98 protein-coding genes, 1 tRNA gene and 3 pseudogenes (2 of these 102 running past the window's edge) are annotated in these 115,343 nt (G+C 70.2%); 53 read left to right on the top strand and 49 right to left on the bottom strand.

The window, feature by feature from the left end:
* Window positions 1–368, top strand: the end of a protein-coding gene (locus tag VAB18032_RS20645; protein ID WP_013734852.1) for a PucR family transcriptional regulator. The gene continues 1,411 nt to the left of window position 1, outside the view; 368 of the gene's 1,779 nt are visible here — the last part of the coding sequence; its start codon lies beyond the left edge, outside the window; its stop codon occupies window positions 366–368.
* Window positions 369–408: 40 nt separating this feature from the next.
* A complete protein-coding gene (locus tag VAB18032_RS20640) occupies window positions 409–795 on the top strand; it encodes a winged helix-turn-helix transcriptional regulator (RefSeq protein WP_043725190.1) in 387 nt (128 codons plus the stop codon).
* A 63-nt stretch (window positions 796–858) separates the two neighbouring features.
* Here VAB18032_RS20640 and VAB18032_RS20635 read toward each other — a convergent pair whose 3' ends face one another.
* A complete protein-coding gene (locus VAB18032_RS20635) occupies window positions 859–1,266 on the bottom strand; it encodes a RidA family protein (protein ID WP_013734850.1) in 408 nt (135 codons plus the stop codon).
* Window positions 1,267–1,416: 150 nt separating this feature from the next.
* Complete coding sequence (locus tag VAB18032_RS20630) at window positions 1,417–2,772, bottom strand: MurL-like N-terminal domain-containing (RefSeq protein ID WP_013734849.1); 1,356 nt, start codon at window positions 2,770–2,772, stop codon at window positions 1,417–1,419.
* Window positions 2,773–2,861: 89 nt separating this feature from the next.
* On the opposite strand from VAB18032_RS20630, the gene murD reads away from it, so the two are divergent.
* Window positions 2,862–4,211, top strand: coding sequence for a UDP-N-acetylmuramoyl-L-alanine--D-glutamate ligase (gene murD / locus VAB18032_RS20625; RefSeq protein WP_013734848.1), 1,350 nt, complete (start codon window positions 2,862–2,864; stop codon window positions 4,209–4,211).
* A 351-nt stretch (window positions 4,212–4,562) separates the two neighbouring features.
* Window positions 4,563–5,771, top strand: coding sequence for a chymotrypsin family serine protease (locus VAB18032_RS20620; RefSeq protein ID WP_043721403.1), 1,209 nt, complete (start codon window positions 4,563–4,565; stop codon window positions 5,769–5,771).
* Window positions 5,772–5,845: 74 nt separating this feature from the next.
* Here VAB18032_RS20620 and VAB18032_RS20615 read toward each other — a convergent pair whose 3' ends face one another.
* Together VAB18032_RS20615 and VAB18032_RS20610 are read right to left on the bottom strand one after the other, a co-directional pair.
* Window positions 5,846–6,409 (bottom strand): hypothetical protein, encoded by a 564-nt coding sequence (locus tag VAB18032_RS20615; RefSeq protein WP_126710560.1) that lies wholly within the window; start codon window positions 6,407–6,409, stop codon window positions 5,846–5,848.
* 30 nt (window positions 6,410–6,439) lie between these two features.
* Window positions 6,440–7,567 (bottom strand): hypothetical protein, encoded by a 1,128-nt coding sequence (locus VAB18032_RS20610; RefSeq protein WP_232510835.1) that lies wholly within the window; start codon window positions 7,565–7,567, stop codon window positions 6,440–6,442.
* 243 nt (window positions 7,568–7,810) lie between these two features.
* Here VAB18032_RS20610 and VAB18032_RS20605 point away from each other — a divergent pair, with 243 nt between their 5' ends.
* Window positions 7,811–9,118: an aspartate aminotransferase family protein gene (locus tag VAB18032_RS20605; protein WP_013734844.1), complete on the top strand. Its 1,308-nt coding sequence runs from the start codon at window positions 7,811–7,813 to the stop codon at window positions 9,116–9,118.
* Window positions 9,115–10,605 carry a CoA-acylating methylmalonate-semialdehyde dehydrogenase gene (locus tag VAB18032_RS20600; RefSeq protein ID WP_013734843.1) on the top strand — a complete coding sequence of 497 codons (1,491 nt, stop codon included), beginning with the start codon at window positions 9,115–9,117 and terminating at the stop codon, window positions 10,603–10,605. Before VAB18032_RS20605 ends, VAB18032_RS20600 begins: the two co-directional genes overlap by 4 nt.
* On the opposite strand, the gene VAB18032_RS20595 is transcribed toward VAB18032_RS20600, so the two are convergent.
* Together VAB18032_RS20595 and VAB18032_RS20590 are read right to left on the bottom strand one after the other, a co-directional pair.
* Window positions 10,577–12,082 (bottom strand): acyltransferase family protein, encoded by a 1,506-nt coding sequence (locus VAB18032_RS20595; RefSeq protein ID WP_013734842.1) that lies wholly within the window; start codon window positions 12,080–12,082, stop codon window positions 10,577–10,579. The two genes, VAB18032_RS20600 and VAB18032_RS20595, sit on opposite strands and share 29 nt — an antisense overlap.
* 782 nt (window positions 12,083–12,864) lie before the next feature.
* Window positions 12,865–13,848: an N-acetylglucosamine kinase gene (locus VAB18032_RS20590; RefSeq protein WP_013734841.1), complete on the bottom strand. Its 984-nt coding sequence runs from the start codon at window positions 13,846–13,848 to the stop codon at window positions 12,865–12,867.
* Window positions 13,849–14,037: 189 nt separating this feature from the next.
* Here VAB18032_RS20590 and VAB18032_RS20585 point away from each other — a divergent pair, with 189 nt between their 5' ends.
* From VAB18032_RS20585 to VAB18032_RS20565, 5 genes are read left to right on the top strand one after another with little or no spacing between them, the layout of a single operon-like run.
* Window positions 14,038–14,997 carry a MurR/RpiR family transcriptional regulator gene (locus VAB18032_RS20585; RefSeq protein WP_013734840.1) on the top strand — a complete coding sequence of 320 codons (960 nt, stop codon included), beginning with the start codon at window positions 14,038–14,040 and terminating at the stop codon, window positions 14,995–14,997.
* A complete protein-coding gene (locus tag VAB18032_RS20580) occupies window positions 14,994–15,743 on the top strand; it encodes a sugar isomerase domain-containing protein (protein ID WP_013734839.1) in 750 nt (249 codons plus the stop codon). The genes VAB18032_RS20585 and VAB18032_RS20580 overlap by 4 nt, the downstream gene beginning before the upstream one ends.
* 26 nt (window positions 15,744–15,769) lie before the next feature.
* Window positions 15,770–17,173: an N-acetylglucosamine/diacetylchitobiose ABC transporter substrate-binding protein gene (gene ngcE / locus VAB18032_RS20575; RefSeq protein ID WP_013734838.1), complete on the top strand. Its 1,404-nt coding sequence runs from the start codon at window positions 15,770–15,772 to the stop codon at window positions 17,171–17,173.
* A gap of 35 nt (window positions 17,174–17,208) precedes the next feature.
* Window positions 17,209–18,150, top strand: a complete 942-nt coding sequence (locus tag VAB18032_RS20570) for a carbohydrate ABC transporter permease (protein ID WP_013734837.1) — start codon at window positions 17,209–17,211, stop codon at window positions 18,148–18,150.
* A gap of 13 nt (window positions 18,151–18,163) precedes the next feature.
* Window positions 18,164–19,117, top strand: coding sequence for a carbohydrate ABC transporter permease (locus VAB18032_RS20565; RefSeq protein WP_013734836.1), 954 nt, complete (start codon window positions 18,164–18,166; stop codon window positions 19,115–19,117).
* 99 nt (window positions 19,118–19,216) lie between these two features.
* Here VAB18032_RS20565 and VAB18032_RS20560 read toward each other — a convergent pair whose 3' ends face one another.
* On the bottom strand, window positions 19,217–19,672 hold the full coding sequence (locus VAB18032_RS20560) for a carboxymuconolactone decarboxylase family protein (protein WP_013734835.1): 456 nt from the start codon (window positions 19,670–19,672) through the stop codon (window positions 19,217–19,219).
* A gap of 144 nt (window positions 19,673–19,816) precedes the next feature.
* On the opposite strand from VAB18032_RS20560, the gene VAB18032_RS20555 reads away from it, so the two are divergent.
* From VAB18032_RS20555 to VAB18032_RS20525, 7 genes and pseudogenes are all read left to right on the top strand, one after another.
* Window positions 19,817–20,689 carry a sigma-70 family RNA polymerase sigma factor gene (locus VAB18032_RS20555; protein ID WP_013734834.1) on the top strand — a complete coding sequence of 291 codons (873 nt, stop codon included), beginning with the start codon at window positions 19,817–19,819 and terminating at the stop codon, window positions 20,687–20,689.
* Window positions 20,690–20,819: 130 nt separating this feature from the next.
* The gene (locus VAB18032_RS20550) at window positions 20,820–21,200 is read left to right on the top strand and encodes a hypothetical protein (RefSeq protein WP_013734833.1); all 381 of its coding nucleotides are present in this window, start codon (window positions 20,820–20,822) and stop codon (window positions 21,198–21,200) included.
* 27 nt (window positions 21,201–21,227) lie between these two features.
* The gene (locus tag VAB18032_RS20545) at window positions 21,228–21,617 is read left to right on the top strand and encodes a hypothetical protein (RefSeq protein WP_013734832.1); all 390 of its coding nucleotides are present in this window, start codon (window positions 21,228–21,230) and stop codon (window positions 21,615–21,617) included.
* Between the two features lie 67 nt (window positions 21,618–21,684).
* A pseudogene (locus tag VAB18032_RS20540) lies at window positions 21,685–23,362 on the top strand (bifunctional 3'-5' exonuclease/DNA polymerase).
* A gap of 85 nt (window positions 23,363–23,447) precedes the next feature.
* Entirely contained in the window at window positions 23,448–24,554 is a 1,107-nt protein-coding gene (locus VAB18032_RS20535; protein ID WP_013734830.1) for a hypothetical protein, read from the top strand.
* Between the two features lie 115 nt (window positions 24,555–24,669).
* Window positions 24,670–25,167, top strand: a complete 498-nt coding sequence (locus tag VAB18032_RS20530; RefSeq protein WP_013734829.1) for a SigE family RNA polymerase sigma factor — start codon at window positions 24,670–24,672, stop codon at window positions 25,165–25,167.
* Window positions 25,164–26,204 (top strand): hypothetical protein, encoded by a 1,041-nt coding sequence (locus VAB18032_RS20525; RefSeq protein WP_013734828.1) that lies wholly within the window; start codon window positions 25,164–25,166, stop codon window positions 26,202–26,204. Before VAB18032_RS20530 ends, VAB18032_RS20525 begins: the two co-directional genes overlap by 4 nt.
* A 14-nt stretch (window positions 26,205–26,218) precedes the next feature.
* Here VAB18032_RS20525 and VAB18032_RS20520 read toward each other — a convergent pair whose 3' ends face one another.
* The gene (locus VAB18032_RS20520) at window positions 26,219–26,938 is read right to left on the bottom strand and encodes an alpha/beta fold hydrolase (protein ID WP_013734827.1); all 720 of its coding nucleotides are present in this window, start codon (window positions 26,936–26,938) and stop codon (window positions 26,219–26,221) included.
* 289 nt (window positions 26,939–27,227) lie between these two features.
* On the opposite strand from VAB18032_RS20520, the gene VAB18032_RS20515 reads away from it, so the two are divergent.
* Window positions 27,228–27,821, top strand: a complete 594-nt coding sequence (locus VAB18032_RS20515) for a nucleotidyltransferase family protein (RefSeq protein ID WP_013734826.1) — start codon at window positions 27,228–27,230, stop codon at window positions 27,819–27,821.
* A 143-nt stretch (window positions 27,822–27,964) separates the two neighbouring features.
* On the opposite strand, the gene VAB18032_RS20510 is transcribed toward VAB18032_RS20515, so the two are convergent.
* From VAB18032_RS20510 to VAB18032_RS32140, 5 genes are all read right to left on the bottom strand, one after another.
* A complete protein-coding gene (locus VAB18032_RS20510) occupies window positions 27,965–29,362 on the bottom strand; it encodes a GH1 family beta-glucosidase (protein WP_013734825.1) in 1,398 nt (465 codons plus the stop codon).
* Entirely contained in the window at window positions 29,359–31,590 is a 2,232-nt protein-coding gene (yicI, locus tag VAB18032_RS20505) for an alpha-xylosidase (protein ID WP_013734824.1), read from the bottom strand. The genes VAB18032_RS20510 and yicI overlap by 4 nt, the downstream gene beginning before the upstream one ends.
* Before the next feature lie 41 nt (window positions 31,591–31,631).
* Window positions 31,632–32,741 (bottom strand): LacI family DNA-binding transcriptional regulator, encoded by a 1,110-nt coding sequence (locus VAB18032_RS20500; RefSeq protein WP_013734823.1) that lies wholly within the window; start codon window positions 32,739–32,741, stop codon window positions 31,632–31,634.
* A 174-nt stretch (window positions 32,742–32,915) separates the two neighbouring features.
* Window positions 32,916–33,725 carry a metal-dependent hydrolase gene (locus VAB18032_RS20495; protein ID WP_013734822.1) on the bottom strand — a complete coding sequence of 270 codons (810 nt, stop codon included), beginning with the start codon at window positions 33,723–33,725 and terminating at the stop codon, window positions 32,916–32,918.
* A 260-nt stretch (window positions 33,726–33,985) separates the two neighbouring features.
* Window positions 33,986–34,141 (bottom strand): hypothetical protein, encoded by a 156-nt coding sequence (locus VAB18032_RS32140; protein WP_157626873.1) that lies wholly within the window; start codon window positions 34,139–34,141, stop codon window positions 33,986–33,988.
* Between the two features lie 62 nt (window positions 34,142–34,203).
* Between VAB18032_RS32140 and VAB18032_RS20490 the strand changes: the two genes are divergently transcribed.
* The 4 genes from VAB18032_RS20490 (at window position 34,204) to VAB18032_RS20475 (ending at window position 36,055) form a co-directional block, all read left to right on the top strand.
* Window positions 34,204–34,437: a type II toxin-antitoxin system Phd/YefM family antitoxin gene (locus tag VAB18032_RS20490; protein ID WP_043721400.1), complete on the top strand. Its 234-nt coding sequence runs from the start codon at window positions 34,204–34,206 to the stop codon at window positions 34,435–34,437.
* Between the two features lie 45 nt (window positions 34,438–34,482).
* On the top strand, window positions 34,483–35,013 hold the full coding sequence (locus VAB18032_RS20485) for a DUF6244 family protein (protein WP_043725174.1): 531 nt from the start codon (window positions 34,483–34,485) through the stop codon (window positions 35,011–35,013).
* Window positions 35,014–35,204: 191 nt separating this feature from the next.
* Window positions 35,205–35,603, top strand: coding sequence for a CdiA C-terminal domain-containing protein (locus VAB18032_RS20480; RefSeq protein ID WP_043725171.1), 399 nt, complete (start codon window positions 35,205–35,207; stop codon window positions 35,601–35,603).
* Window positions 35,603–36,055: a SitI3 family protein gene (locus VAB18032_RS20475; protein WP_013734818.1), complete on the top strand. Its 453-nt coding sequence runs from the start codon at window positions 35,603–35,605 to the stop codon at window positions 36,053–36,055. The genes VAB18032_RS20480 and VAB18032_RS20475 overlap by 1 nt, the downstream gene beginning before the upstream one ends.
* A 33-nt stretch (window positions 36,056–36,088) precedes the next feature.
* Here the strand turns inward: VAB18032_RS20475 and VAB18032_RS20470 are convergent, their stop codons facing one another.
* The 7 genes and pseudogenes from VAB18032_RS20470 to VAB18032_RS32960 all read right to left on the bottom strand — a co-directional run.
* Window positions 36,089–36,538 carry a SitI3 family protein gene (locus VAB18032_RS20470; RefSeq protein ID WP_013734817.1) on the bottom strand — a complete coding sequence of 150 codons (450 nt, stop codon included), beginning with the start codon at window positions 36,536–36,538 and terminating at the stop codon, window positions 36,089–36,091.
* A 32-nt stretch (window positions 36,539–36,570) separates the two neighbouring features.
* Window positions 36,571–36,796 (bottom strand): annotated as a pseudogene (locus VAB18032_RS32965) (CdiA C-terminal domain-containing protein); the annotation flags it as partial.
* Between the two features lie 271 nt (window positions 36,797–37,067).
* On the bottom strand, window positions 37,068–40,241 hold the full coding sequence (locus VAB18032_RS20465; protein ID WP_013734815.1) for a type I restriction endonuclease subunit R: 3,174 nt from the start codon (window positions 40,239–40,241) through the stop codon (window positions 37,068–37,070).
* The gene (locus tag VAB18032_RS30210; RefSeq protein WP_148272325.1) at window positions 40,241–41,503 is read right to left on the bottom strand and encodes a restriction endonuclease subunit S; all 1,263 of its coding nucleotides are present in this window, start codon (window positions 41,501–41,503) and stop codon (window positions 40,241–40,243) included. Before VAB18032_RS30210 ends, VAB18032_RS20465 begins: the two co-directional genes overlap by 1 nt.
* A gap of 20 nt (window positions 41,504–41,523) precedes the next feature.
* Window positions 41,524–43,269, bottom strand: coding sequence for a type I restriction-modification system subunit M (locus tag VAB18032_RS20455; protein WP_013734813.1), 1,746 nt, complete (start codon window positions 43,267–43,269; stop codon window positions 41,524–41,526).
* A gap of 349 nt (window positions 43,270–43,618) precedes the next feature.
* Window positions 43,619–43,816, bottom strand: a complete 198-nt coding sequence (locus VAB18032_RS20450) for a DUF397 domain-containing protein (RefSeq protein WP_013734812.1) — start codon at window positions 43,814–43,816, stop codon at window positions 43,619–43,621.
* Window positions 43,817–43,953: 137 nt separating this feature from the next.
* Window positions 43,954–44,034 (bottom strand): annotated as a pseudogene (locus VAB18032_RS32960) (hypothetical protein); the annotation flags it as partial.
* A gap of 110 nt (window positions 44,035–44,144) precedes the next feature.
* On the opposite strand from VAB18032_RS32960, the gene VAB18032_RS20445 reads away from it, so the two are divergent.
* Window positions 44,145–44,660 (top strand): NUDIX hydrolase, encoded by a 516-nt coding sequence (locus tag VAB18032_RS20445; RefSeq protein ID WP_013734811.1) that lies wholly within the window; start codon window positions 44,145–44,147, stop codon window positions 44,658–44,660.
* A gap of 4 nt (window positions 44,661–44,664) precedes the next feature.
* Here VAB18032_RS20445 and VAB18032_RS20440 read toward each other — a convergent pair whose 3' ends face one another.
* The 3 genes from VAB18032_RS20440 to VAB18032_RS20430 form a co-directional block, all read right to left on the bottom strand.
* A complete protein-coding gene (locus tag VAB18032_RS20440; protein ID WP_013734810.1) occupies window positions 44,665–45,099 on the bottom strand; it encodes a class I SAM-dependent methyltransferase in 435 nt (144 codons plus the stop codon).
* Window positions 45,100–45,276: 177 nt separating this feature from the next.
* A complete protein-coding gene (locus tag VAB18032_RS20435; protein WP_013734809.1) occupies window positions 45,277–45,474 on the bottom strand; it encodes a DUF397 domain-containing protein in 198 nt (65 codons plus the stop codon).
* Window positions 45,467–46,366, bottom strand: a complete 900-nt coding sequence (locus VAB18032_RS20430; RefSeq protein WP_232510834.1) for a helix-turn-helix domain-containing protein — start codon at window positions 46,364–46,366, stop codon at window positions 45,467–45,469. Before VAB18032_RS20430 ends, VAB18032_RS20435 begins: the two co-directional genes overlap by 8 nt.
* Before the next feature lie 526 nt (window positions 46,367–46,892).
* Between VAB18032_RS20430 and VAB18032_RS20425 the strand changes: the two genes are divergently transcribed.
* From VAB18032_RS20425 to VAB18032_RS20400, 6 genes are read left to right on the top strand one after another with little or no spacing between them, the layout of a single operon-like run.
* A complete protein-coding gene (locus VAB18032_RS20425; protein WP_232510833.1) occupies window positions 46,893–47,249 on the top strand; it encodes a hypothetical protein in 357 nt (118 codons plus the stop codon).
* Window positions 47,246–47,473, top strand: coding sequence for a hypothetical protein (locus VAB18032_RS31295; protein ID WP_013734805.1), 228 nt, complete (start codon window positions 47,246–47,248; stop codon window positions 47,471–47,473). Before VAB18032_RS20425 ends, VAB18032_RS31295 begins: the two co-directional genes overlap by 4 nt.
* A complete protein-coding gene (locus tag VAB18032_RS20415) occupies window positions 47,470–48,204 on the top strand; it encodes a GOLPH3/VPS74 family protein (protein WP_013734804.1) in 735 nt (244 codons plus the stop codon). The genes VAB18032_RS31295 and VAB18032_RS20415 overlap by 4 nt, the downstream gene beginning before the upstream one ends.
* A 38-nt stretch (window positions 48,205–48,242) precedes the next feature.
* Window positions 48,243–49,736, top strand: coding sequence for an APC family permease (locus tag VAB18032_RS20410; RefSeq protein ID WP_013734803.1), 1,494 nt, complete (start codon window positions 48,243–48,245; stop codon window positions 49,734–49,736).
* 13 nt (window positions 49,737–49,749) lie between these two features.
* On the top strand, window positions 49,750–50,406 hold the full coding sequence (locus VAB18032_RS20405; protein ID WP_013734802.1) for a GNAT family N-acetyltransferase: 657 nt from the start codon (window positions 49,750–49,752) through the stop codon (window positions 50,404–50,406).
* A 58-nt stretch (window positions 50,407–50,464) separates the two neighbouring features.
* Window positions 50,465–51,463 (top strand): endonuclease/exonuclease/phosphatase family protein, encoded by a 999-nt coding sequence (locus VAB18032_RS20400; protein ID WP_043721395.1) that lies wholly within the window; start codon window positions 50,465–50,467, stop codon window positions 51,461–51,463.
* 70 nt (window positions 51,464–51,533) lie between these two features.
* On the opposite strand, the gene VAB18032_RS20395 is transcribed toward VAB18032_RS20400, so the two are convergent.
* Window positions 51,534–52,103 (bottom strand): TetR/AcrR family transcriptional regulator, encoded by a 570-nt coding sequence (locus VAB18032_RS20395; RefSeq protein WP_013734800.1) that lies wholly within the window; start codon window positions 52,101–52,103, stop codon window positions 51,534–51,536.
* 93 nt (window positions 52,104–52,196) lie between these two features.
* Here VAB18032_RS20395 and VAB18032_RS20390 point away from each other — a divergent pair, with 93 nt between their 5' ends.
* Window positions 52,197–53,147, top strand: coding sequence for an NmrA family NAD(P)-binding protein (locus VAB18032_RS20390; protein WP_013734799.1), 951 nt, complete (start codon window positions 52,197–52,199; stop codon window positions 53,145–53,147).
* 86 nt (window positions 53,148–53,233) lie between these two features.
* On the opposite strand, the gene VAB18032_RS20385 is transcribed toward VAB18032_RS20390, so the two are convergent.
* Both VAB18032_RS20385 and VAB18032_RS20380 read right to left on the bottom strand, forming a co-directional pair.
* The gene (locus tag VAB18032_RS20385) at window positions 53,234–53,821 is read right to left on the bottom strand and encodes a DUF1707 SHOCT-like domain-containing protein (RefSeq protein WP_013734798.1); all 588 of its coding nucleotides are present in this window, start codon (window positions 53,819–53,821) and stop codon (window positions 53,234–53,236) included.
* Between the two features lie 90 nt (window positions 53,822–53,911).
* On the bottom strand, window positions 53,912–55,240 hold the full coding sequence (locus VAB18032_RS20380; protein WP_013734797.1) for a glycosyltransferase family 4 protein: 1,329 nt from the start codon (window positions 55,238–55,240) through the stop codon (window positions 53,912–53,914).
* 363 nt (window positions 55,241–55,603) lie between these two features.
* On the opposite strand from VAB18032_RS20380, the gene VAB18032_RS20375 reads away from it, so the two are divergent.
* The gene (locus VAB18032_RS20375) at window positions 55,604–57,514 is read left to right on the top strand and encodes a Xaa-Pro dipeptidyl-peptidase (protein ID WP_013734796.1); all 1,911 of its coding nucleotides are present in this window, start codon (window positions 55,604–55,606) and stop codon (window positions 57,512–57,514) included.
* Window positions 57,515–57,586: 72 nt separating this feature from the next.
* Here the strand turns inward: VAB18032_RS20375 and VAB18032_RS20370 are convergent, their stop codons facing one another.
* Window positions 57,587–59,521: an amylo-alpha-1,6-glucosidase gene (locus tag VAB18032_RS20370; RefSeq protein ID WP_013734795.1), complete on the bottom strand. Its 1,935-nt coding sequence runs from the start codon at window positions 59,519–59,521 to the stop codon at window positions 57,587–57,589.
* 42 nt (window positions 59,522–59,563) lie between these two features.
* Between VAB18032_RS20370 and VAB18032_RS20365 the strand changes: the two genes are divergently transcribed.
* The 4 genes from VAB18032_RS20365 to VAB18032_RS20350 all read left to right on the top strand — a co-directional run bounded on the left by VAB18032_RS20365 (window position 59,564) and on the right by VAB18032_RS20350 (window position 65,142).
* Complete coding sequence (locus VAB18032_RS20365; RefSeq protein ID WP_013734794.1) at window positions 59,564–62,263, top strand: MGH1-like glycoside hydrolase domain-containing protein; 2,700 nt, start codon at window positions 59,564–59,566, stop codon at window positions 62,261–62,263.
* A 209-nt stretch (window positions 62,264–62,472) separates the two neighbouring features.
* Entirely contained in the window at window positions 62,473–63,045 is a 573-nt protein-coding gene (locus tag VAB18032_RS20360; RefSeq protein WP_232510832.1) for a TetR/AcrR family transcriptional regulator, read from the top strand.
* 310 nt (window positions 63,046–63,355) lie between these two features.
* Window positions 63,356–64,051 (top strand): HAD family hydrolase, encoded by a 696-nt coding sequence (locus VAB18032_RS20355; protein ID WP_013734792.1) that lies wholly within the window; start codon window positions 63,356–63,358, stop codon window positions 64,049–64,051.
* Between the two features lie 530 nt (window positions 64,052–64,581).
* A complete protein-coding gene (locus VAB18032_RS20350) occupies window positions 64,582–65,142 on the top strand; it encodes a cysteine hydrolase family protein (RefSeq protein ID WP_013734791.1) in 561 nt (186 codons plus the stop codon).
* Between the two features lie 34 nt (window positions 65,143–65,176).
* Here the strand turns inward: VAB18032_RS20350 and VAB18032_RS20345 are convergent, their stop codons facing one another.
* From VAB18032_RS20345 to VAB18032_RS20335, 3 genes are all read right to left on the bottom strand, one after another.
* Window positions 65,177–65,446, bottom strand: a complete 270-nt coding sequence (locus tag VAB18032_RS20345; RefSeq protein ID WP_013734790.1) for a hypothetical protein — start codon at window positions 65,444–65,446, stop codon at window positions 65,177–65,179.
* A 47-nt stretch (window positions 65,447–65,493) separates the two neighbouring features.
* Window positions 65,494–65,925 carry a RusA family crossover junction endodeoxyribonuclease gene (locus VAB18032_RS20340; protein ID WP_043725147.1) on the bottom strand — a complete coding sequence of 144 codons (432 nt, stop codon included), beginning with the start codon at window positions 65,923–65,925 and terminating at the stop codon, window positions 65,494–65,496.
* A gap of 465 nt (window positions 65,926–66,390) precedes the next feature.
* The gene (locus VAB18032_RS20335) at window positions 66,391–66,969 is read right to left on the bottom strand and encodes a DsbA family protein (RefSeq protein ID WP_013734788.1); all 579 of its coding nucleotides are present in this window, start codon (window positions 66,967–66,969) and stop codon (window positions 66,391–66,393) included.
* Window positions 66,970–67,217: 248 nt separating this feature from the next.
* On the opposite strand from VAB18032_RS20335, the gene VAB18032_RS20330 reads away from it, so the two are divergent.
* The 5 genes from VAB18032_RS20330 to VAB18032_RS20310 all read left to right on the top strand — a co-directional run bounded on the left by VAB18032_RS20330 (window position 67,218) and on the right by VAB18032_RS20310 (window position 73,334).
* Complete coding sequence (locus VAB18032_RS20330) at window positions 67,218–68,504, top strand: ABC transporter substrate-binding protein (RefSeq protein WP_013734787.1); 1,287 nt, start codon at window positions 67,218–67,220, stop codon at window positions 68,502–68,504.
* Between the two features lie 28 nt (window positions 68,505–68,532).
* Window positions 68,533–69,534, top strand: a complete 1,002-nt coding sequence (locus VAB18032_RS20325) for a carbohydrate ABC transporter permease (RefSeq protein WP_013734786.1) — start codon at window positions 68,533–68,535, stop codon at window positions 69,532–69,534.
* A gap of 1 nt (window position 69,535) precedes the next feature.
* Window positions 69,536–70,372 carry a carbohydrate ABC transporter permease gene (locus VAB18032_RS20320; protein ID WP_013734785.1) on the top strand — a complete coding sequence of 279 codons (837 nt, stop codon included), beginning with the start codon at window positions 69,536–69,538 and terminating at the stop codon, window positions 70,370–70,372.
* Window positions 70,373–70,383: 11 nt separating this feature from the next.
* On the top strand, window positions 70,384–71,586 hold the full coding sequence (locus VAB18032_RS20315; protein ID WP_013734784.1) for an ABC transporter ATP-binding protein: 1,203 nt from the start codon (window positions 70,384–70,386) through the stop codon (window positions 71,584–71,586).
* Window positions 71,587–71,660: 74 nt separating this feature from the next.
* Entirely contained in the window at window positions 71,661–73,334 is a 1,674-nt protein-coding gene (locus VAB18032_RS20310) for a hypothetical protein (RefSeq protein WP_148272323.1), read from the top strand.
* A 110-nt stretch (window positions 73,335–73,444) separates the two neighbouring features.
* Here the strand turns inward: VAB18032_RS20310 and VAB18032_RS20305 are convergent, their stop codons facing one another.
* From VAB18032_RS20305 to VAB18032_RS20285, 5 genes are all read right to left on the bottom strand, one after another.
* A complete protein-coding gene (locus tag VAB18032_RS20305) occupies window positions 73,445–75,172 on the bottom strand; it encodes an L-lactate permease (RefSeq protein WP_013734782.1) in 1,728 nt (575 codons plus the stop codon).
* Between the two features lie 66 nt (window positions 75,173–75,238).
* Window positions 75,239–76,222, bottom strand: coding sequence for a DMT family transporter (locus VAB18032_RS20300; protein ID WP_013734781.1), 984 nt, complete (start codon window positions 76,220–76,222; stop codon window positions 75,239–75,241).
* 216 nt (window positions 76,223–76,438) lie between these two features.
* A complete protein-coding gene (locus tag VAB18032_RS20295) occupies window positions 76,439–77,509 on the bottom strand; it encodes a winged helix DNA-binding domain-containing protein (protein ID WP_050814772.1) in 1,071 nt (356 codons plus the stop codon).
* Between the two features lie 482 nt (window positions 77,510–77,991).
* Window positions 77,992–78,579, bottom strand: coding sequence for an HAD family hydrolase (locus tag VAB18032_RS20290; RefSeq protein ID WP_232510900.1), 588 nt, complete (start codon window positions 78,577–78,579; stop codon window positions 77,992–77,994).
* 41 nt (window positions 78,580–78,620) lie between these two features.
* A complete protein-coding gene (locus VAB18032_RS20285; protein ID WP_193386264.1) occupies window positions 78,621–79,109 on the bottom strand; it encodes a GNAT family N-acetyltransferase in 489 nt (162 codons plus the stop codon).
* 167 nt (window positions 79,110–79,276) lie between these two features.
* On the opposite strand from VAB18032_RS20285, the gene wrbA reads away from it, so the two are divergent.
* Window positions 79,277–79,894 carry an NAD(P)H:quinone oxidoreductase gene (gene wrbA, locus VAB18032_RS20280; RefSeq protein ID WP_013734777.1) on the top strand — a complete coding sequence of 206 codons (618 nt, stop codon included), beginning with the start codon at window positions 79,277–79,279 and terminating at the stop codon, window positions 79,892–79,894.
* Window positions 79,895–79,980: 86 nt separating this feature from the next.
* Here the strand turns inward: wrbA and VAB18032_RS20275 are convergent, their stop codons facing one another.
* A complete protein-coding gene (locus VAB18032_RS20275; RefSeq protein ID WP_013734776.1) occupies window positions 79,981–81,894 on the bottom strand; it encodes an anthranilate synthase family protein in 1,914 nt (637 codons plus the stop codon).
* Window positions 81,895–82,151: 257 nt separating this feature from the next.
* On the opposite strand from VAB18032_RS20275, the gene VAB18032_RS20270 reads away from it, so the two are divergent.
* The 3 genes from VAB18032_RS20270 (at window position 82,152) to VAB18032_RS20260 (ending at window position 86,581) form a co-directional block, all read left to right on the top strand.
* Window positions 82,152–83,537, top strand: a complete 1,386-nt coding sequence (locus VAB18032_RS20270) for an FGGY family carbohydrate kinase (RefSeq protein WP_013734775.1) — start codon at window positions 82,152–82,154, stop codon at window positions 83,535–83,537.
* A gap of 120 nt (window positions 83,538–83,657) precedes the next feature.
* Window positions 83,658–86,162: a nitrate- and nitrite sensing domain-containing protein gene (locus tag VAB18032_RS20265; RefSeq protein WP_013734774.1), complete on the top strand. Its 2,505-nt coding sequence runs from the start codon at window positions 83,658–83,660 to the stop codon at window positions 86,160–86,162.
* Complete coding sequence (locus tag VAB18032_RS20260; RefSeq protein ID WP_013734773.1) at window positions 86,159–86,581, top strand: roadblock/LC7 domain-containing protein; 423 nt, start codon at window positions 86,159–86,161, stop codon at window positions 86,579–86,581. Before VAB18032_RS20265 ends, VAB18032_RS20260 begins: the two co-directional genes overlap by 4 nt.
* Window positions 86,582–86,706: 125 nt before the next feature.
* On the opposite strand, the gene VAB18032_RS20255 is transcribed toward VAB18032_RS20260, so the two are convergent.
* Both VAB18032_RS20255 and VAB18032_RS20250 read right to left on the bottom strand, forming a co-directional pair.
* On the bottom strand, window positions 86,707–87,936 hold the full coding sequence (locus VAB18032_RS20255; RefSeq protein ID WP_013734772.1) for an MFS transporter: 1,230 nt from the start codon (window positions 87,934–87,936) through the stop codon (window positions 86,707–86,709).
* A gap of 57 nt (window positions 87,937–87,993) precedes the next feature.
* A complete protein-coding gene (locus VAB18032_RS20250; RefSeq protein ID WP_013734771.1) occupies window positions 87,994–88,797 on the bottom strand; it encodes a DUF3152 domain-containing protein in 804 nt (267 codons plus the stop codon).
* A gap of 144 nt (window positions 88,798–88,941) precedes the next feature.
* On the opposite strand from VAB18032_RS20250, the gene VAB18032_RS20245 reads away from it, so the two are divergent.
* Together VAB18032_RS20245 and VAB18032_RS20240 are read left to right on the top strand one after the other, a co-directional pair.
* Entirely contained in the window at window positions 88,942–89,445 is a 504-nt protein-coding gene (locus tag VAB18032_RS20245) for a SigE family RNA polymerase sigma factor (protein ID WP_013734770.1), read from the top strand.
* Window positions 89,442–90,176, top strand: a complete 735-nt coding sequence (locus VAB18032_RS20240; RefSeq protein ID WP_013734769.1) for a hypothetical protein — start codon at window positions 89,442–89,444, stop codon at window positions 90,174–90,176. Before VAB18032_RS20245 ends, VAB18032_RS20240 begins: the two co-directional genes overlap by 4 nt.
* Before the next feature lie 31 nt (window positions 90,177–90,207).
* On the opposite strand, the gene VAB18032_RS20235 is transcribed toward VAB18032_RS20240, so the two are convergent.
* Entirely contained in the window at window positions 90,208–91,701 is a 1,494-nt protein-coding gene (locus VAB18032_RS20235) for a GH1 family beta-glucosidase (protein ID WP_013734768.1), read from the bottom strand.
* Between the two features lie 951 nt (window positions 91,702–92,652).
* On the opposite strand from VAB18032_RS20235, the gene VAB18032_RS20230 reads away from it, so the two are divergent.
* The 3 genes from VAB18032_RS20230 to VAB18032_RS20220 all read left to right on the top strand — a co-directional run bounded on the left by VAB18032_RS20230 (window position 92,653) and on the right by VAB18032_RS20220 (window position 98,307).
* The gene (locus VAB18032_RS20230; RefSeq protein ID WP_013734767.1) at window positions 92,653–95,553 is read left to right on the top strand and encodes a glycoside hydrolase family 48 protein; all 2,901 of its coding nucleotides are present in this window, start codon (window positions 92,653–92,655) and stop codon (window positions 95,551–95,553) included.
* Window positions 95,554–96,008: 455 nt separating this feature from the next.
* Window positions 96,009–96,890, top strand: a complete 882-nt coding sequence (locus tag VAB18032_RS20225) for a phosphatase PAP2 family protein (protein ID WP_043721383.1) — start codon at window positions 96,009–96,011, stop codon at window positions 96,888–96,890.
* 643 nt (window positions 96,891–97,533) lie between these two features.
* Window positions 97,534–98,307, top strand: a complete 774-nt coding sequence (locus VAB18032_RS20220; protein ID WP_043725138.1) for a maleylpyruvate isomerase N-terminal domain-containing protein — start codon at window positions 97,534–97,536, stop codon at window positions 98,305–98,307.
* A gap of 92 nt (window positions 98,308–98,399) precedes the next feature.
* Here the strand turns inward: VAB18032_RS20220 and VAB18032_RS20215 are convergent, their stop codons facing one another.
* The gene (locus tag VAB18032_RS20215; protein WP_013734764.1) at window positions 98,400–99,341 is read right to left on the bottom strand and encodes a DUF1028 domain-containing protein; all 942 of its coding nucleotides are present in this window, start codon (window positions 99,339–99,341) and stop codon (window positions 98,400–98,402) included.
* 134 nt (window positions 99,342–99,475) lie between these two features.
* Between VAB18032_RS20215 and VAB18032_RS20210 the strand changes: the two genes are divergently transcribed.
* On the top strand, window positions 99,476–100,441 hold the full coding sequence (locus VAB18032_RS20210; RefSeq protein ID WP_013734763.1) for an LLM class F420-dependent oxidoreductase: 966 nt from the start codon (window positions 99,476–99,478) through the stop codon (window positions 100,439–100,441).
* Window positions 100,442–100,559: 118 nt separating this feature from the next.
* Here the strand turns inward: VAB18032_RS20210 and VAB18032_RS20205 are convergent, their stop codons facing one another.
* From VAB18032_RS20205 to VAB18032_RS32955, 5 genes are all read right to left on the bottom strand, one after another.
* On the bottom strand, window positions 100,560–102,842 hold the full coding sequence (locus VAB18032_RS20205; protein WP_013734762.1) for a transglutaminase domain-containing protein: 2,283 nt from the start codon (window positions 102,840–102,842) through the stop codon (window positions 100,560–100,562).
* Window positions 102,818–103,999: a DUF58 domain-containing protein gene (locus tag VAB18032_RS20200; RefSeq protein ID WP_013734761.1), complete on the bottom strand. Its 1,182-nt coding sequence runs from the start codon at window positions 103,997–103,999 to the stop codon at window positions 102,818–102,820. The genes VAB18032_RS20205 and VAB18032_RS20200 overlap by 25 nt, the downstream gene beginning before the upstream one ends.
* Window positions 104,000–104,013: 14 nt before the next feature.
* Window positions 104,014–105,009, bottom strand: a complete 996-nt coding sequence (locus VAB18032_RS20195; RefSeq protein WP_013734760.1) for an AAA family ATPase — start codon at window positions 105,007–105,009, stop codon at window positions 104,014–104,016.
* Window positions 105,010–105,034: 25 nt separating this feature from the next.
* Window positions 105,035–107,647 (bottom strand): fibronectin type III domain-containing protein, encoded by a 2,613-nt coding sequence (locus VAB18032_RS20190; protein WP_013734759.1) that lies wholly within the window; start codon window positions 107,645–107,647, stop codon window positions 105,035–105,037.
* 209 nt (window positions 107,648–107,856) lie between these two features.
* Window positions 107,857–110,250, bottom strand: coding sequence for a tetratricopeptide repeat protein (locus tag VAB18032_RS32955; RefSeq protein WP_232510831.1), 2,394 nt, complete (start codon window positions 110,248–110,250; stop codon window positions 107,857–107,859).
* A 216-nt stretch (window positions 110,251–110,466) separates the two neighbouring features.
* On the opposite strand from VAB18032_RS32955, the gene VAB18032_RS20180 reads away from it, so the two are divergent.
* Window positions 110,467–110,550 (top strand) — tRNA-Leu (locus VAB18032_RS20180).
* Window positions 110,551–110,843: 293 nt separating this feature from the next.
* On the opposite strand, the gene VAB18032_RS20175 is transcribed toward VAB18032_RS20180, so the two are convergent.
* The 3 genes from VAB18032_RS20175 to VAB18032_RS20170 all read right to left on the bottom strand — a co-directional run bounded on the left by VAB18032_RS20175 (window position 110,844) and on the right by VAB18032_RS20170 (window position 112,679).
* A complete protein-coding gene (locus tag VAB18032_RS20175; RefSeq protein ID WP_126710604.1) occupies window positions 110,844–111,125 on the bottom strand; it encodes a hypothetical protein in 282 nt (93 codons plus the stop codon).
* Between the two features lie 64 nt (window positions 111,126–111,189).
* On the bottom strand, window positions 111,190–111,513 hold the full coding sequence (locus VAB18032_RS31870) for a hypothetical protein (RefSeq protein WP_148272322.1): 324 nt from the start codon (window positions 111,511–111,513) through the stop codon (window positions 111,190–111,192).
* A gap of 242 nt (window positions 111,514–111,755) precedes the next feature.
* Complete coding sequence (locus VAB18032_RS20170) at window positions 111,756–112,679, bottom strand: helix-turn-helix domain-containing protein (protein WP_158309508.1); 924 nt, start codon at window positions 112,677–112,679, stop codon at window positions 111,756–111,758.
* A 469-nt stretch (window positions 112,680–113,148) separates the two neighbouring features.
* Here VAB18032_RS20170 and VAB18032_RS20165 point away from each other — a divergent pair, with 469 nt between their 5' ends.
* Window positions 113,149–114,795: a DUF6345 domain-containing protein gene (locus VAB18032_RS20165; RefSeq protein ID WP_013734754.1), complete on the top strand. Its 1,647-nt coding sequence runs from the start codon at window positions 113,149–113,151 to the stop codon at window positions 114,793–114,795.
* Between the two features lie 53 nt (window positions 114,796–114,848).
* On the opposite strand, the gene VAB18032_RS20160 is transcribed toward VAB18032_RS20165, so the two are convergent.
* Window positions 114,849–115,343: the end of a CHAT domain-containing protein gene (locus VAB18032_RS20160; protein ID WP_013734753.1), read on the bottom strand. It continues 2,181 nt past the right edge of the window; the window shows 495 of its 2,676 coding nt (coding positions 2,182–2,676); the start codon falls outside the window, past its right edge; its stop codon occupies window positions 114,849–114,851.

The following is a 115,343-nucleotide window of genomic DNA, read 5'->3' as shown; positions in this document are numbered from 1 at the left end:
CCGAGGCGGCCCGGCGGGACCGGCGGGACCTGCCGATCTTCCGGCTGCCGCACGTCGGGCTCGCCGGGCTGCTGCACCTGCTGCGCGACGAGCCGCGACTGCAGACGTTCGTCGAGCGCGAGCTGGGGGCTTTGCTGGCGTACGACGCCCGGCATCCGCGCGAGCAGCTGCTCGGCACCCTGCGCGCGTACCTGGAACAGGGCCGGAACAAGTCGGCGGCGGCCTCGGCGGCGCACCTGTCCCGACCCGCCTTCTACGAACGGCTGGCCCGCATCGGTCGGATCCTCGACGTCGACCTGGACTCGGTCGACGCCTGCCTCTCCCTGCACGTCGCCCTGCTCGCCCTGGACGCCATCCGCACCCCCTGACTCTCTTGCGGTTACTGGAGAACCGATGGAGAGTTACGAGGTGGGAACCAGAGCCGAGATCAGCGAGCTGCCCCCGGAGGCCGACCTGGCCCGGGCCGACTCGTTGGCCCGCGAGATCTTCTCCGACGTGGCGAACAAGTGGGCGTTCCTGATCATCGAGTTCCTCGGGCAGCGCACCATGCGCTTCAGCGAACTGCGGGACGTCATCGGCGGCATCAGTCACAAGATGCTCACCCAGAACCTGCGCATGCTGGAACGCAACGGCCTGGTCGAGCGGCAGGTGTACCCGACCGTGCCGCCCCGCGTCGAGTACACCCTGACCGAGGCCGGTCAGGCGCTGCGCGGGGTGGTCGACGGCGTGTGCGCCTGGACCCAGCGCCACCTGGGTCACATCGAGGCGTCCCGCCGCCGGTTCGACGCCGACTGACGGTCCCGGCCGCCACGCGCGATCAGCGGTCCCGGCCCACCGCCGGGCCGGGACCGCTACCGGTCAATCGAGCACGGCGGTCGCCTCGACCTCCACCAGATGCTCCGGTACGTCCAGGGCCGCGACCCCGAACAGCGAGGCCGGTGCGGCCGGCGTGTCGCCCAGCTTGGCCGCCGCCCGGGCGATGCCGTCCAGCAGTACGGGCATCTGCTCCGGCGTCCAGTCGACGACGTGCACGGTCAACTTCACCACGTCGGCGAAGCTGGCCCCGACCCCGGCAAGTGCGGTGGCGACGTTGAGGTAGCACTGCTCGACCTGCGCGGCGAGATCCCCCTCGCCGACCGTACGGCCCTCGGCGTCCCAGGCGACCTGCCCGGCGACGTGGACGATCCTCGACCCGGTCGCCACCGACACCTGCCGGTACACGTCGATTTCCGGCAGCCCGCTGGGGTTCACAAGTGTCACGGCCATGACGAAGCGCCTCCTCTAGCTCTCTAATGGTTACTCAGGAACCGTAAGAGAGTGGCGTCGACCTGGGAAGAAGGCACTTTTCCGAAACCAGGGCACCTTTCGGTGACCGCGCGGCACCCACCGCCCCCTCGTGTGGCGCTCACCGCCTCTTCATGCGGTGAGCGAGTTCAGGGCCTTGGCGTAGGTGGGCGGCACGTAGGAGGGGCCGCCGCTCGGGGTGAAGGTGTCGGAGGTGGCGGCGGTCTCCCAGGCGGTGTCCGGCAGGGCGGCGACCAGGGCGGTCACCACCGGGGTGTCCCGCCACTCGGGCTGCTGGGCGAGCAGGCTCAGCGCGACCACCGACTCCTCCACCTCGCCGACGCACTCGAACGGCTTGTGCCCGTCGATGCCGAGCAGTTCCCGGTAGCCGGGGATCTGGGTGGCATCGGCGAGCAGGTCACCGCCGAAGATGTGGGTGATCCGCTGGCGGGACATGAACGGCGCCAGCGCCAGGAAGACGAACCGGCACTTGGGGCAGTCGCGGCACCAGCGTTCACTCGCGTCGCGCAGCTTGAAGGCGGCGTTGCAACTGGTCACCACATCGTCGTACCGGTCGATGGTGGCGAACAGTCGGGCGATGTGCAGCTCCGACAACGGACGCAGCAGGGAGAAGTACGGCTCGGTCAACCCGGCGTGCTCGGCCAGGGCGGCCCGCAGCAGCCCCTCGGCCGCCACCCCCTTGGACCACTGGTGGTTGATCTCGTGACCGTTCCAGATCAGGTTCGGGTCGGACGCCGAGCGCTCGTTGGACATCACCACCGGACCCAGCCCGTGCAACACCGCCGTGGCGACCGCAATCAGCGAGTTGATCGCAGTGACCGGAATGTGCCCGTTACGGGCCCCGGCCGCGTTCAACTCGAACAGCACCGGATCGAGGCGTCGCCGCGCCGCCAGCGCGGTGAGCCCGGAGGCGGCGTTCACCGCCTTGATCACATGGTTCGGGTTGACCGAGAAGGGCACCGGGTCGAGACCGGCGCGGCGCAACGCCTCCAGGCTGACGATCGAGTCCTTGCCGCCACCCACCGCAGACAGCGGCCGCCGGTCGGAGTTGTCGTACTCGGCGGCGGGGCGTACCCGGCCCTGCGGGATCTGCGGCGTCAACTCCAGCACGTACGGCAACTGGTTGCGGTAGGCGTACTCGGCCAGGCCCTTGGTGTAGACGGCGGTGACGAACTCGGCGGCGGCCGGGCCGAGCGGCGCCGGCAGCACGAGTTGCCCCGGCGCGGCGGCCTTGTAGTAGCTGACCCCGGCCACCACGTGCAGCAGCTCCAGGACCCGGCCGAGGGCCGCCACGGCCGCGTCCGACGGTGACTGCTCGGGCACCGGCAACGTGATCACTTCGGTGAACCGCTGCTCGCCGTCCGGGCCGGTCAGCGCGTAGTCGAACAGCGCCTCGCCGGTGGAGAGGTCGATCGAGTAGGACGGGAAGGTGAAGGAGTCCATCCGCGCCAGCTGCGTGTTGGGCACACGCCATACTAGGCCCTGGTTCGTCCGGCCGTGCCCGGCTCCGCCGGACCGCGTACGTGCCCTGTCGTCGTCGCCCCCGAGGAGAAGTTGTGCGCCTGTCTGACCTGCGCGGACGTACCGTCGCCGTCTGGGGGGCCGGCCGGGAGGGCCGGGCCGCGGTGATCGCGATCGCCGCCCACGGACCGGCGGACCTGGTCGCCGTGGACGACAGCGCGAACTTCCTCACGCTGCCCTGGGAGGGGCCGCTGGCCGAGGCCGCCCCGCTGATCACCGGCGAGGAGGGCTTCGCGCGGCTGGCCGCCGCCGACGTGGTGGTCCGCTCGCCGGGCGTGCCGCAGACCCACCCGTGGCTGGTGGAGCTGCGTCGCCGGGGCGTCACGATCACCCAGGGCACCGCGTTGTGGATGGCCGACCACGGTGACCGCACCGTCGGGGTGACCGGCAGCAAGGGCAAGAGCACCACGTCCAGCCTGATCCACCACCTGTTGACGGCGATGGACCGGCCCAACGTCTTCGGCGGAAACATCGGCGTACCGACGCTGGACCTGCCGGAGGCGGAGCTGTACGTGCTGGAGCTGTCCAGCTACCAGTGCAGCGACCTGACCGACTCGCCCCGGGTGGCGGTGGTGACCGCGTTGTTCCCCGAGCATCTCGACGCGCACGGCGGCGAACGGGAGTACTACCGCGACAAGCTCAACCTGATCGCGTACGGGCCGCGCACGGTGGTGGTCAACGGCGCCGACCCCCGGCTGGCGTTCGAGCTGGGCGACCGGGCGGCGATCCGCGCCGGCACGGCGGACTCGGTGAACGTGGCCGGCGGGCCGGACGGCACCCCCTGGTTCCACCTGGTCGACCGGCCGCTGTTCCCCCGGGCGGTGCTGCCGCTGGTCGGCCGGCACAACGAGGGCAACCTCTGCGTCGCCCTGGCGGTGCTCGACGCGCTCGGTGTCGACGTCGTCGGCCGCAAGGACGCCCTGGCCGTGGCGGTGGCCGAGTTCCAGGGGCTGGCCCATCGGCTGACCGAGATCGTCGACCCGTCCGGCCTGACCTTCGTCGACGACACCCTGGCCACCAGCCCGTACGCGGCCATCCACGCCATCGACGCGTACGAGGGACGGCCGTTGACCGTGATCGTCGGCGGCAACGACCGAGGTGTCGACTACACCCCGCTGCGGGAGCACCTGGCGGAGCGGGAGTTGACCGTGATCGGCATCCCGGACAGTGGCCCGCGCATCATCGAGGCGCTCGCCGGCCTGCCGAAGGTGCGTACCGACCTGGTGGACGACCTCGCCGCCGCCGTCCAGTTGGCCCGCCAGGTCACGCCGGTCGGCGGTGTCGTCCTACTCTCCCCGGCCGCTCCCAGCTACGGCCGCTTCCGCAACTTCGAACACCGCTCGGAGGTCTTCGCCGAAGCCGTCCGGGCCACCGCCCCGAGGTAGTCCATCTCCGCCGGCTTCCGGCTCGATCGACCTGCCCGATTTCGGGCGGGTCGATGAGTGTTGTATTGGTGAACATCCCTTGAAGATGGTTGCGGATCGTATGTGAGTCGATTACGGTCGGCAGCACGGCAAGCGTGATCATCGATGTATCGATGTGTCGCACCACAGTCAACACTTCGGGGAGTGTTCATGGGAAAACGCCTGTCCGCCTTACGTCCGGCCGCCCTCGTCACGGTGCTGGCGGTCGCCGTGGCTGCCACCCCCTCGGCCGTACTGGCCGCTCCAGGACCATCCGCATCGGACAGATCCGTCATCAGCAACGTTGACGATCTCCTGGCGAAGACGCCCGGAATGACTCCATCGCTGCTCGCCGCCATGCGGGCACAGGAGGAGCTGAGCGGGGTCGTCACCACCATTCGAGACCTCGCCGCGAAGGGCGCGACGGCCTCCGGCGACGTGGCGGGGATCGTCGTCGAGCCGGAACGCAACACGCTGCGGCTCTACTGGGCCGGCACGATGCCCGAGACGGTCGCGGCCGAGATCGGGCGTGCCCGCAGCGCGGGCATCACGGTCGTCGTCCGGTCGGCCGCCTACACCGAGGCGGAGCTGCGTCGCGAGGTGGAACGTCTCGTCCGGCTGCCGCTGCATTCCGGCAAGCCGTCCGCGCAACGGGTGATGGCGGCGATGCCGATGCCGGACGGCAGTGGCATCAAGGTCAACATCGGTGGTCTGCCGGCCGGCACGAGTGTGGCGTCCGCGCTGCGGTCGGTACCCGCGCTCGACAGCAAGTACCCGCTCACCGTCGACCTGAGCAGCGAACTCGTCCCGGCCAGCCGCTGGTACGACTGGGGCCCCTACTGGGGTGGTGGCTACATGGACCGCACCGCCGGTGGCAGTTGCAGCAACGCGTTCGGGGTGACCGGGCTCAACGGTGTCGCGACGTACCTGCTGAGCGCGGCCCACTGCGGCCAGGGTGAGTGGCGTACGGGCGCGGTGAACTTCGGCAACGGCCCGGAGCGGAACACCTACGGAAGCACCATCACCAGCCGCGCCCTCGCGCACGACGGGCACGCCATCCTGACCCCGGACGGCGCGGGTAACGCGGTCTACCACGGCACACCGGTCAACCCGAACAACAACGACCTCGGTGCGACGAGCGGAATCCGGGTCGGCGGCGCGAGTCGGAGCACCATCGGGGAGCTGGTCTGCACCTCCGGTTCGTACACCGGGACGGTGTGCGGCATCCGGGTCGCCGCGACCGGCATCTCGTACCAGTTCGACCCGCCGGCGCATGGCGTCGGCGTGATGACCAACATGGTCAACGCCCAGCTGCCCGGTGTCTCGGTGGCCGGTAACGGGGACAGCGGCGGCCCGGTCTACGCGATCCGCACGACGGACCAGCGGGCCATCGCCCGGGGCGTCATCTCCGCCATCGACCTGAACCAGGAGCGACCCTGCACCGGCTACGTCTACCCTGGCCGGGCGTGCTCGTCGAGCGTCCTCTACGGCGAGGTCGTGGACATCATGAACACGATCGGCGTACGGATCAACGTCGGCTGACCGGCGACCCGGGAGCCCGGCCGAGAGATCGGTCGGGCTCCTGCTGATCCCGCCCATCGGTCGGTGCGGCCTGCTCAGCCGATCACGATGTCGGACGGCGGCTGGTGGGTCGGCGGCACGATCGTCCGCTTCTGCACGTCGAGTGGCATCTCCGGATAGCGCTCGGACAACGCTGTGCGCTCCGCCTCGTCACCGGTGCGGGTGTAGACCGAGACTCCCGAGCCGTCCGCCCGGGGTGCCGCCCCGGTGATCGTGATGCCCCGTTCGGCCCAGTATCCGCTGTCGGCGACCACGCGGTCCACCGTGCGACGCATGGCGGCAAGCGAGTACGCCGCGTCCCGCAGATCGACGGTGACCGACGCGGCCAGCTCCCGTACCCGGGCGTCCAGTCGAGGGTCCGGCCGCCGGTAGACGATCAGCCGGTTCGCCGCGTGGTCGAGTTGGAGCCCGGCAAAGGTGTCCTCGAACGACTGCCGCAGCTCCGCCTCCACGACCTGGGCCGCGCTCACCAACTCCGGATCCTGCGCCCCCGCGCCGGGGGCCGCCGGGTCTGCGCAGCCGGCGGTCAGGATCGAGCCGGTGACGGCCAGCGCCAGCAGCAGCACTGCTCGCCTGCCATGGCGAGGCGGGTGAGCCATCCACTCCTCCTGTTCACGTCTTCGGTGCCGTCACGGATCCGACGACGGCTGCGCCGTACCGGTTCCGCCCCGGCCGGCTCGGACACGGTGCAGCCCGCTCTGGGCCGTGGCGGGTGGTGTGCCGACGGCGGTGTGCAGGGCGCGCAGGGAGCGGATGGCCGAGCGGATCTCCTGGAGGTAGCGGCCAGGGGTGAGGGTCGGCTCGGGCAGCCGGTTCAGGTCGGGCAGCATGGGGTCGACGCCGACGGTCTCGACCTCGCAGGCGTACGGCAGGGCGAGGGTGCGTAGCGCGTCGCAGTGCTGGAACGGCACGTAGATCGGCGCGGTGACCAGCAGCACCTCGTCGGCGCGGGCCAGTTGGGCGTGCTCGGCCCAGAAGCGCTGGGTGTCGGCGGTGTGCGCGCGGCGGCGTTCCGGCTCGCTCGACGGGGCAGCCAGCACCCGCACCGGCGGCTGCCCGGCCGGCCGGTAGGTGCGTGACGACCAGGAGTGGTGCGGGTGGTCGGCGTCCAGACCGTCCTCGGTCTCCGGCTCGGACACCGCGAACGTACGACGTACCGCCGCGTCCAGCGCGTCGACCTCGGTGTCGCAGCCGGTCACCCCGACCTCGGCGAGGGTACGCCGTTCCACCTCGGACAACTGCCGGAAGCTGCCCAGCACCGCCACCTCACCGGCGACGTCCATCCCGGTACGCAGCAGATGCCCGGCGTACGCGACCCGGCGCAGACAGGCGTGCGCCAGGCCGCCCAGCACCACCAGGTGGGCGTACCGGCTGCGGGCCGGTGGCCGGGCGCGGACCAGGCCGAGCGCGTCGGCGCACCGGTACACCAACTCCACGGTGGCCGGGTCGAGGTTCGGCTCCCGGGCCTCGGGGCGTTCCCGGCCGGCGCGGAAGTCCCAGCACCGGGCGGAGAAGGCGTCCAGCCCGGCGAGCACCGCGCCGAGATCGCCGTGCGGCCATCGCCCACCGAAGTGCGCCACCAGCCCGCGTAGCGGGGCACTGCCGACCCAGCCGGCGATGCCGTCCACGCGCACATCCCCGCCGGTCTCAGCGGCCCAGGTGGCCTGCGGCAGGGGCACGGTCGGGGTGCTCGGCGGCGCCGGGGACGAGCGGTTGGGGTCGGTGGTGCCGGGCGACGGAACGGCACACTCAGACACGGATCGGATGCTACCGGCCGACGGCGGCACCCCGTCGCAGTAACGAGGTGTCGACCCGGCAGGCAACGGAAAACGCGGCCCGGGCCCAATGCGGCCACCGGAAGCGCGGCGGTATGGCGGAAGTACCACGGAAAGCGTTGACGTTGTGTCAGGCAGTGTGGGTCCATCCGCGACACGTTGACTCTTGTCCGGGCAGCGACGGTGGTGAAAGCGTGCCGGTACCGCGAACCGAAGGGTGCGACGATGACCTCCGACGACCTGCTGGCTCGACACCGGGCCGTGCTTCCGTCCTGGATGCCGCTCTACTACGCCGATCCGATCGAGGTGGTCTCCGGCGAGGGCCGCCGGGTCACCGACGCGCAGGGCCGCACCTACCTGGACTTCTTCGGCGGGGTGCTGACCAACATGATCGGGTACGACATCGCCGAGATCCGGGAGGCGGTGCAGCGGCAACTGGCCACCGGGATCGTGCACACCTCGACGCTCTACCTGATCCGTCAGCAGGTCGAACTGGCCGAGAAGATCGCCCGACTCTCCGGCATCCCGGACGCGCGGGTCTTCTTCACCAACTCCGGCACCGAGGCCAACGAGGCCGCCCTGCTGATGGCCACCAACCATCGCCGCTCCCACCAGGTCCTCGCGGTCCGCAACAGCTACCACGGCCGGTCGTACGCGACGATGGGCATCACCGGCAACCGAGGCTGGTCGGCCAGCCAGCTCAACCCCCTCCAGGTGGCCTGGCTGCACTCCGGTGAGCGGCTGCGCGGCCTGCTGTCCCGGCTGCCGGAGGCCGACCGGATCGACGCGGCCGTGGAGGATCTGCGGGAGGTGCTCGCCACCCAGACCAGCGGGGACGTGGCCTGCCTGCTCGCCGAGCCGATCCAGGGCGTCGGCGGTTTCGTGCACGGCCCCGACGGTCTCTTCGCCGCCTGGAAGAAGGTCCTCGACGAACACGGCATCCTGCTCGTCTCCGACGAGGTGCAGACCGGTTGGGGGCGTACCGGGGAGCATTTCTGGGGCTACCAGGCGCATGGCGTCACCCCGGACCTGCTCACCTTCGCCAAGGGCATCGGCAACGGCTTCGCCCTGGCCGGTGTGGTCGGTCGGGCCGAGGTGATGGAGTCGGTGCCGGCGATCAGCTTCTCCACCTTCGGTGGCAACCCCATCTCCACCGCCGCCGGCAACGCCGTGCTGGACTACCTGCTCGACCACGACCTCCAGGCCAACGCGGCCCGCACCGGCGCGATCCTCGTCGACGGCCTGCGCGCCGCCGTGGGCGGCCTCGACTGCGTCGCGGAGGTACGCGGCAAGGGCCTGATGCTCGGCGTCGAGTTCGTCCGACCGGGCACCGCCGAACCGGACGCGGCACTGGCCGCCGGCGTCTTCGAGGCGTGCCGGGCCGGTGGTCTGCTGGTCGGCAAGGGTGGCCTCTACGGCAACGTGCTGCGGATGGGACCGCCGCTGACCCTGACCGAGGACGAGGCCCGCGAAGGACTGGCCATCCTGGTCGAGGCGATCCGCTCCTGCGCCGCCGAGGCGGTGACCCCATGAACCTGATCGGGCACTTCGTCGACGGCAAGCGGGTCAGCGGCAGTTCGGCGCGGCGTGGGGACGTCTTCGATCCGGCCACCGGTCGGCGTACCGCGCAGGTGGAGCTGGCCTCCGCCACGGACGTCGCGGTTGCGGTGGAGGCCGCCGAGCGGGCGGCCCGCAGCTGGCGGGACGCCTCGCTGGCCAAGCGGACCGCGGTGCTGTTCGCCTTCCGTGAGCTGGTCCACGCCCGCCGCGACCGGCTCGCCGAGGTGATCACCGCCGAGCACGGCAAGGTGCTCGCCGACGCCGCCGGCGAGGTGCAACGCGGCCTGGAGGTCATCGAGTACGCCTGTGGCATCCCCTCGGCGTTGCGCGGCGGCTACAGCGAGAACGTCTCCACCGAGGTCGACTCGTACAGTCTGCGCCAGCCCCTCGGGGTGGTCGCGGTGATCAGCCCGTTCAACTTCCCGGTGATGGTGCCGCTGTGGTTCGTGCCGGTGGCGGTGGCCGCGGGCAACGCGGTGGTGCTCAAGCCGAGCGAGAAGGACCCGAGCGCGGCCCTGCTGCTGGCCGAGTGGTTCGCCGAGGCCGGCCTGCCCGACGGGGTGCTGAACGTGGTCAACGGCGACAAGGAGGCGGTCGACACGCTGCTGGAACACCCGGCGGTCAAGGCGGTGTCCTTCGTCGGCTCCACCCCGGTCGCCCGGTACGTGTACCAGCGCGCCACCATGGCCGGTAAGCGGGTGCAGGCGCTCGGCGGGGCGAAGAACCACATGGTGGTGCTGCCCGACGCCGACCTGGACCTGGCCGCCGACGCGGCGGTCAACGCCGGGTTCGGTTCGGCGGGGGAGCGGTGCATGGCGATCTCCGCGCTGGTGGCGGTGAAACCGGTCGCCGACGAGTTGGTGGCGCGCATCGCGCAGCGGATGGCCGGACTGCGTACCGGTGACGGTCGGCGCGGCTGCGACATGGGGCCGCTGGTCACCGCCGCGCACGCCGACCGGGTACGGTCCTATGTGGAGGCAGGGGTGGCCGCCGGCGCGGTGCCGGTCGTCGACGGTCGCGACGTGACGCCCGACGGCGACCCGGACGGCTTCTGGCTCGGCCCCACCCTGTTCGACCACGTCACCCCCGACATGTCGATCTACACGGACGAGATATTCGGGCCGGTGCTGTCGGTGCTGCGGGTCGCCTCGTACGACGAAGCGGTGGCACTTGTCAACGCCAGCCCGTACGGCAACGGCACGGCGATCTTCACCAACGACGGCGGTGCCGCCCGGCGCTACCAGCACGAGGTGGAGGTCGGCATGGTCGGCGTCAACGTGCCGATCCCGGTGCCGATGGCGTACTACTCGTTCGGCGGCTGGAAGTCCTCGCTCTTCGGTGACCTGCACGCGCACGGCCCGGACGGCGTCGCCTTCTTCACCCGGGGCAAGGTGGTCACCAGCCGCTGGCTCGATCCCCGCCACGGCGGGGTCAACCTCGGCTTCCCCACCCAGACCTGAGCAGCCGCAGGGCACCCGCCCCGACCAGGTACGCCACCAGCGCGGCCACCGGCAGGCCGAACGGGTCCGGCGCGGTCTTCGCGGCGACGCTGTTGGCCGCCATCGCGTACACCACGGCCGCGTAACCGGCGACGGCGGTCGCGCCCCGGGCCACCGCCCACCGGTGGCGCTGCGCGGTGTTCGGTCGGTGCTGGCCGGTGGACTGCTGGTCGGCGGGCTGGTGTCGGGTCGCTGTTGAGCGGCCGGTGCGGGCTTCGATCGGGCCGAAGATCGTGACCAGTACGGCCAGCACCGCGCTCAACATCAGCAGCCAGGGCAGCCGCCAGGCGAACCAGGCACCCGTGCCGGCCGCCGGGGTGGGCAGCACCCCGAGCGCGTCCAACGCACCCACCAGCAGGATCACCGCGCTGAGGTGCCAGAGGAAGACGGTGAGCACGACCGAGTTGACGCCGATCACCGCCTGCCACGGTCGGCTGCGGTGCAGCCACCGTTCGGCCCGTTCCCGCAGCAGCAGGATCAGCCCGAGTTGGGCGGTGGCCACGGCGAGCAGCACCACGCTGGGCGGGGCGGCGTTGTCCAGCCGCTCACCCGGCACATTGATCATGCTCACCGGGTACGGACCGGGTCCGGTGAGCAGCACCGCGACGGCCAGCCCACCCGCGATCATCAGCAACGCCGCCCGCCGCGACATCGGCAGGCAGCGGGTCCGGACCCTGGCGAAGCCCTCCGTCCGCCCGCTCGACTTGCTCGGCTTGCTTCCGGCCTCGGTGCCTGGCCGGGTGCCCGTGGTGGGGCTTGTGATGCCTGTCGGTTGGCAGTTGCCTCGGCGGGCGTCGTACCAGGCGAAGCCGACCTGGTGGATGGCCAGCCAGCCGAACAGGTAGTTGGGTAGGGCCAGGTCGGCCGGGCCGAACGCGCGGCCGAGGTCACCCAGCGCGACCAGCAGCGCCAGCACCGCGAGTACCGCCAACCCGAAGCGGCGGTGCAGCGCGTACATCACCGGGGTCAGCGGCACCACCGCGAGGTAGGCGGCGAGGAACCACAGCGGGACGGTCGCGAACCAGACCACCGTACGCACCTGACCCGGCTCGGCACCGACCAGCCGGGCGATCAGGGCGCTGCCGGCGAGCACCAGCACCAGTGCGGTGGTCGGCCGCAAGAGCCGGGCGCTGCGCCCGAGCAACCATCCGGGGGCGTCCCCGCCCCGAGCCCGCTGCGATGCGAGGGAGGCGGCGTTGGCGTACCCGCCGACCAGGAAGAACACCGGCATGACCTGGACGACCCAGGTCAGTGGATAGGCCCACGGCATCGCCGGCAGAGCCGAGTGCCCGTCGGGCCGCCCGTGCGGGCCGTAGTAGATGGTGGCGATCATCCAGTGACCGAAAACGACCAGCACGATCGCCAAGGCCCGGAGCAGATCGAGATAGCGCTCGCGGTCGGCCGGCGTCCGTGCGGCGAGTCGGGCCAACCGGCGCATGCACCGAGCGTATGCGAGCTGCCATGATCATCCGAGGCGATGTCGGTGCCCGGCTGGCATCACACCCTTGAGCGGGCCGCGACCACGGCCGTCACCCTCCTCTGGCCTCCCACCAACCCGGCCATGGCCTCTGCTGGCCCTTTGCTCTGCTTCAACCCACGCAACAGTGCCCGCCGACGCCCTTCCACCCCGAGCCCGCGGCCAGCCCCCGGCCCAGGCAGGGGTGCCTGCGCAGGGGAAGCCCGCGCAGGTATGCCATGGGTGGCGGAGGCCAGGGCGAGGGTGCCAGGAGTGGCGAAGGTCGAGGCGGGGGTTGCATTGAGTGGCGAGATCAGGGCGCGGGATGCCAGGGGTGGCGGAGGCTAGGGCGGGGGCGCCAGAGCGGGAAGTGCCCGGCCTGGGGCCAGGGCAGGGTTCCCGCGCAGGGCGACTTCAAGGTCACGCTCGATCCTGGATCGAGTGGTACGCCATCGTCTCCGACACCACTCGATCCCACATCGAGCGTGATCTTGACGGCCTGATACGCGTTTCCTGCGTGTAGTGACACCTGTCGCGGCGATCGGGCGTGGTTCTGGCGGCGTGGCGGATCCCATCCGTGCGGCGTCGCCTGTCCTGTCTCGGCGTCGACCACGTCAAAGGCCTCCCCGCAGCGGCGATGTGGCGGGTCTGACGGCGTGATGCGGGTGGCTGCGCGCGTGTGGGTGGGGTGCGGTCTGGGGGGACGGTCTGTGGGTGGGCGCGGTCTGGGGGTGGATGCGGTCAGGGCGTGAGTGGGCGCGGGGTCAGGGAGTGGGTGGGACCAAACGGGTGTGGAGGGCGGTCGGGTCGGTCGCCTCGGGTAGGTCGCGGGCGGCGAGCCAGGCGGCTGCGGCGGCGCCGTCGCCGGCGGGGACGATCGGTGCGTGCGACCAGTGTCGGCGGGCCTGGGCGTGCACCGCAGCGGCCAGCGGGTTGTCGCCGGTCAGCAGGCCACCTCCGAGCACCAGGGCCCGCGTGTCGTCGGGGGGACGGATCCGTCCGAGCGTGGCGATCAGCAGGGCGGCGGCCTCGGTGATCAACGTGGTGGCGGTGGGGTCGGCGGCGGCGTCGAGGACGAGCGGGGCGAGGCGGGCCAGTTCGACCGGTGGGCGGCGGGTGACGGTCTGGATGAGGGTGTCCACGGTGACCCGGGGGTGGGGGGCCACCTCGGCCGAGCCGGTCAGTTCGGTGAGCACGCGTCGGCCCAGGTCGCCGGGGTCGGTGCCGGTGTCGAGGGCGGTGAGCAGTCGGCGTACCGCCTGTCGGCCGAGCCAGAAGCCGGAGCCGGCGTCGCCGAGCAGCCAGCCGTGCCCGTCGGCGACGCGGTCCAGCCGCAGGTCGCGTACCTGTGCGGCGACGGCGCCGGTGCCGCCGATGAGGATGGTGCCGTCGGGGTCGGCCGTGCCGGAGGCGTACGCGATCAGGGCGTCGCCGTGCACGGCGTACGGGCAGCGTAGTCCGGCGGCGGTCCAGGCGTGGTCGACGGCGGTCCGGGCGGCGGGGTCGGCGTGTAGTCGGCCGGCTCCGGCCAGCCCGATCACGCCGGCCCGGACGCGGGTCGGGTCGACGTCGGTGAGGGCCTGTCGTAGCGCGATCAGGAGTTGCTCGGCGGCGTGGGCGGCACCGTGGCTGGTGGGGTTGCCGCCGCCGGCTCGGCCGGTGCCGAGGCGGTCACCGTCGAGAGTCACCGCGAGCGCGCGGGTGGACGTACCGCCGACGTCGAGGCCGACCACGACGCTGCCGGACACCGTCCCACCTCCTTGATCGATGTGCGTTCAGGCTGGTCACGGTCGTTGGCCGGGGCGCTGTGCGCAACTGTCGGGGCCGGAATGTCCCAGGTAACAGTTTGAAAACTTCGCCCACGGTCTTGACATGGAGGTGGCTTCAGTAAGAACTTTTACCACTAACAGTTAACAGTCTTTTCGGAAAGGCGTCCCATGGTTGATCACGAGGCGGACACCTCCGCGGGCACCGCGGTGGCCGATGCCGACGGGGTCGACCGGCGAGGGGTCGGCGTCGCCTCCGACGGCGTGCTGGCCCGGGTACGGGCCGGTGTCGACGAGCTGACCGGCGCGCTGCGTCGCGTCGCCGAGCATGTGCTCAGCGACCCGGAGGCGGCGGCCCGCGCCACCATCGTCGAGCTGGCCGAACGCAGCGGCACCTCACCGGCCACAGTCACCCGGTTCTGTCGGGCGATGGGCTTCGAGGGCTACGCCGACCTGCGACTGGGCATCGCCGCCGAAACCGGCCGGGCCCGCTCGGCGGGCTGGAGCGTCGACATCGGACGCGAGATCCAGCCGAGCGACCCGCTGGAGCGGGTGCTGGAGCAGATCATCGTGGCCGACACCCGAGCCATGCACGACACCGCCGCCCTGCTCGACCTCGGCGAGGTGGAACGGGCCGCGGTCGCCATCGCCGGGGCCAGCCGGGTCAACATCTTCGGTGCCAGCGGCAGCGCCCTGGTGGGCGAGGAGATGCAGTTCAGCCTGCACCGCATCGGGGTGGCCGCGTGGGCGTGGAACGACGTGCACTCCGGGCTCGCCGCCGCCGCGCTGCTGCGGCCGGGCGACGTCGCGTTGGGCATCTCGCACAGCGGCCAGACCCGGGAGGCCATCGAGATGCTCGCCGAGGGCGGCAGCCGAGGCGCGACCACCGTCGCGCTGACCGGGTTCCGCCGCTCCCCGCTGGCCGAGCTGGCCGACATCGTGCTGCTCACCGCGAGCCAGGCCACCACCTTCCGCCCGGACGCGCTGTCGGCCCGGCACCCGCAACTGGTCGTGCTGGACCTGCTCTACATCGCGGTCGCCCAGCGCACCCACGACCGCGCCCACGCGGCCTTCCGGCGTACCGCCCAGGCCGTCGACGGGCACAAGGCCGCGAGGGGAGCCACCGCATGATCAGTGCCCAGGGGTACGCCGACGCCGTCCGGCCGGTGCTCGACCACATCGTCGACGCCGGTGCCGAACCACTCGGCCGGGCCGCCGACCTGATCGCCGACAGCCTGCGGGCCGGCGGGGTGCTCCAGGCGTTCGGCGCCGGGCACTCCGAGGCGTTCGCCGCCGAGCTGGTGGCCCGGGCCGGCGGGCTGGTCCCCGCCAACCGGATCAGCCTGCACGACCTTGTCCTGCACGGCGACGCCCCACGCGACGTGCTCACCGACCCGAAGCTGGAACGCGATCCGGCCGTCGCCCACCAGCTCTACGAGATCGCCGCACCGCAGCCACAGGACGTGTTCGTGGTGGCGTCCCAGTCCGGCATCAACGGGTCGGTTGTCGAACTTGCCCTGCTGGCCACCGGACGCGGTCACCCCTTGATCGCGGTCACCTCGGTCGAGCACACCGGTCGGGTCGCTCCGCGCCATCCGTCCGGTCGGCGGCTCGTCGAACTCGCCGACGTCGTGCTGGACAACGGCGCGCCGTACGGCGACGCACTGCTGCCGCTCGAGGGCGGCGGCGCGGTCTGTGCGGTCTCCTCGGTCACCTCGGCGCTGCTGGCGCAGCTGTTGACCGCGGAGGTCGTACGACGGTTCCACCAGGTCGGAGAGGTGCCCCCTATCTACCTCTCCGCCAACGTCCCCGGTGGGGACGCGCACAACCTCGCCCTCGAGTCGCGGTACGCCGGGCGTCTCCGGCGCACCGCCTGACCCGACACCACAAGGAGAGACGAACGATGTCCGTTAACCCCGATCTCAACCGCCGGACCCTGCTGCGCCGCGCGGCGGCCGCGGGTCTCCTGGTGACCCCCGCCGCGGGTCTGCTCAGCGCCTGCGCCGGCAGCACGCCGAGCCCGAGCACCGACAACACCGGGGAGAAGAGCAACGACAACCCCTTCGGCGTGCAGGAGAACAGCGCCGTCAAGGTGGTCATCTTCAACGGTGGCCTGGGTGACGCCTGGGCGCAGGAAGACAAGGCGATCTTCAACGCCAAGCACCCGACCGTCACGGTCAACATGAGCTCCACCCAGAAGATCAAGACCGAAGAGCAGCCGAAGATGGCGACCACGCCCAGCGACGTGGTGATGAACTCGGGCGCCGACATGATGGACGTCAGCACCCTGGTCAACGAGGGCGCCATCGAGCCGTTGGACGACCTGCTCGCCGCCCCGGCCTGGGACAGCCCGGGGACCGTGGCCGACACCCTGCTGCCGGGCACCGTCGCCGACGGCACCTTCCAGGGCAAGTTCTACGTGGTCAACCTCGCCTACACGGTCTGGGGCAACTGGTACAACGCCGCCCTGTTCAGCAAGGAGGGCTGGGTGCCGCCGAAGACCTTCGAGGAGTTCTTCGCCCTCGCCCCGAAGATCAAGGCCAAGGGCATGGCACCGTACGTGTACGACGCCGTGCACGGTTACTACCCGCGTTGGGCGCTGATGGCCACCATCTGGAAGTCGGCAGGTAAGCAGGCGGTCATCGACATCGACAACCTGAAGGAGAACGCCTGGCGGGCCGAGGGCGTGCTGCCCGCGTTGGAGCAGTGGGAGAAGGTGGTCAAGGACAAGCTGGTGCTGCCCGGCCGGCTCGACCACACCCAGTCGCAGCAGGCCTGGCTGGACGGCAAGGCTGCCTTCATCCAGGTCGGCACCTGGCTGAAGAACGAGATGGCGGCGACCATCCCGCCCGGCTTCGAGATGAAGATCTCCGACTACTGGGGTCTGGGTGCCACCGACAAGGCCCCCAACGACGTCTACGCCGGTGCCGGCGAGAACATCGTGGTGCCGAGCAAGGCCCCGAACAAGGCGGCGGCGAAGGAGTTCCTGCGGGCGGTGCTCTCCAAGGCCGGTTCGGCGAAGTTCGCCGAGCTGACCAAGTCGCTCGCCTCGACCGCGGGCTCCGGCGACAACGTGGACGACCCGACGCTGGCCAGCGCCAACGAGCTGATGAAGAACGCGCCGAAGGACCTGATCTCGACCAAGTTCTGGGACTTCTACGCCGACCTGGACAAGGAGAGCCAGAACCTCTCCCAGGAGCTGATGGCCGGTCGGGTCACCGCCGCGCAGTTCGTCGACAAGATGCAGGCCGCCGCCGACAAGGTGGCCAAGGACTCGTCGATCAAGAAGCAGACCCGCAACGCGTGACATCCCGATCTGACCGAACGAGGAAGTGAGCGGAAATGCGGCACGGTGTTGCGCGTTTCGTCACGGGTTTTCTGGCGCTGCCGGTCGGGCTGTACCTCTTCTACGTGGTGTGGCCCTTCCTGCAGGCGGCCGGATACTCGCTGACCGACTGGGGAGGTTACTCCGACCGGCAACAGTTCGTCGGGCTGGACAACTACCTCCGGCTGTTCTCCGACGAGCTGATCAGAAAGGCGTTCTGGCACAACGTCTTCTTCCTGGTCACCGTGCCGCTGTTCACCATCGCGCTGGCCCTGTTCCTCGCGTTCCTGCTCAACGTGGGCGGGCGCGAGGACAAGGCCGGCATCCGGGGCGTCTTCGGCTCCGGCCTGTACAAGGTGATCTTCTTCTTCCCGCAGGTGCTGTCCCTGGTCGTCATCGCGGTGATGTGGCAACAGATCTACCGCGCGGACGGCCAGGGGCTGATCAACGGCGTACTGATGAAGATCGGTCTGGTCGACCCGGACGACCCGATCACCTTCGTGTACGACCCGGAGCCGTTCCTCGGCGTACCGGCGGTGTTGTGGTGGCTGCTGGTGATCGCGGTCTGGAGCGGCGCCGGCTTCTACATGGTGTTGTTCTCCGCCGCCATGCAGTCCATCCCGAAGGACATCTACGAGGCGGCCATCCTCGACGGCGCGGGCCGCTTCCACACCTTCTTCCGGATCACCCTGCCGCTGCTGCGCGACACCGTCTCGGTGGCCTGGGTCTACCTGGGCTTCATCGCGCTGGACATGTTCGCGCTCGTCTACGTCATGACGCCCAGCCAGGGCGGCCCGAACCACGCCAGCGAGATTTTCGCGTCGGTGATCAACTTCAACGCCTTCCAGAAGGGCCAGTTCGGCTACGCCTGCGCGATCGCGGTGGCCCTGGCGATCTTCACGATCCTGCTGGCCGCGTTGCAGCTGCGGATCACCCGTCGTGAGCGCATCGAGTACTGAGGAGACACCGACGATGAGCACGGTGACCCACACCCCGGCCGGGTCCGACCAGGCCCCACCGCCGGACCGTACGCCGGGCCCACGCACCGCCGTCGGCGGCAGCCGCGCCGGGGCGAAGATCTTCAACGGCTTCTCGCATCTCTTCCTGGCCGTCTGGGCGATCATGGTGGTCTACCCGCTGCTGTGGGTGGTGATGTCGGCGCTCAAGACCGACTCGGAGGTCATCCGCAAGCCGCTGTCGCTGTTCCCCGAGACGTTGCAGTGGGGCAACTTCACCCGGGCCTGGACCGAGGGCCACATCGGCGACTTCTTCCTCAACACCGTGCTGGTGCTGACCGGCAGCGTCTTCCTCACCATGCTGCTCGGCTCGATGGCCGCCTACGTGCTGGCCCGCTACGACTTCCCCGGCAACCGGTTGATCTACTACATGTTCCTGTCCGGGCTGACCCTGCCGGTCTACCTGGCCGCGGTGCCGCTGTTCAAGGGCGTCTACAACATGGGCGTCACGCTGCCCTTCCTCGGCCCGAACAAGCACCTCATGCTGATCCTGGTCTACGTGGCCTGGTCGCTGGCGTTCACCGTCTTCTTCATGCACTCGTTCTTCCGTACCCTGCCGAACGCGATCGCCGAGGCGGCCCTGGTCGACGGGGCGTCGCACAGCCGGATGTTCTTCAGCGTCATGCTGCCGATGGCCAAGCCCGGCCTGATCAGCATCGGCATCTTCAACGTCCTCGGCCAGTGGAACCAGTGGTACCTGCCGACCCTGCTGATGCAGTCGGTGGCCGGCGAGCCGAAGAACCAGGTGATCTCCCAGGGCCTGATCGAGCTCTCGGTCAACCAGGGCTACAAGTCCGACTGGTCCGGCCTGTTCGCCGGGGTCACCATGGCGATGTTGCCGGTGCTCATCGTCTACATCGTCTTCCAGCGTCAGGTGCAGTCCGGCCTCACCGCCGGCGTGAGCAAGTAACGGGACTTGGTTGATCAACTCCGTTTCGGCGGAATGGCGGGTTCTGCACGGGCGGAAGACCGCCATTCCGCCGAAACGGTTCCGCACTGGCGGCCGGTGTCAGTCCCAGCTTGTCCCGGCGGGGACCCGGAGGGTGGTGTTGATGCGGTTGAAAAGGTTGGTGATGCCGACCATCAGCACCAGTGCCCCGAGCTGCCGCTCGTCGTAGTGCTTCGCGGCGTCGGCCCAGATGTCGTCGGTGACCGCGCCAGGTCGGTCGGCGAGCCGGGTTGCGGCCTCGGCGAGCGCCAACGCGGCCCGCTCGGCGTCGTCGAAGAGCGGATTGTCGTACCAGGCGGCGAGGGTGAGCAGCTTCTCGTGGCGGACACCGGCTTTGGCCGCGCTTGTGGCACCGGCGTCGACACAGGCGCTGCAGCCGTTGATCTGACTCACTCGCAGGTGCACCAACTCCAGCGTGTGACGCGGCACACCGCCGGCGTACACCTGCTTGAACAGTTGCTGAATCCCGGCGGTGAGGTCGGGTTGGCTCGCCGCGTTCTGGATACGTGCTGTCATGTCTCCTCCAGGAACAGGTGGTCGGATCGTCGATGGACGGCACTACGACGTCTGGCCGGGGTGGGAGGTAACACCGGCTCCGGCGTTACCTCACCGGCGTGCGCCACGTCATGGTGGTGACGCCGCCGTCCGCCGAGGAGAACCGTGACCGAGGAAGAACAGCTCGCCGCGCAGTTCGACAGCCACCGCTGCTACCTGCACGCGCTTGCGTACCGGATGGTCGGCTCGGCTGCGGACGCGGACGATGCCGTTCAGGAGGCGTGGTTGCGGCTGGCCCGCACCGGTGGAGATGAGATCGAGCACCTGCGTGGCTGGCTCACCACGGTGATCACCCGGATCTGTCTGGACGCATTACGCAAGCGCAGGGTCCGAGGCGAGCAGCCGCTCGAGTTCGAGCTCGGCTCGCTGCCGTGGGAGGCGGTGACGGGCCCACGCATGGACCCGGAGGAAGAAGCCGTGCTGGCCGAGTCCGTCGGCCTTGCGCTGTACGTCGTGATGGACGCCCTCACTCCGGCGGAGCGGGTGTCGTTCGTGCTCCACGACGTCTTCGAGATCCCGTTCGAGTCGATCGCGGCCATCCTCGGCCGCAGCACCGCCGCCACCAAGATGCTCGCCAGCCGGGCCCGAGGACGGCTGCGGCTCGGTGTGCCGCCGGCAGGTTCTCAGAGCGCAGCCCGGGACATCGTCGAGGCGTTCTTCGCGGCGGCGGGCAGGGGTGACGTCGCCGCACTGCTGGCCGTCCTCGCCCCCGACGTCGAGATGCGGGCACGCGGCCCCGAACTGAACGTCGTCGTGCGTGGCGCGTCTGTGGTGGCGGGCCGAGCGACGATGTTCGCGCGCCCGGACGCCCGGGTGCATCCGGCGATCGTGGACGGCGTTCCAGGTGTCCTGGTCACCGTCGAACGGCGGCCTGTCACGGTCATGGCCTTCACGGTCACCGGCGGTGTCATCACGGCGATCCGCACCCTGACCGCCCCGAGCTGGCTGGCTCAGATCGTCCCGTCGTGGGTCACCTGACGCGAACGCGGTCAGGTCGTGGCGCTCTTCGCTGTCGGTAAGCGGATCACACCAGGTTCTTGACTCGTCAATATCTTAACGAGTAAGTTCGATGGGCATCGATACTTGTCTCACGGAAAGCAGGTGAAGGATGCTCAAACGCTTCGCTGCCGCCGCGGCCGTCGCAGGCGTGCTGGTCGCCGCCCCGCCCGCCTCGGCGGCAACCGCCGAGTCGGGGTGGGGGAGATATCTGCCCGGAAACTGCCTGCCGGGCACGTTCTGCGGCTGGCCCAACTGGGACCACCCGCCGGAGGGGCCCACCGCGACGCCCTCCCTGGTGACCACCACCGACTGGTCCGGCAGCGTCACGGTGTTCAACTTCTACAACTACACCTCCCGCAACGTCGACATCGACTGGTACCTGCCGGGGACGTCCTACGCCGGCACCGTCTGCGCCACCCCTGGCGACGCGGACCTGTACGTGCCGATGACCGTGACGAGGGTGGTCTTCCACACGCGCAACTGCCGGTGAATCCCCACTACGACAAGTAGGTGAATCGTGCTGAAGACCATGCTCAAGTCCCTCGCTGTCGCCGCGGCTGTCGCAGGCGTGCTGGCCACCGCCCCGCCCGCCTCGGCGGCCCCCGCCCAGGCCTCAGACGGAATGTGGCCGTCCGGGAACTGCCCGCAGGGCGTGTTCTGCCTCTGGCCCGAATGGAACGAATGGATGACGCCGGCCCTGACGACCAACACCGACTGGTCCGGCGAGATCCCGGGATACCTGTTCTACAACAACACCTCCCGCAACGTCGACATCACCTTCCGCTGGCAGCATGACTCGCCGTGGGGCCCCTTCACCATCTGTCTCACCCCCGGCAACGGGCAGGACACGTACTGGCCCGGGATCGTGACGAACGTGAAGGTCCACACGCAGCCCTGCGTGTGGTGATCCCTTAGCACCTCCCGGACGGACCGAGACGCGCAAGCGTGTCGGTGGGTACGGGCAGGATGGGGGTGTGCTGGTCGCGGTGGTGGCGGGGGAGGGCGGTGCGGGCGTGCTGTGCCCGCTGCGCGCCGACGGGCAGTGCGCCCGCCCGCCCGAACCCGTCACCGACCTCGCCGCCGCCGTCGCCGCACGGGAGGCCGCCGACCGGCCCCGCTGGGTCTGGGCCTGCGGCGCGACCCTCTACCCCCACCCTGCTGCGCGCCGGGGTCCGGGTCGAGCGCTGCCACGACGTCGAGCTGACCGAGTCGCTGCTGCTCGGCCACGCCGGCCGCTGGGGCGAGCCGCGTTCCCTGGCGGCGGCCTGGGCCCGGCTGACCGGCGCACCGGTGCCACCCGATCCGCCGCCGCGTGCCCCCGCCCCACCCGGGGCCGGGCAGGCCGCACTCTTCGACGCCGTGCCCGGGCCGCCGGGCCCCGGCATCACCGCGTTGACCCGCGTGTACGCCGACCAGCTCGACCGCATCGCGGCCACCGGGCATCCCGGCCGGTTCCGCCTGCTGGTGGCCGCCGAGTCGGCCGGCGCGCTGATCGCCGCCGAGATGGGGGCGGCCGGGCTGCCCTGGCGGGCCGATGTGCACGACGCGATACTGGCCGAACTGCTCGGGGAGCCCTCCCCGGTGGGTGGCCCGCCGCGCCGGCTGGCGGACCTCGCCGCGCAGATCGCCGAGGCGTTCGGCGTACGACAGGTGCACGCCGATTCCCCGGCCGAGCTGCTGCGGGCGTTCGCCCGTGCCGGCATCGACCTGCCCAACACCCGGTCCTGGGTGCTGCGCGGGGTCGACCACCCGGCGGTGCCACTGGTCCTGGAATACAAGGAGCTGTACCGGATCTGGACGGCGCACGGCCGGGCCTGGCGGGACGCCTGGGTCCGTGACGGCCGCTTCCAGCCGGAGTACGTGCCCGGCGGGGTGGTGTCGGGCCGGTGGGCCACCCGCGGCGGTGGCGCGTTGCAGATCCCGAAGGTGATCCGCCGGGCGGCGATGGCCGACCCGGGCTGGCGGTTCGTGGTGGCCGACGCGGGCCAACTGGAGCCCCGGGTGCTCGCTGCGGTCTCCGGTGACGCCCGGCTGGCCGCCGCCGGCGCGACCGGTGACCTCTACCAGGCGCTGGCCCGGGACGCGTTCGGCGGCGACCGGGGTCGGGCCAAGCTGGCCCTGCTCGGCGCGATGTACGGGCAGACCGGCGGGGAGGCGGTGCCGGCGCTGGCGGGGGTGCGGGGCAACTATCCGACGGCGTTCGGTTACGTCGAGGCGGCGGCGCGTACCGGTGAGGCGGGTGGGTTGGTGCGTTCGTGGCTGGGGCGTACCTGCCCGCCGGGTTCGGCGGGGTTCGCCACCGACGAGGGGGTGGCCGATCCGGACGCGGCCGGCGACCCGCAGTCGCCCCGGGCCCGGGCGGCGCGGTCGCGGGGTCGGTTCACCCGCAACTTCGTCATCCAGGCCACCGCCGCCGAGTGGGCCTCGACGCTGCTGGCGGTGCTCCGCGGCGAACTGGCCGGCACCGAGGCCGAGCTGGTCTTCTTCCAGCACGACGAGGTCATCGTGCACTGCCCGGCCGAGCAGGCCGAGCGGGTCGCCGAGGCGGTGCAGCGGGCCGGTCGACGGGCCACCGTGCTGCTGTTCGGTGACACCCCGGTGCGGTTCCCGCTCGACCTGTCGATCGTCGAGTGCTACGGCGACGCGGCCTGAGCAAACCGACGCACCCACGCTTTGCGTGTTGTTCATGTCCGGCTGCCAACCTGACCACCGCGATCGACATGGTGAAGGAGGCGGCATGGCCAGACGCGTGTACCTGCACATCGGTGCGCCGAAGACCGGCAGCACCTATGTGCAGAACGTGCTCTGGAGCAACCGCGACCGGTTGGCGCAGACGGGCATCCTGTTGCCGGGCAGCGCGGTGGCGCAGGACCAGGCGATGGCCGACCTGCGGGCCGCACCGTGGCGGGACCCCGAGGTGTACTGGACCTGGGATCGGCTGGCCGAGAAGGCCCGGCAGTGGCCCGGCGACGTGATCATCAGCAACGAGGGGCTGGGCGCGGCCACCGGCGAGCAGGCGGCCCGGGCGGTGACGAGTCTCGGCGCGGGCGAGATCCACGTCATCGTGGTGGGACGTGACCTGTGGCGTACCTTCCCGTCGTTCTGGCAGCAGAGCGTGCGGGCCCGCAGCGGATGGCGTTTCGAGGAGTTCCTGCGGGCGGTCGAAGAGGGCCGGTGCGAGGTCTTCTGGGAGAACCACACCGCGGTACGGATGCTGCGCCGCTGGGGTGACCTGGTGCCCGCACAACGACGACATCTGGTGACCGTGCCGGCACCGGGTGCCCCGCCCGAGGTGCTGTGGCACCGCTTCGCCGGCATCGTCGGCATCGACGACGGACGGTGCGAGCTGACCGTACCGGCCGCGAACCCGTCACTGGGCGCCGCCGAGATCGAACTGCTGCGCCGGGTCAACCGGAAGCTGGGCGACCGCTACCCGCTACGCACCCCCTACCGACGGGTGGTGCACCGCCACCTCGTCGACGCGGTGCTCAAACAGCGGGCCGGCCAGCAGCGCTTCGGCATCGGCCTGGACCGGGCCGACTGGGTGCTGGACCTGGCCGAGGCGCAGATCAAGGAACTGCGCGACTACCCCTGCCAGATCGTCGGCGACCTGGACGACCTGCGGCCGGCGAAGCTGACGCCCGCCGGCACCCCGGATGCCGTCGACGACGATCACCTGCTCGACGTCGCCATCGAGACCATCGTCGACCTGCTCGGCCACGCCCACACCCTCGACGAGCGGGCGGAGCAGCAGCCCGACGACGTCCTCACCCGGCTCAAGAACCGGGCGGCCGGCGGCGTGAAGCGCCGGCTGCGGCGCGTCATCCGCCGCGACGGGCGGTAGCTCGCGGGCTGTGCGGGGGTCCGGGTGGCGAACCGGATCACCGTGCCAGGCAACCTTTCCTCGGATGCGGCCGGTACTACCGGTGAGGCGTCTTGCGGGGGAAGGGCGGGCACGGGTGAACACACCGGAGGGTTTCGACGACTTCGTCGCGACCCGGTCATCGCGGTTGCTGCGTACCGCCTTCCTGCTCACTCGGGACTGGACGCTGGCCGAGGACCTGTTGCAGACCGCGCTGGCGCGGGCCTGGGAGGCGTGGCGGCGCATCGACGGCGACCCGGAGCCGTACGTGCGGCGGATCCTCGTCAACACGTACGCCTCCTGGTGGCGGCGGCGGTGGCGCGGAGAGCTGCCCACGGCCGAGCTTCCCGAGGTGAGGGTGGCGGCGGATCCGCAGACCGGCTTCGACGACCGCGACCAGCTCTGGCGGGCTCTGGGGCGGCTGCCGCGCCGGCAGCGGGCCGTGTTGGTGCTGCGCTATTTCGAGGAGTTGTCCGAGCACGAGATCGCTGAGGCGCTCGGCTGCTCGGTCGGCACGGTCAAGAGCCAGGCCAGCCGGGCGCTGGCCAAGCTGCGACTGGACGAAACGCTGGCTCCGGAAGGGATGCCGCGATGAACCTGACCGATCTCAAGCGGGTGCTCGACGAACGCTCCCGGGAAACGGCCGAGCAGGCCGTGCACCGGTCCCGGCTGCATGGCGTACGCGCCAAGGTGCGCGCGCGTCGTCGGCGGCGGATCGCGGCCTGGGCCACCGCCGGGGTCGCCGTGGCGGCGGCCGTGACCTTCGTCCTCCCCGGACTGCGTCCGGACCTGACACCCACTCCTGCGGTCAGTCCCTCGCCGACCCCGACCATCGAGGGATTCCCGGAGTACGCGAACGGTGCCCGCGTGGTGGCCGCCCGCAGTGCCCCGCTGTCGGCGCGTCAGGTCGAGGTGACCGTGGTGCCGACCACGCTCGACCTGGTCATCTTCACCCGCTGCGACGGCGTCGACGAGAACATCGCGGTGGAGCGGACGGTGCGGGTCGGAAGCCGGGTCGTCGCCGACGGAACGTGCCACGACGGCAGCCTGCATCCGGCCGACTGGGCGGGCCTGGGCGTCACGGTCGGCCAACCGGCCACCGTCGTGCTGACCATCACCGGTGCCTATCAATCCGGCGACGCGGGCGAAATGGGGGTGCCGGTCCCCGAGCGCGGGGAGGTCGGGCTCGCCATCGGCGCGCGGATGCCGTTCGACGACTATCCGCTGCCGCCCCGGCCGGGCGTGCTCACCCCGCTGAACCAGGCGTCGTGGCCGGCCGGGTGCAGCGAGACGGTGTGCCAGAACGTCATCGTCATCCGGTCGGACCCGGACGACCCGACCCGCCCGGTACGCACGGAATTGGACTGGCCGACGGTCACGTCGATCGACATGGTTTCCCAGACACCCGGTCTGCTGCGCGTACAGGTCGCCGGTGTGCAGGTCGCCGTGGGCGAGTGGTGGGACTACCAGTTGACCGGCGCCCAGATGTACGGCGACGCGGACGGCCAGTGGAAGCGTGACTTCGACCTCGACCTGCGCCGCGGTGACCGGGTACGGATCGAGGTCGTACCCGCGCAGGTCACCGGTGCCTGGCAGGTCGTCCTGACTCCGGCAGTGAGCACCGGCGGATAGGCCCGACCCGCTCCCTATTTGCTGCTGTGCTGTTTCGTGCCCTGCGCCGCTTTCAGGATCAGATCCGCTATCGCCTCGGGGTGGGTGACCATCGCCAGGTGCGACGACTCGACTTCGATGGTGGTGGCGTGCATCCGTTGCGCCAGGAACCGTTCGAGTTCGGGTGCGGTGGTGCGGTCGAGGGTGGAGATCGAGTAGTAGCAGGGTTTGTCCCGCCAGGCGGCGGTGGTCGTACGGGCTTTGAACAGGTCACCGGCGATCGGCCCCTGCACCGCGTAGAGGGCCCGGGCGCGGGCCTCGTCCACCCCACCGGCGAAGTCGGCGAGGAATGCCTCTTCGCTGAGCTGGGCGAAGCCGTCATGGTGGACGAGTCCCGCGTTGGCCGGTGGGGTCGGATACTTGGCGGCGAGCGCGGCGTAGTCCTCGCCGACGTCCGGTGCCCGGGCGGCCACGTAGACCAGCGCGCTGACGTTCGGGTGGTCACCGGCCTCGGTGATGACGGTGCCGGCCCAGGAGTGACCGGCCAGCACGGTCGGACCGTCCTGGCGGTCGAGCGCGCGTCGGGTGGCGGCCACGTCGTCGGCCAACGAGGTAAGCGGGTTCTGCACCGCGGTGGCGTTCAGCCCGGCCCGCTGCAGGATGGGGATCACGTCGGACCAGGACGATCCGTCGGCGTACGCGCCGTGCACCAGTACGACGTTGCGGGCCGGTTCGGGCGGCGACACGTCACTCACGTCAACCTCCAGGTATCGGGTGGGCGGCGGGCGGTAACCCTTGTCCCGCACTGTCTCCCAGCCCCGTCGACCCGCGGAGCGAATCGCCAAGATTACGAACAGCCGGCACGACGTTGCGCTAGGAGCACTCCGCCGGAGGAGCAATTGGCGAAGGATACCCAATTTATGCGATTTGCCCCGCCACCCTCCTTTGGCACCAGTCGTTGCAATCGGTGTGCGCAGGAAGGGGACGGCCGGGGCCAGGCCGCCCCACGTGGGAGGGAGCCCGGCTCTGAACCGGATCGCAGGAATGATCATCGCCGCGGGGGGTGGTCGCCGCATCGGCGGCCCGGAAGCCCTGCTGCACCAGGACGGCAAACCCCTGGTCGACCAGATGATCGACACGCTGACCGAGGCGGGATGCGGGCCCATCGTGGTCGTTCTCGGTGCCGCGGCCGACCAGGTGCGCGAGACCGCTGACCTGGACCGCGCCACGGTGGTGGTCAACCGCGCGTGGGGCACCGGGGTCGGTTCCTCGATCCGCGCCGGCCTGGCCGGGCTCGACGACGACCGGATCGAGGCAGTGGTGGTGGTCCCGGTCGACATGCCCGGACTGACCGCCGCCGCGGTGCGCCGGGTGACCGCGCTGCCCTTCCCCGACGTGCTGGTCTGCGCCACCTACAACGGCCTGCGCGGCTACCCCATGCTGTTCGGTCGCCGCCACTGGGCCGGCATCGCCACCCTGGCCAGCGCCGACGTCGGTGCCCGCCCCTACCTGCTGGCCCACAAGGACCAGATCGTCGACATCGCCTGCGACTCCGTCGCCGACGGCAGCCGCGTCGACACCCCCGAACTCATGGCCCTCTACGGCCTCTCCGTCCCCGAACAACGCGTCCCCGCCTAACCCACCCTCCCCCCTCCCACCCCACCCTCCCCACCCCCCAGCCCCGTCGATCTTGCACTTTCGGTCGCCGAGATGGGCGAAATAACACCTTTGCGGGGACAGAAAGTGCAAGATCGACGGGCTCGGGGCCCGTGGGGAGGGGGTTAGGGGAGGGTGTTGGTGGTGGTGAGGGTGCGGTACCAGTGGGCGGAGTCTTTCCAGGTGCGTTGCTGGGTGTCGTAGTCGACGTGGATGATGCCGAAGCGGCGGTCGTAGCCGTACGCCCACTCGAAGTTGTCCAGTAGGGACCAGACGAAGTAGCCGCGCACGTCTGCGCCTGCCGTCATCGCGTCGTGGGTGGCGGCGATGTGGCGGCGTAGGTAGTCGACCCGGCGGTCGTCGTGGACGGCACCGTCGGGGGAGACCTCATCGGGGAAGGCGGCACCGTTCTCGGTGATCATCAGCGGCAGGTCGGGATACTCGCGGTGCAGCCGCAGCAGCAGCTCGGTCAACCCGACCGGCTCGATGTTCCAGCCCATCGCGGTGTGCGGGCCGGGCTGCGGCAGGAACTCCACCTGCTCCGAGCCGACCCACGCCGAGTGCGCCGAGCGGCCGTGCCCGTCGGAGTCCGACTTGGTCGACACCCCGTCCCAGGCGCGCACCAGGGTGGTCGAGTAGTAGTTGACGCCGAGCACGTCCAACGGCACCGCCGCGGTGCGCTCGTCGCCGTCACGGACGAACGACCAGTCGGTGACCCCGGCGGTGTCGGCCAGCAGGTCGGCCGGGTACGCCCCGTCCAGCATCGGGCCGAGGAACGCCCGGTTGGCAAGCGCGTCGATGCGGCGTACCGCGTCGGCGTCGGCGGCCGAATCCGAAGCCGGCCGGATCACGTGCAGATTCAACGTGACCGACAGCTGCGCGGCGGGCGCCAGCTCCCGGATCACCCGGCCGGCCAGCCCGTGCGCCAGGTTCAGATGGTGTACGGCGGCAAGCGCCGCAGCCGGCTCGGTGCGCCCCGGCGCGTGCACCCCGGAGGCGTACCCGAGGTACGCCGAGCACCACGGCTCGTTGAACGTGGTCCAGGTGTGCACCCGGTCGCCCAGCGCCCCGACGATCGCGGTGGCGTAGTCCGCGAAGCGTGCCGCGGTGTCCCGCGCCGGCCAACCCCCGGCGTCCTCCAACTCCTGCGGCAGGTCCCAGTGGTACAGCGTGGCCACCGGCCGGATGCCCAGCTCCAGCAGCCGATCCACCAGCCGGGAGTAGAAGTCCACCCCGGCCTGGTTGACCGGCCCGGAGCCACCGGGCTGCACCCGTGGCCAGGCGATCGAGAACCGGTACGCCCCGACGCCGAGCGCGGCCAACTGGTCGAGGTCGTCGGCCCACCGGTGGTAGTGGTCGGCCGCCACGTCGCCGGTGTCTCCGTTGAGGGTGCGTCCCGGAGTGTGGCTGTAGGTGTCCCAGATCGACGGTCCCCGGCCACCCTCCTTCGCTGCCCCCTCGATCTGGTACGCCGCCGTGGCCGTACCCCAGACGAAACCCGGGGGGAACACCACTTCGCTCACGTTGCCACCTCCGTTACCTCGCAGCCGTATCCGGACGAGGCCCCGGCCACCACCTCGGCGGTGGCCGTCCCGTCCTGGTAGCGCACCTCGAACTCGGTGCCCGGACCGCCGTCGGGCGACGGGATCCGGACCCGCGTGCGTTGCCCCTGCGCCGGGGCGTACATCCGCAGCTGGACGCCGTCGGCCCACGGGTAGTCGGGTCGGTCGGTGACCGAGCCGAACGGGATGACCGCGCCGGGCCGGGCCAGCACCGGCACGGTGTCGAAGCCGTGCTTCTCGTTCACCCAACCCGGACCGGTGACCTGCGCCCCGGTCATCAGGTTCGTCCAGGTGCCCGCCGGTACGTAGTAGGTGACCTGCCCGTCGGGGCTCATCACCGGCGCGACCAGCAGGTCCGGGCCGAGCATGTACTGCCGGTCCAGGTAGGCGGTGGTCGGGTCGTCCGGGAACTCCAGGATCATCGGCCGCATCACCGGTATCCCCTCGCGGTGCGCCTCGTCGGCCGCCGCCGCCAGGTACGGCATCAGGCTCAACTTGAGCCGGGTGAACCGCCGCAGCACCTCGACCGCCTCGTCGTCGTACGCCCACGGCACCCGGTACGAGCCGGAGCCGTGCAGCCGCGAGTGCGAGGAGAGCAGCCCGAAGGCGATCCACCGCTTGAACACCGCCGGATCGGGGGTGCCCTCGAAACCGCCGATGTCGTGGCTCCAGTAGCCGAAGCCGGAGGCGGCCAGGGACAGCCCACCGCGCAGCGACTCGGCCATCGCCACGAATGTGGACTCGCAGTCGCCACCCCAGTGCACCGGGAACTGCTGCCCACCGGCGGTCGCCGAACGGGCGAACACCACCGCCTCACCCGTCCCGCGTTCGGCCTCAAGCAGCTCGAAGACCGTCTTGTTGTACAGGTAGGAGTAGTAGTTGTGCATTCGCTGCGGGTCGGCACCGTCGTGCCAGATCACGTCGGTCGGGATGCGTTCCCCGAAGTCGGTCTTGAAGCAGTCGACGCCCATGTCGAGCAGCACCTTGAGCTTGTCGGCGTACCACCGGGCGGCGTCGGGGTTGGTGAAGTCGACGAGCGCCATCCCGGCCTGCCACTTGTCCCACTGCCAGATCGACCCGTCCGGGTTACGGACCAGGTAGCCGGCCTGCCGTCCCTCCTCGAACAGATACGACCGCTGGGCGATGTACGGGTTGATCCAGACGCACACCTTCAGGCCACGCTCGTGCAGCCGACGCAGCATCCCCTCCGGGTCGGGGAAGGTCGCCGGGTCCCAGATGAAGTCGACCCAGTGGAACTGCCGCATCCAGAAGCAGTCGAAGTGGAACACCGACAGCGGCAGGTCCCGCTCGGCCATCCCGTCGATGAACTCGGTGACGGTCTTCTCGTCGTACGACGTGGTGAACGAGGTGGACAGCCACAGCCCGTACGACCAGGCGGGCACCCGGGCAGGGCGACCGGTCAGCGCGGTGTAGCGGCGCAGCACCTCCTTGGGGCTGGGCCCGTCGATCACGTGGTAGGTCAACGACTGCCCCGGCACGCTGAACTGGGTCTGCGACACCACCTCGGAACCCACCTCGAACGACACGTGCTCCGGGTGGTCCACGAACACCCCGTAGCCGGCGCTGCTGAGATAGAACGGCACATTCTTGTACGCCTGCTCGCTGGCCGTACCCCCGTCGGCGTTCCAAATTTCCACCGTCTGACCGTTCTTGACGTACGCCCCGAAGCGCTCGCCCAGCCCGTAGACGGTCTCGCCGACGCCGAGCGCCAGCCGGTCGTGCACGTACTTCTGACCGTCGGCGTCGGTGACCACGCCGATGCTGCGCTCGGTGGAGGAGGTGACCAGCCGGTCGCCGCGCAGGAAGTCGACCTGCCACGGCCCGGTCAGCGCCACCCGGACGGTCAACTCACCGGTGGTCAACCGCGCACTGAGCCCGGTCACCTCGACCTGCACCGGATGATCCGTGTCCTCGGCGAGAACGAAGCGGGGCTGCTTGGGCAGCCCACCGCTGTGGTGCCCGACGGTCACCCCGACCACCCCGGGCGCGGGGGAGAAGAAGCGTACGGTGACCACCGGGCGGTTGAGGGTGTCGCCCCGACCGGTGATCCGGCCGATGGGCGCGAAGACGGTGAACGAGCGTTCGTCGGGCTCCACCGATTCCACCGCGCCGGGTCGCAGCACCGTGACGCCGGGACGCAGTTGCCAGTACCCGTCGGTGAACTTCACTTGTCGGCTCCTGCCTGATGTGTGTCGAGCCCGTTCCTTCGTCAGGGCCGCCGTGCGGTGGCAGCGCTGCGGCGAGCTGCCCTGCTGCCCGGGCCTGGCCGCTGGCGGCCACCGGCGCCCGGGTACGCCGTGCCTGCCGTACGCGGTGGGCCGCTGGATCCGCGGACCTGGAGCGCGCAGGGCAGCAGTTGCTGGTGAATCTCGCGGTGACCGCCGTCGACGTGCCGCAACAGCGTCTCGATGGCGATGCGGCCCAGCGCCGTACCGGGCGAGTTCATCGCGGTCAGCGCCGGGGTGGCCAGCTCGGCGACCTGCGGCGAGGTCACCATCGAGATCACCGACACGTCGTCCGGCACCCGCAGTCCCCGACGGTGCAGCTCGCCGAGCAGCCCGAAGACGGCGCTCTCGTTCATCGCGAGGATCGCCGTCAGGTCGGGTGCCTGCCGCAGCGCGGTGGCCAGGGCGGTACGCCCGCCGGCGGCACTGTCCTCGGCGGGGATCATCAGCGGCTCCAGGCCGTGCGCGGCCATCGCGGCGGCGAACGCGTCGCGGGTACGCAACGCCGGGCCGTAGCCCTCGGCGATGGTGCCGGCGGAGTGGTTGACGTAGACGATTCGCCGATGGCCGAGATCCACCAGGTGACCGACCGCCTCCGCCACCGTCCGATCGAAGTCGATGTCCACGTACGACAATCCGGTGGTGTCGGCGGTGCGGCCGATCAGCACCAGCGGCACGTCCAGCTCACGCAGCACGTCCACCCGTGGATCGCGCAGTTGCACCTCCATCAGCAGCGCACCGTCGAACATGCGCTGGCTGGCCAGCCGCCGCAGCTCGTCGCGGTCGCCGACACCGATGGGCGCGAGCACCAGGTGGTAGCCGGCCGCGCTGGCACCGGCCGCCGCGCCGGTGACAAAGGCGGTCTCGGTGGCCCCCAGGCCCCGCTCGTCCATCGGCAGCAGCAGACCCACGATCCGACTGCGCCGACTGGCCAGCCCCCGCGCCATGGCGTTGGGCTGGTAATCCAACTCCGCCATGGCCGCCAGCACCTTGTCCCGGGTGGCCTGGGAGATCGGGCGGGCACCGGTCAGCACGTACGACACCGTGCTGACCGACACCTGGGCCAGGCGCGCCACGTCCTGCATGGTCGCCATCGCGGCACCTCCCCGTGGTGAGCCGGCCGCCGTGCGTACGCCGTCGAAGCGGTTAGTCGAAGCGGTTCGACGAACGTATGTGACGGATCGCGTCCCCGTCAATAGGCAACCACGAATGAAAGGCTGCGCTCGGCGAGGGCCTTGACCAGCGCGCGGGTGGGCGTCCGGGCCTGCTCAGCCGTCGATGTTGAACTTGTCCAGCAGGGAGGGCGCGAACAGCCCGACGGAGGCCAGAATCGAGATGACGGTCAGCGCGGGGCGGACGATGGCCATCTCGGTCCGCCCGCCGGCCCGCAGAGCGATCTTGTCGGGCAGGCTGATCGGCGTCCACATTCGGCGTTTGATCGGAATCGGCCAGAGGATCGGCACCCCGGCTCTGGTGATCATGTCGCCGATGATGTGCACGAAGGAGCCCACTCCGACCGCCAGCCCGATCAGCGGGTACCCCCGATCACCTGGCAGGTTGGCGGCGGTGACCACGGCCGCACCGGCCGAGATCAGGGTGACGATGAGCCAGCCCGCCCGCTCGGCCCACTTGTCGAACAGCCCGCGCAGCGCCAGACCGATCATGAAGAACAGGATGCCGATGACCGCCCACTTGCCGAACCTCGCGCACAGCGTGGTGGTGCCCCAGCCGACAAGCACGGTGAACGGAATGGTGTGGGTCAGCGTCCGGTGACCGTTGTTGCGCTTCGGGTCGCGGCTGAGCTTGGTGGCGTAGTAGACGCCCAGCGAGACCTTCTCCACCACCTCGGCGATGAACAGCGAGAAGACACCGAAGGTACGGGCCACCGTCGCGCCGCCCTTGTTGCGGGTCACCTTGCCGGACAGGTCGAGGTCGGGCAGCAACGCCCCACCCGCGCAGACAGCGGTGCCCACGGCGAGAGCCAACGGAGACTGCTCGTAGTCGTAGAACTGCTGTAGCGCCCAGGACCCGCTCAGCCATACCGCCGCGCCAGACAGCGCGTGCGACGGTCCCATCATCTCGGTTGCCCTCCCCAGGGATCTTGAGCGCCAAAACTACGTCACTGTAGTTCGCCGCACCGCCGCAGGGGCATCACTGTAATGTCCACAAAGGACGGGGCTAAGGCGCCTTCCAGAGATCGGGCCGATCACCAGGGAGTATGGCAGTCGGAGCCGGCTCGCCAGGGCACTGTGTCGGCCATGGGACGCGGCCTGCCGCCCAGGCGCCACCCGAGGAGACCACACGGTTCATCCGGCTGCTCCGGGTGCACGCCGGCTGGTCAGGCAGAGGCAATCGCCTCGTCGAAACCCTCGGCACGCCACAACGTCAGCCGCTCCTCGTACATCCGACTCGCCGAGTCGCCACCCGAGCGAAAGACGCAGCGTACGCAGAACCAGCCAACCCCGCCCTGCGTCTCTTCGTCTGGTCCTGTCACCCACACATCCTCGCGCTCCGGACAGCAGGGCCCGCAGCGAGCCCTTGTCATACGGTGGGCATATGCATGAGGTTGGCCTGCGGGAGATGCAGCAGAACGCCAGCGACCTGGTTCGTCGGGCGCAGGCGGGTGAACGCGTGACGATCACCGTCGCCGGGCGGCCGGCAGCCCTGCTCGGCCCGGTCAGTTCTCGAACCTGGCGCGAGTGGGACGACCTTGCCGGCGTGTTCGACCAACCCACAGACACAGGGTGGGCAGGTGATCGGGACCTGCTCGAAGTCTTTGCGGCCGGGTAGGTTGCTGGGTCCGGAGTCTGTTCTCTCGGTCGCGGGGTGATTGACGTGTCGAGCATTGAGGAGATCGACGGCGAGTTGCGGGCTGTGATTGCGGGTCTGGATCGGGCGCGGAGCCTCACCGCAGCGGCTGATCATCAGGTCCAGCAGGTCGCTGCCCGAGCTGTCGGGGCCGGGTTTGCGGCGGTCGCGGCGGGGATGGCGGGGGTTCGCGCCGCGATTTCCGTTATCCAGGCGGGGTTGAGTGGGGCTGCCGGGACGGTGGGTGAGGCGACTCGCGCTGCCGCGAGTGTGCCTCGGGAGGCTGCCACTCCGCAGGAGACCATCGCCGCGCTGGCGCAGGTGCAGCAGGCCATCGCGGGTGCCCGCGAGGCGACCGCCGCGACGATCGGCCATGTCGATCAGGCCCGGCAACTCGTCGGTACGGTGCTGCGGGGTGGACAACCGGGTCCGCTTTTGCAGTCTCTTGACAGCGTCAAGCAGGTCTTGGTGCTTGTAGTGCAGCGTTGCGGCGCCGTGCAGCAGGCTGCTGAAGCGGCGGTCGGGCAGGCACGGGGATTGGGGTCGTCGGGAAACTGATCGGGGCTGGTCCTCCCTTACCGGCCAGCCCTGCGCCGACGATCCCCGGCGACGCGCCGCGTGTGGTGTCCGAGCAGCAACAGGACGATCTTCCGGCGTGGGGTAGGAAAGCCACCGGGATCGAGAATGGCACGCCGACTGGTCCGCGGACCCGAGTCGGAGCCAGGACGGACGACAGCACCCGTCGTGCTCTGGAGTTGGAGAACGACTGTGCCGACACCGTTGCCGGCAAGGGTTACCGGGTGCATCAGAATCCCACGGGGCAGCAGGTCGGCGACGCCCGTGACCGTACCGGTGACCGTGGTAACCCGGACAAGGACCCCGACTATCTCATCGAGGGGCACGTCTTCGACTGCTACTCGCCGCAGGCCCGGACGTCGGTGCGCAACGTGTGGAGTCAGGTCCGGGAGAAGGTCGACGATGAGCAGACGCAGCGGGTGGTGCTCAACTTGAAGGATTGGGAGGGTGACGTGGCGGCTTTGCGGCGGCAGTTCGACAAGTGGCCGATCGGCGGGTTGAAGGAACTGGCGGTGGTCACCCGCGACGGTACGATCCGTCAGATCGTCCGCGAGACTGAGAGGGCGTCCTGATGGCCGTGGAGTTCCGCCTGGTCCTGGCCGGCGACCCGCCCGTCGCAGAGGTAGCTGCCCTCACCGCTGCCGACCCCCGCGAAGTCCCACGGCCAGCGTCGAACCCGGCCCTTTTTTCCGCCCGTCTGTACGAGCAACGCGGCTACGCCATCACCGTCCGCGCCGGAACGGACGGCTATTGGGAGGCCGAAGCGGACGGCGAGACCCGCTGGGAATGGGCACCCACGTCGTACGTTTCCGTGACGTTCTCCATGCGGGCCGACGACATCGTCGAGAAGGGAATCCCCAACATGATGGCGGCGGTCACGAGGGTCCTCGCAGGCCGCGATGAGGACGCGGCGCTGGTGCAGGACGGCAACTACCTTCTCTTGACCCGAACCGACGGCGTTGTCCACACCTACCGCCCGGACTGGTGGGACCACTACCACCTCGACCGCTCCTTCACCGGCTGACCGGCACCGCGTGCCACTGGCGGGCTGGGGGAGTCAGATCGTGTTGATCGTGATGAGGTGGTTGTCCCACCAGGCTGGCCGGTGTTTGCGTAGGGTCCCGGCGACTCGGGTGAGCAGCAGCCAGTTGCCGTTCAGTACCAGCGCGGCGTCCTCGGGGCGGCCGGCGAGTACGCGGGCCACGGCCGCGACCATGTTCGGTGTTGCGGCGCGCAGAGAGTCGTCCTTGGGCATGTGGAAGACGATGTTGACGTAGGAGTCGGGTTCCCATTCCCACTGGGAACCGTCGTCGTCTTCGGCATCGAAGTAGCCGTTGCTGCCCGCATAGATGCTGAGGCTGTACCCGGACGTGTGCGTAAGGTCCGCGCCAAGCAGTCGGGGATCGCCCGGCTGGGTCGACTCCTCGACGCCCTCCGGGGCGACGAGTTCGGCCACCTGTTCCAACGGGATGTTGCCCGCCAGCGTCAGTCGGTATTCGATAGCCACGCGCTGCCTACCTTCTCAGTCTCGCCGACTTTGAGGTCGCCGCGCCAGTCCTGCAGGTTCAGCACCACACGTTGGGTCTGCTGGCTGGTCACCTTTCCCGACACCTCCGTCCAGACCCCACGCACGGCCTTGCCGGGAGTCGGGGAGTAGCAGCCGATGACGTGCGGCCTCCACCAGGTACTCCGGTTCCTTCTCCGGCTTTCCGACATCGTCGGTGTTCTGCCACGCCTCAGCGTTCTCCCGTCTCGTCGGGTGCTGTGGACCCTTAGCCCGCTGCCTATTAGTGGTAAGGCTGCGTTGTTCGCGCGGCCGGAGTTTGTTGCGATCCCCACCAGGCAGAGTGGCCGGGCGCAGCACGCATTGCCGACGGCTTACGCGCATACAACGACTCGTTACGACCCTCACCCGGCGCGGTGGCCGGGCGCAGCTACTCATGAGCAGTTATAGCGATCCGGCGATGCGACTTGTGGGCACAGCCAGTCCGCGTTGCCCACCTAATCTACATCTCCCAGTCCGGAACCTCCCCAGGCTAGGGCGCCGTCCTCGATCCCATTTCGGGACCGGGCTGCCACACGTCCGTCTGCTGATCGATCGCTGCTTCGTGGAAGGCGTCCGCGAGAGCCACGATGACGGCGTTGATGCCGGGGCCGTCGCTGAAGAAGTAGTCGGCCATGGTGTTGTGGGCTTCCTGGTTGTCGATGACTGCCTCGGTGACCGCTGCTTGGAAGTCCTGCGATTCCATGAACTGCTTCTTCGAGTTGACCTTGGCCTGGTTGACCAGGTCCGGGTAAGCGAGCAGGCGCTCTACCAGTCCTTGGACGAACTCCCGGATCTGAGAGGAGGAGAACGACTCGGCGCCGAAGAGGTCGTTCATCTTGTCGATGACGACCTGTAGTGCCACGTACTTCGGCTCCTTCCGGGTACCGGTGCCTGCGGCACCGATGCCCTTGAGTTGGCCGTCACCGGTCAGCGAGATGTCGACTGCGGCGGCCTTGGTGTGCTTGACGCCGACCAGGACCACGTCGGAGAGGTCGACCTCCGCAGACCAGGAGGAGTCTGCGATGACCTTCTCCAGGAGTCGCAGGAAGATCGACAGCATCTCCAGGTACGGGTCGCCGTAGTCGACGATCTGGCTCATGAAGTCGTAGAGCCGGACGTAGGTGGAGACGTCCTTGCGGAACAGGTCCAGGGTGTTGAGGGTGACCTTGTCTTCGGCCTCGATCGCTGCCGCGTAGCGGCGGGCGAAGTCGTTCTTGGCCGGGCTGATCGCGGCCGAGAGCGCGTTGTTGCCTTTGCGGATGACCCACAGTTCGGCGACCTCGCGTACCTGCTCTGGCGTGTAGATCCCGGCTTGGGCGAGCTTGTTGGAGAGGTGGACGACGATGTACGGGTCGGTCTCAGTCTCCAGCGTGGCGTTGGTGAAGTAGGGCTCGAACGCAGTTCGGATGTCCTCGGGCTTGTTCACGAAGTCGATGACGAACGTCTTGCGCTTCTGCTCACCGCCAGCAGTGCGGTGAGTGCGGTTGAGCCGGGACAGCGTCTGCACGGCGGTGACCCCGGAGAGCTTCTTGTCGACGTACAGGGCCGAGAGCAACGGCTGGTCGAACCCTGTCTGGTACTTGTTGGCGACCAGCATGATCTTGTATGTCGTGCCCTTGAAGGCGGCGGCGAGGTCCGCACCGGCGCCGGGGTTGAGCTTGGCTTCGGTGAACTCCTCGTCTTTGCTCGGCTGCGGCCCCCAGTCCGAAGCCCACTCCTCGTCCTCGTCCATCTTGACCGAGTTGGAGAAGGCGACCAGGGTGCGGTAGTTGTACGAGGCGTCCTCGGCGGCCCGCTTGGCGATGTAGGCGTCGATCGCCTTCTTGTACTTCACCGCCGCCTTGCGCGAGTCGGTCACGACCATCGCCTTCGCCTTGCCCTCCAGCAGGTGGGCGACGTTGATATGGAAGTGCTCGACGATGATCTGCACTTTCTGGCTGATGTTGGTCGGGTGCAGCTTCACCCACCGCATCAGCCCCTTACGCGCCGTGACCTCCTCCACCACCTTGCCATCGCCGCTCGCGGCCCGGCCGTCGATCTTCAGCGCGGTGTCGTAGGACTGATAGCCCCTGAGCACGTCGAGGATGTAGCCCTCCTCGATCGCCTGCCGCATCGAGTAGAGGTGGAACTCGACCCGCTTCCCGTCCGGGCCCTCGCGTCCGAACAGCTCCAGGGTCTTGTTCTTCGGCGTCGCGGTGAACGCGAACCAGGAGATGTTCTCCGACTCGGCCCGCTCGGTCATCTCCGCAGCCAGGATCGCCTCGACGTCGACCTCCCCGCCCTCCTCGATCTCCTTGATCTCCTCCGCGGTCAGCACAGCCTTGAGCTTGGAGGACATTTGGCCGGACTGCGACGAGTGCGCCTCGTCGGCGATCACCGCGAACCGTCGCCCCTTCAGCGACGTGTCGACCCGGATTTCGTCGAGCGCGAACCGGAAGGTCTGCACCGTGACCGCGATGATCAGCTCCCCGTTCTTCAACGCGGTCGCCAGCAGCCCGGATTTCGACTTCGCCCCCGCCTTGCGAACGTCCACCGGGCTGATCGTGGCCACAATCTTCCCCGACCCGTCGATCTGCCGGATCGCCTCTTGGAGCTGCCCGTCGAGGACGTTGCGGTCCACGACCACGATCACCGAGTCGAAGACCTTCTCGTCGTTCACGTGCAGCCGCGCCAGCCGGTGCGCGGTCCAGGCGATGGTGTTCGTCTTCCCCGACCCTGCCGAGTGCTCGATCAGGTAGCGATGTCCCACCCCCTCCTCGCGCACCGCGGCCACGATCTTCGTCACGGCCTCCCACTGGTGGAACCGAGGGAAAAGCATGCTCGTCCGCCGCACCGACGTGCCGGTCGCGACATCCCACTCCTCCTTGGTCTCCACGATCATCAGCCGACCGATGATGGTGAGCCAGGCGTCCTTCTCCCAAACCCGCTCCCACAGGTACGCCGTCGCCGACCGCCCGCCCTCAGCCGGCGGATTGCCCGCGCCACTGTCGTGACCCATGTTGAACGGCAGGAAGTGTGTCTTCTCGCTCTCCAACTTGGTGGTCATCGCGGCCAGATCGTTGGAGACCGCGAAATGCACCAGGGCCCGATGCCCGAACGACAGCAGCGGCTCCGGCCGCCCGTTGGTCAGCGGATGCCGGTTCTTGCGGTACTGGTTAATCGCCTCATCGAGGGACTGGGTGAAGTCGGTCTTCAGCTCGACGGTGGCCACCGGGAGCCCGTTGACGAAGAAGACCAAGTCGATGCTGCGCCGGTCGGCGGTGGAGAAATGCACCTGCCGCATCACCCGCACCCGCATCGCCGCATACTGCTCATTGGTGGTCGCGTTCAAACTGGTGTCGGGGCGAAACTGGGCCATCTTCAATCGGCCACCACCGATGTACTGCACCCCGTTACGCAGGATGTTCAGCGTCCCGCCACCATGCTCAAGAGGCTTGTCGAGCGCCGTGGTCAGCACATCAAGGAACTTCGCCTGCGACCCCGCCGCCTTCAAAGCCTTCGTGTACGCCGGCTTCTGGGTCTGCTCCAGCCAGGCGAACAGATCCTCGGGGAAGAGCGCCCGCTCCCGGTCGTATCCGGTGTCGTTCGTCGAGTACAGCCACCCGTGGGACTCCAGGTACGCGCAGATCTCGGACTCGAAGACGACCTCGTTGTGATCGGCCATCACGCCATCTCCCGTACGTCGATCTGCCCCGTCACCGCCGCCGTAATCAGCGCCGCCCGCCGCTCGCGGGCGAGCTCGATGAAACGCTCCGTCTCAACGATCAGCGTGTCGATCTTCGGGGTTTCCTCGTCCAGGTATTCGACGATTCGTCGCTGCTCGTCGAGAGGTGGGAGCGGGATGCGAAAAGCCTTGAGGTCACCCATGCCGATCGTGCGAATCGTCGACCCGTTCTGGAATGAATCGAAGAACGGTTGCATCGCATCCGCGAACAAGACCCAGAGGTACTCAGGATCAAGGAGCGGTCCACATACCCACGCGGCGAAGTGCTGCGACGTCGCCATCGGAACAGCCATGATCGCTGTCCTCCCCACAGTTGCATCGCGAGAGAGGACGACAGTCCGCGCAGGGAGCAGGCGCGCGGAACTGTTGGCGATGCCGGCGTCGCTGATGCGCTGCTCCGTGTCGTGGAGGTACTTGGTGCCACGCATCGCGCCAACGTCATGGAGGCTCACCCACGGGATGTAGCAGTCCGTCCACCAGTCCTCTCGTGATCTGCTCGGCGTGTGACCGCTTTCGAGTTGAGCGACCGAGGTAAGCGGAACAACTCGCCAACTCGCCGGGATTTTGCTTGCCCACGGCAAAGGGCTCTCAACCTCCGCCACCTGCCTTGTTCCATGTAGAGCCACATGCACACGGAGTGCGTTCCGTCGCTCGCGGAGCATCTCGATCAGGTGCTGCTGCTCCTCGATGAGCGTGTCGATGCGGGTGGTTTCGCGGTCGAGGTAGTCGGCGATGGCGCGCTGCTCGCCGAGCGTCGGAACGGCGAAGACCTCGTTAAAGAACGCGCCTTGATCGAGGTTCTGGATACCCGTGGTTTGCCGGACGCACTTCTGGGTCCGGCGAGTCAGGTAGCTCGCCGCCAGCGCGTATAGCCAGAATCGCGGGTGCTGACCGTCACGCATGCGGACACGCCCGATGAAGTTTGAGGACACGGCTGGGTATCCGCCGTCGAACATGACCGTGAAGCCGACCGGTTTCGCCTCAGTACCACCCGACTTCTCGAGGAGAATGTCTCCCGCTCGGAGCAGGCGCGTTGCACGATCCGCCTCCGACACCGAGCGTACGGTTTCCACCGACTTCAGTCCGAGTCGCTGGCGATCGAAGTCGGCGACACGTACGCACAGGATGTCGTCGTTATCACCTGCGGGTTCGGCGCCCCACACACCCGTTTGGACTGGCTCGACAAGGCTCTTCAGCCGCATCCTGGGCCAGGACCCATCCGTCACTGCTCGACCTCCCGCAGCAGATCAAGAATCTTCGCGACCTGCTTCTCCAAGTCAGCGTCGATCTCGGCGAGCGGTCGAGGCGGAACGTACTTGTAGAAATGCCGGGTGAAGGGGATCTCGTAGCCAGTTTTGACCTTTGTCCAGTCGATCCAGGCATCAGGCACATGCGGCTTCACCTCGACGTCGAAGTACGCCTGAATGACCTCGATCTTGCCAGCCGCACCGGCGGTCGAGCCGCCGTAGGTGAAAGGGACGTTCTCGGTGTCGCGCTTCTTCGTGTCCGGCTTGGGCTTGCCCTTGCGGTCGACGACGGGGTTGCCGGACTCGTCGAGGAGAGGGCGCTCGACGGTGATGGTCCAGTAGCCAAACTCGTCGTTGCGCAACACCTTGGAGTAGTCCGGGTCGCCGTCGGTGAAGTCGGCGTACAACTGGACGACCTTGGCGCGGTTCTCCTCACTGAGTTCACGGTTCTTAGCGCCGAGGTTCTTGCGCATCTTGGTCCAGAACGACGTGCCGTCGATGAGCTGGACCAGGCCCTTGCGGTCGGGGTGCTTGGTGTTGTCGAGGATCCAGATGTAGGTGGCGATGCCGGTGTTGAAGAACATGTTGGTCGGCAGCGCGACGATCGCATCGACCAGGTCGTGCTCCAGCAGCCACTTGCGGATGTTGGAAGGACCGGACTCGGCAGCACCGTTGAAGAGCGGCGAGCCGTTCATCACGATCCCGGCCCGGCCGCCGCCGTCCTCTGGGGCGCGCATCTTGTGAACCAGGTGGAGCAGGAAGAGCATCTGCCCGTCCGAGGTCGCCGGAAGGCCGGGGGCGAATCGGCCGTAAGGGCCGGCTTCGTCGCGCTCTTTCGTCACCGCCTTGGCGTACTGCTTCCAGTCGACACCGTAGGGCGGGTTGGACATGCAGAAGTCGAACTTCCGGTCCTTGAACGCAGGGTCGGTGAGGGTGTTACCGAAGGCGATGTTGGTTGTGTCGTGTCCCTTGGCCAGCAGGTCGGACTTGCAGATTGCGTACGACTGCGGGTTGTACTCCTGGCCGTACAGGCGCAGTTTCGCGCCGGGGTTCTGTGCGAGGAGGTGTTCCTCGGCCAGGGCGAGCATGCCGCCGGTGCCCGCCGTGGGGTCGTACAGCGAGCGGACGATGTCTGCCTCGGTTAGCTCGGCGTCCCTCTCGGCGAAGAGGAGGTCGACCAGCAGCCGGATCGCATCCCGTGGGGTGTAGTGGTCACCGGAGGTCTCGTTCGCGGCCTCGTTGAACTTGCGGATGATGTACTCGAACGCATCGCCCATGTCGGCGTTGGAGACGACGTCCGGATGCAGGTTGACGGCCTTGAAGGATGTGATGACCTCGCGCAGTAGCTCCGCCTTCTCCAGGGCGAGGATTTCCTTCTTGAAGTCGAAGTACTGGAACACGTCGACATCGGGCGAGAACCGGTCGATGTAGTCGGCCAGGTTGTCCGCCAGCCCGTCGGCGTCAGCCAGCAGGTTGGCGAAGGAGTAGTTCGAGGTGTTGTAGAACGGCCGACCGGTCGCCTTCTTGACTTCGATCTTGAGCCGGTTGGGGTTGTCGTACTTCGCCGCCAGCGCGCGCACCAGCTCCCGGTCGGGCTCAAGGATGTAGTCGAGGCGTCGCAGGATTGTGAGCGGGAGGATCACGTTGCCGTACTGGTTGGGGCGGTAGGGGCCCCGAAGCTGGTCGGCGATCGACCAGATGAAACTACCGAGGGTGCTCACAAAGCTCCTTACAAGGCTCAATCGACCACAGGTGTTGGACGCCCAGCACGAGCCCACGCACGCCGTCCGAACAAGCGGCGCACAGTCTGCAGCAGCCGGTGCGTCACAAGAACATCATCAGCCATCAGACACCACGGGTCCCAACGGGGCGGCGGCACCACACCGATCACGGTGAGTAAGTCGTCGTAACCGATCGAATGTCGGCTCATGCCACAGATCGGTCACTACGACCGGTGTCCGCCAATGCTGAACCGACGAGGGTCCGTGCTGGAAACCAATTCGGAGATGAAGAGCTGGTGGTGGCCGCTGGGTCAGCGGCCACCACCAGCGCATGGATGGGGTTGCGGGTCTAGAGGGTGGGGGTGCGCAGGCTGGTGGTGAAGGTGGTCCAGGAGGTGGGGGAGAAGGTCAGTACGGGGCTGTTGGGGTCCTTGCTGTCGCGGACGCCCACGCCGCCACCGGGCAGCGCGTCGGCGACTTCGACGCAGGCTCCCTGGTTGCCGCTGCGGCTGCTCTTGCGCCACCGGACAGTCGTCGTGTCAGCCACGGGTGAATGCCTCCATTGTTGCGGATATCAACGTCCTCGACGATTCCTCGTCGAGTGCTCGTGAGGTCACGTCGTCCCACGCGAGTTTCCGCGACCTCGGTTGCCTTGTCGAGGTAGAGCGCGCCGGTGAGGCTGTCGACGTAGACCAGCGGGGGTTCGAGCGGCTCCGAGGTTCCCGGCATGGGCGGGAACTCCAGGATGGTGAACGCGGACGTCATCCCGCCGTGCACGCCGGCCTCGAACGGAAGGATCCGTAGCCGCACGCATCTGTAGATTCAAGTGTCGTGATGGTGCGTAGCACTTGTGGGAAGTCGTGGAGAGGTTCTTTATGACCGAGATCCCTCAGGACCTGCCGATTTTTGAGCGAGACGTGGTCCGCATCGTGCTCCGCGACGCAGCTGACCGCATCTTGCTTTTTCACACTCACGAGATCACCGCGCCGGAACTGGGCCAGTGGTGGGAGCTACCCGGTGGCGGAATCGACGAGGGCGAGACATACCTGGAGACCGCCCTCCGGGAACTCCGCGAAGAAACGGGCATCTCGATTTCGCCCGAGCAGGTCGGGGCACCAACCTGGCGGCGGACCGCGTCCTTCCGGCATCGGGATCGCCGGCACCTCCAGCACGAGGTCGTCGTCGCCGTACGCCTCGATCGCAAAGGCGAGGCTATCGACGGAGCTGGGCGCTTCGACTACGAGCGCGAGGACTACTTCGACTATCGCTGGTGGCCGATCGCCGACGTGGTGGCCAGTTCCGAACAGTTCTATCCGCGGAGCCTCCCGCAATTGTTGACCAGGTTCCTGGCCGGTTACGAAATTGACGAACCGTTCGAGCTGTGGTCGTGACCATTCACCGGCGGCGGAGATCCCAGACCACGACCGCCGGCAAGCCGACATAGGCAGCCAAGGTTGCCTCAGGTATCAACGACATCGCGGTCCGCTTGAGTGCCACGTGGTCTGCCTCGTAGCGCGGATCGTGCAACCGCTGCACCTCGAGGCCGGCCGCGTGGAACGCGGTCAGGAAGTCACTGTGCAGATGGGCGTGGTTGCGCGCGAACCCGCGTTCGCCCTGGTCCAGCTTGACGTGTGCCGCACCGCCGAGGATGGACATGAGCGGGTTGATGCCCGACACGATGACGCGGCCACCCGGCCGAGTGACCCGGGCCAGCTCGGTCAGTGGCTCCGTCAGCGAGGGACAATGATCCAGCGCCAAGCCGCAGACGACGAGGTCGGAAGTCTCCGAGTCGAACGGGAGAATCTCCAACTCGCCAGTGCTGAACTCCACCCCGGGCAAAACTACTCAGCCAGGCTTCATCCGGGTGTACTTCCGTAAATCGGTCAATAAGGCCGGTGTCCGCCAATGCTGAACCGACGAGGCTCCGTGCTGAAACGAATCGGAGATAAGAGCTGGTGGTGGCCGCTGACTCAGCGGCCACCACCAGCACAGGGATGGGGTGCGGGTCTACAGGGTGGGGGTACGCAGGCTGGTGGTGAAGGTGGTCCAGGAGGTGGGGGAGAAGGTCAGTACGGGGCCGTTGGGGTCCTTGCTGTCGCGGACGCCCACGCCGCCACCGGGCAGCGCGTCGGCGACTTCGACGCAGTCGCCCTGGTTGCCGCTGCGGCTGCTCTTGCGCCACCGGACAGTCGTCGTGTCAGCCACGGGTAAATGCCTCCATTGTTGCGGTTATCAACGTCCTCGACGATTCCTCGTCGAGTGCTCGTGAGGTCACGTCGTCCCACGCGAGTTTGTACGCCGCGACCTCGGTTGCCTTGTCGAGGTAGAGCGCACCGGTGAGGCTGTCGACGTAGACCAGCGGGGGTTCGAGCGGCTCCGAGGTGCCCGGCATGGGCGGGAACTCCAGGATGGTGAACGCGGACGTCATCCCGCCGTGCACGCCGGCCTCGAACGGAAGGATCCGCAGCCGCACGCTGGGCGAACGGGTGACATCGAGCAGGTGCTGGAGTTGGGCGGCCATGACCTGCGGGCCACCGACGGCTCGTCGGATGACCGCTTCACTCAGCACGACCGAAAGGTGCGGCGGTCGAGGACTTGCGAGGAGGCGTTGACGCTCCATCCGGAAGTCCACTTGCCGCTCCACCTCCTCGGCATCGATCAGGCCGTGCGGTACGCCCGTGACCTCCCTGGCGTATTCGCGGGTCTGGAGGAGTCCGGGCACGGCCTCCGGCTCGTACTTCTGGATGCACTCGGCACTGCTTTCCAGCCTGACGAACAGACCGAACCAGCTCGGTAGGCGGGTGTTGGTGTAGTCGTGCCACCAGGCGCTCGCGCCCTTGGTGCGGGTTTCGCCGCCGAGGGCGAGTAGTTCGGCGCGGTCTTCGGCGCTGGCCTCGTACAGCTCGCACATCGCCTTGATCTCGATGTCGCGGAACTTGATGCGGGGGTCGCCGGCCTCAATCCGGTGGATGGTCGCGGGGCTGCGCTGGAGAAGGATGGCGGCCCTCTCCTGACTCATCCCTGTCTCTTTGCGGAGGGCTGCCATCTTGCGGCCGATCCTCCGCCTCAACAGGGCCGATCCGTCCGTGTCGGACACGGAGCCTCCTATCACCACTTTGCCAAACAGCAGCATACAAACGATGGGCCACTTGATCACGTTCTACGCATTGCTGCCCTGACCAGGGCTAACGTCCTGTGACTGCGCTAATGTGCAACCCCTTTCATGATTTCAATCGACGTGCTGCATTGCATTCTGCCCTATTGCAGCCAGACGATGACTCTCAGCAGGTTGTCGGGCATTCCCGGCGACAGCGAATCCTCGCTTGTAGACGGCCAACTGCTGTCCGTTGAGGACTAATCCGTCCCGCCGTGTCGCCCACAGGTGCCACGAGCCGGGTGCGGAGCCCGCGATCGTGCCCCGCTCGGGCGGTATCGCACCCCCAGTCGGGGTGCGCGGTCGGTGCCAGGGAAGGCCCGGCCGCGCACCCCTCGCAGAAGGGTGATGGCAGTGCGCATCAAGTGGTTCGTACCGGCCAACGCCGACCACCCGTTCCCCCCGTTCGGCCTCCACCCCACCGGGACCCCCACCCGCCCAGGTGATCAAGAGGTTTCGGGCTTCGGAGATGCCCATCGAAGACCAGAACCTCTCGATCAACCCCGAAGCGGTGGGGGCGACGACCAGGGCAAGCGCGGTGGGCGGGAGGGGGTGGAGCATGGGGCGGGCGGTGCCTGAGGTCGCGGCGGGGACGCTGCTGCGGCTCGATCCGGGTGACTGGTCGTACGGCCGCGACCTGGTCCCCGGCACCGCCGTGGCCGTGACCGTCGTCTGCGTTCGTGACCTGCCGAATCGGGCGGACGAGTGGGTGTGGGTGCTCGGTCACCGGCCGGAGTGCGACTACCCGCACGTCGACCGGCATCCGCCCTGCATGGAGGTGCGGGTCAAGGTCACCGCGCTGCATGACCAAAGGCCGGCGAGGTGACCGGCACAGACGAGAGCGACCGGGATGTGGATCGCTTCCAGTCCGCGCGCAACACCGTGCTCCAGCACCGCGACGGGCGCATCTGCTTCCACTGTCAGGGCGACGGGTGCGGGCAGCACACCTGGGCGATCGAGGAACTCGGCCGCCATCCCGGCGGCCGAAAGCTCCTTCGGCAGCTCGGGTTTCCCATCGACGATTCGACCGAGGAAGGCCAGCCGCGGTGAACAGCACACCCCACGGCGACGACCATGCCCCACACCTGCGCGAGCATCCGACGCCGGCCCGGCCGGTGCGTGCCGTCGGCAGCGCCGCGATGCCGAGCACCGTACGGCTCGCCGACGAGTTCTTCTACCTGGCGCACGACGACCAGACCGGCCGGTCGCGGCTGTTCGAGTCGGCGACAGCGTACGGTCTCGCTGCCGCGCTGCTGGCCGAGTTGTACGGCGAGGGTCGGGTCACCTTCGAGGGCCGCCGCCTGCGGGTGATCAACACTGTCCCGCCGAAGGACTGGCTGCAACACCTCGTCCTCGATCGCCTGGTCGCGGAGCCGCGTCACACCGAGACCCGTACCTGGTTGGCGTATTTCGCCACCGCCGCCCATGAGCAGGTGGCCACCCGGATGTGGCAGCTCGGGCTGCTCCGCCAGCAGCAGGTCGGTCGACTGTGGCGACAACGCACCGTCTACGTGCCGGCGGACATGAACACGGCCGCCTGGTCGTGGGCCCGGCTCTCCTTTCAGCTGCGCAACCACCAACGCCTCAACGCCTTCGACGTGGCCCTCGCCGGTCTGGCGGTGCACACCCAGCTCGATCCGATCCTGCTCGACGGCACACCCGTCGCCGTGCGTGCGTTCCTGCGCCAGCAGGTCGAACAGGCCCCGCCACCGCTGCGGGACCTGCTCGCCGACCTCGGTGCCGTCGTCGGCAGCGCCGTACTGAGCCACCGCACCACCTGACCGTCCTGCATTCATCCCTTCTCGCCGAGAGAGAACCCATGTCCCACTCGAAACCCGACACCGTCTCCGCCGTCCTCGCGCGCGGGCGGCTCGGTATCCCGTCGGTGGTGTTCTTCGTGATCGCCGCCGCCGCACCACTCACCGTCGTCGCGGGCGGCGCGACCACCGGGTACGCCGTCACCGGAGTCACCGGCATCCCGGTGTCCTATCTGCTGGTGGCGGCCGTGCTCGCGTTGTTCGCGGTCGGCTACGTGGCCATGTCACGCCGGATCGTCAACGCGGGCGCCTTCTACACCTACGTCACCCGAGGGCTCGGTCGCCCGGCCGGTGTCGGCGCTGCCATGGTCGCGCTGCTCGCCTACAACGCCATGCAGATCGGGCTCTACGGTGGGGCCGGCGCGGTCACCGCCCAGTTCCTCAACGACCGGTACGGCGTCGGCTTGACCTGGTGGAGCTGCGCCCTCGCGGTGTGGGCGGTCGTCGCGGTGCTCGGCGTCGCCCGGATCGACCTCAACGGTCGGGTCCTCGCCGTCGTCCTGGTCGCCGAATGCGTCGTCGCCCTGACCTTCGACGCCATCATGGTCACCCACCCGGCCGACGGGACGGTCAGCTTCGACACCCTCGCCCCCTCGCACGTCTTCGCCGCCGGCATCGGCGCGGCGCTGGTCACCGCGATCACCGGGTTCGTCGGTTTCGAGGGCACCGTCGTGTTCAGCGAGGAGACCAAGGACCCACGGCGCACCATCGCCCGCGCCACCTACATCGCGGTCGCCGTCACCGGCCTGCTGTACGGGCTGTCCGCCTGGGCGATGTCGGTGGCCACCGGCCCGGACCGCATCGTGGCGGCGGCCCGCGCCGACGGCACCGACCTGATCTTCAATCTGGTGTCGCCGTACCTGGCCGACAGCATCGTCACCGTCGCCCGGGTCCTGTTCATCACGTCGCTGTTCGCCGCGCTGCTCAGCTTCCACCACACCGTGGCCCGGTACCTGTTCGCGCTCGGCCGGGAACGGGTGCTGCCCGCCGTGTTCGGTCGCACCAGCCGGCGTACCGGTGCCCCGAAGGTCGGCTCCCTCGTCCAGAGTGGGCTCGCCTTCGCCGTGCTCGTCGGCTACGCCGTGGCCGGGGCCGATCCGATCGTGCACCTGTTCTTCTGGGTCACTGTCACCGGTGGACTCGGGGTACTGATCCTGATGACTGTCACCTCCGCCGCCGTGATCGGCTTCTTCGCCCGCAGCACGCACACCGAAGGACCGTGGCGGTCACTTATCGCGCCGGGCCTGGCCACTGTCGCGCTGGGCGGGATCCTCACCGTGACGCTGCGGGAGTTCGCCACGCTGCTCGGCGTCGCGCCGGACTCGCCGCTGCGCTGGGCATTCCCCGCCGCGTACGCCGCCGTCGCGCTGCTCGGCGTCGCATGGGCGCTGCTCCTGCGCACCACAAACCCCGACGTGTACGCCGCAGTCGGCCTGGGCGCGGACCGCGACACCGGCCCCCTGCGCGCCCCCGACACCGTCCGCCAACCCGCCTGACCAGGGAGCTGCCGTGACCGTCAGCAATCACGATCTGCTCGTCCGCCCCGCCACCACCGCCGATGCCGGGCCGCTGATCGGTGTCCTCGCCGAGGCGTTCCACGAAGGCCCGCTCGCCGACTGGCTCATTCCCGACCCGGCCGACCGGCGGACCGTCTACTACAGGTATTTCAAGGACGCCGTGTATCACGGACTGGAGCACGGGCAGGTCTACACCACAGGCGACCAGACGGCCGTCGCGATCTGGTACCCCCGCCTCGAACCCGCCCCGGTCGACACCCGCAGCCGGCTGGCCACGTTGGAACACATCGCGGGCCCGTACGCCCCGAAGTTCGTGCTGCTGGAGGAGATGTTCGACGCCTTCCACCCCGACGAGCCGCACCACTACCTCGCCTACCTGGCCGTCGACCCGACCCGGCAGAACCAGGGCATCGGTGCCGCGCTGCTCGCCGACCAGCACCGTCGTCTCGACCAGCTCGGCCTGCCGGCGTACCTGGAAGCCAGCAACATGCGCAACCGGCGGCTCTACCTCCGCCTCGGTTACCACGCCGGCCCCACCATCGTGCTTCCCACGCAAGGGCCCGTCATCTGGCGGATGTGGCGCGGCGCACCCACCAGCGGCGGCCGGAGTCCGTTCCCGCGCACCCGGCCACACCGGCGCTCCCTGTGACCGCCGCCCTCGGCAACGTCCTGCTCGTCGCCCCGACTCATCGGCTGCACTCCACGGCATGCCGACCACTGACATCCGCGAGGTCACCCGAATGCGTTTCGTCACCTACAACCTGCTCGACCTGACCCTGACCGCCGACAACCTCCGGGAGGCCAACCGGCAGCAGCGGGTCATCGACACCATCCGCAGCCTCGAACCGGACGTCGTCGCCGTCCAGGAACTCAAGAGCCCACCCGCCAGCGCCGCCCGCCTCGCCGCGGAACTCGCCGACCGCACCGGCCTGACCAGCACCGTCGCCACCAACGGGAGCGCCCGCGCGATCCACGCCGTCGCGGTCGGCGACCACACCGTGCACACGGCGCTGCTCTGGCGGCCCGGCCTCACGCCGCTACCGCACACCTTCCGGACCTACAGCCCCGCCGTCCACTACGACGGCGGGTGGCGCGGCATCGGCTACGGCTCCATGGTCCGGCTCGCCTTCCAGATCGACGGCCAGCCGATCACGTTCGCCTCCTACCACGCCCCCGCCTACGGCCGGCACCGGCGCATCGACCAGGCCGAAGCGGTCCTCGCCGCCCTCACCCGCCCGCACGAACTGGCGCTGATCGGTTCCGACTTCAACTCGATCGGTGCTGCCCGCACCAACGGCGCCGACTACGACCCCGACCCCTACACCGGGCGACCCTGGTGGCCCGACCTCGTGCACCAGTGCCACGAACCGACCCACCCCAGCCAACGGCACCGCGCCGACCGTCGACCCGCGCAGGTCTGGGAAGCCGGCGGTCTCCACGACGTCGCCGCCGCCACCCGCAGCCCCTGGAAGGCCACCACCGGGCACTGGCCCACCTGCCCGTACGGCGTTCGGGGCATCGCCCGGCGCGTCGACACCATCCACGCCACCCAGCCGGTTCTCCGGGCGGTCAGGTCGCTCACGGTCGTCGACAACCCCACCACCCGCGCCGCCAGCGACCACCTACCCGTCACCGTCGACCTCGACCCCCGCAAGCTTGCCGTCAACCCGGGTGATTCACGGCAGGTCGGCCAGCGTGGCAGGTGATCAGGCACCGGACAGTGTCGGGAAACGGTCGCAGTCGGAACCGATCAGCGGACGGCGTGCCGGCGCGACGTCATCGCGCCGGGCTGATGCCGGTGATGGCCAGGTCGAGCAGACGGGCGGCCGCGGCGGCGGGGTCGGGGTGGTGGGTGGTGGCCAGGGCGATGCCGGTGATCAGCGTGAGCAGGTCGTCGATCGTCACGCCCGGTGCGAGGGCACCGTCGGCGGAGGCGCGCCGTACCAGTGGCTCGCCTGCGGCGGTGAGCTGCGCGCAGGCGCAGTAGACGTGGGTGTCGTCGGGGCCGGCCACCCGGTCACGATTCAGGGCCTCGGCCAACCCGCTGATGGTGGTGGCGGAGGCGATGACTGCCTGGAGCCACTCCAGCAGCGCGGCACGTGGGTCGGCTCGTTCGGTCCGGTCGGCGGCGTGCGTCGCGAGGGCCTCGACGCGCTCGCGGAAGACCGCCGCCAGCAGTGCGTGACGGCTCGGGAAGTGCCGCCGTACGGTGCCGGAGCCCACCCCGGCGACGCGGGCGATCTGCTCCAGGGACGCGTCAGCGCCGTGTGCGGCAACCTCCTCCACCGCGACGGCGAGCAGGCGTGCGTAGTTGCGCCGCGCGTCGGCGCGCTGCGCAGCGGTCATGGTCTCTCACCTCGGAGGTTGCTAAGTGGCGGGGTCCGCCGTATCTTACCGAAGTGAAAACGGCGGGCCACGCCGTTTAGTGAGAGGGGCCTCATGTCCAACGAACCCGCACCCGTCCTGGTCGTCGGCGCCACCGGGCGACAGGGCGGCGCGACCGTCCGCGCGTTGCGCACAGCGGGCGTACCCGTCCGGGCGCTCGTCCGTGACCCGGAGACCGACCGGGCACGCGCCGTCGCCGCGCTCGGCGCGGATCTGCGGACCGGTGACCTCAACGACCGTGACTCCCTGATCGCGGCCGCGAAGGGTGCCCGCGCGGTCTTCTCGGTCCAGATGCCCCAGCTGAAGGGGGAGTCCCTCGACTTCGACGGCGAGGTGACCCAGGCCGTCAACCTGATCGAGGCGGCGCGTGCCGCAGGCGTGCCACAGTTCGTGCACACGTCGGTCTCCGGTGCCGGGCAGCACGTCGAGGCCCCCGGCTGGGGCGAAGGCCGGTGGGCGGGCCTGCGGCCCTATTACGACGCCAAGACCGCGATCCAGGATCGGGTACGCACGGCCGGATTCACGCACTGGACGCTGATCAAGCCGGGGTGGTTCATGGAGAACTTCCTGCCCTCGATGGCCTATCTGCTTCCCCGAGGCGTCGAGGGTGGGCTGGTGACCGTGCTGCGGCCCGAGACCCGGTTGTCCCTGGTCGCGGTCGACGACATCGGTCGGGCGGCCGCGGCGGCGGTCGCGGCACCGGCGCGCTTCCACGAGGTCGAGCTGGAGTTGGCCAGCGACTACCGGACGATGACCGAGATCGCCGACGTCATGTCGCGCGCCCTCGGTGTGCCGCTGACCGCGCCGAGAATGACCGACGAAGAGGCGCTGGCGGCCGGGATGCCGGCCTTCGGCGCGGTTTCCCACCGCTTCGTGGAGGTGGCCGGGCAGCCTGCCCGGCCGGAGTTCGCCCGGGACCTCGGCATCCCGCTCACCTCCTTCGAGCAGTGGGCCGCGCAGTACCTGTCCCGCGATGCCGTCGCGCCGGCCGGCGCAGCCGGTTGACGCGATGATCGACTCCGTTTCGCCGAAACGGCGGGTTCCCACCGCGTCGAACCCCGCCGTTTCGCCGAAACGGCGGGGTCGTCAGATCACCACCAGCGCTTGCGGGGCGGGCGGACGGTCACGTCACCGAAGACGACGCGGCAGCGCACCTCGACGACCGGACCGCCGGGGGTGACCGGGCCGCTCATCTTGGACTTCTTGTCGCCGAAGACCGCGGAGCCGGTGAGCCGGACCTCGGTGCCCTCCGGTACCACGATGGTGATGCTGCCGAAGATCACGTTCGCGTCGACGGTGGTCACCTGCCGGGGCAACTGGGCCTCGTGCAACTCGATCCGGCAGTCGCCGAAGACGGCCCGTGCCTCGATGTGTTCCGGCACCGGCCAGGCGCCCTTGCGTACGTCGCTGCCGAAGACCGCCAGCAGCTTCTCCGCCGCCGGCGCGAGTTGTCCGCCCGACCGGGCGGGGGAGCGGCCGGGCGCTCCCGGCAGATCCGTGGTGAGCCGGGCCAGCTCACCCCGGGTCTGTGCGGCGTGGGCCGCACCGACCCGCTCGGTGTATTCGTCAAGGGTGAGCCGGCCCTCGGTGGTGGCCTTGCCGAGCAGTTCCACGACCTCCTCGCGCTCCCGGTCGGAGACGCGCAGCCGGTCATCGTCGTTGTGCCGTTCCCACTCCACGAGGCGAGCCTACTGGTGCCCCGCACCCGCCTCACCAGCCACTGCTGGCAGCGGCGGGCACGGAGTCAGCAGGCGTCGGTGGGCACGGAGTCAGCAGGCGGCGGTGCCGACGAGCAGGTTGCCGTGCGGGATGGTGATCGGTCGGCGGGGGGCCGGCAGGTCGACGGCGGGACGGCGGGCCTGCGCCGGGGCGTGTTCGCGGCGGGCGACTGCGTAGGCGTGGGCGGTGCGGGCGGCGATGGTGGCCCAGCCGTACCGCCGGCCGACCATGCTGCGGGCCTGGCGGGCTACCCGGCGGGCGAACACCTCGTCGCCGATGAGTTGGCCGACCGCGCCGGCCAGCGCCGGTGGGTCGCTGTGCGGGAAGGTCACCCCGGTGACGCCGGGCTCGACGATCTCGGCCAGGCCGCCGGTACGGGCCACGGCCAGTGGCGCGCCGGCCGCCGCCGCCTCCAGGGCCACCATCCCGAACGGCTCGTAGAGACTCGGTACGACCGTCGCGTCGGTGGCGCCGAGGACCGCCGGCAGCTGGGTGTTGTCGAGAAAACCGGCGAAGCGTACGGTCCCGCCGAGCCCGAGTTGCCGGGTCCGCTCCTCCAACTCGCCCCGGTACGGCCCGTCACCGGCGATCAGCACCCGCAGCCCCGGGTGCCGGTCCCGCAGTTGTGGCACGGCGTCCACCAGGTGCTGCACGCCCTTCTCGTAGACCAGCCGGCCGGCGTACCCGATCAACGGGCCGTCGCCGGCGAAGCGGGCGCGGGCCGAGGCGACCGCGCGGGGGCGGGCCCGCCAGGCGCGGTCGTCGACGCCGTTGGGCACCACCGCCACCTTCTCCTCCGGCACCTCGAACAGGGTGGTGACCTGGTCGCGCATGTAGCCGGAGCAGGCGATCAGGCGGGTGGAGGCGTTGCTGAGCCAGTGCTCGACGCCGTGGATGGTGCGGTTCATCTCCTCGGGCAGCCAGCCCTGGTGCCGGCCGGCCTCGGTGGCGTGCATCGTGGTCACCAGCGGCAGGTGCAGGTGCTCGGCAAGCGTGATGGCGGTGTGCGCGACAAGCCAGTCGTGGGCGTGGATGACGTCGAACTCGGCGGTGTCGGTGGCGTGCAGCGCGGCCCGGGTCAGCGTGTGGTTGAACGCCATCGTCCAGGCCAGCAGCGATCCGGTGGCCAGCGGGAAGGTGACCGGATCCTCGGCGGCCCGCAGGATGCGTACGCCGTCGCGGCGTTCGGACAGCGGTGCCCCGTCGGCGTGGCGGGTGACGACGGTGACCTCGTGGCCGGCGGCGGCCAACGCCACCGACAGGGCGTGCACGTGCCGACCGAGGCCGCCGACGAGGACCGGCGGATACTCCCAGGACAACATCAGCACCCGCTGCGGGCGTACGGGGTTGATGTCGATCACGTCGGCGTTCGTTGACATACGCGCCCCCTTTGAGTTGTCTGCGCGCAGCCTCGTTCCGCCCCCCGGCGGGCGGTGTCACAGCTGGCGCGGCCGGACCACGACCCATCCTGCTGGTAACCGGATAACCAGCGGAGACATCCCGGTTGCGGGGCTGTAAAGCCGGCCGGTACTCCCGATCACATCGCCAGGAACGGACGCGACCCGACATTGCGGCCACCTCTGCGACAGGCGTAGCACCGGGCGGCCCGCACCTCCCACAACTGTCTGATGACCTGCCACGGCCTGGTTCGTAGGTTCTATCCGGACGCAGCATCGAGGCTCGTGGTCCGCGCGTCAGCACCGGCGTGCGGCGGTCGGCGCCCGGTGCCTGGAAGGAGAAGCATGCGAACCACGAGGCGATGGTTGGGCACCACGGTGGCGGTCGCGGTGACCGCCGCTGTGCTGCCGGTGACCCCTGCGCTCGCGCAGCCCGTGCAGGCAAACCAACTGGTCATCGCGGACGGTGTCACGCAGCCGGTCTTCGGCTACGCCGACGCGATCCGCGAACGGATCTTCGTCACCTCCGATGTCGACACCGACTCCAACGGTGAGCTCGACATCGTGGCGATGGACATCATCCGCCCGCAGGCCAGCGACGCCGGCCTGCGGGTGCCGGTGGTGATGGACGCCAGCCCCTACTACTCGACGGTGTGCCGCGGCAACGAGACCGAGTGCAAGGCCGACCTGGACGGCGACGGCCTGCTCGACAAGTGGCCGCTGTTCTACGACAACTACTTCGTGCCGCGCGGCTACGCGGTCGTGCTGCTCGACATGATCGGCACCAACAACTCGACCGGCTGCCCGGTCACCGGCGGTCTCGGGGACAACATCAGCGCTCCGACCGCCATCGACTGGCTCAACGGCCGCCGCAAGGGCTTCGACGCCGACGGCAACGAGGTCGTCGCGAACTGGCACAACGGCAAGTCCGGCATGATCGGCAAGTCGTACGACGGCACCCTGGCCAACGCCGCCGCCGCCACCGGCGTCGACGGACTGTCCACCATCGTGCCGATCTCGGCCATCTCCAGCTGGTACGACTACTCGCGTAGCAACGGTCTGGTGACCCGGGCCAACAACTACTCGGGCAGCCTGTCCAACACCGTCACCAACCCGAACCGTCGGGCGTACTGCGCCCCCGTGCGGACCCAGCTCGGCGTGGGTGCCGACGACGCCACCGGTGACTACAGCGACTTCTGGGCCGAGCGGGACTACGTGCCGCACGCCGACAAGGTGAAGGCCAGCGTCCTGCTGGTGCACGGCATCAACGACGACAACGTGCGGGCCGACCACTTCAGCAAGTGGTGGTACGCGCTGGCCGAGAACAACGTCCCGCGCAAGCTGTGGCTGACCGGCACCGGTCACATCGACCCGTTCGACTTCCGTCGCGCGGAGTGGGTGAACACCCTGCACCGTTGGTTCGACTTCTGGCTCCAGGGCATCGACAACGGCATCATGAGTGAGCCGATGGTCGACCTCGAGCGGCTGCCGGACGTCTGGGAGACCCACGCCAACTGGCCGATCCCCAAGTCCCAGCCGACCCAGGTCTGGCTGCGCCCCGGCACCAACGGTGCCCCCGGCGACATCTCGGTCAAGCCCGGCCCCGGCAACAAGAAGGCCACCTTCACCGACACCCCGTCGATGAGCCAGGCCAACGCGATCCGGCACCCCTCGGACCCGGCGGCGAACAAGGACAACCGGCTGGTCTTCCTGTCCGAGCCGCTGAAGGCGCCGCTGCACATCTCCGGCACCCCGATCGTGCGGATCAAGGCTTCGGTCAACGGCGAGGACACCAGCTTCGCCGGTCTGCTCGTCGACTACGGCACCCGCCAGCGGTTCAGCACCTCCGGTGACGGCGTCCGCACCGTGACCACCGAGGACTGCTGGGGCGAGTCGGCCAACTTCGGCGGCCACCACGAGGAGGCCTGCTACCGGCAGGTCGTCAAGAACGTGGCCAGCAACCCGCAGGAGCTGGTCACCAAGGGCATCTACGACGGGCTCAACCTCGACTCGCTCTACACCTCGACCCCGCTGGTGCCGGGTGAGAAGAACGCCGTCGACATCCCGCTGCAGCCCGAGGACTACGTCTTCGAGGCCGGCCACCAGATCGGTGTGGTCCTGCTCGGCTCGTACTCCGGCTACAGCAGCCGGGCCAAGCAGACCCGCGCCGAGATCACGGTGCACTTCGACAGCACCCGGATCACCCTGCCGATCGTCGGTGGCCGTCAGGCCGCCGTGGCAGCGGGTCTGAACTGATCGGTTGGTGGGGCGCCCGGGGGGCGTCCCACCAACGCCGCGCTCAGTAGCGCGAGGGCCCGTCGGTGCGTGTCACCGGCGGGCCCGCAGCAGTTCCGCCACCGACCAGGCCTGGAAGGGGCAGCCGGTGGCGGTGTGCGGGGCCGAGCCGTCGGCGGTCTCGCTCACCGAGCCGAGGCCGTACTCGCTCAGGTGCGCCTCCAGACCGACGAACAACTCGCCGACCGGCAGCCCGGCCCGGCGGGCGGCGTCGGCGTACGGGCCGATCAGCCACGGCCAGACGGTGCCCTGGTGGTAGGCGCCGTCCCGCTCGGCCGGCCCACCCCGGTGCCCGCCGAGGTAACCGGGGCACTCGGGGGAGAGGCTGCGCGGGCCCAGCGGAGTGAGTAGCGCGGCACCGACCAGGCCGACCGCCCGCGGGTCCGGCGCAAGTGGCGCGTTCGGCAGCGACCAGGCCAGCAGCTGGTTCGGTCGCAGCAGATCGTCGTCGTGAAAGGCCGCACCACCCAACGGGTACGCGGGCGCAGGCGCGTCGAGCACGTCGTGCAGCCAGCCCGCCGGGGCGGGGAAACGCTGGCGGAACGCCTTGACCGCCTGCTCGTGCAGCCGGTGCAGCCCGTCGGCGTCCTGCCCGGCCAACTCGGCCAGCTCGGCGACCCCGGCCACCCCGTTGATCCAGAGTGCGTTGACCTCGACCGGCTTGCCGTGACGGGGGGTGACCGGCACCCCGTACACCCGGGCGTCCATCCAGGTCAGCGCGGCCCCCGGGGCACCGGAGGTGAGCAGCCCGTCGGCCGGGTCGACGGCGATGCCGTACCGGGTGCCGGCCAGGTGGGCGTCGACGACGCCGCGCAACGCCGGCAGCAGCTCGTCACCGAGGTCGGTGTCGCCGGTGACTGTCACGTGCCGACTGACCGCGTGCAGGAACCACAGGGTTCCGTCGACGGTGTTGTACTCGACCCGACCGGTGTCGGCGGTGTTGGCGAGCATCCCCTCCGACAGCGTCGCCGCGTACGAGCGCAGCAGCTCCCGGCCGAGATCCGCGCGACCGGTGCACAGGAACAGGCCCTCGTAGGAGATCATCGTGTCCCGCGACCAGGCGCCGAACCACGGGTAGCCGGCGACCACGTCCACCGCGGCGTCGTTCGTGCGTACGACGAACGCGTCGGCGGCCAACGCCAGGGTGGCCTCGACGTCGTCGGCGGGCTTGGCCGACGCCACCACCTCCCGGTTACGTCGCCGCGCCGCCGCCACCACCTCGGTTGCCGGCGGAGGGGCCGGGGCGGGATCGTGGGCCCAGGCCAGCACCGACACCGTGTCGCCCGGCTGGCGCAGCGTGTCGCGGAACTGACCCGCGTACCACAGGTCCTCCTCCGGATGCAGGCCGCGCGCCGCCTCCTCCCGGTGGTAGGCGCCGCGCCACCAGTGGCCCTGCGGCGTCCAGCCCGGCCCGGACAGCCGGTACGCCCCCTCGATCACCGCGCCACCGTCGACCGGATCCATCCGCAGCGGCGGACCGTCGGCCCGACGCTCACCGTGCGCGTCGCGCCAGGTGCAGGCGGCGGCCAACTCCAACTCGACAGGCCCGCCGCCGACCAGCCGGTGCACCACCGCCACACAGGAGCGACCCGGCAGCATGGCCAACTCCCGTTCGATCACCACGTCACCGATCCGCCACCGCCAGCGGGGCAGCCCGTCGGTCAGGTCGAACCGCTCCAGCAACTCGAACCCGCGCGGGTCGACGTCGCCGGAGGCCCACTCGTGCGCGCCCAGCCGCACCCGGGCGCCCGAGGGCAGCAGCACCGCCGGATCGAGACTGGCCAGTCCCACCTTGCGGGAAGCCGGGGTTTCTCCGGGAACCACCAGAAGCCCGTGATACCGGCGGGTACGCAGCCCGGCGACGGTGCCCATGGCGTACCCGCCGAGACCGTCGGGCACCAGCCATTCCCGGCTGGCAGCGCTGGTCAGCTCCCCGCAGACCTGCGAACCGAAGCGAATCTCGATCAACTTTCCTCCACCGGCGGCGAGGTGTAACACGACACGACGACAATGGTCGCTGTGGTGAAGTACCCCAGCGGCATCGAAGATGTAAAGGTGATCACTGACGGTTCGCCCTCCGCCCCGGACGCCGAACGCCTCCGACTCGCCCAGGCCGACGCCGGCGAGCAGGACTGGCGCGCATGGGGTCCCTATCTGTCCGAGCGGGCGTGGGGCACGGTACGGGAGGACTACAGCGAGCACGGCACGGCCTGGGACTACTTCCCCCACGACCACGCGCGGTCCCGAGCCTACCGCTGGTCCGAGGACGGCATGGCGGGCGTGTGCGACGACCGGCAGACGTTCTGCTTCGCCCTCGCGCTGTGGAACGGGCGCGATCCGATCATCAAGGAACGGATGTTCGGCCTCGGCGGCGACGGCGGCAACCACGGCGAGGACGTCAAGGAGTACTGGTGGTACGAGGACTCCACACCCACCCACTCGTGGATGCGCTGGCGCTACCACTACCCGCAGGCCGCCTTCCCGTACGACGAACTCGTCGCGGTCAACGCGCTGCGCGGCCGCGACGACACCGAGTACGAGCTGGTCGACACCGGCATCTTCGACGACGACCGGTACTGGGCGGTGACCGTCGACTACGCCAAGGCCACCCCGACGGATCTGTGCATCGTGGTGACCGTGGCCAACCGGGGCGAGCAGGCCGACCGGCTGCACGTGCTGCCGCACCTGTGGTTCCGCAACACCTGGGGCTGGGGGCTGCCCGGCACCGACGACCGGGTGCCCCGCCTCGTCGGGCAGGGCAGTCGGCTGCTCGGCGACCACTGGGTCCTCGGGCAGATCGTGCTCGAAGGCGACGGTGAGCCGACCCCGCTGCTGTGCGACAACGACAGCAACGCCGAACGGCTGTGGGGGCTGCCCAGCCGCACCCCGTACCCGAAGGACGGCATCAACGACCACGTGGTCACCGGAGCCGACACGGTGAACCCGGAACTGACCGGCACCAAGGGGGCGCTGCACTACGTCCTGGACGTGCCGGCCGGCGCGCAACGGCAGATCCGGCTGAGGCTGACCCGTACCGCCCCACCGCCCGGCGACGGCGACCCGCCGCCGGCCGACCTGGGCGACGGATTCGACGCCGTGGTCTGGGCCCGCCGCGCCGAGGCGAACCGCTTCTTCGCCGGGATCATCCCGGCCAAGGCCAGCGCCGACGAGGCGTCGATCGCCCGGCAGGCCATCGCCGGGCTGATGTGGGGCAAGCAGTTCTACCACTTCGACGTCAAACGCTGGTTGGAAGGCGACCCGGGCTCGACACCGCCGGCCGGACGCCGACACGGGCGCAACAGCGCCTGGTGGCACATGACCAGCTTCGACGTCATCTCCATGCCGGACCCGTGGGAATATCCCTGGTACGCCGCCTGGGACCTGGCCTTCCACTGCGTGACAATCGCCCGGGTCGACCCCGGCTTCGCCAAGGAGCAACTGCTGCTCCTGCTGCGCGAGTGGTACCTGCACCCCAACGGGCAGATCCCGGCGTACGAGTGGGCCTTCGGTGACGTCAACCCGCCGGTGCACGCCTGGGCCGCGTTGAAGGTCTTCGAGATCGACGGCAGCCGGGACCACGACTTCCTGGCCCGGATGATGCACAAGCTGCTGATGAACTTCACCTGGTGGGTCAACCGCAAGGACACCGGCGGCAACAACGTCTTCGAAGGCGGCTTCCTCGGGCTGGACAACGTCGGCCCGTTCGACCGGTCGGCGGCGCTGCCCGTGGCCGGGACGCTGGAGCAGTCCGACGGCACCGGCTGGATGGCGATGTACGCCCTCAACCTGCTCGACATCGCCATCGTGCTTGCCGAACACGACCGCACCTGGGTGGACACCGCGACGAAGTTCTTCGAACACTTCGCGTACATCGCGGCAGCAGCGTACGACCAGGGGTTGTGGGACGACGAGGACGCCTTCTTCTACGACGTACTGCGGCTGGCCGACGGCATGAAGGTCCCGCTGAAGGTGCGCTCGGTCGTCGGGCTGCTGCCACTGGCCGCGGTGACCCGGCTGCCCGCGCGTACCCTGCACCGGCTGCCCGAACTGGGTGCCCGGCTGCGCTGGTTCCTCACCAACCGCCCCGAGTACGCCTCGGTGATCGGTGCCCGCCGCATCGGCCCGGACGGCCGCCAGCAGCGCCTGCTGTCCATGTGCGGCCCGGAACAGATCGTCCGGCTGCTCGCCCGGATGCTGGACACCGACGAATTCCTCTCCGAGTACGGCCTGCGTACGCTCTCCCGCGCCCACCTGGACAAGCCGTTCACCGTCACCCTCGGCGGGCAGGAATTCTCCGTCGGCTACGAGCCGGCCGAGTCGACGAGCGGCCTGTTCGGCGGCAACTCCAACTGGCGCGGCCCGATCTGGATGCCGACGAACTTCCTGCTGATCAGCGCGTTGCGCGACCACGCGGCGTTCTTCGGCGACGACCTCCAGGTCGAGTACCCGACCCGGTCCGGAGTGAAGCGGACCCTCGACGAGATCGCCGACGACCTCTCCGCCCGGCTGATCGCCCTGTTCACCCGCGACGGCTGGGGACGCCGGCCGATCTACGGTGCGGCGCAACTGTTCCAGACCCACCCGGACTGGCGGGACCTGATCGCCTTCCCCGAATACTTCCACGGCGACAACGGCGCCGGCCTCGGCGCCTGGCACCAGACCGGCTGGACCGCCCTGGTCGCCGACCTCATCCTCACCCTCCGCCGCTAGCCCGGGGCCGCCCCAGCCTGCGCCTGCCCCGGCCTGCGGTGCGCTGGTCTGGGTGGTGATCGACTCCGTTACGCCGTAATGGCGGTGTCCCGGCGGGATCAACCCCGCTGTTACGGTGTAACGGAGTCGATCACCCACTTGTCATTGCGGAGAGTCGCCAATCCGTCGCGAAGAGTTGTGCGGAGAGTGTCGCAACTAGGCTCGGCGGGGTGTCCGGAGCTGAGTACGGAGACGTGGAGCCGGGTGGCGATGCGATCGTCGCCACCGCCTGGCAGTTGGCCGAGGCCGAGGGCTGGGCGGCGGTGACGGCCCGCCGACTGGCGGAACGCGCCGCTGTCGATCTCGGTGAACTCTACGAACGCTTCGCCGACCGCGACGCGGTGGTAGCTGCGGTCGCGGTGCGCGGCTTCGCCGACCTGGCCGCCGCGCTGGCCGCCGCACGTACCACCGCCGACACCCCGACCCAGGGCTGGCCGGCAGTGGTGGCGGCCTACCTGGATTTCGCGTACGCCAACCCCGAGGTGTACGACGCCATGTTCGCCCACACCCCCGACCTGACCCTCGGCGCCGAACAGACCCCCGAGACGGTCACGGCGACCTTCGGCGAACTGCGTGCAGCCTTGGCCCCCCTGGCCGCCGGCCGGGACGAGGACACCCTCTCCGAACTGGGCTGGAGCCTCCTGCACGGCATGGTGATGCTCACCCGCGGCGGCCGCCTTCGCCCCGAAGCCCAAGACCACCGCGAAACCCTCCTGACTCACCACCTCTTCCCCCCTCCCTAACCCACCCCACCCCCGCCTCACCCCACCCCCGCGCCCCTCTACCCCGCCCCCGCGCCCCTCTACCCCCGCGCCCCTCTGCCCCGCCCCCGCGCCCCTCTGCCCCCGCGATCTTGCACTTTCGGTCGTGTGTATGTCCCGTTTTAGGTTGCTTTGCGAGGACAGAAAGTGCAAGATCGCGGGGGCGGGGGCGGGGGCGGGGGCGGGGGCGGGGGCGAGGGCGGGGGACCTCGGCCGCCAGTGGTGTCGGGTGGTTATCGGGTCGTGGGGAGTGGGGTGGGTCTTTTAGAGTCGCGGCGTGATTGTTGACGGGGTGGGGATCGAGCCGGGTCGGGTCCTTGTGTTCGATGCCGACGACACGCTGTGGGAGAACAACGTCGTCTTCGAGCGGGTCATCGACGACTTCCTGGCCTGGCTGGATCATCCAACGCTGGACCGGGTGCAACTTCGGGCCGTACTCGATGACATCGAGCGGGCCAACGCGGTTGCTCACGGGTACGGCAGCAAGGTCTTCCTGCGGAGTTTGCGGGAGTGCCTGGAGCGGCTACGGCAGCGACCGGCCACCGCGGCGGAACAGCGCGAGATCGACGAGTTGGCCGTGGCGCTGGTGAACCACCAGGTCGAGCTGATGCCGGGGGTGGCCGACGCGTTGGACGAGTTGGCCGGCCGGCACGAGTTGTTGTTGCTCACCAAGGGAGAACGCGAGGAGCAGCAGCGCAAGTTGGACGCCTGCGGACTGTTGCACCATTTCCGAGCCGCTCACATTGTGGCGGAGAAGAACGTCGAGACCTACCGCTGGCTGGTCCGGGAACATGCGATCGACCCGGCTCGGGCTTGGATGATCGGCAATTCGCCGCGGTCGGACATCCTGCCGGCTCGTGCCGCCGGGTGGCGTGCCGTGTTCATCCCCAACGCCAACACCTGGGTCTTGGAGCACGACGAACTGGACCCGGCGGACGAGGGCGTGCTGCACCTCAGCACCTTCCCCGAACTGCTGCGGCATTTCTGACCGAACGGTTCAGCGTGGTCGAGCCACACGCTCGGCCGCGCGTCCAGCCGTGCGTCTGGGGTCCGATCTTGATCAGCGCCAATGGGTGGTCGGGTGTTACAGCGACCTGCCACTTTTTCGCTGTGCTGGTAATCGTCCAGTCTGGAGAGCGCGCATTGTTGTCCGCCTTCGTAGCGCCGCCTACCCTCGCCTTCGGCGCCGCGACTCGCCGGGGTGTGTCGCGGTGCTGCGGTTCGGTGTGGGGCACCGTGGAGCTGAGTGCGGGCGGGCCGGTCACCGTGCTGGGTTGGTCGACACGCCAGGTCAGCGCCAGGCCTGGCCCGCTGCCACGTCGAACTGGGGGTCAGGGCCGGGACGTGCGGGCCCGGTCCTGACCCGGTCACCGGACCTGCGCCATCGGCGGCCCATCTGGCCGGTCAGGGCCGGAACGTGCGGGCCCGGTCCTGACCGAGATCATCATTTCAGGACTGTGAGCTGTTTGTCGGGGGCCTCGTCTAGCGTGGGCCGCACACTGAGCCGACGGGGGAGTCATGAGCACTCTTGAGAACCGCCCGCACACCGCACTACTGGTCATCGACGTGCAGAAGGGGGTTGTCGCTGGGGCGACCCGACGGGACGAGGTCGTCGCCAACATCGCCGTCCTGGTCGACCGAGCCCGCCGGGAGAGCGTGCCGGTGATCTGGGTCCAGCATTCCGACAACGGGCTGGCCCGGGGCAGCGACGACTGGCACATCGTCCCGGAGTTGGAACGGGCCGACACCGAGCCGCTCGTGGAGAAGAGCTACGCGGACTCGTTCGAGGCGACTGACCTGGAGACCGTCTTGTCGGGGCTCGGTGTCGGGCGGCTCGTGGTCACCGGCGCGCAGACCGACGTGTGCATTCGTTCGACCCTGCATGGTGCGCTCGTCCGTGGCTACGACGCGACCCTGGTCAGCGATGCGCACACCACGGAAGACCTCACGGCCTGGGGTGCGCCGCCGCCGGAGCAGGTCATCGCGCACACCAACCTGTACTGGGCGCACCACTCCGCGCCGGGTCGCACCGCCGGCACGGTCGCCACCGCCGACGTCACCTTCACCGGAGCATCCTGACCCGGATAGCCCGACCCACCCGCGCCGGCCCTTCTCAGGGGGCTTCGCCTCGGACGATGGCGACCGCGACCCGGCAGAACTCGTCCATGTCGGGTTCGAAACCGGCGGCGATGTCGGGGTGCAGCCCGGACCGGGTCTCGTCCAGGAGCCGTTGGCACACCTGCTCCACCGGCTCACCGGCGTAGTCGCTGCGGACCCGGACGGCGGCTGCCTGAAGCGCCGAGGTCAACTGCTCCTCCAGTGGCCCGCGCAGCTTCTCCTGCACCGGGTCACGGGGTTCGAGCGTGACATGTGGCTCCGACATCGGCGCTCCCTTCATCGGCGGCTGCGGTACCCCACCGCGGCCGTCGGTCAAACCGCCTCTGGTACGGCCGCGACCCGAACCTGGTACGAGAATTCCTCGGCCGGTTCCTCGGCGTACGACAGCCGGCGGATCTGCTTGTCGTCGCCGTAGACGGCGACATCGACCAGGACACCGAGATGGGCCAGCCCGATGTTGGCGACCCGCTTCTTGTCCTGCAACACCGCGCACACCCCGCCCAACAGTGTGCTCGCGTCGGAGGTGCGATGCCCGGGCGGGCAGCGCAGGGTCAGGTCCACCTCGATCGGCCCGGACAGTGGGGTCCAGCCGGTACGCTGCGCCGCCTCGCAGGCAGCCTGCAGCAGTGCGCGTACTCTCGTCGCCTGCCGGTGTCCGGCGGCGAAGATGGACAACGCCTCGGTCTTGACCGGTGGCAGGCCGCTCACCTCGAACGTCAGGGCGAGAGTGCGGGTGTCCTGCACCACGACGGCACCTCCTCATTGGAGATGATCCTGCCCAACCGGTGCAGCGGTGGCGTGCTGTTCCCGGGAGAACCAACCGATCGGGCGGATCGGGGGTCGGCCGGTGGCGTATCGACGGCGACGGCGTACGCGCTGACGGCGATGCGCGTTCAACGCTAGTGCACCCGACGGCCACCTCGGTAGCACCCCGCACCACTGCACCCCGACGCCGCACGAACGGCTACCCCACACAACCCACCAGACGAACCACCATCCACCACTCGCCGGCCCACGCCCATCCCACCCGCGCCCACCCCCACCCACGCCCACCCCACCCGCGACCCGCAGACAACTTCGGGGAAGATGTCGCCTTCTCGCGTGGCGAGGCGACATCTTCCCCGAAGTTGCTGGGCGATCTTGACCGGAGGAGGGGGGAGGGGGCAGGGGGGAGGGGGGCAGGGGAGGGGGGAGGGGGCAGGGGAGGGGCTAGCGGCGGGCGCGTTTGATTTCGTGGAAGGCCGGCATGCGGAGCAGGGGGAGGAGGTTGTCCCAGAGGGTCAGGGCGTCGTCGGTGGCGGGGACCTCGGTCAGGATCGGTCCGTGGATGCCTCGGTCGGCGTCGGGGACCATGAGCACAGGTGAGCCGATGTCGGGGCCGGCGGAGCCGTACGCCAAGGCGTGTGAGGCGTGTACGGCCTCGTCCCAGCGCTCGTCGTCGAGGGCGGCTGCCATGTCGTCGAGCCCGGCTGCCTCGACGGCCGCGTCGACGATCTTCCCGCTCGGCGGGTTGCCGGCGTCGTGGGTGCGGGCACCCAGCTCGGCGTAGAACCGGCCGGCGTCGGCGTGGCGGCCCTCGGCGCGCAGCGCCTCGACCAGGCGCAGCGCCCGGGTGGAGGCGGCTACCGCGTCGGCGTACTCCGGTGGGATGTTTCCGCCGTTGAGGATGCTGAGGCTGAACGCCCGCCACTCGATGCTCAGGCCGCGAGCTTCGGCGACGGCGACCAGCCAGCGGGAGGTCCGCCAGGTCCACGGGCATGCAGGGTCGAAGAAGAAGGTGGCATCCACCGCCCGAGGGTAGCGCCGACCGCGCGTCCCCACCGAGGTGTGTGATCTGGGCCACCGGTGTGCCTGTCCGGCGCGTGTCACCTGGGTCAGGTTTCGCGACTTCGCAGGTCGGGCAGTGTTGTCGCCACGAAACGTGGGGCCGGAGAACCAGCAGGTCACGGGCCTTGATCGTCTCGCCGTGCGCCGGGGCACGGGTGCCTTCCCCCGGCTGTTGGCCGACCTAGGAGGAGGGGGAGGGGGATGCCGACATGAGTGACCCAGACCAGGGTGAGCGCCGGCGCCGACCTCGGGTACGCGTGGCGGCGGCGGCCGCAGCGCTGACGTTGGTGGCACCGATGGCAGCCTGTGCCTCCGGCGACGACACCGGTGTGCCCGTGATCAACCTGTACTACCCGCCGGAGCAGAACCTTCAGCAGGTGGTCGACCGGTGCAACACCGAGGCCGCCGGCCGCTACCGGATCGTGAACCGGGTGCTGCCGCGGGAGGCCGACGAGCAGCGGGTGCAGCTGGTCCGGCGGCTGGCCGCCGCCGACGACGGCATGGACGTGCTCGGCCTCGACGTCACATGGACGCAGGAGTTCGCCAGCGCGAAATGGATCCTGGAGTGGACCGGATCCGACCGCGCCGAGGTGGAGGAGGGCACCCTCGAAGGCCCGTTGGAGACCGCCCGGTACGAGGACAAGCTCTACGGGGCGCCGAAGAACACCAACGTGCAGCTGCTGTGGTACCGCAAGGACCTGGTGCCGGAGCCGCCGACCAGCTGGGACGAGATGATCTCGACGGCGCAGCAGCTCAAGGAGCAGGGCAAACCGCATCAGGTGCTCACCATGGGAGCCCAGTACGAGGGCCTGGTGGTGCTCTACAACACCCTGGTGGCCAGTGCCGGCGGCAACCTGCTCAACGAGGACGGCACCGAGGCCGTGGTCGACGAGGGTGCCGTGCGGGCGCTGGAGGTGCTGCGTGCCTTCGCCACCTCGGGGGTGGCCTCGCCGTCGTTCAGCAACGCCACCGAGGACCCGGTACGGCTGGAGTTCCAGTCCGGCTCCGGCGCGTTCCAGGTGAACTGGCCGTTCGTCTACCCGGCGATGCAGGAGGCCAACCCGCAGCTCGCCGAGCAGGTCGGCTGGGCCCGGGTGCCGGGCGTCGACGGGGACACCCCGAGCCGGGTGACCATCGGCGGGGTCAACCTCGCGGTCAGCCGGTACTCCACGCATCCCGAGGAGTCCTTCGAGGCGGCCAAGTGCCTGCGCAACGCGGAGAACCAGAAGTTCTCCGCGATCAACGACGGGGTGCCGCCGACCATCGAGAGCGTCTACGACGACCCGGAGATGGACGAGGCGTACCCGATGAAGGAGACCATCCTCGAACAGTTGCGGGATCCGGCCGTCCGGCCGCTGACCCCGGCGTACCAGAGCATCTCGACCGTGAGCTCGGCGATCCTGTCGCCGCCGGCGGCGATCGACCCGCAGACCACCGCGAAGGAACTGCGTGCCGCGATCGCCGACGCCCTGGAGTCCAAGGGGGTCCTGCCATGAGCCAGCGACACCACACGGGGGTGAGAGCATGAGCGTCAACGCCACCCCGGCGGGCGCGGACGTGGCCGCCGACGGGACCGACACCCGCAGCACCGGTCGGCACGCCGCGGTGCCCGCGCAGCGGGACAACCGACGGCGCAAGCCGCCGCTGAGTGAGAACAAGCGGGCCGAGCGTCGGCTGGGTCTGCTGCTGTGCGCCCCGGCCGCGCTGGTCATGCTCGCGGTGACCGCCTACCCGATCCTCTACTCGGTGTGGTTGTCGTTGCAGCGCTACGACCTGCGCTTCCCCGCCGAACGCGAGTTCGTCGGTCTGCAGAACTACGTCACCGTGCTGACAAACGAGTTCTGGTGGACCGCGTTCGGGGTGACCATGCTGATCACGGTGGTCACCGTGGCCGTGGAACTCGTGCTCGGCATGGGCCTGGCGCTGATCATGCACCGTACGCTCGTCGGTCGCGGCATCGTCCGAACCTCGGCCCTGATCCCGTACGGCATCGTCACGGTCGTCGCCGCGTTCTCCTGGCGGTACGCGTGGACGCCCGGCACCGGCTACCTGGCCAACCTCTTCTCCGACGGCGCGCCACTGACCGAGCGGGCCAGTTCGCTGGCGATCATCATGCTGGCGGAGATCTGGAAGACCACGCCGTTCATGGCGTTGCTGCTGATGGCGGGCCTGGCCCTGGTGCCGGAGGACCTGCTCAAGGCGGCCTCCACCGACGGCGCCACCGCCTGGCAGCGGTTCACCAAGGTGATGTTGCCGGTGATGAAGCCGGCGATCCTGGTGGCGCTGCTGTTCCGCACCCTTGACGCGTTCCGGGTCTTCGACAACATCTACGTGCTGACCTCCGGGGCCAACGAGACCTCGTCGGTGTCGATGATCGCCTACAACAACCTGATCCGGGGCCTCAACCTCGGCATCGGCTCGACCATGTCGGTGCTGATCTTCATCACCGTGGCGATCATCGCGTTCGTCTTCGTGAAGCTGTTCGGTACCGCTGCCCCCGGCAGCGACGACGGGGAGAGGCGTTGACATGGCTGACACCACCGCCCGCCGCGCCAAGCTGCAATGGGGCCTGCTGAACGCCGTCGTGGTCGTCTTCGCCCTGATCCCGGTGCTGTGGATCATGTCGTTGTCGTTCAAGACGCCGGCCACTCTCACCGACGGGAAGTTCATCCCGCGGGAGTGGACGCTTGACAACTACCGCAACATCTTCGGCACGGACCAGTTCGTCCGGGCACTGATCAACTCGATCGGCATCGCGATGATCGCGACCGTGATCGCCGTCGTGCTCGGCGCGATGGCCGCGTACGCGATCTCCCGGCTGGACTTCCCCGGCAAGCGGCTGCTGATCGGGGTGTCCCTGCTGATCGCGATGTTCCCGCAGGTGTCGCTGGTCTCGCCGCTGTTCGAGATCGAGCGGCAGCTGGGTCTCTTCGACACCTGGCCGGGCCTGATCCTGCCGTACATCACCTTCGCGTTGCCGCTGGCCATCTACACGCTGTCGGCGTTCTTCAAGCAGATCCCGTGGGATCTGGAGAAGGCGGCCAAGATGGACGGCGCCACGCAGGCGCAGGCGTTCCGGCGGGTGATCGCCCCGCTGGCCGCGCCGGGCCTGTTCACCACGGCGATCCTGGTCTTCATCTTCTGCTGGAACGACTTCCTGTTCGCCATCTCGCTGACCTCCACCGAGCGGTCCCGTACGGTGCCGGTGGCGCTGTCGTTCTTCACCGGCGCCTCGCAGTTCGAGGACCCGACCGGGGCCATCTGCGCCGCCGCCGTGGTGATCACCGTACCGATCATCCTGTTCGTCCTCTTCTTCCAGCGCCGCATCGTCTCCGGCCTGACCTCCGGCGCCGTCAAGGGATAGGTGGGTTTCTCATGGCTGACATCGTGCTCGACAAGGTGAGCAAGAAGTTCCCGGACGGCACCACGGCGGTGCGGGACGTCGACCTGGAGATCGCCGACGGCGAGTTCGTGATCCTGGTCGGCCCGTCCGGCTGCGGCAAGTCCACCACCCTGAACATGATCGCCGGGCTGGAGGACATCAGCTCCGGCGAGCTGCGCATCGGCGGCCAACGGGTCAACGACAAGGCGCCCCGCGACCGGGACATCGCGATGGTCTTCCAGTCGTACGCGCTGTACCCGAACATGACCGTGCGGGAGAACATGGCCTTCCCGCTGCGGCTGGCCAAGCTGGATCGCGCCACCATCGACCAGAAGGTCGAGGAAGCGGCGAAGGTGCTGGAGCTGACCTCGCTGCTGGACCGCAAGCCGGCCAACCTCTCCGGCGGCCAGCGGCAGCGGGTGGCGATGGGCCGGGCCATCGTGCGTCAACCCAAGGCGTTCCTGATGGACGAGCCACTGTCCAACCTGGACGCCAAACTCCGGGTGCAGATGCGGACCGTGGTGTCCCGCCTGCAGAAGCAGCTCGGCACCACCACCGTCTACGTCACCCACGACCAGACCGAGGCGATGACCCTCGGCGACCGCGTCGTGATCATGCGAGGTGGGGCGATCCAGCAGGTCGGCCCGCCGCAGGAACTGTACGACCACCCGAACAACCTCTTCGTGGCCGGTTTCATCGGCTCACCGTCGATGAACTTCCTGCCCGCGACGGTCGAGGAGGGCCGGCTGCGTACGGCGTTGGGCGACCTGCCGATCGGCGACCGGATCCGCCGCGAGTTGGAGGGCGCCGACGCGCCACGCGAACTGATCCTCGGCATCCGTCCCGAACACTTCGAGGACGCCGAACTGGTCGACGAGCAGACCCGCGACCGGGGCATGGAGTTCACCGCGCCGGTGGACATCGTCGAGTCGATGGGCTCGGACAAGTACGTCTACCTGACCGTCGAGGGAGGCCGGGCCAGCGCCGCCGAGCTGGAGGAGTTGGCCGCCGATGCCGGTGCCGCCGACCTCGCCGGCTCGAACCTGGTCACCCGGCTGTCGGCCGAGTCCACGGTGACCGAGGGGGAGGACCGGCGGGTCTGGTTCAACCTGGAGAAGCTGCACCTGTTCGACCCGTCGAACGGTCGCAACCTGACCCTGCACGAGGGCCGCTCGGCAGGGGCGCTGGCCGGCTGAGACCGCTGTTGACCCGCCGCGTGGGGTGCACCTGCTGTCGTCGGAGCAGGCGCACCCCACGGCGTTGTATCGCGGTGAACCGAGCCGCGCCGGGCGACGTCATGAGGGGTACGCACCGTCAAGCCTGCGCCGACATCGAGCGCCAGATGCGGAGGATTGGTATGGACCCTGTGCAACAGATAGGCACCCGCCAGAACGATCTCAACGATCTCTACAGGATCACCGCCGAACGGCTGCACTGGATCACCGATCGTGACCGGCTCCGGCGCATCACCGCTGACCCGGCCAAGGTCAGTGCCATCACGAAGGCCGTCAGCACGTGGCAGAAGCACAACATGCAGCGGGCGGGCGAGGATGAGCAGATCTACGAGGCCGGTTCGACGGAGAGCCGGGATTACGCCTATCGCCAGAAGCACTTCGAGACCGTGTACGGTCCGCTGCGAACCGCCTTGAAGACCCTCAAGGACAAGGCTGATGAAAAGGGCAACGAGAGGTACTACAACAAGATCAGCTCTGCCCTCGACGGGCTGAAGTTGATCGACAAGGGCGAGCGGGAACTCTTCAAGCTTCGGACGTCGGTCATGGCACCCGTCCAGGCGGAGCTGTCCGAGCGGCGCAGGCCGAACCAGGGGCCGGACTTCGAGGTGAGCGAGGGGGCGGTCTACGCGGACCGGGAGCCGGTCGAGGAGCTTCAGGAGCGCCTGGACGACGAGCGACCCAGCATGCTGCGAAGCTTCGCCCAGACCGATGTCCTTTCCGCCGCAGCCGGCCTGGCCAACTGCAACGACATGGCCGACTCCACCATGGCGGCGGCGAACGCCACGCTCTACGATCCGATGTCCCAGTACGGTGACCCGATCTACCGGGTCACCTACGACCGGGATCACGACGGCGAGGACATCGCACCGGAGTACGCCTTCCCGCACACGAACGTCGTCGTCGGGCCGCCGGAGTATCCCGGGTCGGTCCAACTCGATCCCTGGGTGATGGATCCCCAGATGGTGAATCCGGCGCAATCGACCATTCCCGAACCGCATCTCTACCGCAGGTACGGCGGTGCGGCGACCGGAGTGGACTTCCGGCAGGAGGTGCGCGACGACATGCCGGAGTCGAGCATCGACACGCCACTGACCCGGGAACAACTCCGTTCCTTGGAGGTGGAGCGCGACGCGCGTGAGGAGCACATCAGGGACCAGGTGGGCCAGGGCTTCGTACCTGTGGATCACCAGACCCAGATGACCTGGCTTGCCGATCGCGAGGACGCAGCCGACATCGTCCACATCCATACCAACAGCCAGGCTGTCTACGACTCCTACCACGGGCCGGGGCAGCCGTTGAGCCCGGCGGGGTTTCTGGCAAACCTCGGCAACGGATACCAGGTGCCGCAGGACCACGGCATGGCGACCAACGCGTACGAGGCCCCCGCTTCGCCCACCGCGTCGGAGATCGAGGACGTCCGGGCGAGGTTCCAGGCGACGCGGGTCTCGTCGATCGGCTCGACCACCGACTGGAGTTCGAGTTCCTCGTCCGAGGCGGATTCGGTCGTCAACATGTCCGGGCCGCAGTTCACCCAGTTTCAGGTGCAGCAGCAGTCGTCTCCCCGGCAGCCGGACGTGGCCGCTGCCGCCCGGGCCGTCAGTGGCGCCGCCTCCGGCAGCCGCCCCCTCGCGGGCAGCTCGCGCTCGGGTGAGCAGAGCCAGCCAGGTCGGCAGCACCCGCAGCGGCAGGCCCGCCGCAGGGGACACTGACCGCCACCCGGTCACCGATGTCCGTTGACCGGCCGCTCCGGGTGCATCTGTGGTTGCCACGGCGACAACAGATGCACCCGGTAAGTGCCGCCCGCACGTACGGGCAACCGTTACGGCACCATCCAGCTCAGCACCGGGGTCGCCTGCAAGCCGACAAGCACCGCCATCGCACAGATCAACACCACGCTCCAGCCGAACATGCGCCGGAACAGATCACCCTCGCGGCCGTTGAGCCCCACCGCGCTCGCCGCGATCGTCAGGTTCTGCAATGAGATCATCTTGCCGACCACTCCGCCTGACGCGTTGGCCGCGGCGAGCAGCACCGGGTCCAGACCGGCGCGCTGCGCGGCGGTGACCTGGAGTGCACCGAACAACGAGTTGGACGAGGTGTCCGAGCCGGTGAGCGCCACACCCAGCCAGCCGAGTACCGGCGAGAGCAACGCGAACAGGCCACCGGCACCGGCCATCCAGGTGCCCAGAGTCGCGGTCTGCCCGCTGCCGTTCATCACGAAGGCCAGCGCCAGCAGTCCGCACACGGTGAGGATCGCCCAGCGCAGCGAGGCCAGCGTCTGCCCGTACGCGACGACTGCGGTGCGCACAGTGACCCGCAGGATCGCCATCGTCACCAGTCCGGCCAGCACCAGCAGCGTGCCGGTCGAGGAGAGCCAGTTGAACCGGAACACCGGCAACGTCGACGGCGCGCCCGAGGTGGTCAGCAGGTGCAGTCCCGGCCAGTTGAAGGTCACCGTGACGGCGTTGAGCGCGTCCGCGATCGCGGGCACCTGCGACAGGCCGAAGATCGCCACGATCACCAGGTACGGGGCGTACGCCCGCCACACCTCGACCGACGTGTCCGGCGTTGGCGACGCCACATCCGTACGGCCGACGACCGCCACCGCCTGCTCTGTCGGCCTGCCCGGTGCTCCCGACCCGCCCGGTGCTCCCGACCCGATCGGCCCGCCCGGCGTGACCGTCGTGCCGGGTCCTGCCGGAGCGGCGGCGTCGATCACCGGGTCGTCCTGGCGCCGAGGCGGCCACACCCGCGCGGTCACGGTCACCACCACGGCGCTGACCAGCCCGGCGACGATGTCGGCGAGGGCCATGGCGAAGTAGTTCGAGGTGAGGAACTGGGCCAGCGCGAACGACACGCCGCAGGCGAGGGCGATGTGCCAGGTCCGGCGCAGCCCTCGGCGACCGCCGACCATGCCGACGAGCAGCAGCGGAATGAACAGTGCGATCACCGGTACCTGTCGTCCGGCCATCGCGCCCAGGTCGCCCGTCGGCAGGTCGGTGACCCGTGCCAGCGTGGTGATCGGCAGGCCGAGCGGCCCGAAAGCGGCCGGCACGGTGTTGGCCACCAGCGCCACGGTGGCCGCCTTCATCGGACGGAAGCCCAGCGCCAGCAGCATCACCGTGGTGATCGCGACAGGCGTACCCTGGCCGGCCAGCCCCTCCAGCAGCGAACCGAAGCAGAACGCGATCACCAACGCCTGCACCTGCTGGTCGTCGCTGACCCGGGCGAAGGAGCGCCGGAGCACGTCGAAGTGTCCACTCGTCACCGTCATCCGGTAGATCCAGATGGCGGTGCCGAACGTCCACACCAGCGGGAACAGCGCGAACGTCGCACCCTGACTCGCGGTGAGCAGCGCCTGCCCGGTCGGCATCGAGTACGCCACGACGGAGACCAGCAGCGCGACGGCGAGTGCGCCGAGCGCCGCCAGCCACGCCCGTACCCGCAGCACACCGAGCAACAGGAACAGGGTGACGATCGGCAACCCGGCGACGAGGGCGCTCAACGCCAGCGAGTCGGCGAGCGGGTCGAGGGTCGGACGGTACACGCAGACCTCCGGGCAGCATGTCGGCCGGCCGATCGCCGTACGAATGCGCTCAGTGTGCCCGGCCGGCTACACCGCCCTTTCTTCAGAATTGCGCTGTCCCGGCAACGAGAGCCCAGAATCCGCGACGTGTCCGAGGCGTACCGCCCGCCGCTCGCCGATGGTGAGTGCGACCACGGCACCGAGCAGGATCGCCGATCCGGCGACGGCAGGCACCGTCAGCCGCTCGTGCAGCAGGAGCACAGCGATCACGGCGGCGGTGACCGGTTCGACCAGCGCGACGACCGACGTGGTGGTGGCCCGCACCGTCGCCAGCCCGGCGAAGAACAGACGGTACGCCAGCGCGGTCGGCACGAGTCCGAGATAGGCGAGCAGCCCCAGGACCTGACCGGTCTCGCCCGAGGTGGGCAGGAGACCTTCGACCAGGGCCAACGGGAACAGGCAGACCATCCCGACGGCGAAGCCTCCCAGGGTGGTGATCTGCGGGCTGCCGCTGGTGCCGTCGCGGCCTACCTTCCGGCCGAGCAGGGTGACGCCGGCATAGCCGGCTGCGGACAGCAGCGCGCAGAGCAGGCCCGGCATGGGTGCCGATCCGGCACCGTCGGTACCGCCGCCGACCAGCAGCACCAGCCCGGCCAACGCCATCGCCACGAGCACGGTCCCGCTGCGGCCGAGCCGTTCGCCGACCAGCAGGTGAGAGCCGGTGGCGATGAGGATCGGCCCCGCGCCCAGGGTCACCACCGTGGCGATGGCCAGGCCCGCGTAGCCGACGGCGGCGAAGTAGGCGGTCTGGTAGACCGCCAGCCCCACTCCGGTCACCACGACCTGTCGCCAGTTGACCTCGCCCGATGCCGGGGTGCGGCCCCGGACGAGTAGGTGGACGGTGAGCAGGAGCAGGACCCCGCCGGCGAACCGCCAGAAGGAGACCGCGATCGGCCCCAGGCCACTGGTGGCGTAGAGGATGGCCGCCACGGCACCGCCGGTACCCCAGGCGATTGCCGCGACACAGATGTAGAGGATTCCTCGCCCGATCGAGGGCGTACGCGTGTTCACACAATTCTCCGATGTCATCGCCGCCCGGGCAGCACAACAGCGCCCGGGCTCAGGAAGGTGAGAGCCGGGCCGGTCAGCTGGGATTACCGGGTGGCCGGTGGCGGCGAGACAACGACGTTCATCAGGACACCGTACTCGTGACGACGGGCACGGATCAGCTCGACAGGAGTGGACGCGACACTGCGGCGGGCACGCTCTGGTGGCCGTCGGAACTGCTCACTGACTCCAGGTGATCCGGGGCGGCAGGGCGAGAAAATCGGCGTACCGATTGAGGGTCTGCTCGATCTGCTCGCGGCGGGCCGGACCGAGGTCGGCCAAGGGATGCACCGTGAAAGTGACGCGGGTCTTGGCCAGGCTTCGTTTCCAGGTGCCGACCACCCGGCCCCCGACCACGACCGTGGCCTGGAAGACACCGTTGCCACCAGGGATGATCGCCTGCTTGTGCTCCGGGTCGAGCATCAGCGTGCGGTCCTTGTAACCAAGCAGGTACTCGTCGAAGCCGGGCAGGGCCAGCACGTCGTCCACCTCGGTGCGGGGCGCGTCGAGCAGCGGGGTGTGCAGCACCGCCTCGGCGCCGTCGACCACAACGGTGGTCAGATCGTCACCGGCGGCGGCGATGCCGCGCTTCGCGTCGGCGGCGGTCAGGCCGGTCCAGCCGGCGAAGTCCTGCCGGGTGGTGGGGCCGTGGCTGCGGAAGTAACGCAGCGCCAGGGCGGCCAGCGCCTCGTCGCGGTCGAGCTGGTGCTGGTCGGGTGCCCACTCGTCGAGCAGTGCGAAGGTCTGTTCGGTGCCGATGTTGGGGGCGATGCAGGTGACGCCGCGCTGGGCCGCGTACCACAACAGGTGGTAGCCGCGTTGGCCGGCACCGTCGATGCCGGCCGCGACAAGTGTGGCGACGCACTCGGTGCGGGTGAGGCGACCGCCGCCGGCCAGCGCCGCGCCCAGCACGTCGACCGCGCGGTCGGCCTCGGCCTCGGACAGGCCGAGGAACTCCCGCCGCTTCGCGGCACCAGCCAACGCGCGTACGCCGGTCAGCTCCAGCAGCCAACGAGCGTCCCGGGCCGGAACCAGGTGGATGGTGCCGCGCATCGGCCAGGTCCGCAGCGCCTCCCGGCGCTCCAGCGCGGCGTGCACGTCCGCGTGGGTCGACCCGGGCAGTCGTACGCCCAACGACCACATGCCGCTGGCCAGGTCCTGCGCCTGCATGGCACCGAACCACTCCACCACCTCGGCGACAGTGGTCAGCGTCGGGGCGGTGGCGTGCGGGCGCAACCGGAGACCGGCCATCCGCAGGGCGAGCGCCTCGGCGCCGGTCAGCGCCGTCGAAACGGTGGGTGCCACGAGGTGGGCCGCCTTCCCTTGCTGCTGGTCCACCGCAGCATAGGAGTGCCCACCGACATCAGCGGGCCACGACATCCAGGCCAGCGGGCACGACATCCAGGCGAGTCAGCATCCCCCTGATCGCGCTACGCCGGTACCCCCCTGATCGCGCTACGCCGGTACCCCCCTGATCGCGCTACGCCGGTACCCCCCTGATCGCGCTACGCCGGTACCCCCCTGATCGCGCTACGCCAGCTTCGTCGGTGGCGGAGCGCGATCCCCCGTTCAGGTTCGCCGCCGCGGGGCGGCGATGCGAAGTCGCCGGCAGCGGTCTTCTCAGGATGGCGCTTTCCAGCCCGGTCGAGAATCATCCGAAGGGCACCTTGCGGAAGTCTTGAGCAAAGGCGCGAGCTGACCGGCCGCCCGGGTGGTGTCCCGCGCCGCACCGCTCAGCCCTGGCGCGGCTGCGGCACCCGTACCGCCGCCATGCCGGCGGCCGTGGCGGATTCGATCCCGAGGTCGGCGTCCTCGAAAACCAGACAGGCCTCCGGGGGTACGCCGAGCAGTTCGGCGGCGCGCAGGAACGGTTCCGGGTCGGGCTTGGGTCGGGTGTAGTCGCCGGCGCAGACCAGCACGTCGAACCGGTCGAGGATGCCCAGCGCGCCGAGGGAGGCGGTGACCGCCTCGCGGGTACTGCCGGAGACCACCGCGAACGGGATCCGTCCGTGTGCGTCGTCGATGTGGTGCAGCACCCCGGGGATGCCGGCCGCGCTGGGCAGCAGTTGCTGGTAGAGCGCCTCCCGGCGGGCGATGACCGCCTCCAGCGGCATGTTCAGCCGTTGCTGCTCGTTGAGCGCGGCGACGATGTCGGCGGTCGGCCGACCGGCCCAGGCGTAGAACAACTCCTCGGGGAACTCGCAGCCCCACTCGTCGAGGGCCTGCCGCCACGCCGTGTAGTGCTGGGGCATCGAGTCGACGATGGTGCCGTCGCAGTCGAACAGGTACGCCTTGAAGTCGCCGGCTGGCAGGGGGAGCATCACGCGGCCCAGGCTATCCGGCCGTACGACGAGCGCCCGGATCAGAGCCGCTGGTACATCACGAGCAGGTCGACGTAGCCCTCGTCGGGGTGGTGGAAGCCCTCCGGGATCCGCCCGACCACCTCGAACCCGAGCGACCGCCACAACGCCACCGCCCGGGTGTTGCTGGCCACCACGGCGTTGAACTGCATCGCCCGGTAGCCGTCGGCCCGGGCCAGGTCGAGCACGTGCCGCCCGAGCGCCCGACCGATGCCACGCCCGGCCGCCCACGGGGCGACCATGAAGCTGGCGTTGGCGACGTGGGCGCCGGGGCCCAGCTGGTTGGGGGTCAGCTTCGCCGAGCCGAGCACCGTGCCGTCGGGTTCGACCGCGACCACCGTACGACCGGGCGCGGGTACCAGCCACATCCCCCGTGCCTGATCCTCACCGACGTCGCGGGGCCAGGTGTACGTCTGACCGGCCGCGACGATCTCCCGCAGGAAGGGCCAGATCCCCGACCAGTCGTCGGCCGTCGCAATCCTGATCTCCATGGCCGCGAGCATGCCAGCCGGCAGGCTGCCCGAGCCAACCGTTATCGCCGCGTGGGTCAGCGCTTACCGCCGCGATCGCGACCAGGTCAGGCAGTGCCGCGAATGTTCACCGACGCGAAGTTCGGGTAACTGCGAAGCCTGCTCATGATCGAGGAAGGGGGCGTGTGATGGCGGCACAGGTCAAGGTGGCAGTGATCTACTACAGCGCGACCGGCATCACGTATCAGATGGCTCAGGCGGCCAGCGAGGCCGCCGGTGACGCGGGGGCCGAGGTACGGCTGCGCAAGGTGCGGGAGTTGGCACCCGACGAGGCGATCCGCTCGAACGCAGGGTGGTCGGCGCACCACCTGGAGACACAGCACATCGAGGAGGCCCAGCTGGACGACCTGAGCTGGGCCGACGTGGTGATCCTCGGGGCGCCGACCCGGTACGGCATGGTCGCCGCCCAGCTCAAGCAGTTCATCGACACCACCGGCCCGCTGTGGGCCAAGGGTGCGCTGGTCAACAAGGTCTACTCGGCGTTCACCTCCACCGCCACCAAGCACGGCGGGCAGGAGTCGACGCTGCTGTCGTTGTTCAACGTCTTCTACCACTGGGGTGGGATCGTGGTCACCCCCGGTTACACAGATCCCAGCCAGTTCGTCGCCGGCAACCCGTACGGTGCGTCGCACGTCAGCAACAACGGCGAGACCGCACCGGATGACATCGCCCTGACCGCGACGGCACTCACCGCCCGCCGGGCGGTGCAGATCGGCGCGGCGGTCAAGAAGGGCCTGGCCGGTTGAGCGTCGACGGACCGGTGGCCCGGGCGGGGGCTCTCAAACCCGCCCGGGCCACCGGCCGTCAGCAGCGCTACCCCGGATCGGCGCCGCTATGCCTGCACGGTGGGGGAGAGTTCACCGGCCGGTGCCGGCAGCAGGTCCCGCAGCAGGTCGGCCAGCACGGCCAGACCGTCCGGGCTGAGCACCGATTCGGGGTGGAACTGCACCCCGGCGAAGCCCGGGCCGCGCAGCGCGTGCACCGCCCCGTCGGCTTCGTCGCGGGCCAGTTCGACCGGACCGTACGGGCTGCCCTGCCGGTCGGCGGCGGCGCGGGCGGTGAAGGTGGCGTAGAAGCCGAGGCGTCGGGGCGTACCGAACATCGGCACCGTGCGTTGCAGGCCCTGGTAGGGCGCGGCTCGACGGTCGACCCGCAACCCGAGCAGCCCGGCCAGCAGCTGGTGGCCGAGGCAGACCGCGAGCGTCGGTCGGCCGTCGGCCAGCAACACCCGCAGCAGGGCCCGTAACCGCTGCATCTTCGGGGTGTCGCTGTTCGGGTCACCGGGCCCGGGCCCGACCAGGACCAGGTCGTACCCGGACAGCGGGGCGTCGGCGTGCCAGGGCTGCACGGTGACCGTCAGACCCAGCGCCCCCAACTGGTGGGCGAGCATCCCGGTGAAGGTGTCCTCACCGTCGACGATCAGCGCCCGACGGCCGGTCAGGGCGGGCACGGCGAGTGCCCCCGGCGGCCGCTGGTCCAGCCAGAACCGGGACAGCGGCGCGTTGCGGGCCGCCAGCGCCGCGCGTACCTGCGGATCGTCGGCCAGCCGGCCCACCGGGCCGGTGCCGGCGGTCGGCGCCTGCGGTCCCAGGCCCAGGGCGGCCAGCACGCCGGCCGCCTTGGCGTGGGTCTCGGCGACCTCGGCCGCCGGGGTGGAGTGCCGCACCAGCGTGGCACCGACCGGCACCCGCAGGGCACCGTCCGGGGTGATCTCGGCGGTACGGATGAGAATGGGTGCGTCGAGGGTCTGCCGGCCCGTGTCGTCGTGACCGAGCAGGGCCAGCACGCCCGCGTAGTAGCGGCGGCCGGTGCGCTCGTGTCGGGCGATCACCCGACAGGCGTTCTCCATCGGGCTGCCCGTCACCGTCGGGGCGAACATCGTCTCCCGCAGCACGTCGCGGACGTCCTTCGAGCCGCGACCGGCGAGCAGGTACTCGGTGTGCGCCAGATGGGACATCTCCTTGAGGTACGGCCCGACCACCTGACCACCGTGCTCGGCCACCGTGGCCATCATCTTCAGTTCCTCGTCGAGGACCATGTACAGCTCCTCGACCTCCTTGGTGTCGGCGAGGAAACGCAGCAGCGCCGCCCGGTCCGCCGCCACGCCGGTGTGCCGGAAGGTGCCGCTGATCGGGTTCATCATGACCAGCCCGTCGTCGACGCTGACGTGCCGTTCGGGGCTGGCGCCGACCAGCGTGCGGGCACCGGTGTGCACCACGAACGTCCAGTACGCGCCGCGTTCGCGCAGCAGCAGGGAACGCAACGCGGCCAGCGCGGCGGTCAGCGGCGCACCCTGCACCTGCGCGTGCAGGGTGCGGTGGATGACGAAGTTGGCCCCCTCGCCGCGGCCGATCTCGTCGGCGAGCACCCGGGCGACGGTGTCGGCGTACTCGTCGTCGCTGATGTCGAAGGCCGCGCCGGTGGTGCGTACCGGACCGTCGGGCAGCGCGTCGAGGACCTCGGCCAGCGGCAACCGTGCCCGACTGTCGATGCGCAGGCATTCCAGCGGTACGCCGTCGTCGACGCAGGCGAAGCCCCGCTCCGCGACCTGCCGGAACGGCACCAGGGCCAGTGTGGTGGGGCCGGCCGGTCCGGCGGGCAACGGGATGTCGGCGAGTCGGTCGACGGTGCCGACCGGGCCGGTGAACAGGTCGAGATGCTCGGCACCGTCGCGGCGGATCAGGGCGAACGGGCCCGGGTCGGTGCCGTCGGCGAGCGCGGCGAGCAGGTCGGTCAGCGGTGTCATCGGGTCTCCTCGGGCCGGATGCCGCCGTCGGGGGCGGCCCACGGGCCGGAAGAGTTGACCGGCGGCCGCCTCGTCGGGCGGCCGCGTGGGAAAAGCTACGCGCGGGGGTGGGCCGCCGGGTCGGCGGGCCACCAGCAGGACAGTCGCGCGAGCATGCGCTCACCCTACGCGCGGGGCGGGCGCTGCGGAAGCCGTTCGGCGTACCCGGGCACGCGGCAGGGTTGTGCTCGCCGAGCCACCGGGTACGTTGACCGGCGATGAACATTCTCGCGCTGGACCTGGGCACCTCCTCGGTGCGTGGGCTCGTGCTGGGTGACGACATCCAGCCGGTGCCGGGAGCGTTGGCCCGGCGTCGGATCGACCTGACCGTCGACGACGAGGGCACCGGCACCCTCGATGCCCGTGGCTACCTGACCTGCCTGCTCGACTGCCTGGACGAGTTGAACGAGCAGGGCTGGCTGCGCGAGGTGGGGATGGTGGCGATAAGCGCGCAGTGGCACTCCGTACTGCCGCTCGGCGTCGACGGTCAGCCGCTCGGCCCGGTGCTCACCTGGCTGGACACCCGGCCCGAGCCCGCCCCGACGCAGACCGGCCCGGCCGATCCGGACGCCTACCACCAACGCACCGGCACCTGGTGGCACCGCTGCTACTGGTCGGTGCGGCTGCCCTGGCTGCGGGCCCGGTGCGGCAGCCCGGTGGCCCGGTTCGTCGGCCTGGTCGAGTACGCCCTCAGCCAGCTGCTCGACGACGCGCCGATGTCGATGTCCCAGGCGTCCGGCACCGGCCTGCTGGACATCAGCACCCTCGACTGGGACCCGGAGGCCTGCGCGTTGGCCGGTGTCGGCGGCGACGAACTGCCGCAACTGGCACCGTCTCACTGGCGGGGACGGCTGCGTCCGGCGTACGCCCGCCGGTGGCCGGCGTTGGCGCGGGCGTCCTGGTCGCCGCCGATCGGTGACGGTGCCGCCTCCAACGTCGGCTCCGGCTGCATCGACCACACCCGGGCGGCGGTGACCGTGGGCACCTCGTCGGCGGTGCGGCTGCTGCAACGGATGCCCGCGCACGCGCCGCTGGCCCCGCTGCCCCCGCGGCTCTGGCGCTACCGTGTCGACCACGAGCACGTGGTCACCGGGGCGGCGTACTCCTCCGGGGGGAACGTGTTCGCGTGGGCCGATCGGGAGTTGCGGCTCCCCGAGGGCCCGGCGCTGGAGGCGGCGCTGTGGGGGCTGTCGCCCGGTGACCGGCGCCCGGTGAACGTGGCCCTCGGCGGTGACCGGCCACCGGGCAGCCGTCGCGCCGGCTCGGGTGAGCTGGGCGGGTTGAGCTTCAGCACCACCGCGGTGCAGATGCTGGCCGGACTGATGTACGGCGTGTGCGAGCAGGTCGTCGACGACCTGGCCGCGCTGGAGTCCACCGTCGGCGCGCCGGTGGAGGTGGTCCTCGGCGGCGGGGCGATGGCCGCCTCGCCGTGGTGGCGGGCGGCATTCGTCGAGGTGCTGGCACCCCGGCAGGTACGTTTCGGGCGGCATCCGGAGATCGGCGCGACAGGTGCCGCGCTGGTCGCCTGTGACCGCATCGCCGACGCCGTCGAACTGGCCGATATCGGCCAGACGGATGATCAAAGCTCGCCGGGCACGGCATAGGGTGACGCCCGGCGGTGCCCTCCTGAACCAACGTAAGGGCAGGGCGTTGACACTGGTCCGGGACCTGGTTGGATAACGGGCGCTCCCCGGGCCGCGGCGGACGCGTGGGAGGAGGAGCTCGTGGCAGCAGGACCGGACCAGGCCTCGACGGTGTCGAACCATCGTCGGCGACGGTTCGATGTCCGGGTGGTGCCCCACCGCCGCCGTTCGGCGCTGCGGCTGCGGGACTGGCGGATGCGCACCAAGCTCGCCACGGTGCTGGTGATCCCGTCGGTCGCCTTCCTGGTCCTGGCGGGGGTGCAGACCCAGAGCCTGGTCAGCCGGGCCAACACGTTGAGTGACTTCGCTGCGCAGGTGGGCATCGGGCCGGAGATCGCCGACCTGGTGCACTGGTTGCAGCAGGAACGCGACCGCACCGCCGGTGAGCTGTCCGCGTTGCGGGCCGCCTCCTCCGAGGAGGAGAGCGCGCAGGTGGTGGAGGTGCTGAGGCCGTACCGCGACGGCGTCGACCAGGCAGCGCAGGCGTTGCACCGGGCCGCCGAGCCGGTGGGCAAGGGCGACTCCTCCTGGGCGGAGACCTACTCGGTGGCCCACCAGGCGTACCAGCAGATCCTCTACATGCGCAACGTGATGACCACCGTGGTGTTGAGTGACGACACCATCCTCGGCAACTATCACCGGGCGGTCGACGCCCTGTTGACCCTGCTCGCCCGACCGTCGCCGGGCACCGAACGGCCGGAACTGTCCGACGCGGTGCTGCGCTACGTGCAGTTCGCCCGGGCCAAGGATCTCTCCTCGCGAGTACGCGCGGAGCTCTACGCGGCGGCCCGCAACGGTGGGTACCAGGACAACGACCGGGCACAGCTCAACGATCTACGATCGCGGCAGCTGACGGCGTTGGGCGCGTTCCGTGTCGCGGCGAGCAACGCGCAGGTGGCCCGCTACGACCAGATGAGTCAGCTGGATCCCTTCGTCCAGGCCGGCCGGCTGGAGGAACGGGCGCTGACCCAGAACCCGACCGCGCTGACGTTGCTGGCCGACGACGACTGGTGGACGTTCAGTGAGGTCCGCCATGACCTGCTGCGGGATTTCGAAGCGGGGATCCTCGCGGACTCGGCGACCCAGGCGGACCGGGCCAGCGCCGCCCAGCTGCGGGAGACGCTGCTGATGGTCGGCGTGATCATCACGGTGCTGCTGGTGGCCGTGCTGATCTCGGTGCTGATCGGCCGGTCGATGGCCCGGTCGATCCGCCTGCTGCGCTCGCAGGCGTTGCGGATCGCGCAGATCGAGCTGCCCGACGCGTTGGCCCGCTTGCGGTCGGTCTCCGGCGGTGTGCCGCAGATCGAGGTCTCGCCGGCGGTGGTGCGCTCGCTCGACGAGATCGGTGAGCTGGCCGAGGCGTTCGTCGCGGTGCACCGCAGCGCGGTCGGGGTGGCCGTCGAGCAGGCGAACATGCGACGCAACGTCAACGCGATGTTCGTCAACCTCGCCCGGCGCAGCCAGGTGCTGGTGGAGCGGCAGCTGGAGCTGCTCGACGACCTGGAACGCGAGGAGAGCGACCCGGACCAGTTGGAGAACCTGTTCAAGCTGGACCATCTCGCCGCCCGTATGCGACGTAACGACGAGAGCCTGCTGGTGCTGGCCGGTACCGAGTCGACCCGCCGCTGGAACCGGCCGGTCGGGTTGAACGCGGTGCTGCTGGCGGCGAGTGCCGAGATCGAGCAGTACCAGCGGGTGCGGCACGAGGCGGTGGCCGACCTGCATCTCGTGGGGCATGCCGTCGGCGAGGTGGTGCACCTGCTCGCCGAGCTGCTGGAGAATGCCACCGCGTTCTCCCGTCCCGACACGATCGTGCAGGTGATGGCCCGCGCGGAGGGCGCCGGCGCGACGGTCGAGATCGCCGACCAGGGTCTGGGCATGAGCCCGACCGCGCTGGCCGAGGCCAACGCCGTACTGGCCGAGCCGCCGGCGGCGGACGTGGCGACGGTCGAGCGGATGGGTCTGTTCGTGGTCAGCCACCTGGCGGCCCGGCACGGCATCGAGGTGCGGTTGCACGGCGGGACCGGCGGGCTGGTGGCCCGGATCCGGCTGCCCGGTGCGTTACTGGCGGCCCCACCGCCGCCGGGTCTGGACCCGGTGCCGTCGCCGCGCGCGCTGCCGGTGCCCCGCTCACCGGCACCGGTGACCGCCGCGCAGCCGGTGGAGTTGCCGGTGGCCGGGCGGCGACCGACCACCGTGCCCCGACAGGCTCACCCCGTGCCGGTACGCGCGGAGGACGTGCTCGCCCCGGCGGCCGCACCGGCGTCGACCGGCAGCGGCTGGTGGTCCCGGGAGGGGCCGTCGTCGCCGGCGACCGCCGGCAGTCCGGCACCGCCGTCGGTGCCGGTGACCGGGGGCACCAACGACCGGGGACTGCCGATGCGGGTGCCGATGGCCCAGTTGCGCAGCGTCACCCAGCCGGCCCAGCCCGGGCAGCAGCAGGTGGCGCGGCACGACCCGGACCCGGAGGCGGTCGGCGGCATGTTGTCGAAGCTGTACAGCGGTGTGCGACGTGCCGAGGCCGAGGAGACCACCGAGATACCCGTGCCGTCGCCCGGGACATGGAGTGAAGGAGGACCCAAGTGACAACGTTGTCTCAGGAGGCCCGGGACCTCAGCTGGCTGGTCAGCGGGTTCGCGGAACGGGTGCCCGGTGTGGCGCACGCCGTGGTGGTGTCCTCCGACGGACTGCTGGTCGCCATCTCCGATCACCTGCCGCGCGACCACGCGGACAAGCTCGCCGCGGTCACCTCGGGCCTGATGAGCATCACCGCCGGTGCGGCCCAGATGTTCGACGGTGACGTGGTCAAGCAGACCGTGGTCGAGATGGGCCGTGGCTACTTCCTGGTGATGCAGATCCGCGACGGCTCGATCCTGGCCACCCTGGCTGCGGCGGATGCCGACATCGGTGTGGTGGGCTACGAGATGGCCCGGCTGGCGAAGCAGGCGGGGGAGATGCTGACCCCGGCCCTGCGCGCCGAGCTGCAGCAGGCCCTGCCCCGCTGACCCGTTCCCGGAGGTAAGGAAGGGCACCTTGTTAACGCCTCCGGTAGTAGCGGGGCCCCTTCTTAACACTCCGGTCGGCGCGGGCCGAGGGCATCGGGCGTGGCGGGTCGGGAGGCCGAGTCCGCTCAGCGCAGGCCGAGGGCACCGGGCGTGGCGGGTCGGGAAGCGAGCCACCAGGCTGCGGTGGCGGCGACGGCGACCGCGCCGCTGAACACGAACGGCGCGCCCAGGCCGGCGCGGGCGGCCAGCGCGCCGCCGGCCAGCGCGCCGAGTGCCGTGGCGCTGTAGGTGACCAGGCGGGCAGCGGCGACGACCCGACCCAGCAACCCGCCGGGCACCAGCCGCTGCCGTACCGACAGGGCGGCGACGTTGAGCACGGCGAACGCCGCGCTGGTGGCGACCACCACGACCACGGCCACGGTCCGGTCGGCGACGACCGCCAGCAGCACCGGTACGCCCGCGGTGACCGCCATCGACCAGGTGAGCACGGTGCGGTGGCGGAACCGGGCGATCAGCCGGTCGGCGGTGAACGAGCCGAGCAGACCGCCGACCGCCCCGGTGGCCAGCAGCAGTCCGAAGCCGAACGCGCCGAGGTCGAGGGCGTCGCGGGCATAGAGCACGAAGATCGCGAACCAGGCGGTGTCGGCGGCGGCCACGGCGGCGGTGACGAGCACCAGGGTTCGTAGCATCGGCTGGCGCACCAGCCAGCGCAGGCCGGCCAGGACACCGTCGCCGTCGGCGACCGGCGCGTCGTCGTCGCTGCCGCGCCGGTGGGCCAGGGTCAGCGGCAGGGACAACACCAGCATCACCGCCAGGGCGAGCGTGGCGCCGTTGACGGCGAACGGGATGGCGGCACCGACGACGAACAGCAGCGCCCCCACCGGGGGGCCGACGAACTCGTTGCCGACGATCTCACCGGCGACGAGCCGCCCGTTCGCCTTCTCCAACTGGGCGTCCGGGACGAGCCGGGGTACGGCGGTCTGGGCAGCCGTGTCGCGGATGGTCTCGCCGACGCCGAGCAGGAACGCGGCGGCCACCACGAGGGCGATGGTCGCCCAGCCCAGGGCGATCGCGGCGGCGAGCGTGCCGAGCACGACGACCCGGCCGGTGTCGGCGACGGTGAGCAGGCTGCGGGCCCCACGGCGGTCGGCGAGGGCACCGGCGAGCAGGCCGGACACCAGCCAGGGCAGGAACTGGGCGGCGGCCACGGCGGCGACCGCCAGCGGATTGTCGGTGAGCGTCGCGGCCAGCAGCGGGAAGGCCGCCACCCGGATGCCGTCACCGAGGTTGGCCAGCGCGGCCGCGCTCCAGAACGTCCAGAACGGCCGGCCCAGCGATCGTCGATTCCGATCCATCCCGCGAGCCTAGGCGCAGCCCGCGTCCGGCGGGACACCACCCGGGCCGTCGATGGGTCAGCCCGGCAGGCCCCGGTCGCGCGGCGGGATCCGATCGTCGTAGCTCCCGGATCGCCCGGAGTAGCGGCGACCGTCGAGGTACGGCAGGCCGTTTGGCGTACAGCCGTGCAGGCCGAGGGTCTGCTGCTGCATCACCGGCGCCGGTCGGCCACGGCCCGGGCACAGTTCGTGGCCCATGCCGAGACGGTGACCGACCTCGTGATTGACCACGTACTGACGGTAGTGGTCGACGTCGGTGCCGAAGCCGGGTGCGCCCTTGACCCAGCGGGCGACGTTGACGACCACCCGGTCACCGTTGCGGCAGGAGGTGTAGCCGTCGGGGACGTCCTGGCACAGCCGGTCCCGGGTGACCGGGGTGGCCAGATAGATGGTGAAGTCAGGACGACGGTCCGGGCCGACCCGGCGCAGCCGCCACTGCCCACCGGCGCTCCAGCCCTGCGGGTCGGAGAGGATCCGGCTGACCTCGGCGGCGAACTCGGTAAGCGCGATGCCCTCGATGCCCCGCTCGATCGCCACCTGGTAGCGCAGCAGCCGACCCGGCCCGGTCCTCGGTGCCGCCTCGCCACCGGCGACGTCCCAGCGGTTGGCGCCCCGCGCCGGGTAGCTGACCGGCGCAGGGGGCGTGGACGCGAGCGGTGCGGCGGCCACTCTCGGTCGGCCGGTCGGCGACGCGGTCACGACCGGCGCGAACGGCGCGGCGGGCGCGGGCATCGCCGGGGCACAACCGGCCAGCACGACGGCGACCAGCGGGGACGCCCACGACCGGCCGCGACCGGCGGGCATCCGAGGGGCGTACGACATCATGGTTCTCCCTCCACTGCCTGCCCGGGTCGGGGCGGCGGGGAGGAAGACGACCGGCATCGGTGGAAAGTTCATCCGCCGACGGCTCAACCTTTTCGGGGCCTCGCTCGTCAGGACCGGTCGTGGGGCAGGCAAGAGGTGACGATGGCCAGGGGTGACGCCGAGTTCGTGGAGTTCGTCCAGGCGGCCTCCGGCCGGTTGGCTCATGCCGCGTACCTGATGACCGGCGACCACCATCAGGCCGAGGACGCCGCACAGACCGCGCTGGTGCGTACCTATGCGTCGTGGTCGCGGGTACGTCGCGACGACCCCTACGCCTACACCCGACGCGTGATGATCAATTACATAGTGGACAACTGGCGGCGTCCGATCCGGGAGTACCCGGTCGACGAGGTTCCGCACCAGCGACGCGGTGACGTCGCCGACGAGGTCACCGCCCGGCGCTGGCTGCAGCTCGCCCTCGGCGCACTCACCGCCCGTCAACGGGCGATCGTCGTGCTGCGCTACCTGTTCGACCTGCCCGAACAGCAGGTCGCCCGCGAGCTTGACGTTTCCCTGGGCACGGTGAAGAGCACCACCTCCCGGGCCCTGGAGAAGCTGCGGCAGACCCTTGTCGAACTGCCGACCGCGCCGGGAGGCGACCGATGAACGAGACAGATCGCCTCCGCGCGGCCATCCGGGCCACCGAACCGGACGACCGGGGTCGGTTCGACGTGGACACGATCATGCGGCAGGGGCGTCGGCTGCGCCGCAGGCGACGGGTGGTCCGGGGCGGGACGGCCCTGCTCTCGGTCGTCGTGGTGGCCGTCGGTGCGGCGACCGTGCTCCGCCAACCCGATCCGTCCGAGCGCGGGCCGCAGCCCGCAACCACCTCGTCGACGGCCACCATGGTCACCGAGCCGACCGTCGGCGCGGCGACGCCGCCCCCGGCACGGCCGCCGATCGGTACGGTCCTGAGCACCGGCATCCGGTACGGCGGCGACGAGCGGGTCTTCTACTTCGTCGCCGTCGACGTGCCCCGGGCGCCCGAGGTGACGATCGGCCTGGTCGCCGGGCGGCGTTCCGCCACCGGCGCGCTGACCGTTGACTACCTGGTCAACGACGTCGAGGGCAGCGACCGCCGACCCGGCTTCCACGAGCTCGGGTACGAGCCGTCGGCGCAGCTGCTCCCCGACGATCCGGTGCCCACGTTCGGGTACTTCGTCGGACCGGCCACCCGGATCATGGGATCGATCGGCGGGCAGCGGCTGAAGGCGGAGTTGGCCAGGTGGAGCGAGGACGACGACGTGGTGGTCTTCTGGTTCCATCCGCAGGTGCTGCGCCCGGGGCAACGGCTCGACGGCATCCTCGCCTGGGACGCGCAGGGCCGGCGGCTCTGATCCGTCCGCCGGCCCGGCGCGTCACCGGGTCTCACACCGCGTTGTCGGCGATGACCTGGCGGTACCAGTGGGCGCTGCGCTTGAGCACCCGCCGCTGGGTGGGGTAGTCGATGTAGATGAGTCCCCAGCGCTGGTCGTAGCCCTCGGCCCACTCGAAGTTGTCGAGCAGCGACCAGACGTGGAAGCTCTCCAGGGGCACGCCGTCGGTGACGGCGCGGTGGGCGGCGGCCAGGTGGTCGCGCAGGAAGGTGACCCGGCCGGTGTCCTCGACGGTGCCGTCGGCGGCGAGGACGTCGGGGGTGGGCAGCCCGTTCTCGGTGACGGTCAGCGGGATCGGGCCGTAGTCGCGGGTGACCCGGGTCAGGATGTCGTACATCCCGTCCGGGTAGATCTGCTGCCAGCTCGCCTCGGAGGTGGGCCAGCGGCGCACCGTGCCGCCGTTGGCGGTGACGTAGATCGGGGTGTAGTACTGCACCGCGAGCACGTCGACCGGGGAGGAAATGATCTCCAGGTCGCCGTCGCGGATGCCCCGGACCATCCGGCTGGTCGGCCCGAGGTCGGCCAGGACGTCCTCCGGGTAGCTGCCCTTGAGGGCGGAGTCGAGGTAGAGGCGGTTCTCGTACCCGTCGTACAGCCGGGTGGCCTCGGCGGCGGCGGGCGAGTCGTCGGCGGGGTAGCAGGGGTGCAGGTTGAAGGCCGGCCCGATGCGGCCGGTGCCACCCTCGGCGCGCAGCGCCTGCACCGCGAGGCCGTGGGCGAGTTGCAGATGGTGGGCGACGAGGTAGGCGGCGTCCGGGTCCTGCCGGCCGGGGGCGTGGTGGCCGAACAGGTAGCCGTTCTGCACGACGGTCTTGGGCTCGTTGATGGTGAGCCAGACGGGCACCCGGTCGCCGAGCGCCTCGAACACGGTCGCCGCGTAGTCGGCGAAGCGGTACGCCACGTCGCGGGACTCCCAGCCGCCGGCGTCCTGCAGGGTCTGCGGCAGGTCCCAGTGGAACAGGGTGGCCATCGGGGAGATGCCGCGCTCGTGCAGCCCGTCGACGAGGCGACGGTAGAAGTCGATGCCCCGCTGGTTGGCGGCGCCGGTGCCGTCGGGCTGGATGCGCGGCCAGGAGATGGAGAACCGGTAGCTGCGCAGCCCCAGGTCGCGCATCAGATCGAGGTCTTCGGCGTAGCGGTGGTAGTGGTCGGCGGCGACGTCACCGGTGTCGCCGTTGCGGATGCGTCCCGGCGTGTGGCTGAAGGTGTCCCAGACCGACTCGCCCCGGCCGTCCTCCTTGGCGGCGCCTTCGATCTGGTACGCCGAGGTGGCTGCGCCCCAGCCGAAGTTCACCGGGAACTGCAACCGGGCGGCGGAGCTGGCGGCCGGCTCGGTGGGTTCGGCGTCCTCGCCGGGCTGGCAACCGGCAAGGGCGGTGGCGCCGGCTGCGGTGGTGACCGCGCCCAGTGCGGCGCCGGCCGGCGTCACGGCGGTGGCCGACAGCGCCGCGCGGCGCAGCAGGTGGCGCCTGGTGAGCATCGACATGGGTTCTCCTCGTGGGTGGGGTGGCCGCCGCGCCCCTCGGGAGCGCTCCCAATACAGCGTAAAGGGTGGGCGGCCGCCGCTGGCGCATGATCGTCACAGATCACGGACGACCGCGGTGGCGGCGGAGACAAAGGTGGGGGTTCTGGCGGTCAGCCGGTCGGGCGTCGGGTGTGGCGGGACCGGGGTGCGCCGAGTTCCGCGGGCGGACCGGCGGCGTGCTCCCGGAGGTGGTCGGCGGGGCAGCGCACGGTCGGCGGGCGGGGCATACTGCCGTGCGGGGCGCGCGGGTGATGCGCGTCTGACCCGTCGGCCTCTTTTCCCATCGTGAACGGGGGTTTAGTGTGGGGACGGGGGAGGGCAACCCCCGTCCCCACCGTGTTGCGGTACACGCACGTGCGGATTGGCGTCCCAGTCGTGCGTGTCGCGCGGGAGCCGGGCCACGCGAGTGGCTTGAGGATCCACCTCCCCTCACTGTGGTGGGGTGACGGCTGACGGCGGTGTCCGGGCTGGCCCGCCGTCGGCCTGCGGTCTTAGTACCCGTTGCTGTGGGCACAGCGCCGGGTAATCCAATGCTTGGAGCTCCGTCGATGGAAGCGCTCCCATCGACGTTGTTTGCGACTGTAACGCCCGTCACGGCTTTGTGAAAGCCCCAAAATAAGATCGAAACAACCGAGTGCTTCCGGAAGTGTGATCTCTGGTGCTGGGAGCGCTTCCATGGCACACTGTCGATCGACCACGTGGAGCCAGGTATGCGTGAGCGTGGGGCCGCCGAGGGCTTCCGGTGTATCCGGTACGGCGCCCTGATCGCAGTGGGTGTCTGACGACGACCTGCTGCGTTCCGGCCGGTCGGCCGGCCCACCACCATCCACCGGCGTCTCGCGTCCTGTCGTCTGCGAGGCGTCCCGCCGGGGCGGCACCGCACCCGGCCTGGTTCGAGGAGACACCGCGCAGATGAGAAATCTGGCAAGACGTCGCCGCCTGGCGTGGCTCGGCGCCGCGGCACTGGCGATCGGCGGGGTGACCGTACCCGCCGGCGCCGCGCAGGCCGCACCGGCCTGCGACGTGGTCTATGAGACCAATGACTGGAGCAACGGCTTCACCGCCAACATCACCCTCAAGAACCTCGGCGACCCGGTCAACGGCTGGACGTTGCGGTTCGCCTTCCCCGGCAACCAGCGGGTCACCAACGGCTGGTCGGCCCGGTGGAGCCAGAGCGGCAACCAGGTCACCGCCGTCAACGAGGCGTGGAACGGCAGCATGGCCACCGGCGCCAGCACCACCATCGGCTTCAACGGCTCGTACACCGGCAGCAACCCGAAGCCGACCTCGTTCTCCGTCAACGGAGTCACCTGCGGTGGCGTCGCCCAGCAGCCTCCGACGGTGAGCCTGTCGGTCCCCGCCGGCCCGTTCACCGCTCCGGCGACCGTGCCGCTGACCGCCACCGCGAGCGACCCGGACGGCACCATCGCCCGCGTCGAGTTCTACCGCAACGGACTGCTGGTCAACACCGACACCACCGCGCCGTACGCGTACACCCTGGAGAGCCTGCCGGCCGGTGACTACACGGTGCAGGCCCGGGCGTACGACAACAGTGGACTGTCGGCGATCGCCGAGCGGTCGTTCAGCGTCACCGCGTCCACCGCGCCGGCGGTGGTGGCCACCCCGACCGCGCTGACCGTGCCCGAAGGCGGCAGCTCGACGTTCAACGTCAAGCTCAGCCGCGCGCCGTCGGCGAACGTCTCGGTGAGCCTGACCCGCACCGGTGACACCGACATCACCGTCCCGTCGACGCCGCTGACGCTGACCACGAGCAACTGGAACAGTGGCGTCGATGTGACCGTCCAGGCCGCCGAGGACGCCGACACCGTCGGTGGCACCGCGACGATCACCGCCTCGGCCGCCGGCCACACGCCGGCGACGGTCACCGTCACCGAGATCGACAACGACGTGCCGGGCGGCGACGGCGAGTACGTGCAGCGCTTCCTCACCCAGTACAACAAGATCAAAAACTCGGGCTACTTCAGCCCGGAGGGCGTGCCGTACCACTCGATCGAGACGCTGATCGTCGAGGCGCCCGACCACGGCCACCAGACCACCTCCGAGGCGTTCAGCTTCTGGCTGTGGCTGGAGGCGTACTACGGTCGGGTCACCCAGAACTGGGCGCCGTTCAACAACGCCTGGACGGTGATGGAGACCTACATCATCCCGTCCACGGCCGACCAGCCGACCGCCGGTTCCGCCGGTGACGCCACCTACGCCGCCGAGAACGACCTGCCCAGCCAGTACCCGTCGCAGCTGAACGCGAACGTGCCGGTCGGCAAGGACCCGCTGCGCGCGGAACTCCAGCAGACCTACGGCACCGGCAGCATCTACGGCATGCACTGGCTGCTGGACGTGGACAACGTCTACGGCTTCGGCCGCTGCGGCAACGGCACCACCCGTCCCGCGTACATCAACACCTTCCAGCGGGGCACCCAGGAGTCGGTGTGGGAGACCGTGCCGCACCCCTCCTGCGACACCTTCGCCCACGGCGGCCCGAGCGGCTACCTTGACCTGTTCATCAAGGAGTCCGGCACCCCGGCCAAGCAGTGGAAGTACACGAACGCCCCGGACGCCGACGCCCGCGCCGTGCAGGCCGCGTACTGGGCGCTGACCTGGGCCAAGGAGCAGAACAAGCAGGCCGACGTGGCGGCGACCGTGACCAAGGCCGCCAAGATGGGTGACTATCTGCGGTACGCGCTGTTCGACAAGTACTTCAAGCGCATCGGCAACTGCGTCGGGGCCACCCAGTGCCCGGCCGGTAACAACCGCGAGTCCGCCCACTACCTGCTCTCCTGGTACTACGCCTGGGGCGGCGCGTACGAGACCAGCCAGAACTGGTCGTGGCGGATCGGTTCCAGCCACAGCCACTTCGGCTACCAGAACCCGTTCGCGGCCTGGGCGCTGACCAACGTCAACGAGCTCAAGCCGCGCTCGTCGACCGCGGCGGCGGACTGGAACAACAGCCTCACCCGGCAGCTGGAGCTCTACACCTGGCTCCAGTCGGCCGAGGGTGGCATCGCCGGTGGCGCGACCAACAGCTGGGGCGGGCACTACGGCACGCCGCCGGCCGGCACCGCCACCTTCTACGGCATGTTCTACGACGAGGACCCGGTCTACAACGACCCGCCGTCGAACCAGTGGTTCGGCATGCAGGCCTGGTCGATGCAGCGCATCGCCGAGCTGTACCTGGTCAGCGGTGACGCCCGCGCCAAGGCCCTGCTGGACAAGTGGGTGCCGTGGGCCATCGCCAACACCACGCTGGGTGAGGACTGGTCCATCCCGGCGGACCTGAAGTGGACGGGCCAGCCCAACAACTGGAACCCGACCAACCCGCAGCCGAACACCAACCTGCACGTCGAGGTGATCGCCAAGGGTCAGGACGTCGGCATCGCCGCCTCCTACGCCCGTACGCTCATCGCCTACGCGGCGAAGTCGGGCAACGTGGCGGCGAAGAACACCGCCAAGGGCCTGCTGGACGCGCTGCACGGCGAGAGCGACGCGCAGGGTGTGTCGACGGTGGAGAAGCGTGGCGACTACCGGCGCTTCGACGACGTCTACGACGCCTCCACCGGGCAGGGCCTGTACATCCCGCAGGGTTGGACCGGTCGCATGCCCAACGGTGACGTGATCGCCCCGGGCAAGAGCTTCGTCGACATCCGGTCGTTCTACAAGAACGACCCGGCGTGGCCGAAGGTCCAGGCGTACCTCGACGGTGGACCGGAGCCGGAGTTCCGCTACCACCGGTTCTGGGCCCAGGCGGACGTCGCGATGGCGTACGCCGACTACGGGAAGCTGTTCCCGAACGGCTGACGAACAACGTCCTCCGGGTGGGCGGTGACCCACCCGGAGGCTCCGGCCGGGCCTCGGGGGTAGAGGCAGGACCGGCCGGCGGCCTGACGCCCACGGTCAGGCCGGGGTGGGTCGGCCCTCTGGCCGACGCAGCGGAGTAGTCGACCCACCCCACCGCCCCCCGATTCGACAGTGACACCGCGCAGATCGTGAAAAAAAGTGACCGCCTCGGGATAACAACACCGCCGGGGACGGAGTAACGTACATCACCGGAGAGGCCGCTCCCCCCGTGGCGGCCTCTCCCTTTTGCTGTTGCGGCCACAATCCTCCTCGCCGTCGGCCCGACGCCTCGCAACATCTCCGTCCGGCCGCCGTGCCGCCCACCGTTGCCCCTGCTCAGCTGCGCCTGACGCCGGTGCCGACGCGGTCGGCGGGCCACTGGTGGACCTGCGGGCAGCGGCGGCTAAGTTGTCCGGGTGCGCGTGACGCCGAGGGGTGGGACTGCGGTCTGGTTGGTCTTGTTGGCCCTTGTCCAGACGGCGGCCTTCATCGTCGTCTGGCGATTCGCCCTCTACACCGACGTCGGCCAATGGATCGACACGGCGGCGTTGACCGGCAACCGGATCGGCCGTGACCACATTGAGGATCCGGTGGACCGGATCCTCAACGCGATGTCCGTGGTGTCGCTGCTGGCGGCCACCGTGACGATCGGGTTCATCGCGTTGATCCGGGGCCGGGTGGCCCTGGCGGTGGCGGCCACCCTGCTGATCGCCGGGGCCAACGTCACCACCCAGTTGCTGAAGTACGGCCTGGTCCGGCCCGACTACGGCATCGACCCGGAACGGGCGTACGTGGGCAACAGCCTGCCCAGCGGGCACACCACCGTCGCTGCCTCGGTGGCGGTGGCGCTGGTGCTCGTCCTACCGCCCAAGGGTCGAGCCTTCGCCGCCGTGGTCGGTGCCGCCTACGCGGCCCTCGCCGGGGTGGCGACCCTCTCGGCGGGCTGGCACCGCCCCAGCGACGCGGTGGCCGCGTTCCTCGTCGTCGGCGTGTGGGCCGCGCTGGCCGGCCTGCTGCTGCTGATCACCCAACGGGAACAGGCGAAGGTATCCTCGGCCGACGCGCACCGGGGCGTCGCTCTGCTCCTCGGCATCGGTGGACTCCTGGCGATCGCGGGCTGCGCGCTGGCACTGTCCTGGCTGGCGGGGCAACGCGCCACCGCGGCGGCCGAGTTGCCCCGCCACCCCCTGTTCGTCGGGTACGCCGGCAGCGCCGCCGGCATCGCCGGAACGATGGGGGTGGTCATGGCGCTGGCCCTCTCCGCCGTGCACCGCATCGTTCCTCGCCACAAGGGCTGACCACCCGCGCCGACTGCGAACCTGGTCGCGGTGGGGCTGACCGCCTCCACGCAGACCGCGTACCCGGTAACGACGGACTGGCAATGCCTTCTGGCGCGCCCCGGGTGGTTACCGGGCGTCGGTGGAACTCCAGGTGATCGCCCGCCCGTCTTCACCACCGACCGAGTGAGGTACCCGTGTTCCGCGCCGGCTTCCACCTGCACGACAGCCTGACAGCGCGGGTCCTGCCGGACGACGGCCTGACAGTGCGGGTCCTGCCGGACGCCGGCCTTCACCCGCTCCCGGCTACGGGCACCGACCACGTCGACCCGTCTCATCCGTGCCCCCACACCACGGCGTCCGGCCCTTGCCTGCAAGATCATGCTCGATCCTGGATCGAGTGGGTTGAGTATGAGAACGAGACAACTCGATCCGGGATCGAGCGCGATCATGAATCGTGGGTCCAGTGGAAGGTGGAAGAGGTGCGATGGACGGGCGATCGGCGATGTTCGTGACAGGGCCGCCCGAGAGGGGGCCGTCCCGGTCGGGGTTGTCCGAGACGGAGTTGCCCGAGCCGGGGCTGTCCGACGCAGGGCTGTCCGAGGTGGGGTTGCCCGAGCTAGGGCCGTCCGACGCAGGGTTGCCCGATGTGGGGCTGTCCGAGGTGGGGGAGCGCTTGGGGGACGCCGATCTCGTTCGGGCGGCTTTCCGCGAGGAGTGCCTGCGGCTTGGGGAGGTGCTGGCGACCCTCGATCCGAAGGACCTGGCCCGGCCGACCGGCTGCGTGCCGTGGACGGTGGCTGAACTGCTGGCACATGTCCGCACCGGTGCCGGCCGGCTGATCGACATGCTGGCTGCACCGGCGCCGAACGGCGCCCTGGTCGACGCCGCCGGCTACTTCGGTGCCGCCAAGTTCACCACCGAGGTCGATGCCGCCCGCATCGAGTCGGCCCGCGCCGAGTCGGCTCGCATCGAATCGGCTCGCATCGAGGCGGCTCGGGCGGGAGACGGGCGGGTTGAGGGTGGTGGGGAGAGGTTCGGCTCGGACGGTACGCGCCGAGGGGTCGGATTGGGTGAGGACTTCGATCGGGCCTGGCGCGCTGCCCTCGCGGCCGTCGAGGCGAACCCACCGGATCGGGTGGTACGCACCCGACACGGCGATGCGATGACGGTGACGGAGTTCCTGCGTACCCGGGTGGTGGAGGTCGGGGTGCACGGCCTGGACCTGGCGGCGGCGCTGGACCGGCCGCCGTGGCTGACCACGGCCGCCAGCCGGGTCATCGCCGATCTGCTCACCGCGGGCCGCTTCCTGCCGGCGGAGCTGGGCTGGGACCGGCTGACCCTAATCGCCAAGGTGACCGGGCGCACTCCGTGCAGTCCTGCCGAGCAGGCAGCCCTCGCCCGGGTCGGCCTGCCGCTGCTCGCCTTCGGCCGCTGATCCCCGCCGAGCGGGCCGGCTGCGTCGAGCGGGCCGGCTGCGTCGAGCGGGCCGGCCCCGTCGAGCGGGCCGGCCCCGTCGAGCGGGGCTCGTTACCGTGCCGACTCAGGCTCGCTGCCCATCGAGGCCGCGAAGTCTCCGCCCGCGCCGACGGCTGGGTCGCGATTCGTTGAGGCCGTACCTCGGGGTGCGGGTACGTGGGGGAGGGCGGCACGCAGCCGGGCCAGCACCACCGGGTCGATGCGGCCGGGGGCCAGCCGTTCCTCCAGGTTCTCCAGGCCGGCCCACTCGACCAGCGCGTCCTGCGGATCGGCCGGGTCCGCCGGGTGGCCGAGGGCGGTGAGCAGGCCGGCCACCTCGGCGGCCACCGCGCCGGTCAGGTCGAGCAGGGTGGCCGGGTCGGGGCGGCTGAACATGAGGGTGTGCACGGCCAGCAGCCGGTCGAGTTCGGTGATCGGGTCGGGGTGGTCGTCGACCCGAAGATCGATCATGAGGTCGCCGGTGCCGCCGTACCCTCCGCCGCGACGGACCACGACGAGCCCGGCGCTCTGCTGGCCACGTCGATCGCCGCCGGCCTGCTGGCCGGCGCGCAGCGCGGCGAGCAACCGCTGCGCGAACGGCAGGTTGGTACGGGCCAGCCAGGTGTCGCGCAGCGCGTCGATCACCTCGGGGCCGGTGAGGATGTTGCCCTGCGCGGCCCAGCCGTCGCCCGCCTGGCCGCCCGCCCAGTCCCGGCAGTGCTCCCCGGTGTACGTGGCACCGGGACCCGTGGCGGCGACCACACCGACCTGGCGGTGGTCACGTTCCGGGTCGGCCGCGACCAGACCGGCGACCACACCCGCCGCCGTCACCCCGGTACGTAGCAGGGCGAGCCCCTGCGGCCGGTAGGCCAGGTTCACGTGCGCCTGGGTGGCGATCGCGCCGACCTGCGCCTCGGCCGCCGGCACCAGCGCGCCGGCGGCCAGGAAGCGACTGGCCACGGCGACACCGTGCAGGTGGCCGTCGGCGGAGCGGGCGACGAGTGAGAAGGTCACGCCGGCAAGGTTAGCGCTGGTCACGGCCGGGTCGCCGATTCGGCGAGGGCTTCCCGGTCGACCGGGAAGCCGACAGGATCTTGCCTGGGAGACCGCGCGGCGGGCACCATCGATCGATGACGACGCGATGGGCGATGACGGTGCCGTTGGACGGGGTCGCGCTGGCCGACCATGCCGCCGTGTACGAGGCTCTTGCCGATGCCGGGTTCACCGACCTGTGGTCCTCCGAGGTCAACGGCGTCGACGCCTTCACCCCACTGACGCTGGCCGCCGTCTGGCAGCCGGGGCTGCGGCTGGGCACCGCGGTCACGCCGGTGTTCACCCGTGGGCCCGGTCTGCTGGCGATGAGCGCCGCCGCGCTCGCCGACGTCGCGCCGGGCCGGTTCGCCCTGGGCATCGGTGCGTCGTCGCCGGTGGTGGTGTCCGACTGGAACGCCGTCGAGTTCACCGAGCCGTTCCGGCGTACCCGTGACGTGCTGCGGTTCCTGCGGGCGGCGTTGCGGGGGGAGACCGTCGACGGGGCGTTCGACACCTTCGCGGTGCGGCGGTTCAGCCTGCAACGTCCGCCGGCCGTACCGCCGCCGTTGCTGCTGGGCGCGTTGCGCCCGGGCATGCTGCGGCTGGCCGCCGCCGAAGCCGACGGGGTCATTCTGAACTGGCTCGCCGCCACCGACGTGCCCCGTGCCGTGGCCGAACTCGGCGAACGCCGTCCGCAGTTCGAGGTGGTCGCCCGGATCTTCGTCTGCCCCACCGAGGACGCCGGGTACGCCCGCACCCTGGGGCGCCGCATGATCACCAGCTATCTGACGGTGCCCGCGTACGCGGAATTCCACAGGTGGCTCGGCCGCCAGGAGGCGCTGTCGGCGATGTGGGAGGCCTGGGCGGCCGGTGACCGGCGGGCCGCGCTCGCCGCTGTGCCGGACGAGGTGGTGGACGCGCTGATCGTGCACGGCTCACCCGAGCAGTGCCGGGCCAAGGTCCGCCGGTACGCCGAGGCCGGGGTGGACGTCCCCGTACTGGCGCTGCTGCCCACCCCCGAACTGGCCGCCGGGGACACGGCCGCCCTGACCACGATGATCGCTCGGCTCGGCCTCGGCTGATCGGATCGTCCCGTGTCGCGCTGAGCCCGGACGGGCCGCAGCGAGGGGTGACCGGCCAGCCGGTCAGCGCCCCCGCCGGGCGACGCCGGTCTCAGCGTCACCGGCGGGCGGCGTCGTCTCAGCGTCGCCAGCGCAGCGGCCCTGGATGCACCGACCAGAGCAGCCGCCGCCACCGGGACCGGGCGGCGCGCAGCGCGCCCGTGTAGCGGGTGGCCGCGTCGGCGGCGGCGTCGACCTGCGCGTCGGTCACCTGACCGGGGGCGAACCCGACCTGGTTGACCAGCCGGGCCAGATCGTCCACCGCCCGGTACGCGGCCACCGACTGATGCCCGGCCGGTCCCGCCCCAGCGACCGGCGACCCGGCGACCTCCGACGGGGCGGCTGGCGACGCGGCGGACAGGGCACGGCGAGCCGCGTCGGCGACCTCGGTGGCGGACAGGTCGGTGGGGACCGGCCGTCCGGCCAGCCGCAGCGCGTCGGTCAGTTCCCGCCAGGCACCGGCGACCCGCAGGTCGGCCGGGCCCCGGTGCAGCCGGTTGCGGGTCAGCGCGCGGCGCAGGCCGGCCAGGGTGGCCAGCGCCGCCACGACCAGCAGCAGGAAACCGGCGGTGGCGCCGGCGGCCAGCATCGGCGTGGACAGCCCGGCCTGATCGTCACCGCCCTCGGCAGATGCCGGGGGCGCGGAGGACGCGGACGGCTCCACGGTCGGCTCCGGCTGCTCCGACGGCGGTGGCTTCTCCGGCTGCGGCCGGAAGTCCTCCTCCACCGGCCGTGGTTCGTCGTCCGGGCGGGGCAGCGGGTCGAACGGCACCCAGCCCACCCCGTCGAAGAGCACCTCCGGCCAGGCGTACGCGTCACCGGCCCGCACCGGTCCGTCGCCCGGCGCGGCGAACCCGACCACCACCCGCGTCGGCAACCCGGCCAACCGGCCCAGCACCGCGAACGAGGCCGCGAACTGTTCGGAGGTGCCCCGCTGCCCGCCACCGTTACGCGGCCCGAACAGGAAGAACGCCAGATTCGGGTACGCGTGGCCACTTGGTGCGTCGGCGACCAGCCGGTAGTGCTCGGCCAGCCACTGCTCGATCGCCGCCGCCCGGGCGTACGGGGCGCCGTTCTCCTCGGCCAGCTGGGCGGCGAGCCGGCGCAACTGGTCGGGTGCGCCGTCCGGCACGTGCAGTACCCGGGCCACCTCGTCCCCGACCGGGGTGTTCGCGGTGGCCAGCAGGTTCGCGTCCGGACGTTCCCGAGCGGAGATCACCGTGTAGCGCAGCCCCGGACTGAGCCCGTCGGGCCGGATCAGGGTGCCGGTGCCCGGGTCGTAGGCCACCCGCGCGCCGGTGACCTCGCGTGGCGTGGCCACCGCCGGCAACAATCGTCCACTCAGCTCGTCGACGGTGATCTCCTGCCGGACCGTCTCCACGGTGGCGTACGTCGCCGGCTGGACGGTCGGCAGGATCCGGCCGGCGTTGCGGTAGGTGGCACCGACCCGCCAGGTCACCCCGTCGTAGTCGCTGAGCACGGCCAGCCGGATCCGGTTGCCACCGCCGGCTTCGGTGCGCACCTGGAACAGTTGCTGGTCGGGGCGCAGCGCCCAGCCGGAGATCCGGATCAGCGGGTTCTCGTCCAGCGTCTCGACCTGCGGCGGCTCGACGTAGCGGCGCGGGTCCACCGGTCGTACCTCCACCAGGGCGGCCACCGCCGGGCCGAGCAGCGTCGCCGCCGCGACCACCACCGCCGTACCGGCGGCCGAGGCCACCGCCAGCCGGGCCCGTACCCGCGAACGCACCGCCGGGGCCAGCGTGTCGAGCGGGTCGTCGCCGCGCCGGGCCGAGGCGGCCAGGCCCAGCCCGGCCAGCACCACCAGCGCCACGGTCGGGCCGATCGCCGGTTCGGCGTTGGGCCCGACGACGTACACCGCGCCGATGTGGAGCAGCACCGGTGGGAGGTAACCCAGCAGCACCCGCCCGGCGCGCAGGGCCACCTCCGCGCCGGCCAGCCCGGCCAGCCAGGCACCCACCAGCGGCACCAGGACCGTGTCCGGGGTCGGTTCCACCGGGATCATCGCGGTCAGCAGCCGGGGAATGCCGTTACCGGCGGCGTCGGCGGCCACCTGGGCGAACCCGCCCGGCAGACCGGCCCGATCGGCGGTCAGCCGCAGGCACCACGCCGTCCAACCGGCCATCACCAGCACCGACACCGGCGCGACCAGCCACGACGGCAGCCGCCGCGCCGCGACGCTGACCAGCACCGACCCGAGGGCCGCGCCGGCCACCAGAGCGGTCAGCAGCGATCCCGCGTACACCCGGTCCAGCGTCACCCCGGCCAGGACGACCATGCCGACCAGCGCCGCCGGCACCGGCACCGCCCGCAGCAGCCTCACCACCGGCGCACCCCGTCCCACTCGGCGGCGAACCCGGCCCCGTCGGCCGCGTCCACCACGAGCAGGCCGCCGGTACCCGGCGGTGTCGGTTCCGCCGCGCCGAAAACTCCGACCACCACCGAGGGGTACGCCCCGCGCAGCGCACCGACGTGCCCCAGGTCGTCGCGCCCACCGGGCCCGGTGAGTACGACCAGGGTGTCGCCGAGGCGGTCGCGGCGCAGCCGTGCCGCCGCAGCCTCCAGCGTCCCCTCGTCCGACAGCGACACCGCCGCCAACCGGTCCAACGGCCCGGTCGGTCCACCGTCGCCGGACCCGTCCGCTGCGGTGCTCGCCCCGGCGAGGTCGTCCGGCGCGGCGACGAAGAGCAGCGTCACGGGCAGGTCCTCGCGTACCGCCGCGGTGACCACCGAGGCCGCCGCCTCACATGCCGACTCGAACGACTCGGCCACTCCGCGTACCCGCTGCGGATGCGCCGCCAGCCGGTTGTCCAGCAGCACCACGATCCGGGGCAGGCTGGTGTCCACGTTCTCCCGCACCATCAGCTCACCGACCCGGGCACTGGTACGCCAGTGCACCCGCCGCAACTCGTCACCGACGACGTACTCCCGCAGAGAGTCGAAGGTGATCGAACCGTGCGGTACGGAGTCGACCCGGCCGTCGAGACTGCGGCCCGCGCCGGTGGGCACCGCGCGCAACGGATGAATCGTCGGGTGCACCCACACCGGCACGCTGTCGCCGTAGCTGCGCGCCACCACGACCAGGCCGAGTGGATCGCGGCGGGTCACCCGCAGCGGACCCACCGGCACCACGCCCCGGCGGGCGGTCGGCACCTCGTAGCGGACGGTGGTGTCGGCCCCCGGGCGCAGCCGCAGCACCGGCACCGGCACCACCTGGTCGCCGCACCGGTCGGCGGCGAGCAGACTCGCCGACCGCAACCGACCCATGTTGCGTACGGTCAACGTCATCGCCGCCGGCTCACCCCGCGCCACCCGGTCCGGATCCGCCTGCCGGCGTACCTGCAACCTGGGCCGCCACGCCGCGCTCAACACCGCGACCGCGACCGCGACGCCGGCCGCCGCACCGAGCACCGTCAATTCCGGGTACCCGAACCGGAAGCCGGTGCCGAGCAGCAGCACCCCGGCGACGAGCAGACCGATACCCCGGGCGGTGATCCCCACGCCGCTCCTCGCGATCAGGGCTGCGCCGGCGCCGGCTGCCCCGACGGCAACGGCACCGGCACCGACGCGACGGCCTGGCGCAACACGTCACCGGCGGTCACGCCACGCACCTGCGCGTCCGGAGTGAGCAGCAGCCGGTGGGCGAAGACCGGCTCGGCGAGCGTCTTGAGATCCTCCGGCATGATCCAACCCCGGCCGTCGATGAGCGCGTACGCGCACGCCGCCCGGGTCAACGCGATCACCCCGCGCGGGCTCACCCCGACCCGCACCTGCGGATGGGTACGGGTCGCCGCGGCCAGCCGCACCGCGTACGTGTACAGCGGCTCGGCGATGTGCACCCGGCGGGCCATCCGGACCATCTCCCCGATCGTGGTGGTGTCGGTGATCGCGGCCAGCGCCTCGGGGGAGCGGACCGTCGCCCCGCGCAGCACCTCCACCTCCACCGACTCGTCGGGGTAGCCGACGGAGAGCTTGACCAGGAACCGGTCCAGCTGCGCCTCCGGCAGCCGGTAGGTGCCGTCCATCTCCACCGGGTTCTGCGTCGCCACCACCAGGAACGGCTGCGGCACCGGATGGCGTACGCCGTCCACGGTGACCGTGCGTTCCTCCATCACCTCCAGCAGCGCCGACTGCGTCTTCGGCGACGCCCGGTTGATCTCGTCGGCGATGACGATGTTGGCGAACACCGGACCCGGATGGAACTCGAAGCCCCGGGTGGCCTGGTTGAAGATGGTCACCCCGGACACGTCCGACGGCAGCAGGTCCGGCGTGAACTGGATGCGCCGCCACTGCCCCTTCACGGTCGCCGCGATCGCTCGCGCGAGGGTCGTCTTACCCACCCCGGGCACGTCTTCGAGCAGCACGTGCCCCTGGGCGAACAGCGCCGTCAACGCCAGCCGGACCACCTGCGGCTTACCGAGCACCACCGCGTTGACGTTCTCCGCCAGCCGGGCGGCCAGGGCGGCGAAGCCCTGCACCTCCTGGTGGTTGAGGGGTTCCTGGCTGTTCACGGTGGTGCTCCTTGCCTGGGGTGGATCAGCAGGTGGGTAGAACGTTGATGTTGTCGCCGTCCTCCAGGTTCAACCAGACCCACGGGATGTAGTTGCGCCCGCTGTACTCGACCCGCACCCACCAGGTGCTGCGCTTGTCGTTGTTGTAGACGTACGCGTACACCTCCTCGCCGCGGACCTTGCACAGCGCCTTCAGCCGGGTGCCGGGTTTGGCCCAGCCGACCTGCCGGTCGTTGTCCTGCCGGGGCACCGAGAAGATCTCGTTGCCGTTGCGGCCGTCGCGGTCCCGGTCGCAGTAGGTGCGCTGCTCCGGCTCGTCGCCGTTGACACAGGTGGCGATGCCGTAGAGCGCATCGGTCTCCTGGGCCCGGGTCGCCGTACCCGAACCGGCGGCGTTGGTGGCCGTCACCGTGAACGTGTAACCGGTGCCCGGCGTCAACCCACCCATGGTGATGCTGGAGCACGGGCCGCTGGTGGCCGGCTGACCCGACCGGGCCAGCGTGCACGTCGCCTGCCCACCGCCGGCATCCACGGTGAACGCCACAGTCGCCGACGTCGCGGTCGCCGACGAACCGGTCACCGTCACCCGGGGCGGCGCCACCGTCCGCGCCGTCGTCGTCGCCTCCGGACCCTCACCGGCCTCGTTGACCGCCCGGACCCGCACCGTCACGTTCTGCCCGTCACCCAGGCCACCCACCGTCGTGCGGGTGTCGGTCACCTCGCTGCGCCGTTCGCCCACCTCCACCACGTACCCGGTGACCGGGCGGCCGTTGGCCTCGGCCGGGGCCCACTGCACCGACACCGTGCCCGGCCGATCCGCCACCGTGCCCGCGGTCAACTCCGCGGGCGCACCGGGCACCGTGAACGGCACCACCGTGTCGCTGACCGGCGACGACTCCGACGCCGCACCCTTGTCGTTGACCGCCACCACCGTGAACGCGTACTGCGTGCCGTACTCCAACTCACCGGCGGCGATCACCAACTCGGTGCCCTCCGACTCGCCGGCCGGGGCGTTCGTCCCCGCCGACGTGGCCGTCACCGCGTACCGGGCGATCTTGTTGCCCTGCCCGTTCGCCTCCGGCCAGGTCACCACCACCGTGCCGTCCGGCCGGGCCTGAGCCGAGACGCTGGCCGGCGCGTCCGGCACCTCCGCCGTCGGGGTCACCGGGTTGCTCTTACGGGCCGGTCCCGCGCCCTTGGCGTTCACCGCGTGCACGGAGAAGGTGTACGTCTCCCCGTTGGTCAACTCCTCGACCTGCACCGACCGCTGGTTCGCCCCCACCTCCAGGCGCTGCCCGGCACCCTCCACCACGTAGCGGACGATCTCCGCGCCGTTGGCCGCCGCCGGCCGCCAACTGACCCGCGCCTGCGCGTCACCTGCCGACGCGGTCACACTGCGCGGCGCGCCCGGCTTGCTCACCTGCGGCTTGCGCGGCGGGGGAGGCGGCGGCGGTGGCGGCTCCTCCGGCGGATCACCACCGAGCACGTCGTTGGCGTACTTGTCGACCTCACGTACCTCGTGCCGATCGTTGACGACCCGGGCGGTCGCCGCGTTCGGTGCGTTGATGAACAGGTGGTTCTCCCGCACCTCCAACTCCAGCGGCCCGCCCCAGCGGCCCCGGATGGTGTCCACCAACTGGCCCGCCGCGTCGAACGCGTACACCACACCCGCCGCGTCGTCGGCACAGTAGATCCGACCCGCCCAGGCCACCGCAGCACCCAGCCGGTCACCCTCACCCGGCACCGTGAACGACCGCACCTCGCCGTCGGCGACCGCGTGCACCTGCCGCTGCCCGGCCACCGTCACCGGCACCACCGGCCCGCTGGTACGCGCCGGCACCGTGCCCGGCCCGGTCAACTGCTCACCCAGCACCGTACGACGTGTCTCGCCCCGTACCACCGTCACCAGCGCCCCGGCCGTACGGTCCAGCACCGCCACCCCGTCATCAAGCGTGGACACCATCAACTCGTGGCTGGGCTCGGCCACGTCATGGGTCTCGACCTGCTGCGGCGACACCGGCGCATCCGGTGCCCCCGACGCCGGCAGCCGGGCGGCGGTGATCGCCGACACCGTGCCTTCGGCCGGCACCGCGATCCACAACCGACCCTCGCCGTCGAACGTGCCACCGGTGATCCCCGGCGGGTACCGCACCGGCTCACCCACCGGCGTCAGCGACCGGGGATCCAACTGCCGCACCACACCCTGCACCGCGTCCACCACGAACGCGGCATCCTCGTGCAGCGCCACACTGACGCCCAACCCGGGCGTGGTCGGCGTGGTCGCGGTGATCTGAAGCGTGGCCAGGTCAAGCGCGCTGATCTGGCCACTGTGCAGGTCACGCAGCACCAACATCCGATCCGTCTGCACCACCTGCATCGGATGCCGCCGCGCCGCGGGCACCTCCACCCGGGTGTCCACCCGGGCGGTCACCCCGTTGACCCGGGCCAGTTCGCTGCGCGCCGCGCTCCACAGCCAGGAACTCGCGTCGTAACTGGCCACCGCGTTGTCCGCCGAGCCGAGACCGAGCACGGTCAGACCCATCGCCGCCAGCAGCGCCAGCACCGTCGCCACGGTGACCAGACCACCCCGCAGCCGGGACCGGGACCGGGTCGTGCGGGTCGGAACGACCTCGTCCATGCTCGCCACAGTTGGCGCCTCCCGTGTCGTCCTGGCAGGTGGCGCCCCCGTACGGCAACCCCTCCCCTGAGCCGGGAGCCATCATATGGTCACGCTATGGACGCCGGGAACCCGCATTGTCCGCCTGTGGACACCCTGCGTGGGCGTGTCGTCGGCGTTTCCTCCCACCACTGTCGGGCCGCGACGGTGGGCCGGTGTCAGTCGGGTTGTCAACCCTCCCGGCTGGTGCATACCTGGCTGGAGGTGGCGAACTGGTCGGTGCCGTAGACGGCGAGAACGGTGAAGCAGTAGTCCACTCGGGAGTTCAGGCCGTTCACGGTGTAACTGGTCTCGCCAGGTCCCACGGTGGCCATCACCCCCAGCGCCTGACCGGCCCGCCCACCGGCCACCATGAACGGCACCAGCCCGTCCGCCGGGTCGACCCAGGTCAGGGTGATCGTGCTCCGGTCGTCGCGCAACGCGAGATCCGCAGGCGGCGCACCGCCCTGCGGCTGCGTCGACGAGTCGGGCACCGTCGGCGGCGCGGCGGACCGCCGGTCGAGGAGCAACAGCCCGACCCCGAGCATCGCCGCGAGAGCGACCACCACCGCGACCACGGCCACCACCACCACGACCCGGCTCCGGCCGGGTGCCGGCGTCATCATGGGATTTTGGTACGGCGGCGTGACCCCCGATCGCGCCGGCATCCCCGCCGGCGGCTGGCCGGGCGGTTGCTGCCCCCACCCGACTGGCGGGTACGCCGGCCCACCGGGCGGTGGGTATGCCTGCGGTGCCGCCGGTTGCGTCGGCAGCGGGTAGGCGTGCGGTGTCGCCGGTGGTGCGGGCGGTGGGAAAGCCTGCGGTGTCGCTGGTGGTGCGGGCGATGGATGAGCCTGCGGCGGCGTCGGTTGCGGAGGCGGTGAGTAGGTCGGCGGAGAGGGCGGGATCTGCTGGGCTGACCGCTGCGGATGCTCGGCACCGAAACCACCGTGTTGCTGCGGCCCGCCCGCGCTGCCGTAACCACCCGAACTGGCGGGTGGGTCGCCAGCCGGCAGGTGGTGCGGCGGCCCACCGGTCGGACGGTACGCCGGTGTCTCTGCGGCAGGGCCGGGAAGGGTGCCGGCGGCTGCGCGCGGGAACGGCACCCTGCCCGGCGGCCCACTTGTCGGTCCGGGCTGGGGCAGCGGCGCGGTCAACTCGTGCGCCGCGGGGCTCACCGGCGCGGCCTGCCCCGCGTCGCCGAACCCCGGCACCTGGTGCGCCTGCGGCCGGGACAGATCATCACCCGGTACGGAGGATGGCGCACTGGTCGGTGCTCCGCCGAGTGGGGGCGCGCTGTGCCGGGGTTCGTTGGCCTGGGGTGCGCTCTGCGGTGGCCCGCTGACGGGGAGCGTGCCGTGTGGCGGTCCGCTGACCAGGGCTGTGCCGTGTGGTGGTCCGCTGATCGGGGCTGTGCCGTGTGGTGGTCCGCTGACCGGGGCACCGTGTGGTGGTCCGCTGACGGGCGGCGCTGTGTCGTCGGGCGGCGTCGTAGCCTGCGCCCGGGAGCCGAGGCGAGCCGCCTCCTCCGCCAACAGCGGCCCGATCTGCTGGACCGGAATCGTCGGATTTGCCCATTGCGGCTGGGGTGGCGCGGCCAGCTGGCCGCCCTCCGGCTCCGCCGGCTCGGTGGCCGGCGCAGGTGCCGTCAGGCCCAGCACCTCCGTCGCGTCGACCATCTCCGGCGAGGTCTCCGTTGGCGACGATGCTCCCGTTGCCGTCGCTCTGGGCGACGTCGCCTCGGGCGGCAGCGCCAGACCTGGCTCACCCGGGCGGGTGGCCTGGTCGTGGAGGGCGGCCCTGGGCGCAGGTACCACCGGAGCAGGCGGCACCGATGCCGCCGGGCCGGGAATCGGCGGTGCCGTCGGTACGGGGCCAGGAGCCGACGGCGCGGACAGCGCTGGGCCAGGGGTCGGCGGCACCGGTGGGGCGATCGGGACGGGAGACGGCAGGTCGGGCGCAGAGGGGACGGCCGGGGTGGCCGGCGCAGCGGGTGCCACCGGGCGTAGTGGCGCGGTGGCGATTGACGCGTCGTGCGGCTGCCAGGCGGTCGACAGGACGGCCAGCGACACCGTCGGCTCGGCAAGTGCTCCATGCGGCGACTGATCGACCGGAGTCGGTTGACCGGCCGGGGGAGCCGCCGGCTGGAGGGCGGGTGCGGCGTCGCCGAGATACTCGCGTGCTGCACGTACCGCGGGATGATCCACACCGAGCACGGCGGGGCCGGCGGTCGCGACGCGCATGTAGTTCCGGCGGGCCTCGTGGCGGTTGCCCAGCTCGTCCGCGACGGATCCCAGTTCGTACGACAAGGCCAGCATGAGCGGGTCCGACAGCGGCCACCGGCGCTCCCCGGCGGCGAACGCCTCCTCCAGCACCCGGCGGGCGGCACTCGGCTCGTCCGCCTCCCGGTGCAGCCGAGCCAGCAGGTGCGCGGTGCTCAGGACATCCGGATGATCCTTGCCGAACGGCGGCCGAGCAGACTCGAACGCGTCACTCAGCAGCTCACGGGCGGCGGCAAGGTTGCCCGCCCCACGCAGTGCGAGGGCACGCTGCTGGGCGACGGCCAGGGGAGAGGCATGGGGCACGTGGCCCATGCTGCCGGGTGCCGCCGCTGCACCGCTACCCGACCCGCGGGCCCGGTACGCACGCGTCCCGGACCCCGGCCCGTCCGGCCTGGGCGGGCGGCGGATGCCGATGTGCATGATCCATCTGCGGCGTGTACAGTAACTCCCCGTGCGGCCCGCTGGGCGGCCTTCGGATGGTGGACCACCGAGGCTGGCAGGGTAGGCTGGACAGAGCAGGTCCGGGTGGCGGAATGGCAGACGCGCTAGCTTGAGGTGCTAGTGCCCGCATAGGGCGTGGGGGTTCAAGTCCCCCCTCGGACACGAACCAAATCCCAACGGTGCGCGGCAAGGTCAACACTTGCCCGCACCGTTTGTGTGAGGTGGCTGGCCTTGTCTGGGGTCTTGGCCGCGGTTGCTGCCTGCTGGTGTTGTTCGGCACGGAGTCGTTCGGCTTGGGTTTCGGCGACCCGGCGGGCCAGTAGTCAACTCCAGCGTGGGTGTGGCACGCGGCCACCGCGCGATCTTCGGCTGTCCTTGTCAACCATTGGTGATCACGCGGTGGCCGTCCTACGTCCGCAGCGCGCCTGACGCCGGGGCCGGAAAACGTTGGAGTGCTACGGAGTGCACTTCTGGCCGGCTGGAAGGTGGTACTTGCTGTCGGCGCCGAAAACCCGCTTCGTCACACAGTCGCTACCGAAGGCGGAGCGGTACGGAGGATTGGTCTGGACGAACTTGCTGCAGTTCTGGTTCCCGATGGTGCAGGTGCGCTCGAAGCGGTTGTAGACGGTCGCAGCGCTGGCCGGCACCGCGGCAGTGGTCAGGCCGATTGCGGTGACAAGCAGCCCAGCCAGCAGTGCGGTGATCCGCTGGGGTCCGGTTACAGATGGACGAAGCATCATGGCCTCCCTTCTTGAGCAGCGTTTCGAGTCTGAACGTGGTCGGCGTGACTGTCGTGGCGGACTAGGAAAGCTCCATGCCGTACGAGTAGCGGGTGTCGCCCCAGTGGCACGCGGAGATGGACTTGTTCCCGCTGCTCGGCGTCTGCCAGTTGCCGTACCGCATGTACCAGTTGTGGGGCCAGATTCCTCCCCGGCACTGCGTCCAGGAGCGGTAGGCTCCGTTACCCTTCGTGCAGATGACGAAGGAGCCGCGCGGCCCGTCCAACCCTGTCAGGCAGGAACTGGCGACCGGGGCGGCCTGCGCGGGTGATACACCCGTGAGCGTCGCCGCGATCCCCGCCGCCGCCAGAGCGGCGACGACGCCGAGTCGCCGTACAGGCGACATCACCGCAGTTGCGGTCCTGATCGGTTCGAATGCGCTTCCCACTTGTCCTCCATCAACCTCGAGGCTCGTCTGGCCTTTGGGACATTGAAGCGGCTGAGGTCGGGGGCCCGGCGTGATCCTGGAAAACGTTGGAAGAACCGCGAGAGCAGCTCGCGTCTGCGACTACTCTCCGTGATGGTGATCGCTGTCCCGATTGGACGCGGCCGGCGACGCCGAGGCTGTCTTCGTGCTCAAGGATCGTCCTACTCGTAGTCCCATACCAATCCGACTATGCGTTCTGGGGCCAGCGCGTCCTGATCGAACGTGTTGCTGTACCTGCCGTCCTCGCCCTGCGGTAGGACATTGCCTTCCGGAAAGGAGTACCCGTCGGGAAAATGGCCTATCGGGAACGGCGCCGCAAACCATCGCACGCGGTGTGGGTGTGCCTTGGGTGAGAACCCAACGGAGAGGCGGACGACACGTGTCGTGACGAACTGGCGTTTGCCGTAGATGCCTCGTGGCTCACGGTTTCGATTCTCGACGGTGGTGATCGCGAACTCGAAGGAGTGCGCCTCGTCGACGGCGAGTGCGTCGGCGAATTCGAGATGGAAGACGTACGAGCCTTCTCCCACTCGGATCACTCGGGGAACTCGAACGGTGCCTCGCGGATCCACGACGACACGACGCAGGCCTGAGTCGGGCGGACACTCAAATGCATACAGGAAGCGGCGCAGCCCGGGTGCGGTGGCGCGGATGGTTCGTCGAAACAGCACTCGGGACGTGTTCCTGAGCTCGTCCACGTCGATATGCTCATCGAGCTCGATGATCTCGAATGGTCCGGCAAGGTTGTAGTCCTCGGGGCTCACCTCGTGGGTGCCTTCGATGTTCGCGATCTCGACCTCGTCGCCATGCGCGACTTCGATCACCGGCTGCCCCGGGCCACGCCGGAGGTTTCGTCGTACGGCCAGGTCGTCTCGCAGTTCCTGAAGCTCTTTTCGCTCCGTCGGAGTGGCCTGCAGAACGGAGAGGAGGTCGTCGAGCGTATCCACGGGCGGCAGCGTGGTGCCGTTCAGGTAGTTGTAGAGGGTCGCCTGGGAGACCTTGATCATCGCCGCTATCGAGCCAACAGCCACCGATCCTTCGCGCCGCCTCAGGCGTTGCAGGAGCAGGCTGAGTTCTCTGGCCAAGCTGGCGCGGGTGTAGGAGTTTGATCTTCCTCCATCGGTAGCCCGCCTTGCCACGCACCCTCCTCGGATTCTTGATCACTTGCGCGCCGTTCTGACTCACCTTATCTCGTAACTAATCAATTGCAGTCGGTCTATCAGAAAGGTGTCGCAGGCCCGTCAAGGCGACCAGGATCGCTTAGGTTCACGGATTCGGGTGACCGGCACTGGAAACCGGCGGATGGTGAGACTGGGGCGATTCGTCTCCAAATGAACGCGTTGGTTATCGAGGGCAAATGAACGAAATGAGATGCCGTCGATAATCGCGGGGGCAGACCGGCCGTTTGACGCATGGCTGCGCAGCGGACAGCGGGGGACCGGGCTGAGGAGACCACCAGTCAGGTAGCTGACATGCCGACCCTGTATCGGGTGGCGACCTCCGTCGTCTTGGTGGTGGCGCGGTTCGCGCGCCTTCGTCGTACGGGAGGTTCTCATGTCACATCAACGTTCTCGCAGCCGGTGGTGGCGGCTCGGCTTCGGTCTGGCCCTTGCCGGCACGACCGGAGCCGCAACCCTCGCGGCGTCCGGCGCGCCGGTCTCCGCCGCCGCGAGCGACGAACTGCCGACCTACCAGGTCCGCGCCACGGGCATCAGTGAAGCCGAGGCCGCCGAGCTGGGTGAGGCGTTCGGCATCAAGCGCCTGTCCCGCTCCGAGGATGGCAGCGTGCGGTTCGCGGACGAGAAGGGCTTCCTCGACATCCCGTCGATCTTGGTCGGCGACACGGGTAAGGACGAGGACGGCAACCCGACGGTCGGCAGCGTCCTGGACAAGGCGGCGTTGGCTCGGCTGCGTCCGATCGACGCCGAGAAGGCGCTGGGCCTGACCCGCGAGGCGCTGGCCCGTGTCGGTCTCTACCCGGATCAGGCCCGGCCCACCGTCGGCCACACCAGCCTGGAGATGGTCGACGCCAAGGGCAAGCCGACGGCGTCGGCGGCGCTGGACACCACCGTGTCGTTCTCGTTCAGCCTGGACGGGCTGCCGTACGAGGGACCGGGCGCGAAGATCCGGGTCGGCTTCGGCCCGGACGGCGAGGTCACCCAGTTGTCGTACAGCACGCGGCTGCTGGAGAAGGGCGAGCCGGTGCGGGTCCTTGACCCCGAGGCCGGTCGGGAGCGGTGCGCCAAGGCCATGCAGGGCGCCGTACGGATCCGGCAGGCCGACTACGCGTACGCGGCACCTGCCCTGGACGCGAAGCTGGATCGCATCGAGCCGAGCTTCCGTTGCTCGGGGGTCAACGCCGACGGTTCGGCGGCGCAGATCATCTTCGTTCCGGCGGCCGTGGACGCCGAGTTGCCCGAGATCGATCCGGTGCCGGTGCCGCCGCGGCGACCGGCGACGGCGTTCGCGGCACCGGGCGTGCAGTCTCTGGGTGTCGTCGACGTGGGCAGCGAGGGCACCGGCCCGTGCTCCGGTCTGCCGTGGACCGGCACCAACCTCGCCTCGTTCAACGGCCAGTTCAGCTCGCGCGGCATTCCGGTCGAGTTCAGCTGGCTGAACGGCAACGCCTGGGAGCGGGACTTCAAGGACCCGAAGTTCGGGGGCACCGACAGCAACTGGACCGACCACGTCGACATGACCTACTGGCAGGGTCACGGAGCGCCCACCGGGTTCAGCTTCTCCGGGTGCAGCAGCAAGGACGACACGTTCCTGGCGAACACCGAGGCCCGCTGGGGTAACGGGGATGTCGAGTGGATGAGCCTGTTCACCTGCCTGGTGCTCGCCAACGACTCCGGCGGGCAGCGGTGGTGGCAGCGCTGGGGTGGCGCCTTCGACGGCCTGCACCAGCTCAACAGCTTCCACACCGTGTCGTACCACAGCGCCAGCCACGGCGGAACGTTCGCCAACTACATGCTGCGTTCGCCGTTCCTCTGGTGGAACAACCCGATGCCGGTGCGGAAGGCGTGGGCGCAGGCTTCCATCGACGACCAGCCCCCGTCGGTGGTGTGGGCGACAATGGGCCCGGTCGGGCCGGGCGGTCTGGTCAACTTCGACGACTACTTCTGGGGCAAGGGCAACGTCGGCCCGGACGTGCCCGCCTCGTCGTTGACCGGCTGGTGGTACATCTCCGGCACCTCCTGAGTCGCTGACCCGCCGGGGGCCCCGGGCGATGCCCGGCCCCCGGCGCGGTCGTTTCAGGCTGCGCCGTAGGCGGTCAGGCCGCACCAGGTGACGAAATCGGCGGGGGAGGCCGGCGGCTCGGCGGCCCGCACGGCCCACAACGCGCCGGCCAGCGACTCGCCGCGGACGACCCGGTCGTGCAGCCGTGGCATCAACGCCAGCGACGCGCCGTCCGGCAGCGGTACGCCGGACGCGATCACTCCGGCGGTACCGCCGGCCATCAACGCGCTGACGAAACCCAGCACCTCGCCACCCTCGTAGTCGCGTTCGACTCCGGAGTCGCAGGCGGCCAGCACCACCCGGTGCGGGGCGACGGCGCGGCTGTGCAACTCGTAGACGGTGAGCGGGCCGTCGCTGAGTTCGAGTGCCGAGAACAGCGGGCTGTCCGAACGCAGGTGGCCGTGGCAGGCCAGGTGCGCGAGGTCGGCCTGCCGGAGGGCAGCGACGACGGCCTCGACGGTGCTCTGCGGTGGCAGCAGCGTCGTCGCCCGGGGGTGACGGGCTTCGAG

Source organism: Micromonospora maris AB-18-032 (assembly GCF_000204155.1).
In the GTDB taxonomy this organism is placed as follows: Bacteria; Actinomycetota; Actinomycetes; order Mycobacteriales; family Micromonosporaceae; genus Micromonospora; species Micromonospora gifhornensis.
This window is presented reverse-complemented; position numbering and strand designations above follow the sequence as displayed.

What these genes read in the sequence shown, in the direction of transcription:
- VAB18032_RS20635 (WP_013734850.1), bottom strand. Translation starts at nt 1,266, where the DNA reads ATGGCCGTGACACTTGTGAACCCCAGCGGGCTGCCGGAAATCGACGTG.
- VAB18032_RS20620 (WP_043721403.1), top strand. Translation starts at nt 4,563, where the DNA reads ATGACTCCATCGCTGCTCGCCGCCATGCGGGCACAGGAGGAGCTGAGC.
- VAB18032_RS20615 (WP_126710560.1), bottom strand. Translation starts at nt 6,409, where the DNA reads ATGGCTCACCCGCCTCGCCATGGCAGGCGAGCAGTGCTGCTGCTGGCG.
- VAB18032_RS20605 (WP_013734844.1), top strand. Translation starts at nt 7,811, where the DNA reads ATGACCTCCGACGACCTGCTGGCTCGACACCGGGCCGTGCTTCCGTCC.
- VAB18032_RS20600 (WP_013734843.1), top strand. Translation starts at nt 9,115, where the DNA reads ATGAACCTGATCGGGCACTTCGTCGACGGCAAGCGGGTCAGCGGCAGT.
- VAB18032_RS20595 (WP_013734842.1), bottom strand. Translation starts at nt 12,082, where the DNA reads ATGCGCCGGTTGGCCCGACTCGCCGCACGGACGCCGGCCGACCGCGAG.
- VAB18032_RS20585 (WP_013734840.1), top strand. Translation starts at nt 14,038, where the DNA reads ATGGTTGATCACGAGGCGGACACCTCCGCGGGCACCGCGGTGGCCGAT.
- VAB18032_RS20580 (WP_013734839.1), top strand. Translation starts at nt 14,994, where the DNA reads ATGATCAGTGCCCAGGGGTACGCCGACGCCGTCCGGCCGGTGCTCGAC.
- ngcE (WP_013734838.1), top strand. Translation starts at nt 15,770, where the DNA reads ATGTCCGTTAACCCCGATCTCAACCGCCGGACCCTGCTGCGCCGCGCG.
- VAB18032_RS20570 (WP_013734837.1), top strand. Translation starts at nt 17,209, where the DNA reads ATGCGGCACGGTGTTGCGCGTTTCGTCACGGGTTTTCTGGCGCTGCCG.
- VAB18032_RS20565 (WP_013734836.1), top strand. Translation starts at nt 18,164, where the DNA reads ATGAGCACGGTGACCCACACCCCGGCCGGGTCCGACCAGGCCCCACCG.
- VAB18032_RS20560 (WP_013734835.1), bottom strand. Translation starts at nt 19,672, where the DNA reads ATGACAGCACGTATCCAGAACGCGGCGAGCCAACCCGACCTCACCGCC.
- VAB18032_RS20550 (WP_013734833.1), top strand. Translation starts at nt 20,820, where the DNA reads ATGCTCAAACGCTTCGCTGCCGCCGCGGCCGTCGCAGGCGTGCTGGTC.
- VAB18032_RS20535 (WP_013734830.1), top strand. Translation starts at nt 23,448, where the DNA reads ATGGCCAGACGCGTGTACCTGCACATCGGTGCGCCGAAGACCGGCAGC.
- VAB18032_RS20525 (WP_013734828.1), top strand. Translation starts at nt 25,164, where the DNA reads ATGAACCTGACCGATCTCAAGCGGGTGCTCGACGAACGCTCCCGGGAA.
- VAB18032_RS20515 (WP_013734826.1), top strand. Translation starts at nt 27,228, where the DNA reads ATGATCATCGCCGCGGGGGGTGGTCGCCGCATCGGCGGCCCGGAAGCC.
- VAB18032_RS20500 (WP_013734823.1), bottom strand. Translation starts at nt 32,741, where the DNA reads ATGGCGACCATGCAGGACGTGGCGCGCCTGGCCCAGGTGTCGGTCAGC.
- VAB18032_RS20495 (WP_013734822.1), bottom strand. Translation starts at nt 33,725, where the DNA reads ATGATGGGACCGTCGCACGCGCTGTCTGGCGCGGCGGTATGGCTGAGC.
- VAB18032_RS20490 (WP_043721400.1), top strand. Translation starts at nt 34,204, where the DNA reads ATGCATGAGGTTGGCCTGCGGGAGATGCAGCAGAACGCCAGCGACCTG.
- VAB18032_RS20475 (WP_013734818.1), top strand. Translation starts at nt 35,603, where the DNA reads ATGGCCGTGGAGTTCCGCCTGGTCCTGGCCGGCGACCCGCCCGTCGCA.
- VAB18032_RS20465 (WP_013734815.1), bottom strand. Translation starts at nt 40,241, where the DNA reads ATGGCCGATCACAACGAGGTCGTCTTCGAGTCCGAGATCTGCGCGTAC.
- VAB18032_RS30210 (WP_148272325.1), bottom strand. Translation starts at nt 41,503, where the DNA reads ATGCGGCTGAAGAGCCTTGTCGAGCCAGTCCAAACGGGTGTGTGGGGC.
- VAB18032_RS20445 (WP_013734811.1), top strand. Translation starts at nt 44,145, where the DNA reads ATGACCGAGATCCCTCAGGACCTGCCGATTTTTGAGCGAGACGTGGTC.
- VAB18032_RS20425 (WP_232510833.1), top strand. Translation starts at nt 46,893, where the DNA reads ATGCCCATCGAAGACCAGAACCTCTCGATCAACCCCGAAGCGGTGGGG.
- VAB18032_RS20410 (WP_013734803.1), top strand. Translation starts at nt 48,243, where the DNA reads ATGTCCCACTCGAAACCCGACACCGTCTCCGCCGTCCTCGCGCGCGGG.
- VAB18032_RS20400 (WP_043721395.1), top strand. Translation starts at nt 50,465, where the DNA reads ATGCCGACCACTGACATCCGCGAGGTCACCCGAATGCGTTTCGTCACC.
- VAB18032_RS20395 (WP_013734800.1), bottom strand. Translation starts at nt 52,103, where the DNA reads ATGACCGCTGCGCAGCGCGCCGACGCGCGGCGCAACTACGCACGCCTG.
- VAB18032_RS20390 (WP_013734799.1), top strand. Translation starts at nt 52,197, where the DNA reads ATGTCCAACGAACCCGCACCCGTCCTGGTCGTCGGCGCCACCGGGCGA.
- VAB18032_RS20380 (WP_013734797.1), bottom strand. Translation starts at nt 55,240, where the DNA reads ATGTCAACGAACGCCGACGTGATCGACATCAACCCCGTACGCCCGCAG.
- VAB18032_RS20375 (WP_013734796.1), top strand. Translation starts at nt 55,604, where the DNA reads ATGCGAACCACGAGGCGATGGTTGGGCACCACGGTGGCGGTCGCGGTG.
- VAB18032_RS20365 (WP_013734794.1), top strand. Translation starts at nt 59,564, where the DNA reads ATGGTCGCTGTGGTGAAGTACCCCAGCGGCATCGAAGATGTAAAGGTG.
- VAB18032_RS20350 (WP_013734791.1), top strand. Translation starts at nt 64,582, where the DNA reads ATGAGCACTCTTGAGAACCGCCCGCACACCGCACTACTGGTCATCGAC.
- VAB18032_RS20345 (WP_013734790.1), bottom strand. Translation starts at nt 65,446, where the DNA reads ATGTCGGAGCCACATGTCACGCTCGAACCCCGTGACCCGGTGCAGGAG.
- VAB18032_RS20330 (WP_013734787.1), top strand. Translation starts at nt 67,218, where the DNA reads ATGAGTGACCCAGACCAGGGTGAGCGCCGGCGCCGACCTCGGGTACGC.
- VAB18032_RS20325 (WP_013734786.1), top strand. Translation starts at nt 68,533, where the DNA reads ATGAGCGTCAACGCCACCCCGGCGGGCGCGGACGTGGCCGCCGACGGG.
- VAB18032_RS20320 (WP_013734785.1), top strand. Translation starts at nt 69,536, where the DNA reads ATGGCTGACACCACCGCCCGCCGCGCCAAGCTGCAATGGGGCCTGCTG.
- VAB18032_RS20315 (WP_013734784.1), top strand. Translation starts at nt 70,384, where the DNA reads ATGGCTGACATCGTGCTCGACAAGGTGAGCAAGAAGTTCCCGGACGGC.
- VAB18032_RS20295 (WP_050814772.1), bottom strand. Translation starts at nt 77,509, where the DNA reads ATGGCCGGTCTCCGGTTGCGCCCGCACGCCACCGCCCCGACGCTGACC.
- VAB18032_RS20290 (WP_232510900.1), bottom strand. Translation starts at nt 78,579, where the DNA reads ATGCTCCCCCTGCCAGCCGGCGACTTCAAGGCGTACCTGTTCGACTGC.
- VAB18032_RS20285 (WP_193386264.1), bottom strand. Translation starts at nt 79,109, where the DNA reads ATGGAGATCAGGATTGCGACGGCCGACGACTGGTCGGGGATCTGGCCC.
- wrbA (WP_013734777.1), top strand. Translation starts at nt 79,277, where the DNA reads ATGGCGGCACAGGTCAAGGTGGCAGTGATCTACTACAGCGCGACCGGC.
- VAB18032_RS20275 (WP_013734776.1), bottom strand. Translation starts at nt 81,894, where the DNA reads ATGACACCGCTGACCGACCTGCTCGCCGCGCTCGCCGACGGCACCGAC.
- VAB18032_RS20270 (WP_013734775.1), top strand. Translation starts at nt 82,152, where the DNA reads ATGAACATTCTCGCGCTGGACCTGGGCACCTCCTCGGTGCGTGGGCTC.
- VAB18032_RS20255 (WP_013734772.1), bottom strand. Translation starts at nt 87,936, where the DNA reads ATGGATCGGAATCGACGATCGCTGGGCCGGCCGTTCTGGACGTTCTGG.
- VAB18032_RS20250 (WP_013734771.1), bottom strand. Translation starts at nt 88,797, where the DNA reads ATGTCGTACGCCCCTCGGATGCCCGCCGGTCGCGGCCGGTCGTGGGCG.
- VAB18032_RS20245 (WP_013734770.1), top strand. Translation starts at nt 88,942, where the DNA reads ATGGCCAGGGGTGACGCCGAGTTCGTGGAGTTCGTCCAGGCGGCCTCC.
- VAB18032_RS20240 (WP_013734769.1), top strand. Translation starts at nt 89,442, where the DNA reads ATGAACGAGACAGATCGCCTCCGCGCGGCCATCCGGGCCACCGAACCG.
- VAB18032_RS20235 (WP_013734768.1), bottom strand. Translation starts at nt 91,701, where the DNA reads ATGTCGATGCTCACCAGGCGCCACCTGCTGCGCCGCGCGGCGCTGTCG.
- VAB18032_RS20230 (WP_013734767.1), top strand. Translation starts at nt 92,653, where the DNA reads ATGAGAAATCTGGCAAGACGTCGCCGCCTGGCGTGGCTCGGCGCCGCG.
- VAB18032_RS20210 (WP_013734763.1), top strand. Translation starts at nt 99,476, where the DNA reads ATGACGGTGCCGTTGGACGGGGTCGCGCTGGCCGACCATGCCGCCGTG.
- VAB18032_RS20190 (WP_013734759.1), bottom strand. Translation starts at nt 107,647, where the DNA reads ATGGACGAGGTCGTTCCGACCCGCACGACCCGGTCCCGGTCCCGGCTG.
- VAB18032_RS20175 (WP_126710604.1), bottom strand. Translation starts at nt 111,125, where the DNA reads ATGCTTCGTCCATCTGTAACCGGACCCCAGCGGATCACCGCACTGCTG.
- VAB18032_RS31870 (WP_148272322.1), bottom strand. Translation starts at nt 111,513, where the DNA reads ATGTCGCCTGTACGGCGACTCGGCGTCGTCGCCGCTCTGGCGGCGGCG.
- VAB18032_RS20165 (WP_013734754.1), top strand. Translation starts at nt 113,149, where the DNA reads ATGTCACATCAACGTTCTCGCAGCCGGTGGTGGCGGCTCGGCTTCGGT.